This window comes from Hanstruepera neustonica (assembly GCF_002895005.1).
GTDB classification, from domain to species: domain Bacteria; phylum Bacteroidota; class Bacteroidia; order Flavobacteriales; family Flavobacteriaceae; genus Hanstruepera; species Hanstruepera neustonica.
The window spans coordinates 1-101,811 of sequence record NZ_POWF01000011.1; the positions used below are offsets into that span (position 1 = coordinate 1).

The window sequence follows — 101,811 nt, forward strand, 5'->3', positions numbered from 1 at the left end:
TAGGTAGATAAAGAGAGAGGATTATCATTGTTGACGGAATCTAAAGTTCCAACGTATAACATAACCTTAATTCTCTCTTTTGTTCTTTCTGATTATATAATAAATTTAGTGATTTGTAAACTTAAGATGTATAACCGCAATTACGGCGGATTCGACTGCGTCCGAATCCACTCGGAATTGCTAACGTCAGTTCTTAACCGAAAAACATTAACTTTAAGCCCGTAACTGACGGTTATACGAGACCGTTAAACGAAATATGAAAAAAGTCACCTCCGTAGAAGAATATATAGAAAACAACAATCACTTTGGTGAAGCCTTAACCTTGTTGCGCAACATCATCACCAAAACCGAATTGGAAGAAACCTTAAAATGGAGCGCGCCTGTTTACGCCCTTGATGGTAAAAATGTGGTAGGTTTGGGTGCCTTTAAAAACCATTTTGGTATTTGGTTTTTTAACGGTGTGTTTCTCAAGGACGAAAAGAACTTGTTAGTAAATGCTCAAGAAGGCAAAACCAAAGCCTTGCGCCAGATGCGTTTTGAAAGTATTGAGGATATAGACCAAGCAGCTGTGCTAGCTTACGTTAAAGAAGCTATTGAAAACCAAAAACTGGGTAAAGAAATCAAACCCGAACGCAAAGGCAAAAACGTGACAGTTCCCAATGAGCTAAAAACACTTCTTAAAAGTCAACCTGATGTCCACAGTAATTTTAAAGCTTTATCACCTGGAAAACAGCGTGAATATTGTGAATACATTGAAACAGCCAAACGAGACGCTACCAAGCAATCGCGTTTGGAAAAAATTACACCAATGATATTACAAGGTGTTGGATTGCATGATAAGTATAAGAACTGCTAGTTATTTATGGATTCCGCATCAAGTGCGGAATGACAAAAAATAAAAAACTCCGAAGGCGACTTCGGAGTTTTTTATATTGATTTCGATTGATTTTTATTTAGCAGGAGCGTTTAATTTCTTGCTCATTTCCATAGAAATGGCCGACTTATCAAACTTGATTTTTCCTGCCAAAGTTTCAATCACGCAGCTGCCATCTTTATCATTCAGTTCGACTACTTTACCGTGCATACCGCTTTTGGTAATGACTTTGTCGCCCTTTTTTAATTCGGCTGCGAATTTTTTTTCTTGTTTTTGGCGTTTCATCTGTGGTGCGATCATGAAAAAATACACAACCACGAACATTAAGATAAACGGTAAAAACGTACTAATACCTTCTCCCATAAATTATTTTACTTGCGGTACAGCAGGTTTAGCTGGTTCAACTGCATTAGGATCTGGTTTTACAAAAGCTGTAATTTTTACAGTTTCTTTACCTGATTCGGTGTTAGCAGTAATGGTAACTGTTTTAGAAACTTTATTCTTACCTGAACCGTTGAATTTTACAGTAAACTGACCTTTATCTCCAGGAGCTAAAGGTTCTTTACTCCAATCCTGTGGCACAGTACATCCGCAAGAACTCTTAATATCAGTAATAACTAAAGGAGCCTCACCAGTATTGGTATATGAGAAAACTGTTTCAACATTTGTTTTAGCTTCAATCTCACCGAAATCATGCTCTGTCTTATCAAACGTTAACACTGGGAATTTTGATGAAGCAGCATCTCTTTCAGCAGCTTCAGCTACATTGTTATCATCAATTTTTTTAGTGGCATCTTCTTTACAAGATGTGAATGCGATTAAGCACATGGCACTTAAGCCTAATATTACTTTTTTCATAATAAATTATTTTTGTTCGGGCAGTAAAAGTAATAATATTTTCTTATTACATCAACCCTCTGCCTGTTTTATTTAGCTTATCGGCTTCTTCATACTCTTTCACCAACTTGTCCAGTATACCATTTATAAAGATGCTACTTTTTGGTGTTGAGTATTCTTTGGCTATTTCCAGATACTCATTAATGGTGACTTTTACAGGTATTGACGGGAAGTTTGTAAGTTCACTTATGGCCATTTGAAGTAATACGGTATCTAGATTGGCAATACGGTCAGCATCCCAATTTTTAGTTTTTTCTGAAATAGCTTCGTTCAGCTTATTTTGATTTAAAATGGTTTTTTTGAACAAATCCAGTGCGAAAGCTCTATCGTCCTCATCCTTATATAATTCAGGTAATAACTGCTTTTCAGGTGATTTTAATTTAAGTTTTCTGATAATCTTGAGAATTGCTGTATTGACAACAGGCAAGTCATCGGTCCAAGTTAGGTTTTGATCTTGCAGATAATCATACAATTTATCGTTTGGAGCAATAATCTCTTTATAAATATCTATCAGAAAATTTTTGTCCTCCTTATAGTCCGATGTTCGTGTTTGCATGTAATCTTTGTACAAATCACTTGACAATAATTCCTTGAAAATGACATCCACATATTCATTATCCAATTCCCAATTGGTTATTTTATAGTCTTCTAAAGTTTGTTTCAAAAGGGTATTATCCTTTATCTGATTAAGGACTTCATTATTGACAAATTTACTATTGGGATTTTTATCTTCTGACGTAGCCAGATGCTTCTTTTGAGTTTTTTGAAGGTGGTCAGCTGATCGCTTTTGTAGCTCAATGAGTAGCGACAGCATAAGCAAATAGAGATTGTACATATTATCTAAACTTCGCAACAAAAATGTTTGATCTGCCTTAAAATTATCGCCTTCACCACCTGTATAGGCGTATATAGTTTGCATAACCTTGATACGAATATGTCTTCTATTTAGCATACTTACAAAGAACTTTTAATTTAAAGAGGCGAAAGTCATGCAACTTTCGCCTCGCAAAAATAATACTATTTTAAAAACTTACTTTGAATTTTCCTTTTTTCTGGCATCAATTCTGCTTTGTGCAATATTCAAAGCAGCATGGTTTGTCGTGATATTATGTGTTTGTGCGTTCGATAATATCTCTAATGTCGTGTTGTAGATATTTTCAGTTTTACGCATAATTTCTTTTCTATCATATCCTTCCAACTCCGCATACACATTAATAATACCACCAGCATTAATCAAGAAATCTGGCGCATAGACAATACCACGCTCCTGAAGAATTTTACCATGCTTTTCCTCTTGAGCCAATTGGTTATTGGCCGCTCCCGCAATTATTGACGCTTTCAAATTGTAAATGGTATCATCATTAATGGTAGCTCCTAATGCACATGGTGCATAAATATCCATTTCTTCTGCATAAAGATTTTTACCTCCATAAATAGTAACACCATATTTAGCACGCACTTCTTCCAAACGCTCTTGGCTGATATCAGCGATTGTGACATTAGCACCTTCGTCAACCAAATGCTCTACTAACGCTTCACCCACATGACCAATACCTTGAACAAAGACCGAACGACCTTCTAATACGTCACTACCGAATTTAAATTTAGCAGCCGCCTTCATACCCATAAAAACGCCATAAGCTGTAATAGGTGAAGGATTTCCGGCACCACCTTTTGATTCTGAAATACCGGTTACATAAGGTGTCACCTCACGAACAGTGTCCATATCGGCAGTAGTCATACCAACATCTTCTGCAGTGATATATTTTCCATTTAAAGAATGTACAAACTCACCGAATTTTTTCATTAGTTCTGGTGTTTTTTGAGTTTTGGCATCTCCAATAATAACAGCTTTACCACCACCCAGGTTCAATCCTGTGATTGCCGACTTAAATGTCATCCCTCGTGATAACCTTAAAACGTCATTCAATGCTTCCCATTCATTCTGATAAGCCCACATTCTAGTACCTCCTAGAGCAGGTCCTAAGACTGTGTTATGAATACCGATTATTGCTTTTAAACCTGTATCTTTGTCGTTGCAAAAAACAACTTGTTCGTGATTGTCAAAAGATTGCTGTCCAAAAACTGGATCGGCTTTTTGTAAATCTTTAGTATTAATGACGTCTGTAACCATTTTGTATTAATTAATATTTAGGGTCGTCTTTGTCTATTTTATAAAAACGACGCGCAAAATTACGTGAATATTCATGTTTAAACAACATAATTAATCTTAAAATACGAATTTGTTAAAAACTTTATTTTTTAACCCAAACTATTAATGAAGGAATTAAGGCATCTAAATAAGTACTTTTTAAAATATAAATACAAGTTAATAGTCGGGATCATTATTACGATCATAGCTAGAATATTTCTGCTTTTCACACCGAGATACGTCCGAAAAATATTTACGGCCATTGAACAAGCTTTGGATGGTACCTTAACCAAAGAAGCTTTTAGAAGCGAATTGTTTATCGCCATACTTTACATTGTTGGCGCTGCGGTAGTTGCAGGCATTTTTACCTTCTTAATGAGACAAACCATTATTAACGTTTCGAGATATATTGAATATGATTTAAAAAATGAAATCTACCAGCAATACCAAAGACTTTCATTAAACTTTTACAAAAAAAACAGAACCGGTGATTTAATGAACCGCATTAGTGAAGATGTTGGTCGCGTGCGTATGTATGCAGGTCCAGCCATTATGTATAGTATCAATACGATTACACTATTCGTTATTGCTTTGATATTCATGTTCAACGAAGCACCCATGCTGACACTATACACAGTTATACCGCTTCCAATTTTATCGGTTGCCATATACAAATTGAGTCGCGAAATACATAAGCGCAGTACCATTGTACAAGAGTATCTATCTAAATTATCCACATTTACACAAGAGTCTTTTAGTGGTATTGCCATCATTAAATCCTATGGTTTAGAATTGCAAACCGCAACTAACTTTACGGAATTGTCTAATGACAGCCGTGATAAACAATTAAGTTTGGTAAAAGTGAGTGCTTTGTTTTTCCCGATGATGATTCTATTAATTGGGGTCAGTAATTTAATGGTTATTTACATTGGCGGTTTGCAATATATTAATGGTGAAATTGAAAGTTTAGGTACTATTGCCGAATTCATAATCTATGTGAATATGCTCACTTGGCCGGTTGCCACAGTGGGATGGGTAACCTCTATCGTACAGCAGGCTGAAGCTTCTCAAAAACGAATTAATGAATTTTTAAAGATTGAATCTGAAATTCAAAATCCCACCCAAGAACCATTTCATATTGTGGGTGACATTGCATTTAATAATGTGTCCTTCACTTATGACGATACAAACATTCAGGCATTGAAAGACGTATCATTTAAGGTCAATCATGGTGAAACCCTTGCCATCATTGGTAAAACGGGATCTGGAAAATCCACCATCTTGGACTTGATTGGTAGATTGTATGATATTGATAGCGGGACACTTTTAATTGATGAGAACCCAGTAAACTTAATCAACCTAAACGATTTAAGAACCAATTTGGGATATGTGCCTCAGGATGCCTTCTTATTTTCGGACACCATTAAGAATAATATCAAATTTGGCAAGGAAGATGCCACAGATGAAGAAGTAATTCAAGCCGCTAAATATGCTCAAGTGCATAAAAACATTATGGGCTTTAAAAATGGTTATGACACCATATTAGGCGAACGCGGTATTACCCTTTCCGGAGGACAAAAGCAACGGATCTCTATAGCTAGAGCTATTATCAAAGACCCCAAAATATTGTTGTTTGATGATTGTCTGTCTGCTGTTGATACTGAAACGGAAGAAAAAATCCTTAAAAATTTAAATAAACTAACGTCAGGTAAGACTACCATAATTGTAAGTCACCGTATTTCGGCGGCAAAAAATGCTGATAAAATTATTGTATTGGACAATGGTAAAATCATAGAATCAGGGACACACGAAACTTTGATAAATACAGATGGCTACTATAAAGATCTCTATTTAAAACAATTAAGCGAGTCTGATGCCAAGTGATTTTTTTAGTCAATTAATCTGTTTAACACGTTGTTTTACAGTTCGTTAATTTCAAAATACGTTTCAAAACAAAAGAAAATTCATAAATTGTTGGTTGGTTACCATTTTTTTTAGATTTTTGGTGAAACAACAATGCAATTTTAATTGAATTATGAATAATAGTGACATGATGGAGAAAGAAGAGATTTTTTCAAAAGTATTACGAGCTGGTAGACGAACGTACTTTTTTGATGTACGTGCCACAAAGGCGGGAGATTATTATCTAACTATTACAGAAAGTAAAAAGTTTACCAATGATGATGGATCTTATCATTACAAGAAGCATAAGATCTATTTGTACAAGGAAGATTTTTCGGAATTCAATAACATTCTTCAAGAAATGACTGATTATATTATTGATGAGAAAGGTGATGAAGTCATCAGTGAACGTCATCAAAAGGATTTCAAGAAAGAATACGACAGCGATGAAACTGCTGATGTTAATGAATCAAATACCGATTCACAATCATCAGGAAGTTTTACAGATATCGATTTCGACGATATTTAATAACAAAAAACAAATTAAAAAAGCCATTGGTCACTGAGGTTCTCGAAGTGCCATGGCTTTTTTTTATAGTTTAACCGCTAAAAGTGCTATCACCATTGTTGCTATCATCCAAGCGAGTCCATAACCGATTCCAAAAGTTGACATCAAAGTTAAAGCAACAACCAATAGCCATAACGGCACTAACGTAATTACTAGGGCGTATCGAAAGGTTGCTACAAACTCAACTTCCTCTATTTTAGGTTTTATCCATAACCGCCAAATAGCCCAAACTGGTAATAGCATAACAATCAACAGAAATTTAAAAATCGATTTCAAAACTTTCAAATTAGTTTCTTCCTTGCGAACATCACAATCTTGAAAATTTGATTGAATACATGTATTAACTGCAATGGGGTTTAAAAAGTCCGCATGTAATTGATTCAGTTTGAATAAAGTTTCCTCATAGTTGTCAGCAGGAATATGAGTTGTTAGTTGTTTAATCGCTTGAGATACTTGATTTTTTAGTTTCACGACACTTTCGTTTGTATCGTTGGAATAATAATCTTGTTTTTCAATCGGCTCACCAAAGTGTATAGACACACTATCAGCAAATGCGTCAGCTTGCTGAAAATTCAAACCTATGGGTACAATTTTTAAAGAGGTTTTAGGGTATTTTTCAAAAGTCTCAAATACAATCCTAGTAAATCCTTTGCTCAAATTTCTAACCGACCGTTTTATATTATGGTTTCCTTCAGGAAATAAAGCCACGGTTTGTCCTTTAGAAAGCAATTGAGAACACGAGTTGAATATGGAATTATTGTTCGAAATCGTACTCCAGCCATCGCGTATCCTATAAACTGGCAGCATATTCAAACTTCTTAAAAAGGCATTTATCAATGGCTTTTTAAAGACACTTGCTCGTGTTAAAAAGTAGGAGAACCTTCCTGAATTTATGGCAATTAACAGGGCATCAATAAGGGCATTATTGTGATTGGACACCAATAGCAAGGAACCTGATTTTGGAACTTGAAATTGATTATAAACATATATTCTTCGATAATAAAAAAACAATCCCAATCTCAAATAAAACCTGACAATATGTAACCAGATAAATTTCAAACCAATGCTTCTTGTTTTTTTGTTTTAACTGACCAATAATAAGCCAAAATCAACCCAGATATAATATGCCAAATTCCCCAAAAAGCAGCCATGATGGCCATGCCTCCTAACCCGTTAAAAAAAGTAAATATCAACAATAACCCCAAACCTGAATTTTGAATACCCGTTTCAATAGCCAGCGTTTTTTGATTTTTGAATGATAGTTTGAATCCTTTAGCCACCAAAAAACCTAATAAAATTGCTATCACATTATGGCTTATTCCTAAAACCAACACATGATGAATATAATTATTGAATACATCCAAATTATTCATAAAAGCTATCACAACGATGGCTACAAAAACCATAATGGAAAGTGGTTTTAGTGCTTTTGATATATTTTTTGCCACTGCCTCAAACCGATATCGAATAATCATACCAATAGCTAATGGAATTCCTAAAATGAGTATCACTAATTTTACCAATTCATAGGGATTCAATAACACAGATGCTAATAATTGGGATGTTGGTTCATAAAGATTCCCATAAAATTGAAAATTAAATGGTGTCATAAAAAGGGCAATTAGCGTTGAAAAAGCTGTTAGACTTACCGACAATGCTGTATTCCCATTAGCCAAATGTGTCATAAAATTTGAGATATTCCCTCCTGGACAAGCAGCAACCATCATCATTCCTAATGCTATACTGGCTTGAGGTTTGACAAAGTAAATAAACAAAAAGGTTACCAATGGTAATAAAATGAATTGAGAAAGCACACCAACTAAAACTAATTTAGGCTGTCTCATGAGATTCTTAAAATCCTTCAAGGTAATACCTAGTGCAACACCAAACATAACCACAGCTAATGCTATATTTAATACCCAAAGATTATTGGAATCAAAATTGATTTGAACTTGATCCAGGTCCTGCATGAAGAATTAGTTAGTTAATTCTGAAAGATAAAAAATTATATGAAAAGAAACTTTTTTATCATGAAACTATCGAGCCGTTCCTGACTTTAGTTTCAGGATTTAATAATATAACCTTTTGACCCTTTACTACACCTAAAACCAAACATTCACTCATAAATTTGGCAATTTGTTTTTTTGGAAAGTTGACTACAGCTACAATTTGCCTATTTAACAGCTCGGTCTTGCTGTACAACGCAGTTATTTGCGCTGAAGACTTTTTAATTCCTAAATCTCCAAAGTCCATAGTTAGTTGATAAGCTGGATTACGGGCTTCAGGGAAATCCTGTACATCAATAATAGTCCCTACCCGTAAATCGACTTTAGAAAAGTCGTCAAAATTTATTGTGTCATCCATTTTTTAAAAGTACAAATTTTAACGAACTTTGAGGAAAACAACTCATTATGGCATTAACCCCATCAAATATGTTACCACTTGGGACAAAAGCTCCTGATTTTGAACTTTTGAATGTTATTACAAACACCAATCAGTCATTAGAATCAATAAAAGGTGTTCAAGCCACGGTTATCATGTTTATCTGTAATCATTGTCCGTTCGTTAAACATGTCAATACTGAAATTTCAAAATTGGCAAAAGATTATATTAGTAAGGGTGTTGGTTTTATTGCTATTTCAAGTAATGATGCAGACAATTATCCTGAAGATCACCCTCAAAAATTAAAGGAGCAGGCTATTAACAATGATTTTAAATTCCCTTATCTATATGACCAGACCCAACAGGCCGCTAAAGATTATTTGGCCGCCTGCACTCCCGATTTCTTTGTTTTTGATTCAGATTTAAAATTAATTTACAGAGGCCAATTGGATGATTCCCGTCCTGGAAATGATAAATGCCTTAATGGCGAAGATATCCGACATGCATTAGATTGCGCTATGGAAGGTACCGAAAACGCAAGAGTCCAAAAACCAAGTATAGGCTGTAACATTAAATGGAAATAACCCTTAAATGGTCCTAAACGAAAACTTCTATAATAAACAATCAGAGATAAATAGAGCTTGCTTTTTAGCGTTACGGGATCTTATTCTGAATACAGATGAAAACATAACTGAAACCAAGAAATATGGCATGCCTTGTTTTTGTTTCAAAAATAAAATGTTTACCTACTTATGGCTCGATAAAAAAATTCAAGAGCCCTACATATTGTTTGTCGAAGGCAGCTATTTGGATTTTCCAGAATTGGAAACCGGTAGTCGGGCAAGAATGAAAATTTTAAGAATTGACCCTACTAAAGACCTTCCTTTGATTACTATAAATCAGATTTTAAAGAAAGCCATTGACATTTATAAAAAAGATTTAAAATAAACGACGCAAAAAAACTTAAAACCGTTTAGTTATCTTGTTTCTCATAATTTGACACATACTTTCTAGCTCTAAGGTTTCCAGAATCCAATTCTAAAGCTTTTTTGTAATTGTTGTAGGCATTTAGACTATCACCTGTTCTCAAATACGCATCAGCCAAGCTATCATACACATTATCACTTTCAGGGTATAAGGCAACATTCATTTTAAATACTTCTAGAGCATCATCATATTGTTTCTTTCTCAACAATTCATAGCCATAACTATTGAATTCGCGTTCTTCAATAAAAATACTGGTGGAATCCTGTTTTTTAATTTCCAAAAAGCCCTCTAGAGCTTTCTCAAAATTATGTTCCTTTAAATACATACTTGGGGTTTTAAAAGAATCGGCCACCTTTAAATAATCATAGGTAAATTGGGTTTCATCCTCTTCAGACACAACTCCCAAATACCGTTTTTTGGTTTCTGGATGTTGTACAAAGCGAAGTTTTTTGTACATATCTACCATAAAAAAGGTATTCTCGTCCAAAATTACTGGTTCTATTTTTTCAGCACCGCGCCATTTTACAAAAAGTTTATTGTCTTGATAATAAACATCTATAACCTCATCGGCACTATACAAATATCTACCAGAGGTATTCTCTATATGCTCTGGTGAATAGTTAATATTTTTTGAACAACTTACCGTTAATATCGTGGATACTAGAATAAGTAATAACAGTTTTGATTTCATCATAATTTTGATTGATTGGTTTGTAAAATATAGGCAAAAAAAAAGTCCCATTAAAAATGAGACGATTTTTTTTATTCAAACGTTACTATTTTACATCCATTAGTTCCACATCAAAAACCAAAGTCGCATTTGGAGGAATGACGCCACCGGCTCCTCTACTACCATAGCCTAAATCACTTGGTATCACCAATCGTGCTTTATCACCAACTTTTAGTAAACAGATTCCCTCATCCCAACCTGGAATGACTTGACCGACTCCTACTGGAAATTCAAGTGGTTGATTTCTTTTATAGGAAGAATCGAATACGGTTCCATCAGCTAATTGACCTTTGTAATGAACAGCAACCGTTTTTCCTTTTTCAGCTTTTTTACCAGAACCTTTTTGAAGAATTTGATAACGTAAACCACTGTTTGTTTTTTCAAAACCAGCAGCTATTTTATCCAATTCGGCTTCACGAGCTTCTATTTCAGCAGCCAGACGTTTTTCACGAGCACCCTCAAATGTTCTAAACGCTTCTACAGCATTAAAACTTTCAGCTTCATCGCCTACTCTAATAATTTCTAAAGACTCTATTTTGTCACCTTGAACAATAGCATCAACAACATCTTGACCTTCAGCTACTTTTCCAAAGACAGTATGATTACCATCTAGCCAAGGTGTTTCAACATGCGTAATAAAAAATTGACTCCCATTGGTTCCAGGTCCTGCGTTTGCCATTGACAAAATACCTGGACCATCATGCTTCAAATCAGGATGAAATTCATCGTCAAATTGGTAACCCGGATTTCCTGTTCCCGTCCCTTGAGGACAACCGCCTTGAATCATGAAATCTGGAATTACACGGTGAAACTGAAGTCCATCATAATAAGGGTTACCTTGTTTTTTGGCTGAATTCTCTAAATTACCCTCTGCCAAAGCCACGAAGTTACCTACCGTACCAGGTGTTTTTTGGTATTCTAAATTGACAAGAATGTCACCTTTTGAAGTATGAAATTTTGCGTATAATCCGTCTTGCATCTTATTTATTTTTAATGAGGTGCAAAGATACGTAATGATTTTAGAATGGAGAAAAATCTATAGTTTGTAAAATTTACAACTAATTAGCCACTTCGCTAATAAATTTAATACGATATAAACGCAGTTCTTCATCGTCATAATCACCATCAAACTCTTCAATGGCATCGTCTATTTTATCGGTTTCAGATTCCATGAAATAATCATGGATTTCTTCCTGTTGATCTTCATCTAAAATATCCTGAATCCAATAATCAATATTTAGTTTGGTACCTGAATAAACAATAGCCTCCATTTCCTTGATAAAATCAGCCATTTCCATGCCCTTTGCAGAGGCAATATCATCCAAAGGTAACTTTCGGTCAATGTTTTGAATAATGTATAATTTCAAAGCCGAATTGGAACCCGTTGATTTCACAATCATATCATCAGGTCTCTCAATGTCATTATCATCTACATAACGCGCAATAAGCTCAATAAAATCCTTTCCGTATTTTTTGGCTTTACCATCTCCAACACCATGGACATTGCTTAACTCATCTAACGTAATAGGATATTTTAAAGCCATGTCTTCCAAAGAAGGGTCTTGAAAAATAACGAATGGTGGCACTCCCAGTTTTTTGGCATTGCGTTTTCGTAAATCCTTAAGCATATTCATTAAAGTCTCATCTGCCACACCGCCACCTTTTGATGTTGTAACAATGGAGTCATCTGCCTCGCTATCAAAAACGTGGTCTTCAGTCATCATAAAGCTATCAGGGGTTTTCAAAAAGTTCTCACCTTCTCCTGTGAGTTTAATAACACCGTAGGATTCAATATCCTTTTTAAGATAACCAGCAACTAAAACCTGCCTAATCAACGCCATCCAATATTTATCTGACTGGCTCTTTCCCTTTCCAAAAAAAGATTGTTCATTGGTTTTATGGGATTTTATTAAGGCATTTTCCTTTCCAATCAGCACATTTACCAAATCTTTGGATTTATATTTTTCATTTGTGTCTTGAACAGTCTGTAATAAAATTAGAACATCATCTTTGGCTTCATGCTGTTTTTTTGGATTTCGCATATTATCATCCATATCTCCGCCTTCACCAGTTTCGTTATCAAACTCTTCCCCAAAATAATGGAGAATGAATTTTCGTCTTGAAACCGATGTTTCGGCATATGCTACAACTTCTTGAAGCAACGCATGACCAATTTCTTGTTCAGCCACTGGTTTACCAGACATAAATTTCTCTAATTTTTCAATATCCTTATAGCTGTAAAATGCTAAACAATGACCTTCACCACCATCACGTCCAGCCCTGCCTGTTTCTTGATAATAACTTTCAATACTTTTAGGAATATCATGATGAATAACAAATCGCACATCCGGTTTGTCAATCCCCATTCCAAATGCAATGGTAGCCACAACAACATCTACATCTTCCATTAAAAACATATCTTGATGACTGGCTCGCGACTTGGCATCCAATCCAGCATGGTAAGGAACGGCCTTGATACCATTAACCTGAAGTGTTTGAGCCAACTCCTCAACACGCTTTCTGCTCAAACAGTAAACAATTCCGGACTTACCTTCATTTTGTTTGATAAAGCGAATAATATCGGCATCAACATTTTTTGTTTTAGGGCGCACTTCATAAAACAAATTCGGTCTATTGAAAGAGGCCTTAAATGTTACAGCATCAGTCATTCCCAAATTCTTAAGAATATCCTCCTGAACTTTAGGGGTAGCTGTTGCGGTTAATCCTATGATTGGAATGTCGTCTCCAATACGGGCGATAATATGCCTTAAATTTCTATATTCAGGTCTAAAATCATGTCCCCATTCACTAATACAATGTGCTTCATCAACTGCCATAAATGAAATCTTGACAGAACGAAGAAATTCAACATTTTCATCCTTGGTCAAGGATTCAGGAGCAACATATAGCAACTTGGTGATACCGTCAACGATATCCTTCTTTACTTTTTTTATTTCAGTTTTATTTAAAGAAGAGTTTAAAACATGAGCCACACCTTCATCATCCGAGACACCTCGAATAGCGTCAACTTGGTTCTTCATGAGTGCAATGAGAGGTGACACAATTATGGCTGTGCCATCCTGCATGAGCGCAGGTAATTGGTAACAAAGAGACTTACCACCACCTGTAGGCATTATAACAAAGGTGTTTTTACCCGACAATAGTGTTTTAACGACTTCTTCTTGTAATCCCTTAAATTTACTAAATCCGAAATATTTTTTTAGTGCAACCTGCAGGTCTTTTTCAATAACAGACATCTACTTTTTAATATTAATTTTCAAAATCAAATACACTAAAACCAAAAATGCTATTAATTAATTATGCAGTGTATTAGAGAACTCACATTTATTTTTTTGTTAGCTTTGTAGCTTTAAAAACCAACCCAAATCGGGTGGTTTGAATTACATTAAAGATAACAAATTCTTTATAAGCATCAACCCAAAAAAATAATAAATTTTGAACAGTCAAAATTCCATTATTGAAATAGCCAAGCAAACAATAGAATTGGAAAGCCAGTCTATTTCTAATCTTTCCAATTTTATCAATCAGGATTTTGAAGATTCTGTTTCTTGCATTTATAATTCAAAAGGACGTGTCATAATTACTGGTATCGGTAAAAGCGCCATTATCGCAACTAAAATAGTTGCCACCCTTAACTCAACTGGAACACCTGCCGTATTTATGCATGCTGCTGATGCCATTCATGGTGATTTAGGATTGATTCTAGATGATGATGTGGTTATCTGCATCTCTAAAAGTGGCAATACCCCTGAAATTAAAGTACTTGTACCGCTTATTAAGCGTGCCAAGAACAAGATGATAGCCATAACCGGTAATCCAGAATCTTTTTTGGGGAAAAATGCCGATTATGTTTTAAACACATTTGTAGAAAAAGAAGCCTGCCCCAATAATTTGGCACCTACAACCAGTACGACGGCCCAATTGGTTATGGGTGACGCACTGGCGGTTTGTCTTTTGGAATTAAGAGGATTCTCTAGTAAAGATTTTGCTAAATACCACCCTGGTGGTGCTTTGGGAAAAAAACTGTATCTGCGGGTAAGTGATATGTCAGACAATAACCAAAAACCCATAGTTAATCCTGAAACGACCATTAAAGATGTGATTGTTGAAATATCAGAAAAAATGCTAGGTGTTACTGCTGTTGTGGAAAACAATCAAATTGTAGGCATCATAACCGACGGTGATTTAAGAAGGATGCTGAATAAATCAACGGATATCGCAAAATTAACCGCTAAAGATATTATGGGATCAAATCCTAAACGGATTGATTACAACGCCATGGCCGTTGATGCCAAAGAGGTTATGGAATCTAACGGCATTTCACAATTATTGGTTGAAAAAGATGGTCATTACGCTGGCGTTGTTCACTTGCATGATTTAATTAAAGAAGGTATTCTATAATGGCTAAAAAGAATATCAATGAGATGTCTTTCCTGGACCACCTTGAGGACTTGCGTTGGCATTTAATTAGAGCCTCTCTTGGTATTTTAATTGCTGCCGTAGTGGCTTTTTTATTCAAAAGTTTCATTTTTGATACCATCATACTAGGCCCCAAACACATGACATTTCCTACTTATAAGTGGCTATGCAGTGTTTCCCAATTCTTCGGAATAGAAGATACGACCTTCTGTATGGATGCTTTCCCATTTATTATTCAAAACCGAACCATGGGCGGACAGTTTTCAGCTCATATCTGGACATCAATTTATGCAGGGTTGGTTATTGCTTTTCCATATGTTATTTATCAATTTTGGCGCTTCATAAGTCCCGGTTTGCATGAGAATGAACGAAAACATTCAAGAGGTTTTATTATCATTACCTCCTTTTTATTCTTTTTAGGTGTATTGTTTGGTTATTACGTGGTGACACCACTATCTATTAACTTCTTGGGAACCTATACCGTGAGTGCAGAAATATCCAATGAAATAGATATCAGTTCTTTCATATCGCTTGTACGCTCATCATCATTGGCTTCAGGTTTCATTTTTGAATTACCAATTGTTATATACTTTTTGACAAAAATTGGATTGGTAACCCCTCAAATTTTAAAAAAATATCGAAAGTTTGCATTGGTCATTGTATTGATATTGTCTGCTATTATCACACCTCCAGACATTACCAGTCAAATTATCGTAGCTATTCCGATTTTAATACTATATCAAGTGAGTATTTACATCTCTAAACTGGTTGTCAAAAAACAAAAAACAAAGGAAAAACATGTCTGATATCGTCAAAGAATTTAATGATTATCGTTCTAAAATGAACGATAAAATCCTAGGAGATAACAACAAAATCATCAAGCGGATTTTCAATTTAGATACGAATGCCTATCAAGCTGGGGTATTGGACGTCAAAACCAAAGAACTTTTAGGATTGGTAGCTTCAGCTGTATTGCGCTGTGATGATTGTATCAGGTATCACCTTGAGAATTGCTACAAGGAAGGTTTGAGCAAAGAGGAAGTGGTAGAGTCTTTAAGTATAGCCACATTGGTTGGCGGTACCATAGTTATTCCTCATTTACGCAGAGCCTTCGAATTTTGGGATGCACTGGAACAACAGCGTTAAACTTTATTTAAATTAAAACGGATTTTCGAATAGTCTATCCTATTTTACTATTTTAGCCAAGAGTACTATAAAAATGAAATTAAAAGCAGAACACTTGATGAAATCTTATAACGGCCGAAAGGTTGTTAAAGATGTTTCTTTGGAAGTAAACCAAGGAGAAATTGTTGGGCTTTTAGGACCAAATGGTGCTGGAAAAACCACCTCGTTTTATATGATTGTTGGTTTGATTAAACCTAATGGCGGCACTATTTATTTAGAGAATACAGATATCACGAAATTCCCTATGTACAAACGTGCTCAAAGTGGCATAGGATATTTAGCTCAAGAAGCATCTGTTTTTAGAAAGTTAAGTATCGAAGATAACATCTTAAGCGTGTTGCAGCTAACCAAATTAAGTAAGAAAGAGCAGCACCTTAAAATGGAATCGCTTATTGAAGAGTTTAGTTTAGGACATATTCGCAAGAATCGTGGTGATTTGTTGTCTGGTGGTGAACGAAGAAGAACAGAAATCGCACGAGCACTTGCTACGGATCCTAATTTCATCTTACTAGATGAACCATTTGCAGGTGTAGATCCTGTAGCTGTTGAAGATATTCAACGTATTGTGGCTCAATTGACCAAAAAAAATATTGGTATTCTTATAACCGATCATAACGTACAAGAAACTCTGGCAATTACCGATAGAACCTATTTAATGTTTGAGGGTAGTATTCTTAAAGCAGGAGAACCTGAAGAGTTAGCCAATGATGAAATGGTACGTAAGGTTTATCTTGGTCAAAATTTTGAGCTTCGCAAAAAGAAGATTCGGGATTAACTAATCTTTTAAGGCTTCTATTTCTTAATTGCTTTTACTAGAAGTTTAATTCCTTTAAACAGTAAAAGAGTAATGAAGCCGGCTCCCAATCCTATTACAAAATCCCTTAAAACACTAGGCCACGATTCCAAAACATGATGTAAAAATGCTATATTATGGACAAAAATACCACCAGCAACCAATAACAGCGCAATAGTCCCAATAACAGATAAACTTTTAATAACCCAAGGCAGAGCTCTAACCAATAAATTTCCTGTGGTATAAAGTAAACCCTTCTTTTCGGCATTTTTGCTTATCAACCACAACCCAAAATCATCCATACGCACCAATAAGGCCACTATACCATATACCCCAACTGTAGCAATAATAGCCACAATGGAAACTACCAGTATTTGAAAAAGCAACTCTTGATCCACAACTGTTCCTAAAGCAATAATCACAATTTCAACTGACAAGATAAAATCGGTCAGAATAGCCGATTTCACTTTTTTCTTTTCAATATCAAGAACGGCTTCTTTAGACATTTGAGCTGAAACCTGATTGTCTACTGCAGGCTTATGAGGGACTATATACCCATAGATTTTTTCAGCTCCTTCAAACGCTAAATAAATGCCTCCAACAACTAAAATAACTGTGACTGCTGGTGGCAAAAAAGCACTTAATAAAAAAGCAATAGGTAAAATAATCAGCTTATTTAAAAAGGATCCTTTGGTTATAGCCCATAAAACAGGTAACTCTCTGGAAGACATAAATCCAGAAGCTTTTTCAGCATTAACAGCCAGGTCGTCACCTAAAATACCAGCCGTTTTTTTGGTAGTTACCTTACTCATAACCACAACATCGTCCATTAAGGCACCAATATCATCCAACAATGCAAAAAAACCAGAAGCCATAAATTAAATTTAGATTAAACAATTGTCTTTTGAGAAAGTAAAGACAAAATTAGATAAGTAATAATGATTAATGGAATTGCAGCAAATTGCAATACTATTAGCAATATTATACACAAAATAATAAATAGATATCGGACAGCATTGGAATTGAAATCCCAAGTCTTAAACTTTAGAGAAAATAATTTGATTGGCGCATTTAACAAAAAGCAACTCAAAATGGTCACACCAACCAAAAACCAGCTATTGGTGATAGTGGCGTTGATTAAATCGTTATTCTGAAATTCCATAATCAATGGGAAGGACAATATCAATATAGCATTTGCTGGAGTGGGTAAGCCTTTAAAATAGGTTTGTTGGTCTTCATCAATGTTAAATTTGGCTAACCTATATGCAGAAGCTAAAGGTATTAACAAGCCTATAAATGGTAAAAGTTGGTGAATTTCAGGATTTGAAAATTCAAATCCAACTGTTTGATCGTACCCAAAATCATGCCATTGTGGCCCAGCTAATTCCAATAATTTATACATCACTAGACCAGGTACCAAGCCACTCGTAACCATATCAGCTAACGAATCCAATTGAATACCCAGAGCACTTTGCACATTCAATTTTCTAGCAACTAGGCCATCAAAAAAATCAAAGAATATTCCTAAAAAAACAAAACAAGCTGCTGACACAAAATCATTAGACAAGACCAATATAACCGCAATACATCCTGAAAATAAATTCAATAAGGTTATGACATTAGGAATATGTTTATTCATACTTTTCTTTTAGGTTTTGTAAAAATAGTAAACTATTTGCGTCTAAAACAATCAACACGCAATAAGTCATTAATTTTCAAGTTTATTATATTGAAAAATAATAGCATCTTTGCAAAAAAGAATTGTATTTGAAAGCATTACTAACTTCAACACTATTGCTGGTATCGGTAACGATATTCAGTCAAACGGTCAGGAAGTACTCCAATGAATTCATGAATATTGGTGTTGATGCAGCAGCATTGGGAATGAGTAATGCCGTTGTAGCCCATTCTGCTGATGTGAATTCAGGGTATTGGAATCCCGCTGGTTTGGTGCACATTGAAGATAAGCAAATAGCACTCATGCATTCCAGTTATTTTGCCAATATAGCCAACTACGATTACATTGGTTTTGCTATGCCCATAGACAAGCGAAGTTCACTCGGTATTTCCATTATTCGTTTTGCTATTGACGATATTTTAAATACAACCCAATTAATAGATGATCAAGGCAATATCAATTATGACCGCATCAGTTTATTTTCAGCTGCAGATTATGGCGTTACGTTTTCTTATGCCAGAACCTTACCACTAGATGGTCTGAACTATGGTATAAATGCTAAAGTTATTAGACGTATTATTGGTGATTTTGCTTCTTCTTGGGGGTTTGGGTTGGATGCGGCTATTCAGTTTGAAACGCGTAACGAGTGGAAATTTGGTATTATGGCCAGAGATATTACGACAACCTTCAATGCTTGGGCTATTGATGAAGATGAATTTGCAACAATTCAAAATGCGGTCGAAGGGCAAAATCAAGAATTGCCAGAAACTACGGAAATCACCATTCCGAAACTTCAAATAGGCGTCGCAAAAAAGTTTATTATCCGCTATGATTATTCCCTTTTAGCCGAGTTGGATCTAAATGTCCGTTTTGAGGAGAACAATGATATTATATCCACATCCTTTGCCAGTATAACACCTGCTTTGGGCTTGGAATTTGGTTATCTGGATATGGTGTTCCTGCGAACAGGTGTTGGCAATTTTCAAAATGAGTTACAAATTGACAATAGTGAATCCCTATCTTTTCAACCAACCATGGGAGTAGGTTTCAAATATAAGGGCATTCAAGTTGATTATGCTTTTACGGATATTGGAGACCAAAGTGTCGCTATCTATTCCAATGTATTTTCATTAAAACTCGATTTCAGTATTTTTAGATAAATTAATCTCATGCAAATAAGGTTACGATTATTAATAGCTTTTATATTCACCCAGTTAACTTTTGCACAAAATTTATCAGAACAGGCACAAATTAGTGTTTTAACCATTGGCCCTGGCACCTCATTAAACGATGCTTTTGGCCATAGTTTATTCAGAATTCAAGATCCTACAACCCGCTTGGACATCACTTACGATTATGGTCGATTTCCATTTGACGAACCTGGTTTCTATTTAAATTTTGCTAGAGGCAAGCTTAATTATTCTATTGGAAAAAGTAATTATCATGACATAAAGGACTTTTATATGTGGCAAAATAGGTCCATTGACGAACAAGTGCTTAATCTCACACTGAATGAAAAACAAACCTTGTACCATTATTTAATAAATAATTACAAACCCAAAAACCGAAATTATTTGTATGATTTCTTCTATGATAATTGTGCCACTAAAATAAAAGATGTATTACAAATATCTGTCACTAAAAAAATTACCTTTCATGAACCCGATAATTTTGAACCCAAATCATGGAGAACACTCATTCAAGAAAATCTCAATTATAATTCCTGGGGCAGTGTAGGCATCGATATCGCATTGGGATCTGTAATAGATCAAACTGCCAAAGCTGAAGGTTATATGTTTTTACCAAAATACATACACACATTTTTTGGGCTGGCCACAATTAACGCTTCAGAGAAATTGGTAGAGAAAGAATCCACTGTTTATGAACACCAACCCATAGCAGATAAAAGTCTTTTTATAACCAGTCCATTATTCATATTGAGTATTTTGGCAATTATAATCCTTTTCATAACATATCGTGATTACAGCCAGCAAAAGCGCAGTCATTATTTAGATGTTATTATATTTCTACTTTCTGGTTTCATCGGAATATTTCTGTTATTGCTATGGTTTGCAACTGACCATACTGCCACAGCTCAAAATTATAACTTGCTATGGGCATTCCCCTTGAATCTTATCCTTATTTGGAAATTAAAGCAACCTAAAAATTGGATTATTAAATTTTTGAAGTTTTTGGTTATTATGATGTGTTTGTTGGTATTCCATTGGGTAGTTGGCATTCAGGTGTTTGCACCTGCACTTATCCCTCTTTTATTAGCTTTAGCTATACGGTATGTGTATTTAACACGCTACTTTAAAAGCCAGATATAGGTTAAAGACACCTTATTATTAATATCAAACCCTCCGCCGCCCCTTTTCCAGGGTGAGCCACCTCACTTTATCTAAATAAACTAACCAGTTGGCAATACATCATAACTAAAGCTCCCCGCTTCAGACGAAGAGGGGTGGACAAACACAGTTTGGACGGGGAGTTTGATTTTAAACGCATGTCTACTTTTCAAACCCTCCGTCTAAATCTTTTTTTACTAAAAAGCTTAAGCCACCTCCCTTTATCTAAAGGGAAGAGCCGTATGTTAATTACATTATAACTATCCAAGTTCCTCTCTTTAGTGAAAGAGGAGAACGAATTTACCGAAGTGATAACGCAGGTAAAGAAAGAGGCGTTTAATCTCCTTCCAGTCTATACTCTAGTGTCTATATTCTAGTCTCTAATCTACCAACTAAAAACCACCAACCAACTACTGCCCCCTAAAGAATATCATCGTACTCAAAGTCTTAACAATGACGTTAGCATCCAAAAAGAAACTTCTGTGCTTTATGTAGTATAAATCATACTGTAATTTTAACAGACTATCTTCTACAGTAGAACCATATCTTACTTTAACTTGCGCCCAACCAGTAAGCCCTGGTTTAATGATATGTCGCGTTTCATAAAATGGTATAACTTGCGAGAGTTCTTTTACAAAATAAGGTCGCTCTGGTCGCGGACCAATCAAACTCATATCCCCTTTGAGAATATTTAAGAATTGTGGTATTTCATCAAATCTGGAGCGTCTTAAAAACTTACCAAAAGGCGTTACGCGATGATCATTTTTTGTAGCCCAAACCGCCCCTTCTTTTTCAGCATTCACAACCATAGTTCTAAACTTTATGATACTAAAAACTTCTCCGTTTTTACCGACACGTTCTTGTAAATAAAACAAGGGACCACGATTAGCCAATAAATTTCCCAAAAATATAAATGGAATGAGCAGCAAACCAATTATCACACCAGTTAAAGAAAATAACAAATCAAACAACCTATGAAAAAACAAGTATAATTTATTTTGATTGCTCCTACTAAACGGAAAGTACTTATAGAAATCTTTACCCACAAATTGAACAGGTACTCTATAAGTTATGTCTTCATAAACTTGAGTATATTCTTTAATAGGAAATCCACGCTCTAAAAGCACAATTAAATCGTGGTAAATCTCAGGTGTAATCGTTTCAGCATTATAACTAGCCACGATGATTTCCGAAATATTTTCCTTTTTAATAACACTATGAATTTCATCTGGACTATACTCTAAAATACCTTTATACTTAACACTATTGGGTCGTGTTTCTTCACAATTGATAAATCCAACAATCTTGTAGTTGGGATCCGAATTTTTAAAAGCTTCAACAATAATTTCGATATTAGAAGTTTCACCAACAATCAAGACTTTTTTATAAAACCTTGGTGACGTAATAAACGTCATGTAAACAAAACGCCAAATACTAATGGCTACAAGTATGGCTAGAAAGAAATAGAGAATTTGCAAACGATTATCTGGTAACAAAGGAGTTAACCATGGTGTTAATAAATAAAAGAGAACCGTAATGGATACTGTCAGAATGATATTGGGTAGCACCGACTCCAATCTGCCTGCTTTTTGCAAATCATAGAGTTCAAAAACAGTTCCAAATACTGAAATATACACTATGAGTACCAAAACCCAAGTCCAGTTTTCCTTTGTTATATAGAAATAGTCAAAATCAAAACCATACCCCACCCAATATAGGCACAAAAGCGTGCAAGCAATGTCCATAATGCGAAGCAAAATTTTTCGCTCTGAAATATTAAAATGTATGTCTTGCTTGGCCATTGGTTGTTAACAATAATGTCAAAAGTAAAATAATAAGTAAAGTAAACATAATCATATCACTATTATTTAGACATCGAAGCTATCATAAATAAATCTAGAAATACAAAAAATAAAGTATAGCTTGTTTAATCACTTAACAGTATATTTGTTTACAATCAAATAAAAAAAAATGTGCGGTATTTCGGGGTTTTATAATCTTAATAGACAACAAGTAGATCATAGTGTACTCCATAATATGCTCCGAACACAATCGCACAGAGGGCCCGACTCAAGTGGAATATTCTACAACAATCATATTGGTTTAGCTCACAATCGACTTAGTTTGTTGGATCTATCCGATAATGGAAAACAGCCTTTTGAAAATGAAGACTACGTATTAATATACAATGGTGAGGTTTATAATTTTTTAGATCTAAAGAAAGATTTACCAAATATTAATTACAAATCCACTTCTGATACCGAAGTACTTTTTCATTATTTAATATATCATGGCATTGAGAAAACTTTATCTAAAATTCAAGGAATGTTTGCCTTTGCTTGGTACAATAAAAAACAAGATAAGCTTTATTTGGTTAGAGACAAGATTGGAATCAAACCATTATTTTACGGGGTTGACAAAAACAATTGTTTATGGTTCTCATCCGAATTAAAAGCTATTCATAAAGTTGCAGAATTTGATCCAGATTCTATTCAAATGTTATTTTCATCCATTGGAGGGATAGCAGAAAAATCAAGACATAAAACACTCTGGAAGAATCTTTTCACATTATCACCTGGACATTTTGTGAAAGTAGAAAATTCTTCCATTCAAAAGGTTCAATATTTTTCAATAAATTCTTATGTAAACGAGAAGGAATACAATCGTTTAAACAATTTGAGCATTAAGGATGTCACATCCGAATTCGAAACTATCTTTGATAAAGCAGTAAAACAATTATTAATTAGCGATGCCCCAATGGGAGCATTTATAAGTGGAGGCATAGATTCTAGTTTGATAGCCTCTCATGCATCCAAGCATCAATCTGATCTAAAATTATTTACGGCTAATATTTTAGGAAAGTATTCTGAATTTTCAGATGCTCAAAAAGTAGCTAAACATCTAAATAGAGATTTATTTCACTATGATTTTGAAAAGAGTATGGGGATTAGGGACCTAGCTCATGTTACTTGGCATTATGAGTCACCCATAACGGTACATTTCAATGCCTTACCTTTTTCTAATGTTTCTCAATTAGCGAGAGAACATAAAGTTAAAGCTGTTTTAACGGGTGAAGGTGCAGACGAACTGTTTTTAGGTTATCCAAGATTGCTAACTAGACGTTACAATAAAATCATCCGGACTCCTTACTCGATGTTAGATAAAATATATAGTGTTATCCCTACCCTAAAACGATATATGAATAGTTCTGAAGGATCAACTGGGTTAACACAATTGTTCCAACTGGCTACTCAAGGCTTCTCTCGTCAGTTGTTAAGAGAAGAAGGTTTAGAAGCATATGGCTTTCTGAAAAATAAAGACCAAGTAGAGCAATATCTTTCTATTCAAATGATTAATGAAGGTATAGTATCATTGTTGTGGAGAAATGATAGAATGGGCATGATGCATAGTATTGAATCTAGATTTCCTTTTTTAGATGAATCAGTGATGGCTTTTGCTTTAAACTTACCAACAAAATTTAAGATTGGTCGAACAAAACGATTCCATAACTATAAACACCCCTTTTTAACTGATAAACATATAGTAAGAAAACTGGGAGAAAAGAGTTTGCCTGAATCGCTTTATCGTAAGAAGAAAAACGGTTTCCCTTTATACGGCACGCGAGATATGCGGGTTGAAAATAAATTTCTACACAATGGTGTTTTTTCAAATTTATTTCAACTCACTAATTATCAAATTGACTACATGATAAATAACAGTAAACCTTACCATATAGCTTTAATAGCCATGTTTGAAGTTTGGGGCAAGCTATTTTTAGAAAAAAGAGAGATTTCTGAAGTTGATGAACTCAACCAAAAGTATTTAAAGATTATTTGAGAATATCAAACCATTGATATTTTACAATTTCCCAATCCAATTGTTCAACTTTTTTTCTGGCATTTATTACAAGGTCACTAACTAAATGAGGTTCTGAATAGAGTTTTATAATTGCATTCACAAAAGCCATCTTATCATCTTTTGGAACCAAAAAACCATCAATACCATTTCCAATCAAGTAAGGCATCCCACCCGCATTAGTTGATACTACCGGCAAACCAAGGGCCATAACCTCTAAAACGCTAACAGGCATATTGTCAAAATTGGTCGTATTAATAAATATATTATAGTCTTTGGCTAATGCTATCCACTCGGTTTTACTTAATTTACCGGGAAATAAAACAGAAACACCCAACTCAAAGGCCAATTGCTTTACGTCCTGAAAACTACCATCACCTGAATCAGGACCAACCATACATAATTCAGAATCAAAGCCTTTTTCTTGCAATTGTTTTAAAATTTTTACTGCTAATAAGGGGTTATAAATAGATGAAAATGACCGTACCCAAAGCATCTTTATGGTTTTAATGGGGCGTTCTTCAAATGGATATTTTTGAATCTCCAAAGTATTGGGTATATACACTATTTGAGAATAACCATACGATTCAAAAACCGACTTAATGAATAAAGAAGGTGCTACATTAACTCTTGAGTGATTAAATAACAGCCCTGAAAGTTTTGGTGTATTACGCAAACGGTTTTCCAAATTGCCACCATGTAGAATAGGAATATATTTCAATTTTAACAACCTGCACAATTGACTCAGAATAAATGCAAAGTAGAAATTTTGGGTACTATAGGTGTCAATAATTACAAAATCAACTTTTTTTCGCATCATAAAACAGGCCCAAATCATATCAACTAATCTTAAAAACTTGTTAGCTTTAGTTGATGCATATTGTAGTTTATAACCTGAAGTCTCTAGTAAAGGTCCTAGAATACTTATAGCTGAAATATTAGACCGTTTGAGGCTTAATTTGTTTCCTATATATAGAACGTTTATCATTAGTTACTTGTAAAAGAGCTAAAGCATATATAAAAGCTGGCATGGCTATCCGCATCGACATATGATTTATGGTTAAAAACCAAAAAGCCATAAAAGCGAAAAAATAATAATTTCTTTTATTCTTAACACGTATGTCCAATGGCTTAAACAATAGAATAATCAATATGACAACTCCAAACATACCATGCTCTGCTAATGTCCTACTAAACTCACTGTGCGAAGTTACACCTTGCCCCTCTATTTCAATACGTTGATCTTTGGCTCTACTCGAACCTATGCCAAAAAAAGGGTTAGTGATAAAGCCCTCCATTTCATGAGCAAACAACTCACCTCTACCTGTAGTAAGGTCTTCTCTTTCTCTGCCCAAATGGTCTTTGTTAGCATAACGTAAATTTGTCAATCCCCCTGTTTGACTAGCACTTACAAACCAAGTTATGGTGAGACTAATACAAAATAGAGCAAATATTCCTATAATATCATTTCGCTTTTTAGAACTGACTTGGATGTAATAAAAAAACGAGAAAACTAAAATAGATGCTATTGCCGTTATAACGCCTCCCCGACTTAAAGTTGTAATGGCTCTAAAGGAAATCAGGCCCAAAAGTAAGGCATTTATTATTTTCAGCCGAAATGAAGGCGATTTGGTAAAGAGTCGGATAGCCATAATAAACATACCTAAACCTAAAATACCTGCTACTTGATTGGCACCAAAACCGCCTGCTGCTTCCCTATTGGATACAGCACTGGTAAGTACTTCTTCCAAATTAGGAGTATATAAATATACATACGCAGTATGAGTTATTATTGGCAAAACCATGTACAACAATATTTGAGACATTTCATCAAAACTAACCTTCTTGTCATAACAAAATAGGGCTGCGACTCCTAAACACACGGGCCCACTTAATACAAACGCAATATTAGTACGAAAATTAACATCAAAACTCAAGGTGGTAGAAGCCACAAAAACTGAAGGTACTAGAAACATTAAATAAAGAAAGTAAGGGTACCCTTTACCCGATAAGCCTTTATAAAACATCCCCATTATGATAAATAGAATAACCAAATACTTACCGGCTTCATAGGATATAGCTCCTCGGGTGGTTCTAAAAAATACTTCAGCTCCTACAAAATATGCACAAGCCAATAAAACTTCTTGAGTTTTTCGATGATTGGCAGACATAATTATTCTATACGAAAAATAAAACAGCGCTAAAAAAAAGTAAACCTTTGAAAGACTTTCATTCAAATAAATAAGCACACCAATACAAGCATGAAAAACAACGGCTGTTATGTAGGTAATATTCTGTTTAAACAAGGTTGAATTAAGAAAATTATTTCAGTAAATATATGATATCTTAATAAAAAAAGAGATTACAAATTTTATAATTGACATATATAATATTATCGGCTAACCAAATATTTTATGGTAATCATCCAATGGGAAGCGATAAAAATAACTCTTACCAACCATAAAAATGATAAAGTGGATTATAAAAACAGGAAGATAAGGCCCCAATGCTTTCAAATACTTATCGTAGACTTTATTAGAATAATTACAAACTAAAAAAGGAATGGTATCAACATTTAAGTAATTTCGATTAATCCGAGTCGGATCTATTTTAAATGATGGATCAAATGCCTTATAAATAACTTCATGTCCATTTCTCAATTTCTTATAAAGATCTATAACCGATAGCGGTTCATCATTCTTATGATAAAACATAATACAATAGGATATATCTATTAAAACCCACTTATTAAGATCTTTACAAAAAACCTCATTAAAAGAGTGCCCCCCATAAGCATTATCATAAGGGCCTCTAGTAGTACCCCACTCTCTAACTTCAATATCATTTAAAACACAAAAATTATTAAAAACCTGAGCGCGATCACTACAAACACCACCTAGTCCATCTAACATAACCTTTAAAGCTTGTTCTGAAGGCACGCTCAAACCAGAACCTCCTTTAATATGACTTTTTAACCAAACTCCTATTTGTTTGACTATTTCCGAGTCATTAAGGGGTTTATTATTTTCAAAAATGCGGGAATTGACCTCCTTAAAATAGTCAGGAATTTCTGATTTGGGATTCACATTATTATAAGTTACAGTTTCAATTGCATCTATACTCGAATTTTTAGAAAGCAATCTAAACCGTGTTAAATATAAAAACGGATGTCGTTTAATCGCCCAAATTAGTTTTTTAAATATCATTTAATATAAATTGTTAAATGTAACCTTTTTTTTAATATGCCTAAAATCAATATTTTGAATCATTCTAAACCAACAACTAATACAAGTTTCATGCTAGTTTCTATAATATTTTAATCGCTACATGAGAATAATAGCTTTTCTTAGACTTTGTATAAGCTATGACTTCAAAACAAACACCATAGGCAGCACAATAATCTTCAAACGCTCGAAATTCATGTAATACACTGGAAAATTCATCAAAAAGAATAACAGATCCCTTTTTTAGTATTTTATGTCCCATGGTCAAAACAAAAAGAGTCGAAGAATATAAATCAGCATCAATATTAATCACTAAAAGCTTATCTGACTGATATCCCAAAAGAAAATCTGGCAAGGTATCCTGAAATAGACCCTTATAAAATGATACCCGATCATCTTTAATATCGGGTACTAGTCCTTTGGTATCAAATGTACCCTTCTCTAAACCACCAGTAAAATTATTCCAACTTTCAGGTAAACCACTAAACGTATCAAATCCAAAAAACCTTGAATCAACATGATCATTTATTTGCGCCCAATATCTTATGCTAGCACCCTGAAAAACACCAAACTCACAGTAGGTAATGGCCTCATTGGAAATATAGCTATTAACAAACTGGTATAATTGTTTTCTACTCTTTAAAACAGTACTCTGTCTGCCATACTTTCTATGAAAAGTATGTAATTTAGGCAACCAAAATAGATAGCGTAACTTTTCTGAATCTGGTAACAGTTTAGAAATTAGTATTTTAAAGGTAGTTGTGAATTTTAGTTTCATATATTTTTAAAAATTAATCATAATAAATAACCTGTCGCTTAAAATAAAACCATAACCATCGAGTGGCTTTTATAGACGCGAACTTACAAAAACCTGCTTTTTCAATCCCTTTAATAGAACTTGCATTGGATTGGTTAACGACTACAAACACCTCTTGATAATCTTCACGCAAAAGCTTTTCGGCAATGCTATTGATAACAAAAGGGTAAATAGATTGACCTCTGTAGGCTTTGCTAGTAAAACAGTCCCCTATTACAGGCCCTATTTTTCCAATAGATTTTAATAAATAAACACGCTTGTACACATAGCTTTCATGAACCAACTGATCTAAATCCTTAATAAAAAAGCGCGTTTTATGAGCATATTGCTCGGACTGTATATCATAAGAAATTTTTGTTAAAGAAAACACTTTAAAATCTGTCATACGATAAATGAATACATCAATATCTACAATACGAAACTTCCTTAACAACTGCTTCATCATTTTAAATAGCTTAATAATTTTGATATTTTTCCTTTATGAGGTTTCATATATTTATCAAAAAATTTGAATAGCCTAAAATAAATAGGGTTTAATATCAAATGATAATGAGGCTCATCATAAAAAATGGCTTCGGCTCCAAATTTCGATTTAAAATCTTGAACTCCTAATGAACCACCCATAGATATATTGTAACCACTAAACCCTTTTTCAAAAGATTTTTTAATGAGTTCCCATTGAAGCATATATCCTAGTTTGATATCAGGTTTTTCCCGCAACACACCACCCATAATATTCGTTATGAATCCCTTAGTTTCCACAAAAAAACCAGCCGCTTTGGGAATACCATCAACTTTACACACAACGAAATAGGCTTGTTCCTTATTAATCAAATCTAAAATGGTCTCCTTAAAAGCTTCAAAAGGGCGAACTTGATAATTACCAGTTTTAGCGTTTTCAATAATAAGTTCGTATCCTTTTGCAATGGAAGCTTCATCCTTAACAAATATTGCTTCAGCACCTTTATTATAGGGCATTCTAATATTTCGTCTGACTTTGGGAGTTAAACCGTTCAAAAAGTCTTCAGCAGAGCAATGGGTTCCAAAATCTACCCAATTTAATCCGTAGGATGCGTAGACATATTGAAAAAACTTACCTGGCTTATAAAACTTTTCTATTCTAGTTCCAACATTGGATTCATAAGAAAATGTCGTAATTTTCTTGTTAGTAGATAAGGGGGCGCTTATTTGTATGTAACAACAACCTCTTGCTCTAGCCCGTTGTTCAAGGCTACCAAAAAAATACCCGTCATCAACTTCGTAATCATCACTAAATAGGGGGCCATGAGGAATTATATAGAATTTAAAGACGAAAAATTTGGGGATTACTATCCCACACCCCCCAACTATAACACCATTTTTCACAATAACACCAACTTCATAATCAAACCCATAAGAATCATAAGATGCCAACCAACTGGAAAGTATTAAATGACTTCCTTTAGGATTATCTAACACAAATAAATCCCATAGTTCCAGCCATCTTCTTTCTTTGGTAAAAATAAATTCCATTAGCTTACTTTACGTGTTTTTAATTGGTTTTGATGATGAACAATAAGTTGTCCCTCCGAGTCACAATCAAAAACAATAGTTTCCATTTGTCTCAAATAATGAATAAGTTCAGTCAAGGTTGGATTCCATATTTCTTTTGAACGAATCTTTTGGGATAGGTAATCAAAATTCTTCTCTACTTGGGCATCAATTTCATCTACTTTTCCAAATAATTTTCCTTGATGATAATTCATAGGTGCAGAAAAATAGGTATGAGCAATAAACAAACCACGTTCTGCAATCAATAAATCAAGATTGTTCTGGCATAAACCCAATTTAAAATCAATCATCTCTAAAGTTTGGAAAACAGTAAAGGATTTGCCCGTAATATCATGCTTGAAAATTACAGGTGAAAATTTAGCGAGCGGATAAATACTATGCTTTCTTTTCTGCCAAAAAAACAGTATAGGTATAAAAAGCCTAATTACCTTTAATCCATTTTTAAATAATTGCAAGTGTTTACTAAAGGATTTTTTCCTACCTATCGTTTTAAAATACCGAGCGATAAAGCGATATAAGTGCAAACTATAGTCGTTATTAAAATAATGGAATATGGTGTTTTTTATGAACATAGATTGACGGGTCTTCCAATCTAAATCAGCAATCCCGCGCCTAAAAGTATCTAAAGTAAATTGGTTCGGGTTTATTTGGTTGATAACCCCTTTAACTGCGGTACCAGTATCAACATAATTCCATAGGTTTTTGACGCCCCGTTCATTTAAAACAGTTCCATAATCATTGTTAATTTGTTCGTAGTTTTTATAAAGAGAAACATTGTAAGGCTGAAAACCATGATCGATGTACGTAGAAATTGAAGGCAATACTTGTTTGAAATTCTGAAAGTCATTCAGACTGTCAGATATGGGTTTTATAGACTGTGAAAAAGAATGATAGGCTAATTCATGACCATCATCTAGCCATTTTTTATATTCTTCAGAATGATGTTCGTAGGAGGCAGAAAAATCATGTTTAGAGTAGTGATTTAAAAAAAATCCTTTGGTCAGCTTTACTTGATATTTCTTAAAAAATGCCCGTTGTTGTTTCAAGTTTTCAACAGAGTCAAAATCACAATGATCGGTAAAACAGGTGACTGCTGAAAAAGGCACTTGTGAGCGACTGATTTCAATACCATAGTCTTTAACAAACAACAATCCCAAAGAAGTAGTTAAAGCATCAATATGGAATCCATCAACAATGCGCTTAGAATTGTCAAGATCGTATTGCGCCAAAGGTTTGGAGTATCGCGGATTAAGATGCCATAAAAGGATATGTTTTTGTGAAGCATCAACCTCCCAAACACCCAACTGTTGATTTGCTTGTATAAGTTGGTTATTTTCAAGTTTTATGATTTTTGGGGAATGCCAATTGGCTATATGGTTTTTTGTAACGGCTACCCAGGTATAATCATGATTTCGAAATTGGATAATGTCACAATTAAATACAATTTCAATAGTGCAAGACCTTGATTCCAGAAAAGAAGAATCAATAGTAATTTTAAAATCATGATGCTTGTCAAACAAACATTTTTTGGATTTCTTACCAATAATAAGATTAATAGATTCAACCATAGAGATTGTTATAAGCAAGAGTCAGCGCATATTCTTAACTCGAGAGCAAATTACAAGAATTTTTATAAAATGTCATTTGAAATTCTGGAATTATAATAAGGATAACTAAATACATTTATTTCACGAATCCCATATTGAGTCATTAAAGAATAATCCTGATTTGATAATTTCAAGAACTCTTGTATAGCCATACAGGTCCCTTCAGAATCAATAGAACGTAATAAAAATCCATTTTTTTGATGTTTAATATAATGACCTATCGAGGAAACATTTGAAACAATAGGTAAACATCCATAATTCATAGCTTCCGCTATAACTTTTGGAAACCCTTCTGAAGCCGAAGGTAAAATAATAGCATGGGACACCTTGTAAATGTCATGAACTTCCTTTCTAGATAAAACCCCATAAAACTTAAACCTAACACCCACTTCTTTGGCTAATTCTAAATAATTGAACTTTTGTTTACCATCGCCTACTATATGTACTTGTTTGATTTGTGATTTTTCCTCATCATGAAGAGACCTGATGGCTTCTATAAGGAATCCAATCCCCTTGGCTTCTTCCAATCGGCCAACAAAACACAATTGAATCTCACCTTGACGCTTTTCTTTCTTACTAACTAAAACGTTTCCAGCCCTAAGGTCATCAGTTGTCAAACAAGGATTTTCAAAAGACAAACAATGTTTTGGTTGTTTGGACCAAACTCCATTAATCGTGACAAGCCTATGCTGTTTAGTCAATAGCCATTTTTGAAAACGGTAGGCTAATGGAGGTGATGATTGTATCCAATTTCCTGCATATTTAAACCAACCTTTGGTTTTACCAAAAAACATTAAATAGGGAATAACAAATACACCTATACCCGTAGGGGCACGAAATTGGAAATAGTCGCTGGCTCTAACTTCAGTCTTAACAATCTGTAATATTTTTGGGGCTTTTAACAAAATACCCAACTTATCTATTGTTCTTGGTCCTCCTACCGCTGGAAGTGCTACAAACCTGATGTTATTTGAAATATAGGGTAAAGCACTTGGCGGCGCTTCTCCTTCATGCAACATAGCGACATGGGTAATTGTATCGAAAACATCCAAAAGATGATTGATTTCCGTAACTGTTGAACCTAAACCAACAATAACACCATCAGGTCTCATAAAATGTTCCGTATGCGAAATAATGGTTAGCCTCATAACGTTTTAACCAAGGATTTCAAATATAAAATATCGTCTTCCTCCAACAATTTCAAGTATGCTTTGTTTGTCTCATTCCTAATCTCCCAACTAGTAACTATCGATTCAAAACGTTTGGAGAAAGGAAGGTTCACTAGTTCACATACCTGCTTAAAAAATTGAATATTGTCATCAACAAGATCTTCATAGTGCAGTTCGAAAAAACAAAAACGTTTAAGCTGTTCACGTTCGGCAACATAGTGCTTATAACGGTCAAAATATTCTTTAATAAGTACTTGCTTCTCTTTAGAGTTAAAAAGTTGATGATTATCTTTATAACCCCATTTGTTCTTATAGTAAGACATAATAACAGCTTCGGGATTTCTATTAATCCACAACACAATTGGATTTTCAAAAATAGCGTCTAAATATTGCCATCGAGAGTCACCTGTTAATTTGGTTACAAATCTATCCTTTCCAGAAAAATAGAGAATTTTATTTATGGCCGCAATAGTATTATCTACCGAGTTTTGATCAACTTGGTGGATCACTTCTGAATTAAAGTCAGGAATATAATAGGTCCAAAAATTATAGGCTTCAGAGGGTCTGGGCATCCTACGGATATTTCTGCTAAATTTTTCAAATCCCAAATAATTTTGTAGTTTATTAATACAGGTAAGCTCTAAATGATTGGGATACTTATTAACATAGCCCGATATCCAACTCAAATCTTCATGTAAAGACAGTATACTACTCAATAAAGTGGTACCACTTCTACCGGGACCATGGATAATAATGGCATTTTTAATCTTCATCATTTTGGCTTAAAAATTTTATATAATCCTGTATTACGGATTCCCATCGATGATCATAAGCCCACTTTCGTGCATTGCTAGATAAATTATCACGTTCATTCAAGATAGTTCGTAAAGAATCACGCAAGGCCGTATAATGACCTGGCTCTACTAAAAAACCAGTAACACCATCATTAATGGTATCTTCAATACCACATCCTCTGCTTCCAATAGCTGGAACCCCCATGGCGTTAGCCTCAAGTATAGCGATTCCGAATCCTTCAACATCACCCGTTTGGCTTTCGGTACTCATCATTATAAATACATCAGTAGCTAACAACACAGCTTTCAAATAATGTTCACTAACAGCGCCATGAAAAGTAACATGTGATTCAACACTCAAAGACCTAGCTATAGCCTTAAAATATTCAGCTTCGGTTGGGATACCTATACAATGATAGTGTATTTCCGGAAAATCTGCTATCAGTTTTGGTAAAAGTTTGATGACTTCCAACTGTCCTTTTCGAGTGCTCACACGACCTACAGTGGTTAAAACAGGACTACCTGCTAGTGTCATAGATTCAAAACCATCAAATGTCCAAGCTTCATAGTTGATACCGTTGGGAATAACTTTGATAGGCTTACCCAAGTCTAATACCAAACTTCTAGTATAATGTGAAACAGCAACAATATTAGTAAATCGTTTAAGCGACATATTAGTGGTTGTTCGCAACAAACGAGATTTCAAGTTCACTTCACTACCATGTATAACAGCAAGTGATGGCCGTTTTAAAAAAAAATTACAAAAGGCTACATTCCAAAGGGAAAACTTTCCTGTGGCTATCACAAAGTCATAGTGTTTAATGAGTTTAAAAGTTTTTATTAATCTTTTAAAATACATTATAAAACGCCACTTCTTGAGTCTAATACGTGTCACCGAAAAGGGTAAATTCTTATCAAAACGAAGTTCCTCTTCATAAGACTCTGAACGTTGGTCTGTAATGACTTTAACAATATAATGGTTCTTTGACAACTGTAAGGCTAAATGGTAAGCGTGGTTTCCAATACCTCCAGGTAATGGCGGAAATTCCGAAGTAACAATGACTATATGTTTATTGAGAGTGCAACTCATAAGCTTTCAATTAAGGGGCCTTTTCTTAATTTTTTAGAAGCTAAATGCCATGATTTTAAGACTTGAAAACAAATAATTGGCAATAAAAGTATGGTGGCAATCAATCCTACAACCATCAACGGTTTATTCTTTTTAAACTGATAAGGAAATAATGACAAGGGTACCATACGCAATAAAGCCATTTTAGCAGCAACGTCACCGTAATAACGTCTAAAATAGTAAAGCACACTAGGTATAGGTCTGGGTGCAAAAAAAGAAGATGGTCTAAAAGCATCCCAGCTACCCATTTCACGCAATCCCCCAGTTCCAGCTTTAACATCAATACAACAAGCTTTTGGATTGGAAATCGTTTTAATCTCCTCTAAATATAGTCGTAACCCAAATTCGCCATCACCCATACGCTGCTTTTCAAATTGTCTATCAAAAAGCCCAACCCTTTTAAAAATAGACTTATAAAGCATGGCATTACCTGTGGCAAACTGAGACCCAATAGCAAAAAAGGAACGCCCTTTTGGAATCACTTGACCCTCTGGATAAAATACACCGGCCGATACTTGGGCCTTGAAAAAATCTAAACATTTTAGATGGTTGTAAATCCAATCCCTGTTAATACGTACATCATCTTCAGAAAGAGCAATAAACTCTCCTTGAGCCATTTTAACGCCAGTATTGCGCGCAAGCCAAAGAGCTTTCTCTGTTTGCCTGATAAGTTTGATGTCCAAATTAAAATCTAAATAAAAATCAGGATTAAAATCATCAGATTGATCAATGACCAACAATTCAAAATGAGGATAATCCTGCTGCTCAAAATCATGCAATACCTGCCGTAAATAATCGTAACGATTTAATGTAGGAACAATAACACTAACCATAGGTTTTCGCTCTATTAAATCAGAATGAAACTGTTCCCAATCCCAGTGCTCCAATGGCTTAAATACAGCATCAGTAACCTTAAGTTTGCGGGTACTAAACCATGCCCGAAACTCCCGAATAGGATTTTTTAACGAGACCAAACGTAATATCAAAACAAAAAGAACCCAGGCCCAATGAAAATGTTTTCTAATAAAATAATAATTATCCCTAACCGATTGGGGCTCAAACACCTCATAAACTTCCGAAGAACCGATGTAGCCTAATTGTATGGCACGCCATGACAAATCATAATCTTGAGCGAGCTTGGACTGATAATTAAGGTCCAACCCTAAAGATGCTTTCACATGGTCCGGAAGTTTTTCTGATTTTGGAAAAATGGTTAGACCTGATTTTGTGTGTAACCGGAAATAATGGGTGGGTTGTAAGTATTTAAGAAACAAAAAAGGCATCAGACACTGCTTGGAAGTTCACCATACTGCTGAACATGCTTTAAATATTCTGGATAAGTTTTAGCTTCTGGCATCAACAATAAATGACATTTCCCTCTTCCTTTAACAACATCCACATCAACAAGCTCATGTCCTGTTTTTAGATACCATGCTTTATAATGCATGTCTTGACACCAATCTAACATAACTTGGACAGCACCTGCCATACCCAACCCTTCAACATTATGCATTTCTACAAAAAAACTACATTGTGTTCCAAGAGCTAGTTTTTTAGATGCTTCCATGACCAGTGTTTCAGCACCTTCTACATCAATCTTAACCAAATCTGGAACCAAGTCAAAATAGTTAAACAAAAAATCCAGAGTTAAAGTTTTTACATTAATATAAGAATTAATGGCCGAAGCTGTTTGAGCATGGGACGCATGCATGCTTCCTGCAGCTCCAGAACCAACAGTAAAAAATTTAACGGTTTCGTCTACTTGATTCCCAACAAATGCCGAAACATAATGTACCCTATTTCCAAGTCCATTCATTATGATATTTTGAGCCGCTATTTGCAAAGCTTCAGGATTGGGATCAACTAAAACCATTCGTTTGTTGGCATCCTGAATAAGTGCCAGCAATGCAGTATAACCTACATTACAGCCAATATCAAAAATAACATCGTGATTTTTGGCCAAATAAAACCACCAGGCATCATCCTGATCAACTTGCTGTCTCACAGTTCCCCTTAAGAGTTGTAAAGGCACACCGCAAAGCCTAGTATGCTCCAATGGCTTTTTAGTAGTTTTAACACTATAAAGTAAAGTCTTAAGTGCTGTTTTTAATTGCATTCAATAGTTTTTAAAAGTATTATAATCACTAATTTAATATTTACTTTATTTATAGGCAATGGCTATTAAATGCGCAGTACCATAAGAAGAGTGTTCAACACCTTGAGACTGAAACTTGTTAATGATGTTTCCTGTTACCGATTTAAATAGCGTTAAAGGATTGCCTTTCTTAAAACTCTGCAGACCCCAAACACGATATTTTCCTGTTTTTACTGCATAGTGCACGTCTACTTTTGTAAAGTATTTTTCTAGCAAGGTTTGTAATTCTTGCTTGGTGTAATGTCGAACATGATCAGGATTTTTGTCTGGACCTTCATTTTTAATAAAATCACCATTTGGTGTTGTAAAGTAAGCCCATCCACCATTCTTTAAAACATCTGATATATTCTTAACAAACATATCATCTTCAACCACGTGTTCAATAACTTCAACACTCACTACGGCATCATAAGAGGCACTAGCCAAGGTACATTGGGTCATGTCTTCAATAATCATCCCTTGAATATTACTGCGCTTCGTTTCTATAAACGTTGGCATCTCCGATGTAAAACCTAAATGGAGTTGTTCTTGGGTTTCACTTTCTTGAGGAATATCAAGTATGGTAACTTGGGCGTTTAAATTAATGGTGTATGGCGATTTCCGGCCTCCTACATCCAAAATATGCAAACCATTACCCGAACCGGCCTTCGCTTTCACCAAACGTATTAAGTCCTTTCTAACAACATTTAAATGTGTTGGCATTAATGGAAATGTGGCCCAACGCATGAATTCATATAAGGTCATTACTTGGTTTTAAAATTTGATACTACAATAATAAGAGTTATACTCAACAATTCCTTATGTTTTTAAAAAAACCACAAGCAATTGCTCGATACAGCAATTAAAAAATAAAAATGCCTTAAGGTTGTTTCAAAATCCGTAAAGCTACACTAAAAAATCCTGAACGTCAATAACTACTAAAACCATTACCTTATAATTGGTAAAGCCTCAAGAAAGCTTGCACTTGCCTTTCTAAATTAAATTGATTTTGAACTCTCGAGACTGCCTTATGGCGAATGGTAGCTTTTTGACTATCAGATAGTGACTGAACTTCTTGAATTTTTTGAGCCAATAATTTAGGCTGTCGTTTTGGAACAACCCAACCCGTTTCTTCGTGTAATATATTTTCAGACAAACCTTCTGCATCACTGGATATGCATAACAAACCCATAGATTGTGCTTCCAATAGAGCATTACAAAAACCCTCCTGAATACTATATTGTAAATAAATATCCGAATTTTCTAAATAGGTCTTAATATCTTTTTGGCTGGTTTTTCCTATAAAAGTAATATGTTCCAAAATATCCAGTTGATAAGCTGCAAACACCAAACGCTCATACTCACTTCCAGTACCTACAACAGTAAAATGAAATGTCACACCCGTTTTTTTCAAAATTTCAAGAGCCTCCAAGGTATACTCCAGTCCCTTTTTCCAATGCAGTCTGGCAACCGTTATAATCTGAAGCGTATGATCGGAATTTTTAATAAGCGCCTCGGGTCTTTTAAAAAAAGAGACATCAATGGCAGGTGTTATCACGAAAATGCGTTCATCCCTAATCCCATAATGCGTTAAATCATCCTTCATCTCTTCAGATAAAACATGGTAATACACATCCTTTTGAAATAGGTTCACATAACAGTTGGGGTGTTTTAAAGGCGATAAGTACAAATCAAACCCCCTAAAACTCACGGCCATTTTGGCCTGCATAGCCTGGGCTACATTTTCACGATTCACTGCCAACATACCAAACCCAAAATGAAGCCAATCTACATGGTGTTTTAAGATAAACGCATTGAGAACAATATGCTTTAGTCTTTTCGTAATTGAAACACCATCAGCCTTATCTAATTGATAAAGTTTCATAGTTCGCATGGGATGAAAAATAAAAGACCGAATTAACACGCCAAAAAAGGTCATGACTTTCAAAACAATACCACCATTAAAATTAGAAGCCGCATAAATTGAGCAGTTTAAATCGTCTGGTATCTGGTCTAAATTTTCAACAAATAGCACTACCTCATAACCATGTTCTTGAAGACCTCGTATTTTATTTCTAAAAAAGGTTTCCGAATAACCCGGCGGAGATGACAATACAAGTCCTATTTTATTCTTTCGTTGCATGTTTGTAAATTTGAAGCATGTTCTGTACCATAAGTCCCGTTCTATGGTTTTTAAGTATGGTTGTGTGGGCAACATCTCGAATAACAGCCTTCTCGCTTTCACTTAATTTACTTATAGCCAATATATTGTCAGCCATTTGATCAACATGTCGCACAGGAGTAATAAATCCATTGACACCAGGCACAATAACTTCTGTCATACCGCCGCAGTCTGTACTTAAAACCAAAGTTCCAAGGGACATGGCTTCCAATACCACATTAGCAATACCTTCTTCCACACTGGGCAATAATAACAAATCCGCATCAGTCATATGAGCTTTTACAGTATCAAAAGGGACTTGCCCAAGTAAATCCACATAATCTTCAAGGTCTAAATCGCGCACCTGGTATAATAATTCTATACTATCACTGCCACCAATAATGGTGTACTTAAACTTGAAACCATTCTCCTTAAGAATGGCACAGGCATCCAATGCATAAACGTAGCCTTTCTTCCAATGTGAACGACCAACCGATAACAACCTAAATACTGTACTGTTACTCGCGTGTTTAGACAATCTCTCGCTATTTGGGATATCCAGACCACTATAAACAACCTGTATGCGGTCTTTTGCTGCACCATATTTTTGAGCTTCCCTGGCAATGGCTTCAGATACAGCATGAAAGGCATCAACTTTCGGAAAGGTTTGATGATATATCTCGGCAAGATTCGTGTTGGCAACAGGTGAATAATTAATATGGGCACCGCGTAGGCTAACTACCAATCTCATACCAAATTCCTGTACCCAAGCCCAATCAGCAATACCTTTAGCCCATTGCAAATGGAATATTTCAGGTTGATGCCACAAAACAGGATAACATTTTACTTTGTCATTAAGAGTATACCGGTCCGAAGCTTTGAGAAAGCTATCAAGCCTACGTTTAGCATCACGTTTAAATAAAAGAAGCAATAGCGTAAACTTCAATAAATGCAACGCTTTACTAAAGCGATTATGTCGATATCCAACAACTGTAACAGAATTCGAATAGTGATTAGAGCCATGTCTAATACCAAAAAGAATAAGTTGTTGACCATGCTCAACTAAACCACTAATTAACCGTTCAATAAACGTGGTACTCGGTATCTCTCCAGAATAAACAGCTATGGTCATAATCGTTTCAAAAAATCAATTTATTCCTAAATAAGACTTAAAATCACGAGCAAACACCACACTGGCTTGTGCTCTTCCAATAGTATTGACATGTATACCGTCATGAAAATACCCTGAATTCTTCAATAAATCGGAATGATTTATAATAGTATAGTCGGCAGAACCCACGTCGGCCTTTAAACCTTTCATTGGTGAAATATAACAAATCATGGTAATGCCATGCAAATCGCACAAAGCCTTAATTTTCTCAAGATAGCTGTTTTTAAAAGTGAGGTCAGTATCCTGAAATTGTGAAATAGGAGCATCTACAAAAGCCCTGTCTGGATAGCTATAGTTGCCTAAATCATCAAAACGGTTATGCTTGTTTGGCTGTAGTAAGCTTAATAAGGATGGGTAAAACACCTCAGCATTGTAATAAGACACACCCAATGTTGGCATCCAACTACTGTACTGTAATATCGCAGCACGAGTACCCTTAAATTGGCTGTAATAATCATGAACATAGGGTCTGTGGGCATACATCAAAAATCGGTAATCATTGTCGCTCAAAGTGTGTTCAAGAGTATTATAATTCTTGGGGTTGGGTGCCAAAATACAGAAATCGGTACGTTTCCCTGTGGCAATAAAATGTTGTAACATAAGGTACTGGTTGGGTAATGAGGTATCATCTACCGATAAATTCAGGCCTGTTGTATGCAAAACCGAATCGATAGTTTGGGTATTCAGGGTGGTCAAACCTGTACTGGCACCCAATACAATATAATCAAACTGGGTTTGTGGTACCCCATTGGTCAAAAAAGTAGGTTTGTAAAATTGTGATTGCCGTAACGACCAAAGACTCGCATGACTTATCAAATAGGAAAGTAACAAAAATCCTATAACTATAAATCCTACTTTTTTTAAAAATTTAAGCATGGTTAAAATTGAAAATAAATAAAATCTGATGGGTTTTTAAATACACCCATAAGCATAATCAATAATGAAATAAAGATAGCCGAATAAGTTGTTAATTGAACCTCTTTCCTATTTTTTTGTATCGCTAAAAACTCAAAAAACAACATGATGAAGATGCTCATACAAATAATAAAACTAAACAATTGCGATTTGGAAGTAGCATAAAATAATGTCAATGTGACATCTTTAAAACTAAAAATTTTTAAAATAAAGGTATGGGCTATGGCTAAGGTATCGGCGCGAAAATAGATCCAGGCAAAGCTTACCAGTATAAAGGTTAGTAATATTCGAGGAACTTGAACAAGTGAAATTACGGTTTCGCCAACATAAGCCCTATTGACCTTGGCCAGTAATAAAGGTAAAAACAACAAGGCATGGATACCACCCCAAACAATAAAAGTCCAATTGGCACCGTGCCAAAATCCGCTAACTAAAAAGACAATAAAAACGTTACGAATTTGCAGCCATCTACTACCATGCGAGCCTCCTAATGGTATATATACATAATCCCGAAACCAGGTTGAAAGCGATATATGCCAGCGTCGCCAAAACTCACTGATATCTCTCGAAAAATAAGGAAATGAGAAGTTAACCATCAATCTAAATCCAAACAAGCGAGCCACACCAATGGCTATGTCTGAGTAACCTGAAAAGTCACCATAAATTTGAAATCCAAATAATACCGCACCAAAAAACAACTCCAAGGAAGAATAACTATGGGTACCATCAAATATCTGATTGACAAAAAAAGCACAGTTATCGGCTACTACCACTTTTTTAAACAAGCCCCAAATTATCAAGTAAAAACCACTTACAGCAAAATCACTATTAAAAATTCGCGGCTTCTTAAACTGCGGCAGCAAATTACTGGCACGCTCTATAGGCCCAGCAACTAATTGTGGAAAAAAGGACACAAATGCCGAAAATTGAATGAAATCATGTGTCGGTTCAAGTTTCTGCCTATACACGTCAATAGTATAACTTAAGGTTTGAAACGTGTAAAACGAAATTCCTACTGGCAAAATAATTTGCAAGGTTTGTAAATCCATACGCACGCCTACTAAATCCCAAGCATCTATCCAGCTGCTAATAAAGAAGTTATAGTACTTAAAAAATCCTAAAAGCCCCAAATTGCAAAGCAAACTAATGGCTAAAAGCCCTTTTTGGTGCCGTTTAATAGCTGTTTTTTGCAGTTCTTGGGCAACAAAAAAATCAACCAACGTGCTGAATAAAATCAAGGCTAAAAACCGCCAGTCCCACCAACCATAAAATACGTAGCTAGCCAATACAATTAATAAGTTCTGCAACTTCAAAGAGTTCCTAAAAACAAACCAGTATAGTACAAAAACTATAGGAAGAAAAATGGCAAAAACAATGGAGTTAAACAGCACTATTATTCTTTGTTATTAGGATTTCTGGAACCCATGATAAGTTCAGCTAAATTAATAGAAAATTGTCTACCGGAAACCTGGTCCAAATGATTACCATCCGTGTAGGTATAAAAATCCCTATCAGGCATCATGTTAAAATAGACCACTCCAGTTTCTTCGGCAATAGCATACATCACATCATTAAAATCTGATAAAAGTTCATTTTCAATTTTAAACATACCATTTATTATAGGCATTCTAACAAGATAAACCTGACCATGCTGCTTTAAAAAACGGATCGTGTTTTCTAAACTTTCAAGTCTATAGCTAGAAGGGCTTGAGTATTGAGATAAAAGTTTATTATACCTAATAATTTTTTTTTCAGTTCGTTCACTTGTTGTTTTACCTTCCAAACTAATAGTTACGTTCAACCATCCATCAGCTTCAACAAAAAAAGTCTCGTTCAATCCAACCTTACTTTTATCCTTAAAGATGTTTATGTAACTTTCAGGATAAGACTCTATTAGGTATTCAATATTGGGCTTTAAAGCAACAAAATGGGTGTTGTCCAAAAAATTATCGGTTTCTCGATAACCTCCTGTCTTTAAAACAGTAACACTATCAATTCCAATAGTCCAAGGGTTAACTTCCAATATAAAAATACCAGCCTGGGTTTGGGATTCTAATTTACGTTGAATACTCTTCAGGTAAGGTCTACCATATGGAGATTCCTTAACATTAAAAGCAAAGTTGTAAATATCATTTCTTTTTAAATAGGAATTAAGGAATTTAGGTTGAATACCTTGGGCGGCTCTGGAAGAACCTATTATTAATGCGGTTTGTCTGGGCGTTGTAAATTTAAGGTAATTCGCATCTGTACTCCCATCTGCCAAATAAAAATAAGCATAACAACCCAGCAATAAAATAGAGCTAAATGTCAAGACTAAAATTAAAAATCGCTTCATACCCTATCAAAATTGAAAATAAATAAACGCCGCTTCCTGGCCACCATATAAAAATATCAGTATGGCAATACAAAAATAAAAACCCCACCGCATAACTTTAGGGTATTGCAACCAAAGTAACTCTATGGCATACTGTTGTTTTCTACCCAACCACTCAACAATGATAAAAATAAAAATCAATACAAATAAATAAGTGGGGCGCATTTGGGGTATGGATACAAAATTATCCGTAGCCATTTGCCAGAGATATCCCAAAGCATGGCTCAAACTTTCAGCGCGAAAAAACACCCACGACAGGAGAATCAGTAAAAACGTAATACCCATTTTAAAAACCTCTTTAAAACTGGGAAGCAAGCGGTAGGCTGCAACAACATCGGTGTGCACCCTATTTCGTTCAAAAAGTAACAAGGGCAAAAAATACAACGCATTAATAGCACCCCAAACAATAAAAGTCCAATTGGCACCATGCCAAAAACCACTCACAACAAAAATAATTAAAACGTTTCGTATCTGATTGAGTTTAGAACCTTGGGAGCCTCCTAAAGGAATATAAACATAATCTCGAAACCAAGTAGAAAGAGATATATGCCAACGACGCCAAAATTCAGCAACATCTCTGGAAAAATAGGGAAATGCAAAATTCTGTTTCAGCTCAAACCCAAACAATCTGGCAGTTCCAATGGCAATGTCACTATAGCCCGAAAAATCACCATAAATTTGAAATGCAAAGAGAAAAACACCCAGAAACAAGGTACTACCAGAATAACTGGTGTAATCATCAAATATCATATTAACATACCTAGCACAATTATCGGCTATAACAACTTTTTTAAACATACCCCACAAAATCTGCCGCAAACCATCAACCGCTTTGTGATAATTAAACAGGCGTTTGTTGTAAAATTGTGGTAACAAATGGGTAGCGCGTTCTATAGGCCCCGCTACCAATTGCGGAAAAAAAGATACAAAAGCGGCAAAACCAATAAAATTTCTAGTGGGCTGTAACTTGTTTCTATAAATGTCAATGGAATAACTTAATGTCTGAAACGTATAAAAACTAATACCCACAGGTAAAATAATGTTGAGCGTATTGGGCTGAATAGTCCACCCAAAAAATGAAAAGGAAGACACAAAACTGTCAACAAAAAAATTGTAGTATTTAAAAAATCCCAGCAGTCCAATATTAAAAAAAACACTGGTAAACAATAATGCCTTACGTTTGCTGGGTAACGTTGTTTGACTGATATAAATACCAATAACATAGTCCAATACACTACTAAACAATATCAAACTCAAAAACCGCCAGTCCCACCAACCATAAAAAACATAGCTGGCCAAAACAATTAATAAATTCTGCAGTTTTAAGGATGTTTTAAATACAAACCAGTACAATACAAAAACGATTGGTAAAAAAACAGCAAAATCTAGGGAGTTAAACAGCATAAATATCTCTAATTAGGAAACCATTTTGAGTAAATGTTTTGTTGGGTAAGCGCATCAATACCCTCAAGTTCTATCTTAAAATACTTATCAAGTAAAGCAACGGTAGAGTCAAGTGGAATAAACTTATAGTGACTGCCTTTAGGATTAATTTGCTGATGCATCTTGTCAATTAACCGATATCGCAAAGGTAGTGTTTTGTTAAATGAAGGTTGATTGGGTAAAAACCGAGAATAGCGATAATCCCGAGAGCCTTGCATCCATTTATTCCGCAATAACTGAAGCCAAATATATTTGGGAATCACCGTTTTATTGGAGTGAACTTCCAAATCGGTCGTTTGGTACTTATCAAAATCAACTCCTAAAAAATCACAAATACGCTTTAAACAGCTGTTTCTATCATGAATCAAGTCTTCAAATAGCACAACCTGAATTTGTTGAAAGGGCAGGACATCATAGTAATACTGTAGTTGTTCCAAATACAAACTTCTATTAATAATACTATGCGGGTTATATCGTAAAGTGTCTTCTAAATTATAAATAGCCCGACCCGATTTCAATAAATGAAGATAATTAGAGATTGTTCTGGCCGTAGGGTGCCGCAATACAAAAATCATTTTAATGGGTTTTGGTTGCTGCGAGATTCGTAAAGCAGCCCTTTTAGAAGCCAAATAAGTGGTGGAATCCTCTCCCAATAAACCCGAATGGTTTAATGCTTTAAATTGGTCGCGATACCAGTCCCAAAATAAGTCGGAGGCAGTCTCTAAATCGGGTGAATGCCATAATGTATTGGCTTTATCAAAAAAATTAAAATCAGGATGCTGCAAAATACTATCCACATCAAAAAAGCCAAGCTCATTATGTGCAATGCAAATATCAGGATGATTATTGAGTATGGCATGCAAGGTGGTTGTACCAGATTTCATAGCACCACCAATAATAAAATCGGGTAAATGTGTAACATCTTTAGAAATCCAATGTGATTGTGTATCATGTTTCATGCGGTTCTTGAATTCTAGTTACGAATATAAAATTTTAATACTGTCTGGGGTATAACTTGGTTTCAAAAACATCAAGTATCCCATTAATTTGGGCAAGCTCTTCGGTATTAAAAGTCAATAATGGCTTTTGTTTGGTTTTAATACGGCTTTGGTCATGTGTTTTTGATGATGGAAGCTTGTAAACCCGCTCAATATCCTTTATGGGTAAAATATCAAAGTAAGTACACAAGTCATAGAAAACCTGAATATCATGGAACAAGTTTTCGTATCTAACAACCCGGTGTTTATGCTCATAAGGCTTTAAAACCTCCAACGGAATAACATTTTCTATACACCAACGAAGGGTTAAGAGTTCTAAAGTTGTTAATTTGGATACCGCACCTAAATCAAATTGAAAACGATTTTTTACTAAATCCACTAACGGCTTCTGGGACGAAAAATGGCCCATATCAACTAACCAAGGAAAATTGGCACGCTGTTGAGAATAAAGTACATCATAAGGATTTCGAATCATATGAATGACCGGAATCCCGAACGCCTCGTTCATATATTTTGCTAAAAGATTGGCCCTAACAAACTTTATAATATATTTTTTGGGCAAAAATGGCCATAAATGCCGTTTAAATTGCCTATTACTATTTTGGGCAATCCAATCACAATCTACCCGATTCGCAAAAATTTGATGTAGATACCTGTAAGCTTCGGATGTTGTATCGAGTACTTCAATCCATTGGTCACAAAGCAAATAGCCTTTTGGGGTTCGGGTTTCATGTTCGGGTTCAAACAACAAACGGTACCGGTGCTGTTGTGCAATCGTTTCAGACAACCAACTAGTACCACTTCTAGCGGTTCCAACTATGATTATATGCTTGCGGTACTGGTTCAAATTAATCCTTGTTAGTTTTAAGCTTAAGGTATAAGGCTTCATGCAAGCCTATAAAGCGTTCCAAAGTAAAATGGTTAATACAATAGGAACGTAAAGAGGCTCCTAATTGTCTTTGTTCATTATGGGAAAGTGATTTAATATCTAAAATCAATTTGCAAAGAGCATGAGAATCACCGGCTTTAAAAAGCAAATTTTTAAAATCCTTTAAAACATATTTAATACCTGAAATATTTGAACCCAATACCGGAATGCCCATACTCATGGCTTCAACCAGAGCCATGGGCATCCCTTCTTTGCGACCTTGGTCCAAGGTGGGAATCACGTAAAGGTTTGATGCAACAATATAGGGCCTAACATCAGCTGTTTTACCAATAAAACGAACCTGATTCTGTAAACCTAACGACTGACTCAATGCCTGCATGGCCTGCCCATAATCATTGCCATTATAACCTAAAATAGTTAACCTAACTTGTGGGTCTTTCAATTGATGAATGGCATGTAATAAAACTTCAATGCCTTTAACCGGAGCTAAATTGGCAACGGTAATAATCTGAAAAGTTTCTGATTCTGGTAAATCCGGAAAATGTTCAGGGCTGTAATAAGCGGTATCAATACCTAAAGGTATTAAACTTTGCGCATGTTTATTGGGAAAATAAGCACGCATATCATCATTGATTGTGATGATATGCTTAGCCAAAAAACTCTTGATCCGCCAATGTTTGCTTTCAAAACCCATCGCTTTTTTGGTATAAATCCATGGAATACCAGCTAGTTTAGCAGCTAAAGCTTCCGTCCAGTCATTACTCCATTGCCAAGAATGGATAAGGTCATAATCATGGGACTTAAAAAATTTGGAAATCTTTAAAACACGAAACAACAAGCTAAAGTAAGGTCTGTATGCGGTTTTGGTCTTAAAAACATGTATAGGCAAATTCAAAGATTGTATAACCTTAAAATAGTGACCTCTATCATGTCCACAGGCTATCTCAATATCAAACTTATTGTGGTCAAGGCCATGAATTAAATCATAAATAACTTTACCACTACCTGCGGTATCAAAATTAGAGGTTGTAAAAAGGATACGTATTTTTTTACTCATGTGATAATCTGCGTATTACTTTAGCAGGATTCCCAGCCACAACACTATGAGATGGCACATCTTTTACAACAACCGATCCGGCTCCAATAACAACATGGTTACCTATATTAATGGCGCCTATAATAACCACTTGGGCACCAACGGTAACGTCATCACCAATAACGGGCAACAAACTATTGTCATTATGCTTGTTTCCAATGGTTAATCCATTTCGAAATTGAAAATTTTTCCCAATGGACTGGGCATTAATAACAGTCCCAAATGGATGGTAGCACATCAATCCCCCGCCTATAGGAGTGCTTTTAAAAATCTTACAATTAAAGTTTTTGGCAAATAGCTTATAAAACCAAGGTTTTTGTTTGATACGCCAAAAAAACAAAAAGGCAAATTCAGGATAATAAAGCATAAGATGATCAAACTGCTTATGGGGTGTAGCAGACGCCACCTCACTCCCTCGTACCTCTAAAGTCTGTTGCATATCGGCCTGAATAATAGCATTACTGGATACATAACGCTTGTACAAAGACCGTATTAAAAGTTTTTTTATAATATGTGTTATGCGTCGGGTCACTGGCTTAAGGTTTTTGTTGAGGCATCTTTTTTATAACAAACGGTACAATATAATAACTATATAGTTTTACCATAAAAGAAAATGGAAACAAAGCTAAAATAGCCAAATAAATCCGAATAAGTGTTGGGATGTTAACCTCGGGGATTTCTTTAAACAATTGGTTTTTTAGAGCAACCCGTTTTGAAAAACCTTGAGTAAAAGCAATTTGTCGTCCCATAGATTGAAACAACTGACTAAATAACAGGGTCTCAAAACGCTTTGGCACATCATACTCAAAATAAAAAGGCAAATGCTCTTTCACCAAACGAGGCCATACCATAAAGGCACGTGGCATTTTCTTTTTAACACCTTGTATCAGGGAAACCTCATGCTTAAAATACAAATAAATATAGGTGTCAATATAGGCAACATGACAGAGCATCCCCAATTTAATATCAAATGCCAAATCAGTTCCAATTATAGGCAACTGTTCGGTGTAGCAACCAATGGTTTCAAACACCCTGCGACGATGCATATAAGCCCCTTCTCCAACCACCGAGCCTAAATCAGAAAACCATTGCAAACCCCAATAAGGCTTATCTTTCAATTGCACCTCATGGGTTTCATCTAAAGACATGTCAATGGTAGCCAGTGTTTTATGGGTTTTATACATCTTGCCAAATACAGCATCAATGTCTGGATGGGAATCCAATACAGCCATCAAGCGCTTCAGCGCACCTGGAAATACTTGATCATCAACATCTAACTGGTAGAGGTACTCGCCTTGAGCCTTTTCAATACCCATATTTCTAGCTTGGGCTTCTCCTTGTTTTGGCTGATGATAGAGCTTAACATAAGGGTTTTCGCGTTGAAGATCTTTTATAATAAGTTCCGATTGATCTTTAGAATTATTATCAATGTATAATATCTCATGGGCTATGGTCTCAAGCCCCTGATTCATGATAGATTCATACGATCGCCTTATAAATTTTTCCCCATTATAAACGGGTATAATAATAGATAACTTCATGAGTTCATTAGTTCATTAATCCTTAAAATGTTTGTGCCACAAGGCCATAGTCAGCAACATGCTCACTGGGTGAGAATATTGAACCACATCCTCTTGCTGGAACAGCTTGTAAAACTTGCTAATAAGGTCCTGCGGTATAAATTCAAAAAACGTATCATCAAACAAATAACTTTTTAACTGCCTATCATTATAGTCACCCAAAAATTGTAATTCAAAATTACGTTGTATATAGGGTTTCCCCACAGCACCTTGAATCAAGCGCTGCAATTTATTTGCAATCCTAAAGGGCAAATTATAGGGGGTTCTGTTCCACTCATAATTATTAAGATTATAAGGGCGATTGGCCTGCCAGGTAATATGAGATAACGGTTTATGCTGTTGCAAATGGGCAATCTGCAAACGTCTATCAGCTAAATAGGCTTCCGGAATGGTACAGATAAATTCACACATCCTGTTATCATAATATGGGAGCGTGATCGGGTTTGCCGCTTCAAACACACTTAAATTAGTGGTTGTCCATCGGTGCGCCCATTGGCTTGTTTTAAAAGCCCGTATTTTGGCACTCACATTATCAATCTGAATAGCCGATAACGAGGCGGCAATCCTACTAATAAAATACGATTTAAAATCTCCAGCTAGACCCCATGCCTGCCAAAGGGCATTGGCAAATGCCAGTCCACCGGGTTTCAACATTTTCTTCATTAATAGGGGTATAATGGCATCTTCTGGCGTACCTTCAGGCGCACCTTTATCAAAAAGCACATCACCCCAGTGTCCCAAAGAAAACACACCTGGCATCTGCTTCAGTTCTGGCAACACAGCCATCTGTCTGGGGTGGGTAAATTCTGAAAGACATTGGTTTATTTGCGCTAAATCATCTATACAGTCCCATAAATAACCTTTGGGTATTTCAAACGATTCAAAACTAAAACCACACACTGCGGCAATTTGTTTGGCAATATGGTGTTCAGGGTAACCTTGTTTAAAATGATAACTAAAAGCATGCACGGGGTTATCCAAATCCTTTAACACCATAGCCTGACTCCTACTATCCAATCCACCCGACAAAGGCAAAATTACAGCACAAGCACCCACCTGATCTTTTACAATGGTCGTCAATAGGGCAACATAATCCTCTAGCGCGGTTTCAAATGATATATCGCGCGGACTGTAATGCCATTTAAAATGAGGGGTACTGGATGTCAAAAAACCTTGGGCATCAATCTGGTGGTCATGGGCTGGCAATAGGCACACGGTATCTTTCCAATAAGTATCGCCATCCATAAAAAAACCCGTAGCAGCAAAAATGCACAGGGCTTCTAGATGTGGTTCATGCGGTTCTTTGATAGCAGCAAACTGCTGTTTACTGGGAAGAATTTTGGTGGTTACGGTTTTCATCATTTCAGAGGACTAATATAATAAAAAGTCCACAGCATATGTCCATAATAATTAAGCCTTATCAATCAAAATAACCGCTTAAACGCTTCAAAATCTATCAAATTAAGATGTGCGCTTCTATGCTGGTCAAACACGTGGTATTCATAAAACAAGTTGGTAGCTGCTATAGGGTTGCCTATGGCTTGGGTTTTTGATAAGATGCCAACACCCCAATCCGTATCAACACAGCACGAATAAACATCCGGATTAAAACGCCATTTCATAAAGGCTTTCCAAGTAGTACCATTCCAGTATTTTTCTGCGGGCGAATGATTAAACCTAAAAGTCTCTCTAGCATGCCACTCACTGGGCGGATTGCAATCATGTAGCACAACAAAACCATCATCTTTTAAGTATTTCAAACTATGTTGTATATCCAAATCAACCTGTTCGGCAAGATGCAACCCATCAATAAATATCACGTCAAATTGGGTATCAGGCAGTATGGAACCGGCATCCAGCTGTTCAAAAAACGCATCGCTTGTCATGGCAAAATCAACAGGGTTTTCTTCAAACTCCAATCCCGGATCCACACTATATTTTTGATCAGCCTGTATATGGACAAAATTATCCTTCGGATTCCGGACACCTATCTCCAAATAATGGGTTTCTCCTGAACATTGGGATAATATAAAATTAATAATATCCGTTCGTAACGGTCGTTTTGAAATCTCTGCTCGGGTCTTCTTTTTACCCGTGCGGTAGTAGGTGTTTTCTAAAAATTGCTTCCCAGCAAAATAGTATTTAAAAAACGGTATTTTTTTTAAGTGTTTTTTGAATCCCATTACAGGTTAATTATTGAGATATGGCTTCAATCCTAATTTATACAATGGGATAAAATTACCACTTTTTAATATTAATTAATAGCTAATGTCTGCTTTAATACACGTTTAAAATAGTTTCTTAAAAAAGCCGGACGACCTCGATGCGTCACAAAGCTATAAGTTCCCATAAGCCTGCGCGTTTGTGCATAAGCCGTATCATCTATAAACCCCATGTCGTGCAAGGCTATCAAATTTTGCCTCACGGAGTCTTGCAACTTAAAATCCAAACTAAAAAAGAAATTATTGTAGTAAAACCGTAACACATCTGCTTGACTACTGGGTAATCCCTTAAAGTATGGAATATAGTAATGCAATAACCGCAATTTATCCTTGTAAATAGCCCCACTTTGCTTACCCTTTTTAGTCGTATTACTCCCATGCAGTCGCATATAGTTTAAGGGCTTGTTTACAAACAAAATGTCCCCATGGAGTGCCATATGTAAATAGGTAAATACATCACCCGTGTTCTTAAATAGTTCTAACACGTTCATATCTATTGTGGTCAGTAATGATTTTCTAAACAACGCACTACTGGCATTCACAATAATCATTTTGTTCAAAAGATACTTTGTAGCATTATGGGCATCGATAAGGTTACTAGCTGCAACCAAATCTTTATAAATTCGTTTACTTTCAGAAACCAGTCCAAGTTCATCACCCTGGGCATTCACTTTACAGGTATCTGTAAACACCATTCCCAAAGCGTCTTGCGCGTTTAGGGCTGCCACCGTATGTTCCAGAAAATAAGGATCGGCATAATCATCACTCTCGGCTATCCATATAAAAGTACCTTGGGCCAACCCAATACCTTTGGACCACTGTTTGTAAACCGAACCCGAATTAACCGTATTGATAACCACATGCGATACTTTAGGATGATTGGCATACGCCTGTAATAAAGCTTGACTACCATCTTGAGAGGCATCATCCAAAATGATAACCTCAAAATCCTGAAACGTTTGATTAAATATAGAATCTAGACGCTGTTCCAAATAAGGCGCATGATTAAAATTGGGTACAATAACCGATACGGTAATAGGTTTAGGCGTCATCATCGCGTTTTCATTAAACGTTGTATAGCTTCCTGCATTCTCGATTCACTGGAACCCAACTGTTGCCTACCGGCCGTTCCCGAAATATATAAATTGGGTAAATGGTGGATTAAATTAGCCTCAAACTCCGAAATACAAATCAATTTCTTAAGACCAGCATATTGAAAAATATCCGTATTCACCTTGCACTTTAAAGAATAATTACCATAAACAGGAACCCTTACTCCTAGCAGTTTCAAAAATTTCCGAAACGCCTTTTGTACAATATTATAGCGTTTGTCTGGAGCCAATGCCACAAAATCCAAGCGCTTCCCTATCCGTAATAATTGGGCTTGGGTTAAAATAAAAGAAGCTTGATGAATGTTATTAAAATGGGCAAATGTTTTGCCACCATACCGTTTCACACTCCGGTAATCCCATTCAAACGGGATATGGTAGCCTGGGTAAAAGCGCCCTTCGGGGCTTTCCTCATATTGTATAAGGCCCGCAATACGATTCTTTGGTAAAATACGGGTGTACTCCAAATGCTTGTCCACATGCTGTTCTAAAAACAAATGGTCATTTTCACCATATATAAAAATGTCATAGGCATCTCGGTTGTCCCATAGGGTTTGCCTACAAGTAAGCGGCAAGTATTGGTAGTTGTCCAATTCAAAAATTTGAACCCTATCAATACCAGTTATATCCAAAGCCACATTACTGTTCACAATCACGGTCACATCATAGTGTTCAAAGGCTTTCAACTGGGCAACCACCTGGGCCAGATAATCCAATTGCTCATCGCCATAATTAACCAATACCGCTAGAACCCTATTCATGTTGTTTTCTATAATTGTCTTTATTTTTTGAATGCACTAAACTAATAAAACTTTAATAAGAATAAACAGTCAAAAAAACAGAATCACAAATGCCTTTATAAACTATCATACAATGCAATCATTTTTTGGGTTTGTAGGGCTAATGAAAATTCTTCAGAAACAAAGCCTCTCCCGGCTTCTCCCATGGTCTCTATTAAGGTTGGCGTTTCTATTAATTGTTGGATGGCCTTAGCATACAAATTAACTTGCTTTTCGGGCACCAAAAAACCAGAACCACCATCAATAAGGGTATAAGGTACACCGCCACAATCAAACGCTACAACAGCAAGCTTCATAGCCTGGGCTTCGGCAGTTGCCAATCCTTGCGCTTCTGCCCTATTTCGGGCATCGGTTATGGAACTCATCAAAAAAACATCATGACTATTATAAAGGTCTTTGAGCTCTAGTTGGCTTTTTTGTCCTACTAAATGAACAATAGATTCTAAAGCTAGACTTTTTATATGTGTTTCTAAATCAGCCTGCAACGGTCCTTCTCCTACTATCGTATATTCCACCAAAAACCCCCAGTCTTTCAATAATCTAACAGCGTCTATGGCATATTGATGCCCCTTTAATTCAATAAGCCTACCCACAGATAGTAGTTTCAAAGGCCTTTTGCCATCAAACACCTGTTTATGAGTTTGGGGTATAAAAAAATCGAGATTCACACCCATGGGGATAACCTGTATTTTTTTGGAGTCACAACCCAAGGCTTTTACTTTGTCCTCTAAATATGGGGTGTTTACGGTTACATAATCAGAATAATGGATAGCACCATAACGTTTTTTGGCCAATGTCACACGTTTAGCTTCATCCCGAAAATGGGCATCATAACCATGAAAGGTGGTAATAAGCTTGCCTTTTAAAAAACCAACTGACTTTAACAGTTCTAAATCAAAAATAGAATCCGCAAACTGGGCATGAAATATACTGACATCCCGAAATTGTTCATAGTAATGGAATTTAAAGGGAAAAATCAAAAAGCGGTCATAAAAACTGGCCTGCTTTACTTGATGTATAAAACGGGCATATTTAACCAAACAATAGAAGTTTAGCAACACACGCTTAATAGGGTTATGCGGTATACCACTTTCTAAAACCCGAACAACCTGATCAATATTATACTTTTTTAAGACCTCGCTTTGCGAACTATTGGCAACACCCAAATAGGTAAGGGTGAGTACCAATATGTCATAGCCTGCTTTTTGGGATGCAATAAGTTGGTTAACCACAAATGTCTCACTGACATTGGGAAATGACGGCACCAAAAAGCATATTTTTTTCATATTAAAGTCTTAATTAAGCCTGTAAAACCTTAACATAAATTGTTGGTCTCCTAGTTCTTTATTTGAAACATGTCCCAAATCTTTTAATTGACCAATAACTTCGAGCCCTAAATTTACATTTTGAGCTAATTCTTTATAAAAATCAATGGATCTAAAAACTACTGGGAACCCTTGCCATTGACCATCTTCATTTTCAATACAATTAACATTTGCATAAAAACTACCTTTAGAATCCAAATGTTCACTTATAAAAGAAAAACAATCTTTAGCAATGTCATCTTTTAAATGAATAAGCACCGAAAACGCAAATATCATATCAAATTTTACATCAATTTTTAATGCTTTAAAATCTTCAAATAATATTAAGTTCGGATTTTTGTGTTCTAGCTGTTCTTGTCTTAACTCATTCTTACCTTCATTAATGGCCTCACTCCTAACATCAATACCATAATAATTCTCTTCATTTAAAAATTCTATTATTGGTATACCTCCCCGCAATGTTCCACACCCTACATCCAAAAACTTATGATGTTTTTGCATACCATTTTGTTTTAAAAAATCGATTTGAAATTGTTGTTTCATTTTCCAAAGCTTTGGAGGACCTACCAAGCTATGTCGCTTCTCCTTTTCAGTTAGCGCTTTCTTCTTTCTTTTCTTTTTAAAATATTTATTATATATTTTTTTTAAGGTCTGTTTCATTTTCTAAATTATAATTAGCTGTTAATTCATGGTATAATTCATTATCATCATCATCAAAATAAGGTTTCCAGGTATCTGGTTTGCCTTTATTGGGCAACAAACCAATGGGCCTCTCAATAACCTTCAAATCACGAGCTTCCTTAAGCGGTAGCTCCGAAAAAAATTTCCCCCGTATGGCATTATAAACCGCATAAGGGTCATTTACTAAAGTTTCATAATGAACAAGTAACACTTGTGGTGTCTGTGCCGCCAATGCTTGCCAACTGGCAACATGCTCTGCCCAATGCTCCAGTATTGTTAATTTGGGAGTTTTTACTTTATGCGAGGGTGACCCATGCCAGTCTAAAGGAGTATGTAAAAATTCTTTGAATGATTGTTGGCTCACATCCTGATGTAAAAAATTAGGAGTTTTCCAAACCGAATAAGCCACGGCTCTCCCATCCCTAACAATATAAATTTTAGGACTGGAATCTGTATTGTATTTAGCAAAATAATGATTACCAAAAAGCTGCCCATAAGGATTCCCTTCCTTCTTAATTTGTCTGTTGGACCAATGGCCCCAGGCAACGTCGGGTATAAAAAGATTAGTATCTGGGTAAAAGTTTTGCGCCAAAAAGGCTTCCAAAAAATGGGTGCCTGAACGCGGGTGGGAATAGACTTTAACTAATGTTTGCTTTTTCTTTAATAAGCTTGAAATTTTATTATAAAAATTATTTTTCATTAATCACCTGTAATTTTCCAGGAAAAATAGCAGTACTAGTTTTTCTGTTCAATTTCCCTGTTTTCCATAAATCACCACTTAAAACATTAATACTTGCTGCATTCTCTAAACAGTCAACAAAGTTTGCTTTAGTAGTATCATTTTCGGTAATTAGCACTCTTAAAGTATAAGTCCCCCCTCTTAAATAAAGTTTTGGTATTTCCAGTTCTATAATATTGTAAAGTTCAAGTTCTTTCAAATTCACTCCCATTTCATCACTTGTATAGGATAAAACAAAATTTAAATTTGAATCAATAAAATTTACAGCCAAAAAGAGTCTATTATAATTTAATTCAGAATATTTTTCTACTTCAATTCTAACTTTTAGTAATTCAGTAGAAATAATATCATCTACAACTTCATTTCTTTCATTTTGAAAATAAACTCTTTTTACTTTTAGTTTTTGATTTCCTTGCCTATCAGTTCTATGCAAGAGAGATTCTGTTTTTTTATTTCTACCTGAGGTCAAATATCTATCAACTCCTTCACCTACTTTACCGTCGTATGTTATCAAACCATTATCTATTACTATCACCCTACTACACAAAGTTTTTATTGTTGCCATATTGTGACTTACAAATAACACCGTACGACCATTCCCTTTACTGATATCCTGCATCTTGCCCACAGCCTTTTTTTGAAACTCGGCATCACCAACGGCCAATACCTCATCCACCACCAAAATATCGGGTTCTAAAAAAGCAGCAACAGCAAAGGCCAACCGCACACGCATACCACTGCTATAGCGCTTGACTGGGGTATCCACATACCGCTCACAACCACTAAAAGCAATAATTTCAGCTTCTTTTTCGCGTATTTCAGCCTTGGTCATGCCCAATATGGCACCATTCAAATAAATATTCTCACGGCCAGTCAATTCGGGGTGAAAACCCGTACCTACCTCAAGTAAACTAGCTATCCGCCCTTTGGTTTTAATCTCACCGGTGGTCGGGCTGGTTACACGGCTCAATATTTTCAAAAGAGTACTTTTGCCTGCACCATTTTTTCCAATAATACCCAACACCTCACCCTGTTGTACTTCAAAATTAATATCCTGTAAGGCCCAAACATAGTCACTATCAGCCTTGGTACTTCTATCATTCACCGAGCCCACCTTTAAATAGGGGTCCTCCTTCCCACGCACCCGATGCCACCAACGGTTCAGGTCGTGGCTTATCGTACCCGTACCAACCAGTCCTAATCGGTATTGCTTGCTTATATTTTCAGCCTTTAATATGACCATGTCCTTCTTAATACTTAATACTTAATACTCTATACTTAATACTTAATACTCAATACCGTCATCCGTCAGCGGCTTCTCATAAACAGCCACAAGTCCGGCACTCAAATATTTATTAGGATGCTTCTCCAAATAGGGATTAAGCACATACTTACAAAAAATTCGAGTAGGTTTAAAAATAAGCTTTTGAAACACATTCAACTTTTGATGTACACCAAACGGAAACCCGCCCCGATATTCCAAGCGTGCTATTTTGAGGTTATTTCTGGCTGCAAATGCTTTAAAAGTCTTAAAATTCATGCATTTGAGATTATGCGCTTTTAGGTTTTTATAATCGACCAAATAACCATACAGCCTGCGCACGTACCGTTTATTGGGAACCATCACCAATAATCTACCACCAGGTTTTAAATAGTGTAAGTGCTTGTCCAAAACCGCATCATAATTTTCAAAATGCTCAATAAAACCTAAAGAAAACACATAGTCGTACTGCTTTTCTGGTAAATGCTTATTAAAGTCTACTTCCAGCAAGTGATAATGAGAGACACCCATGGAAGCAAAAGTTTTTTGCAATTGAGTAGCATCCGAATTAAAATCAAGACAGGTAGGTTCTAAATCATATTTAGCAGCCAAGTAGGCCAAATAACGCCCAGGGTAACCACCTATTTCAATAATCGATTGATTGCCTGGGTTTGGGGTTATAAGCGTATCCCAAAACGAATCATAACGCGAACACACCGTTTCAATGTGTTTTTTCGTGCTGTGGTCATGATTGTAATAATCTTCCCAATAGGCTTGTGTTGTCAGTTCTTTTTCCATAAATCACACGGTATCAATAAACGATTTTTCAGTTCGGTTAAAAATAATGATACCTATTAAAAACAACAAAATACTCACAATCAGGGTATATACAAATCCAAACCAGCTAAAACTGCCCGTATCCAGCAACATATACCGAAAGCCTTCAATAATTTGGGTCAGCGGGTTGTACTCAACAAGCACAGCCACGGCTTTGGGAAACTTCAATCGGGCTTCCGAAAGCGGATAAGGTACTGCCGACATATACATGAGCAATTGTACCCCAAAACTAATAACGATGGTCATATCGCGGTACTTGGTGGTCATGGACGATAAGATCATCCCCAAGCCCAAGCCCATTAAGGCCATCATAAGAATATACACCGGAAACAAAAACAAATTGGCATTCGGCTGTACCGAGGCACCAATACCCAAGTAATAAATATAAAACCCGATAAAAATACCCAATTGGATAAAGAGTTTCAACAAATTGGAAATGGTCACAGACATGGGCATAATCACCCGTGGAAAATAAACCTTACCAAAAATATTTTGGTTCTTCTTAAAGGTATCACTAGTACCAGACAAACAGTTATTAAAATAGTTCCAAGCGGTAATCCCCGCTAGGTTAAACAAAAAATTAGGAACAGTACCCGTAGCTATATTTCCAAGATTGTTAAACACCAAGGTAAAAATCACAGAGGTAAACAAGGGTTGAATCACATACCACAAAGGCCCTAAAATGGTCTGCTTGTAAACGGTAACAATATCGCGTTTCACAAAAAGAATCAGCAAATCCCGATAACGCCAAATTTCCTTGAAATTGAGGTCTATTAGCCTACGTTTTGAGGAAATGGTATAAAGCCAAGTTTCATTGTCAGTATGACCCAATGTGAGGAGTATTTTTGGTTTCGGCTAATATAAAAAATGCCCCTTGAACCACAAAGTATTATATAAGTATTATATAAGTATTGCAAAACACAAAACACAACCCACATCTCACAACTCCCATCTCACAACCCTAAACCGTATTCCTGCGTAGCAGGAAACCGCTGTCGTAAGCATAAAGCACAAAAGCTTCGAAAACAGGAGCTGTGCGACGCGAAGTTTTGGGCTTGGTTCACCGTAGGTGAAATGCCTACCGACAGTAAAGGCACTTTTTGGTTCTTTTTTGTGCATAAAAAAGAATAAATAACATCCCTTGCCATCCTAAATTCTACAATGATATTGCTCCTGTACAGACCTTACGCCTGCAATTGAGGTAAGAGCATGGCAAATGCGAAGCATTCACAAATACAATAATTTAAATATATAGTTATGACTAATCACCTCTGTCATCCTGAATGTGATTCAGTATCTATTAAAAACCAACAACTCCCAACTACCAACCCCCATCTAAGTAAACCGGCAAATCCTCAAGCCCAAGCCAACCATCATCCATATTCGGTTTTGAAAAATAAAACTCAAAACCACTTATCTTTTGGCACACTACCAGCTCACCCAAAAAATCCATTAAAATCCACAACACATAATCAGTAACCGTTTCCAAGGGGTAAGACATCAGTGTAGAAGCCAAATTCGTAAAACCAAACAACAAACAATGCTTGTCTGTTTTGTCATCATAAGAGTCTGGCATCCAAACAATATCACTGGCCTTTAAAGTAAGTCCTTCAAACTGATAAGGCGGGTCTGTACGGTCAGCAATAGCATCAACATCAATAACAGGCTGAATAAATGCCGTAATCTTCCAATTCGGAATAACAGGAGCCACTTGCATCAAATTCCGAATCAATATAACCCCTTCCGCACGCCCATGGGTTGTCAATACCAATTCGGCATAAGTACGCTCCTTGCTGGCAAACTTCATAACACAGCTCAATGTAGGCCCAATAGCCTCCAACAAGCTCGTAAGTGTATTAAAATAGTAAGCATTTTCGCTATCGGGCAGCGATTGCAAATGGTAAAAAGTCTCACCATGTTCAGAAAAATAATCCCAAAATGCTTGAAAATCACGCATAGTCTTAAGAAATTATAATGAGTGGAATATAACCGTATAAAGACCTAAAAATGTTTATGGATCATGAATGCCATTAATACTTTTATAAACTGTATCATAAGGCAAGCCCAAATAATCACAAAACTCCGTAATGGTCACAACCTGAAAACGTTCTTTTTTATGAAGTAATCTAATGTCTCGCAAAAGGTCACGAGCATAACTCTCACTACGGCCAGTTAAAAAAATAACATCTTGGGTGTAAATACAAATTCTGTTCATAACAGTGATAGTTTAGAAAACGAATAAACATCACTATGAATTGTTCAGTTAAGGAGAAGCAATCAATTATTCAATAATCAATCACTATCAATATTAATCTTTTTTTCAGAAATCTGCAAGTCAAAAAAAACCTATTTACGGTATAGAAAAGGCATAGCTAGAGTATGGCTAAGGTATGGCTAGTGTATGCGAAGGGCATTTCAACAGAAATGAGCAAAAACAGCAGAAAACGCCATAAACAACAGAAACAGACAAAAACAGCAGAAAACAACAAAAACAACAGATTCAGGCAAAAACAACAGATTTGAAATACAGTTAAAACAATAACGCACGATATTGTCCATAGGTAACCTCGGCTATCGTAGGTAAACAGCAAGTCAAAAACTTGAAATACTACAACAAAAAGCCCCAAATCAGGTACCAGTAATTATTAACCAGAAGCTGCAATAAAAAAATGCAGTTTCACAAACTTTAAGATTATGGCTAAATTAAAAAGCTTTATCAAAATCGAAGGAACCCTGGACGATTTGACCTTTTACAAAGGTAAGGAAGGGTATTTGGTGAAAACCAAAAGCGCAATAAGCGCCAACCGGATCAAAAACGACCCAGCTTTTATTAGAACCCGCGAAAACGGTGCAGAGTTCGGTCATGCCGCTACAAGTGGTAAACAATTGCGACGGGCAATTCTCAACCTCTTGACTGACGCCAAGGACGATTTGGTAACACCGCGTTTAACACAAACTATGACCCGTGTAAAAGACGCAGATACCACATCACCACGTGGTGAAAGAAATGTGGCTACCGGCCTAACAACCGCAGCTGGCAGATTGACATTAAATGGTTTTAACTTCAACGTAAATGCCATTTTAAGCAGTGTATTATTAACCGATTTTACATTAAACACGGCTACGGGAGAAATTGACATTCCGGATTTTGTACCCAGTCAAAACCTCACCAGCCCAGAAGGAGCAACACACGTAAGCTTGGAAGCTGGCTTTTTAAATTTAGACTTTGCAACAAACGTCAAAGACCTACAGCTAAGTCCTATTTTTAACACGCCCATTAACAACACGCTTACACCCGTTGTGCTAACACCTGCCGCAGTACCAGCAGGAGCAGGTAATCAACTCTACTTCTTAAAAGTAGCATTCTTTCAAGAAGTAAACGGCATACAATACGCATTAAACAATGGCACCTACAATGCCCTGCAATTAATTGATATATTGTAAACTAGTACCAAACAAAAGAAAAAGCGGATACCAAAATATCCGCTTTTTTTATACTTTAAATCCTCTCAACTAAAAAATACTATCAACTACAAACTCAAAACTACCCACTAACAACTACAAACTCACAACTACAAACTATTGAAAAACTCCCAAGTCAATTGCAACCCCTCTCTCACGGAAACCTGCGGATCATAGCCCAATAGGTCTTGCGCTTTAGAAATATCAGCCAAGCTATCACGAACATCCCCTTGGCGAGGCGGTCCATAAATGGCTTTCAAATCGGAATGGACAGCCTGTTGTAACGATTCCCATAAATAGTTTACGGTAATACGTTCGCCACAGGCCACATTAAAAACCTGATTACGGGCTTTCTCACTGGCAAAAAAGCCTTTAATATTGGCTTGAACGGCATTATCAACATAGGTAAAATCGCGGGTTTGTTCGCCATCGCCATTAATTTTGGGCGACTGATTGTCCTTTAGTGCTTGCATAAAAAGGGGAATAACCGCTGCATAAGCACCGTTGGGACTCTGTTTAGGCCCAAATACATTAAAATAGCGCAATCCTACCACATCAGTCCCGTATGTTTTTCCAAAGACATCAGCATACAATTCGTTCACATATTTAGTAACCGCATAAGGAGACAAAGGTTTGCCAATAGTGTCTTCTATTTTGGGTAAGGTTGGACTATCACCATAAGTCGAACTGGAAGCCGCATAAACCATGCGCTTTACAGAATTGGAATCCTTTAAGGCAATCATCATATTTAAAAAACCCGTAATGTTAACCGCATTGGTTGTTGCAGGGTCATTAATAGACCGTGGCACAGATCCCAAAGCTGCTTGATGGCTCACATAGTCCATACCCTTCATAGCTTTGTGACAAGTATTCAAATCACGGATATCACCTTCAACAAGTTCAAAGGAAGGATGGTCCATAAACTCGCTTAAATTTTCTTTATAGCCATTGGAAAAATCATCAAGCACGCGCACTTTTTGCGCGCCATGTTTCAAAAGATAACCAACCAGATTAGCACCAATAAAACCAGCGCCTCCAGTAACTAAAAAGCTATAAGTTGATAAATCTTTATGATGGTATTGGGCTTTATTCATTATAATCTAGCATCTACTAAATCTCTAGGAAGTAAAGACTTAACGTCAAACACAACACCAGTTTCAGATTTTAGTTTTTTAATATCCAATTCTAAAAATTCATTATGACTAACTGCCAAAACAATGCCATCATAACTATCAGCTAAATCATTAGCATCAGTCAACAATTCAAAGCCATACTCATCCTTTACCTCTTCTTTAGAAGCCCATGGATCATATACATCAACTTGAACGTGATACGTTTCAAATTCTCTAATAATGTCAATGGCTCTTGAATTACGTATGTCCGGGCAATTCTCCTTAAAAGTAATACCCAAGACCAAAACCTTGGAACCTTTTATAGTAGCACCCTTTTTTATCATCATTTTTACCGTTTCAGTAGCCACATAGCCTCCCATGCTATCATTCATTTTACGGCCTGCCAAAATAATTTCAGGATTATAACCACTTTCAATGGCTTTTTGAGCCAAATAATAGGGATCAACACCTATACAGTGGCCGCCAACCAAACCTGGTGTAAACTTGATAAAGTTCCATTTGGTACCTGCTGCTTCTAATACTGCTTGGGTGTCAATATCCAACAATCTAAAGATTTTGGACAACTCGTTTACAAAAGCAATATTGATATCCCGTTGCGAATTTTCAATCACTTTGGCAGCTTCAGCTACCTTTATTGAAGGTGCCTTATGAGTACCAGCTGTAATAATCGATTTATATAAATTATCTACCACGTCTGCAATTTCCGGCGTAGAGCCAGAAGTCACTTTTAGTATCTTGGTAACGGTATGGGTTTTATCACCTGGATTAATACGTTCGGGCGAATAGCCAGCATAAAAATCGGAATTGAATGTCAATCCGGAAACCGATTCCAATATCGGCACACAAATATCCTCGGTAACCCCCGGATAAACGGTAGATTCGTAAATGACAATATCGCCTTTTTTAAGTACCCTGCCAATTGTCTCGCTAGCTTTTACAAGTGGAGTAAAAATGGGCTTGTTTAGTTCATCGGTTGGTGTTGGAACTGTAATAATGTATACATTAGACTGTTCCAAGTCAGCCACAGCCTCCGAAATGCACAAACCAGCATTTCCAATGTCATCTGTCAATACGGATTGTAATTCAGATTGTTCTACCTCCAATGTACGGTCTATACCATTTTTGAGTTCTCCAACACGTTTGGTATTAATATCAAAACCAACAACGGGATACTTCTTGGCAAATTCAACGGCCAATGGGAGTCCAACATATCCTAAACCAATAATGGCTATTTTTTGTGTTTGCATGTTTATTTTGGGGTAATAGTGTTCTTTAAGTTTATATACGTTTTATAAAATCGGTGAATTTCTTCCAGGTACTGCGTTTACCATTTTCATGGTAAGCATTACCGTAAACACCATAACCATAACCATAACCATATCCGTAGCCATAGCCATAGCCATAATTATGATTGGTTTTATGCTTGTAGAAATTGAGCACAAAACTAATATTTTTAATTTCTCCAGCGCGGTATTTAGCATTGATGAGTTGCAGCATGCCCTTTTTCGTGTAATCCAAACGAACCATAAAAACAGAGGTATCAGCATATTTAACCAATTCTAGAGCATCAGTCACCAACCCTAAAGGCGGTGTATCCAATACAATAATATCGTAAGTCTCTCGTAATTGGGCTAATAACGTATCCATACGTTCACTCATCAGGAGCTCGGATGGATTGGGCGGTATAGGACCTGCTGGCACAACATACAGATTATCGATGTGGGTTTTATTGTTTACGGATTCAAAATCAGCCTCACCTATAAGATAATTAACAATGCCTGTATCATTGGTTAGTTCAAAGTCATCAAATATTTTAGGCTTTCGCAAATCCAGTCCAAGCAATATGGTCTTTTTACCGGACAAGGCATAAACAGTTGCAATATTAATGGAAGTAAAAGTCTTTCCTTCTCCACTCACCGATGATGTCACCATTATGGTGCGTCCACCAGCTTTAGGGTTTTTGTTTAAATTAAATTGCAAACTGGAGCGTATAGATCGAAACGATTCAGCAACAGCCGATTTTGGCTTTTCAAATACCACTAAATTGTTATGATAGCGATATTTACCTATAAGACCTAAAATTGGTATGTTAGACAGTTGTTGAATTTCATCAGAACCATGAATGGTGGTATCCAATAAAAAAACAATAAAAATTAAAAACATCGGTATAAAAAAGCCCATCATCAAACCCATCATATAATTCAACGATGTATTAGGACCTATTTTACCCCCACCAATATCTTTTGCTTCGTCAACTATCGTAATGTCAGAAATATTGGCAGCCTTCACAATGGCTGCTTCACCGCGTTTAGCCAAATACAAATCATAAGCCTCTTGACTAATATCCAATTTCCGTTGAATCCGAAGATATTGCTGTTGGTCTTCAGGTAGGCCACTTAACTTATTCTCTAAACTGGCAATATTTTTGTTGATAGAATTCATTAAGGTGTTTATAGTACTTTTGGTAGAGCTAATGGTCTCCAACAAAACTTGCTTTTCAGCCTCTATTCGCCTGTCCAAATCCTTAAACAAATCAGAACCCTCTCGGGTAGTGTACTCCATGTTTTGCCTTTCAATAGCCAAGGTTGTGATGGTTCTGACGCTGTTGAGTATATTTGGTTCTTCAATCCCAACAGATGTTGGCGCAGCAATATTGGTATAATCAGTTTTGGTATTTAAATACGTCTCTAATAAGTTCAGATAATCCAACTTAATCCGTTCTTCCTCTTTCTGCCTCTCAAAATCTTTGAGTTTTGAGGAAACTTCCGTCATCTCGGCGTCAATATTAAAGACTTTGTTCGATTTCCTAAAGGCGTTCATTTCGTCATTAAAATCACTCAAATCTGCATTAACCGCACTTAAAGTACTATCAATAAATTTAATGGTATTAGAGGCATAGAGGTTTTTACGTTCCAATTCCGAACGGCTCAAAATAGCAGCAGTTGTATTCAAATAATCAACTATTTTGGATTTATTTAGACCAGCTAGAGAAAGCTGCAATACCGAAGAGGCATTGGCATTAAAAGTGGTTACAATCATTCTAGTTTGATAGTGGTTTACCACGGCATCAAAACTACTAAACTTTATAAAAAATTCTGATTGAGGCCTGGGAAGCCTGCCTTCAGGATTCCTCAACTGGATAGTGGCATTCAAAAAGGGCAATTCAATAGGCTCTCCAAACTTAAATCGTTGTTTAAATTCCCCTACCGGTACCGAGATAGTAGAAACTTCTTTAGAATCATAAATTTGGGCTTTTCTGGTATTAGATTCAAAAGTTGTAAATATTTCAAACTGGGAATCTTTTAAAAAACGAATTCCCAGAGGATGATTTAAAACCTGATTACCTGACATATTTAAATCAACAACAAATGGCGCCTGCTTGTAAATATCTTCTTTGTGATACTTACCTTCCACCAAATAATCCATGAAAAATTGAAGAGAATCAACAACTTTCTCATTATGGGTGCGAGTCTTTAAAGTCGTAATGGTTTTACCAACTTTTCCAGAAACACCGCCCCAGTTAAATGAAATACTCGTATTAGCCGTAAAAAAGGGATTTTGATCATTCTCTACTGAAATAAGCGAACTTAATTTATAAACATTCTGTTTTCTAACATTAATCAAATAAGCTATAATCAAAGCAAAGCCAATACATAGCAGAACAAATTTCCATAGGTTTAGAACCTTAAATAAGTATCCCTTAAAATCAAAAGTAACTTGATTTCTTTCCGAAAGCTCTAATTCAGACTGATTTTCACTCATATTTATTTTAATCTGTCAATTAACAACAAAGAAGTCGTTAAAAGGGATATAATACTCACAACGGTAATAATGGTTTCTCGGCCAGTCGTTCCAAATCCCCAAGACTTTTGTCTTAATGGTTTGACATAAATAATGTCATTGGGTTGAATGTAATAATAGGGAGACTCCATAACAGCAACATCCAACAAATTTAAGTGATGTATCTTTTGACCTTGTGGGTATTGTCTAATAATTAAAACATCCTCTCTATTTCCTGTCATTTCAATATCACCAACATTAGCCAAGGCCTCAAAAATATTAACTCTTGGTTGGTACAAGGTATTGGTTCCTGGAGAAGAAACCTCACCATTAACTGTGTAACGTAGCCCAGTTAATTTTACAGACACAAAAATATTGGCAGTTTCTTTAAAATGGTCGTTTAATAATTTTTCGCTCAACAACTTTTCAATCTCTTCAGTAGTATATCCTAACACATTGATCTCTCCCAAAATAGGAATTCTAATATTCCCATGTAAATCAACAGTAAACCCATCAAAAAAAGCACGCTGATCAGTATCCATATTCAAGTTTTCTTCTCCCACTGGATTAAAAATCTGCACGTTATCTTGGTCTAAAACCTTGACTCTAATATTCAATATGTCATTTATTTGAACCCGATAAGGCTTTTGCTTTTCGGTTATGGCCAATGTGCTATCTGCTGCTTGTTCCTTATTCTGCAAATACACTAAATCTTTGTTAGGAATACAGGACGACACAAAAAGAGAAAAAACAAGTATTAAAAGAATATGCAATTGCTTCATATCGAGGGCTCAAGTTTGTTCACAAATATAGCCTTTCAGTAGGAATATCAAAACTAATCGTTTAAATTTTGGTTTTTTTACGTTATTTGCAAAAAAGACCCGTTGAACTACGTTACTGTTGAAAATATTTCGAAATCTTATGGCGAATTAACGCTGTTTGAAAACCTATCTTTTTCCATTCACAAGGACCAAAAAATCGCCTTTGTAGCCAAGAATGGAACGGGCAAAACATCCATTCTTAATATCCTATCAGGAAAAGACACCCCAGATTCTGGGCAAATTATTTTCAGGAATGATATCACAACGGCCTTTCTAGCTCAAGAACCCGAATTGGATAGCAAGCTCACTGTAGAAGAGGCTGTTTTTGACACTAAAAACCCCATATTGGGCATTATCAAAGACTATGAAAAAGCCTTGGAAAACCCTGACAATACAGAAGCCTATCAAAAAGCTTTTGATAATATGGATAGGCACCAGGCCTGGGATTTTGAAACCCAATACAAGCAGATATTGTTTCAACTGAAATTGGACAATCTCCAACAAAAAATCAGTACCTTATCTGGTGGTCAGAAAAAACGTCTGGCATTAGCCAATGCACTACTTAAAAAACCAGACTTACTAATTTTAGATGAGCCCACCAACCATTTGGATCTGGAAATGATTGAATGGCTGGAGTCATTCTTTGCCAAAGAACAAATCACTCTATTTATGGTGACCCATGATCGGTATTTTTTGGAACGAGTCTGTAACGAAATAATCGAGTTGGACCACGGTGAATTGTATGCCTATAAGGGCAATTACTCTTATTATTTAGATAAACGACAAGCTAGAATTGAACGCGAAGCCGTTGAAACTGGAAAGGCTAAACAATTGTTTAAAAAAGAATTGGATTGGATGCGACGCCAACCGAAAGCACGAACCACCAAATCCAAATCCCGAATTGACGATTTCCATGACATTAAACATCGGGCGCACCAACGCCGAAAAGACCATGAGGTTCAATTGGAACTCAATATGGAACGTCTGGGAAGTAAAATATTAGAACTGCATCATGTTTCAAAACGATTCAAGGACAAAACCATTCTCGATAAGTTTAATTATACCTTTAAAAAAGGCGAACGGATTGGAATCATTGGCAAAAATGGCACAGGAAAATCAACCTTTTTAAATATTCTTACTCAAAGCGCCCAACCAGACTCCGGTAAAGTAATTACAGGCGAAACGGTAAAATTTGGATATTATACCCAATCTGGAATTACCATTAAACCCGATCAAAAGGTCATTGAAGTCATTAGAGAATATGGGGATTACATTCCACTTAAAAAAGGGAGACAGATTAGTGCCCAACAATTATTGGAGCGATTCTTATTCGATAGAAAAAAGCAATATGATTTTGTTGAAAAATTAAGTGGTGGTGAACGTAAACGGCTGTATCTATGTACCGTATTAATTCAAAACCCCAATTTTTTAATTTTGGATGAGCCCACTAACGATCTGGATATCGTGACGCTAAATGTCTTGGAAAATTTCTTGTTGGATTTCCCTGGTTGCCTGATAGTCGTATCGCATGACCGCTACTTTATGGATAAAATAGTGGATCATCTTTTAGTGTTTCGCGGTGATGGTGTTATTGATGATTTCCCCGGGAATTATTCAGATTTCAGGATTTATGAGGATAGTCAAGAACTTGAAATAGTGGAAACCTCCAAAAAGGATAAAAAGCAGTGGAAAAAGGATAGCAACAATGCCCTATCTTATAATGAACAGAAAGAATATAAAAACATTGAAAGCAAATTAAATAGTTTAGAATACGACAAAAAAGAACTAGAAAAAGCTTTTAACAATCCGGATTTAAATCCTGATCAAGTAACCGAGCTATCACATAAACTTCAGGAAATCATTGACGAGATTGAAGAAAAGGAATTACGCTGGTTTGAACTCACCTCTAAAATGGAAGATTAAAGATGTGGTATTCGATCTGGTCATACTTCAAGTTTTTAATGGCTTCCACGAATCAACATGGCGTACACTCCCCTTTTGTCTATGATTTGGTTACCAAATGTTTTTATGACAAAACCAAATATGCTGATTACTCAAAATTAATTGCCTACAGAAATCATCTATTGAAAAATGATAGCCTCATTTTCATAACGGATTTAGGTCCTGGATCCAAAACAAACAATTCCCAAGAGCGGCAAATTTCAGAAATAACTAGAACGTCTGGCACATCTTTAAAGCGTAGTAAACTACTTTTTAGATTAGCACAATATCTTAAACCCGATAACATTTTAGAATTAGGGACTTCATTGGGTATTGCCACCAATGCTTTGACATTGGGCCAACCAAAATCCCAAATTACCACCATTGAAGGTTGTGCCAATATTTCGGACTTTACCAAAAAACAATTTCAAGATTCTGAAAATGTCACCTTTTTAGTAGGTGATTTTATAACACACCTCAATCAATTGAAATCCAACACGTTTGACCTAATCTTTTTTGATGGCAACCATACCAAAGAAGCCACCTTACATTATTTTAATGAATTATTACCAACGGCTAATAATAATAGTGTGTTTATTTTTGATGACATTTATTGGTCTAAAGGCATGACGGAAGCATGGGAAACCATCAAACAACATCCCGAAGTAACGGTTACTATTGACACCTATTTTTGGGGATTTGTTTTTTTTAGAAAGGAACAAGCCAAAGAGCATTTTAAAATTCGTGTGTAAACGCATTGTTCAATAACAGATAACCCTTAACTTTGTTGCTATGAAATGAGCATTGCAGATTAATATCTCTTATCAAATTACTAATAGCGAATTACATCTGTCCACTAAATCAATAATAACTACCTGATGAAAATTTACACTAAAACTGGCGATGCTGGAACCACAGCTTTATTCGGTGGCACACGCGTTCCCAAACATCATATTCGTATTGACAGTTATGGTACTGTTGATGAATTAAATTCACACTTGGGACTGATTCGTGACCAAGACATCCATCAACATTATAAAGACATTATTATTCATATTCAAGATCGTTTGTTTACGGTTGGAGCTATTTTGGCAACTGACCCTGAAAAGGCCATTTTAAAAAGTGGTAAGGAACGCTTAAATATTCCCAAAATCTCTGAAGAGAATATCAACCTTTTAGAAACGGAAATGGATACGATGAATGATGCCTTACCTCCCATGACACATTTTGTACTTCCAGGCGGCCATCAAACTGTGTCATTCTGTCACATTGCCCGCTGTGTATGCCGTAGAGCCGAACGTTTGGCTGCCGCTCTCAACGATTTAGAGCCCATAGATCCTATGGCATTAAAGTATTTAAACCGACTATCAGACTATCTTTTTGTATTGGCACGGAAATTGTCCCATGACTTGCAGGCCGATGAAATTAAATGGATTCCTGAAAAAAAATAAATCATCGCCTTTTTGAATTTTAATGCCGTAAGATTGTACTATTTTAAAACAGATTATGGTAAAAAACACGTTCTTAAGATTATTGTGTAATAAATTGTTTTTTTTCTTGCCTATTTAAACTAAAAATTTATTTTTGCAAAAAATTAAAACGAATTACAAATGTATTGGACATTAGAATTGGCATCGTATTTAAGTGATGCGCCTTGGCCAGCAACAAAAGATGAATTAATTGATTATTCAATTAGAACAGGAGCACCTTTGGAAGTTGTTGAAAACCTACAATCTATTGAAGACGAGGGTGACTCTTATGAGTCCATTCAGGAAATCTGGCCAGATTATCCAACCGACGAAGATTACCTCTGGAATGAGGATGAATATTAATATTTATTAAGCCTAGAAGAAAGTCTCGTCAGAGGCTTTTTTTGTGTCTAATAATTATTTAATTGATGGATACAACCGTATCTTTGAGGACTCAAATTCTCAAAGACTAAATTATATTTTATAGCTAGCCGTAGAGCTAGTTCAACTTAAACATACAAACATGAGTTTTTTAAATTCCGTACTAAAGGTATTTGTTGGTGACAAATCCAAACAAGATGTCAGTGCCATCATGCCTATAGTCAAACAAATAAAAACATTTGAAACGGCACTTGAGCAATTATCACATGACGAACTACGTGCCAAAACAGCTTACTTTAAAGAGAAAATTACTGAAGCCCGCAAACCACTTAATGAGAAAATTGACGCCCTATTAGAGCAAGCCGAAAACACCGAAGACATTGATGAACGTGAAGATATTTATCTTGAAATAGATAAAATAAAAGAGGAGGTTTATACCATTACTGAAGATGTCTTAAATGATATTCTACCTGAAGCCTTTGCGGTTGTCAAAGAAACAGCCAAGCGTTTTGTTGATAACAAAGAAATTTCAGTAACTGCCAACACCTTTGACCGTGAAATATCTGGGACTAAAGATTATGTGACCCTTGATAATGATCAAGCTATTTGGGCTAACTCTTGGGATGCGGCCGGAAAACCAATTACTTGGGATATGGTTCACTATGACGTACAGCTCATTGGTGGTATTGCCATGCACCAAGGAAAAATTGCTGAAATGCAAACAGGTGAAGGTAAAACATTGGTTGCTACCTTACCCGTTTATTTGAATGCTTTGGCAGGTCGTGGTGTGCATTTGGTTACGGTTAACGATTATCTTGCTAAACGTGATAGCGCTTGGATGGCTCCCATTTTTGAATTCCATGGATTAAGTGTAGATTGTATTGATTATCACCAACCAAATTCGGCAGCGCGTAAAAAAGCTTATTTAGCCGATATCACTTACGGTACCAATAACGAATTTGGTTTTGACTACTTACGCGATAATATGGCGCATTCACCAGATGATCTCGTTCAACGTCCACATCATTATGCCATTGTCGATGAGGTGGATTCGGTTTTGATTGATGATGCACGAACACCATTAATCATTTCAGGCCCAATCCCTCAAGGTGATCGTCATGAATTTACCGAGTTAAAGCCAAAAGTTGATGATATTGTCTCTGTACAGAGAAAATATTTGACGGGTGTTTTGGCGGAAGCTAAAAAATTAATTGCTGAAGGTGATACCAAAGAAGGTGGTTTCCAATTATTACGAGTGTATCGTGGGATGCCAAAAAACAAAGCCCTGATCAAGTTTTTAAGTGAGGAAGGTATCAAGCAATTATTACAAAAAACCGAAAACTTCTACATGCAGGATAATAACCGCGAAATGCCAAAGATTGATGCGGAATTATACTATGTCATTGAAGAAAAAAATAATCAGATTGAATTAACCGATAAAGGAATTGAATTCCTATCGGGTAAGGATGATCCGAACTTTTTTGTGATGCCAGAGATTGGTTTGGAAATTGCCAAAATAGAATCGCAAGGCTTATCTAAAGAAGAAGAAGCCAATCTTAAAGAAGAATTATTTAGAGATTTTGGCGTAAAATCAGAGCGTATCCATACCTTAAACCAATTGCTTAAGGCCTATGCCCTTTTTGAAAAAGACATCCAGTATGTGGTGATGGACAATAAGGTTATGATTGTAGATGAGCAAACCGGTCGTATTATGGATGGTCGCCGATATAGTGATGGCCTACATCAAGCAATTGAAGCTAAAGAAAATGTTAAGATTGAAGATGCTACGCAAACTTTTGCTACGGTAACCTTACAAAATTATTTCAGAATGTATCGTAAGCTTTCAGGTATGACTGGTACTGCTGTTACTGAAGCGGGTGAATTCTGGGAAATATACAAATTGGATGTTGTTGAAATACCAACCAATAAGCCAATTGCCCGTGATGACCGTGAGGATTTAGTATATAAAACCAAGCGTGAAAAATATAATGCGGTCATTGATGAAGTTACACAACTGTCACAAGCTGGTCGTCCTGTACTGATTGGTACAACATCGGTAGAAATATCTGAATTACTAGGCAAAATGTTGAGCATTCGCAAAATACCTCACAACGTATTGAATGCCAAGCAACATAAAAAAGAAGCGGAAATTGTTGCCGAAGCAGGTAATTCAGGGCAAGTGACCATAGCCACCAATATGGCGGGTCGTGGTACGGATATCAAACTATCGGATGCCGTCAAAGAAGCTGGCGGTTTAGCTATTGTTGGTACAGAACGTCATGACTCGCGTCGTGTGGATAGACAGTTACGTGGTCGTGCTGGCCGTCAAGGTGACCCAGGTAGCTCACAATTCTACGTATCATTGGAAGACAATTTAATGCGCTTATTTGGTAGCGAACGTATTGCTAAAATGATGGATAGAATGGGCTTACAAGAGGGTGAAGTGATTCAACATTCCATGATTTCAAAATCGATTGAGCGTGCTCAGAAAAAGGTAGAAGAAAACAACTTTGGTGTACGTAAACGATTGTTAGAATATGACGATGTTATGAACGCGCAGCGTGAAGTTGTTTACAAACGTCGTCGTCATGCACTTCATGGGGAACGCTTACGTGTCGATTTAGCAAATATGATTTATGACACCTCTGAAGGTATTGCTGAAAGTAACAAGGCTGCAAATGACTTTAAGAATTTTGAGTTTGAATTGATCCGTTATTTCTCCATGAGTTCGCCTATTACTGAAGCTGAATTTGGAAAATTGGGTGTACAGGAATTAGCAGGAAAAATATATAAAGCTGCCTTTGAACACTATCGTGAAAAAATGACACGCAATGCCGAAATAGCATTCCCAGTCATCAAGAATGTCTATGAAACACAACGTGATAAATTTAAGCGTATTGTGGTACCTTTTACCGATGGTGTAAAAAACCTGCAAGTTGTTACCGATTTAGAAAAGGCCTACGAGACCAATGGAAAACAATTAATTAATGATTTTGAAAAGAATATTACGCTGGCAATCGTTGATGACTCTTGGAAAACACATTTGCGCAAAATGGATGAACTGAAACAGTCTGTTCAATTAGCCGTTCATGAGCAAAAAGATCCATTGCTAATTTATAAGTTTGAGGCCTTTGAGTTATTTAAAAGTATGATTGACCAGGTCAACAAAGATGTTATTTCCTTCTTGTTTAAAGGGGAATTACCAACAGAAACCCAAAATACTATTCAAGAAGCACGCCAAACCCGTCAAAAGGAAAAATTAGAAACTTCTAAAGAAGAAATACCTAACATGGATGAGCGTGCTGCTCAAAATCGTGCTGCTGGAAATACTCAAAAACAACCTGAAGTGGTTGAAACCATCGTACGTGACAAACCTAAAATTGGTCGTAATGACCGTGTGACGATAAAACATGTGATGAGTGGTGAAAACAAAACCTTGAAATACAAACAAGCAGAACCTTTAATTTCCAAAGGAGATTGGGTTCTAGTGGAATAAATTTCAAAATTAAAATATTGTAAGATAAGCCTTGTTTATTCAAGGCTTTTTTTGACTCTTTTTTTCAGCATAACTAATATTTTTTCCATACATCGAATAAGTGTTAAATAACTCATTTACTTACTACTGTATTACTAACTTTACATTATAATTCCCTCTCCAAAATTTTTCGGTTAATAGCATAATTGAAAATTTATTATAATGATATTTTTTAGAAGCCGACCAAATATTATTAGCAACTTTCAAGTTGCTATCTTCATCCTACTGACATTTCTGTCAATAAATAGTGCTGCCCAAACCATTAGTTTTGGTTCCACAGGATTACAAAATGAAAATGTATTGAATCCTACGTCTTTGGAGTTTGGTCCAGACGACAGGTTATATGTAGCACAACAAAATGGCATTGTTTGGGCTTATACCATAGAACGTGATAATGCTGTTGCTGGAGATGGAACTTATACAGTTATTGACAGTGAAGAAATCACTAATATCCGCTTTGGAATTCCCAATCATGATGATGAGGGTAATTTTAACCCAAGTCAACAACGGCTAATAACAGGCATTATGACAGCTGGGACAGCTGAAAATCCTATTGTATATGTCACCTCATCCGATTATCTTTTAGGTGGTGGTGCTGGTGGGAATGACACCAATCTAGACACCAACTCCAGTATGTTATCAAAATTGGAAAAAATTGATGGTGTTTGGGAAAAAACCGATTTAATTCGTGGATTACCGCGCTGTGAAGAAAACCACGCCGTAAATGGTTTGGATATGTTTGAAAGAAATGGAAACACTTATTTATTGATTGTTCAAGGTGGGCAAACGAATAAAGGAGCTCCGAGTAATAACTTTGCAGGAACACCTGAATTTTTCTTTTCGGGTTCCATGTTAATAGCCAATCTAACTCAATTGGAAAGCATGCCTGTTTACACCGACCCCAGAAGTGGTTCCAATTATGTATATGATTTACCAACATTAAACGATCCAACACGAACAGATATTGATAATACGCATCCTGAATTCCCATATCCCGTTGGTCATCCCATGTATAATGCAACAATTGATATTGGTGACCCATTTGGCGGCAACAATAGTTTAAACCAAGCATTCCCTGAAGCTAATGGTCCCCTCCAAATTTTTGCTCCTGGCTTTAGAAATGCCTATGATGTTGTAATAGCTGAAAATGGCAAAATCTATACTTCAGACAATGGTGCCAATTCGCTTTGGGGTGGTTTACCGCGAATTTATGACAATGCCACGGATACATTTCTAGGTGACGAAAGCACGATAACATATGATCCAATTAACCATTATATAAAAAATGAATTAAATGAAAACGGTAGTACCATTATAAATGACCCGTTACATTATGTTGGAACTATTAATGATGCCAATGAAACCTATTATGGTGGGCATCCCATTCCCATTCTAGCATTTCCCTCAAGAGCAGGTATTTTTACTTATGAAAAAGTAGATGGGTCATGGGTTGCTACCAATGCTTATGATTTAGAAACATTGATTGCGGGAACTTCAGGATATTTTAATTCTAGTTTTACCATAACAGATTTTCCTGATCGTCCAGAATTGGGTGAGTTTTTATGCGATGAACCTGTAGAAAGTACCAGAAATAATATTTTAGCTCGTGTAAATTCTTCAACAAATGGTATTACTGAATATACCGCAACTAATTTTGGCGGCCTGATGCAAGGTAATATCTTGACAGCTTCATTTAATGGTAATATTAATCGTTATGTGCTGAATGCTTCAGGTGATGAAGTACTTGAATATGAAGCTACTTTTAACGGCTTTGGCAGTTTGCCATTGGATGTTACCGCACAAGGCGATGATGATATCTTTCCTGGAACCGTTTGGGCAGCCACTTATGGCTCTAACAGTGTCACTATTTTTGAGCCGACTGATATTAATTGTCTGTTACCTGGTGATATAGGCTACGATCCTGATGCTGATAATGATGGAGACGGTTATACCAATCAAGATGAAATTGATAATAATACCAACTCATGCTCACAAAGTAGTAAGCCTAAAGATAATGATGGCGATTTTATTTCCGATTTAAATGATCCAGATGATGACAACGATGGTATTCTAGATGTTAACGACCCTTTTGCATTGGATCCTGACAATGGTACAACAACCAATCTGCCTATTGATTATCCGTTTTGGAATAATGATCCCGGCACCGGTTTCTTTGGGCTTGGCTTCACAGGATTAATGGTAGATCCCAGTGGCACCACTGATTATTTAACACAATTCAATGAAGAAAGCATGTCGTTTGGTGGAGCAGCGGGAAAAGCAACTGTAGATAATGTCACAGGAGGCGACGCCTTTGGAGCATTTAACAATCAAGAATATGGTTTTCAGTTTGGTGTAAATGTTGACTCGAATTCTAATCCTTTTACAGTTCATTCCAAAATTGAATCACCATATTTTGGTTCAGGAGGTTCTCAAAATTCACCTGTAGATTACCAAAGTTATGGTATCCAATTGGGTACTGGCGACCAAGACAATTATTTGAAGTTGGTTTTTATGAATGGCTCCCTAAATGTAGACGCTTTAAACGGTCTTCAAGTTATTTTAGAAGACAATGGTATTATCCTAGTTAACGAAAGTTATAATATCCCTAATATTTTAAATTCTAGTGATATCAATTTATACATTTCTGTTGATCCGGCGAGTAACACGGCTCAACCGTTCTATTCTATTGACGGCGGTCAAACATTAAACCTTTTGGGTTCACCAGTGGTTTTACCTGCAAGTTTTTTAGACGATTCTGACAATCAAGGACTTGCTGTTGGTATCATCTCTACATCACGAAGTGACACCACACCCAATCCATTTACAGCCACATGGGATTATATTGAAGTATATGAAAATCTAGATGGTGTTCTCTCAATCAATCCAGATCCATTAAATTATGGTTTAACACCCGTAAACAATTCACAACGCACAAAATTTGTGACGCTTAATAATGAAGGAGGTCCAACGGATAGCCCTATAACGATAACGGCTTTAAGTTTTAGTGGAACAGACTCCAGTTTATTTTCTAGTGATTTTGAGCTTCCTTTTAATTTAAATCCGGGGTCTTCAGTTAAAGTACCTGTTGATTTTAGTTCCGATGATATTTTGGGAGTAAAATCGGCTACGCTTGAAGTTATACATAATGGTGCCAATTCACCTACTGCTGTTGATTTAATTGGAGAACTAACAGATATCTATTCACCTATCGTGAGGATAAATGCTGGTGGTGATATGGTGCCTTCTTCCGATGGTGGCCCTGAATGGGAGGCCAATACCTCAACTACTGGTAATTCATACGTGGTGTCATCTGGTTCACCATTTACCATTGATGAAATTATTTATGCTGATCGAGACATTTCTATTCCGGATTATATCAGTCAAGCAGAATATGAAGAAATTATGCGTTCTGAACGAAGTACTAATGATCTCGATTTCCCAGTAACGTATTCTATTAGTCTACCTAATGGGAATTATATAGTAAACTTATATTTTGCTAATTTATATAATGGCACTTCAGAACCTGATGAACGCATTTTCAATGTGAATATTGAGGATAATCAAGTTATTGAACGATTAGACCCTTCTAAAGAATTTGGACATAGAATTGCTGGATTGGTTCAAAATAATGTTGTTATTACTGATGGTGTTATGGATATTCAATTTCTTTATGTATTACAAAATCCGATTATAAATGCTATTGAAATTTTAGGTATAACCTATCCAGCACTTAATTTAGAACCTATTGCAGATAGATCAGATTGTGAGTTTGAAATATCCGATTTTCAAGCTGAAGGCTCTGGAGGAAATCCAGCCGATAATTTAGTGTACTCCATAAGTGGTCAACCTTTAGGTATTGATATCGAGCCAACCAACGGATTGATTTTTGGCGTTATTGATGAAACGGCTGTTACAGGTGGACCCAATAGTGATGGTATTTATAACGTAACCGTTACTTTAAGCAAACCAGGAAGTTTAGACGTTTCTACTAACTTTCTATGGACCGTAATTGATGACATTGAAGCTCCTGAAATAACCTGCCCTGACACTCTTATTGAGGCCGTATCTCTGGGTACTGCTGAAGCTTTTGTAAGCGTCACCAATCCTTTAGTAACTGATAATTGTGAGAGCGAAATAGATTTAGTTGGAACACGGTCAGATGGATTGGAACTGACTGATGCTTTTCCTTTAGGCGATACAACAATCACCTGGATTGCGACAGATGCTTCTGGTAATATTTCCGATTCTTGTGAACAAATAGTTACAGTTGAAATTCCCGAATTTACATTACAACTAAATGTCAGTCTTCAAGGGAGATCTGATTACAGTGGTAATTATGATATTAATCTCTATAGTTTGGGTGATTTAGAAACTCCAATATACGCTTTCAATGTGTCTGCTAGCGCTTTGGGTGAAATTGAATTACCATCCTCCATAAGCCAAGGAGAATACAAGGTATTGGTCAAACACCCTTTGTATTTACAACGAGTCAAAACCATTAATGTAACTGAAAACACGATTGAAATCTACAATGATGCCTTATTGGCTGGTGATGTAAATAACGACAATGTTGTCAATATTTTTGATTTAGGAATATTTTCTGGAACATATAATTTAATTTCAGGCGATACAGGATTTGATGCACGTGCCGATTTTGACAACAATTTAATAATTAACATATTTGATTTAGGCTTATTTTCAGGTAATTATCAATTATTTGGAGAAACCCAAAACGATTAAAAAACCAATCATGAATTCATTAAAAAAACATATTACAGTAATCGTATCAATGCTATTTTCAACAGCATTTTTATCGGCTCAATCGGTTGATTTAGTCGCAAATGTGGATCAAATGCCTCCGTTTACCAATGGGCAAACGTTAAACTATTCAATAACCTCAACAGGCAGTCCCTATAATGCATTACGAATTAAATTGGAATACAATCCTAGCGTGTTACAATTAAATAGTCTAACACCGGTTTATGCATTTGGTTTTACACCTGTCAATGACATCAGCACCCCAGGACTAGTTAAGTATGAAGCTGCCAGTCTTTCTGGAAACATTACAACGGATGAAGTGATTTTCACAATTGAATTTGAAGTCCTTGATAGCAACCAAGCTATTTCCATTTCCCATAATTATGATACCGTTGATGGAACTGTTGTAGTTAACAGTGGTGGCAACGATATTTTAGGAACTGCCAATGACATTTTGTTGGAAACTTTAAGTGTGGACCAAAACAATCTCATGGCGTTTTCGATTTATCCGAATCCGGCAAATAACTACATTACAATCAAAAATAATAGCGAGGCTGTTATTGAATCCATTGTAATTTATACCATAGAAGGCAAAATGGTTTTAAACACTGATATGACGGATTTACAAAAAACTGATCAAAGCATTTCCGTTGATGTTACCTCCTTAAAAAACGCCTTGTACTTTATGGATATTTTTGATGATAATGGGCATAAAAAAACCTACAAAGTTTTAGTTTCTCATTAAGCCAATCTTAATAATAAATTCGGGTCTGGGCAATTGGTCTGGTAGTGCGTAACGTTTGATTGGCTGCAAACCCCAGGGTAATCACCATGATAATTTTCGATATCAATTATTATCTGAAAATGAAGATGTGGTGCATAATCACCATTAACAGCCGATGATCCCAAAGTCGCCAGATGATCTCCTGTTTTGTATACCTGACCAATCTTTTTATTTTCGATGGATTCCATACTCAAATGCCCATAAAGCGTGTGAAATGTAAACCCATTGATTTCATGCTTTAAAATTATGGTCGGGCCATAATCACCAAAATTGGTATTGTTGGCATAGCTATGAATCACGCCATCCAATGGTACAAAAATAGGAGTCTCAACCGACGTCCATAAATCAATCCCTAAATGGATATTGCGTTCTGAATCCAAGTGGGCCGCATTAAAATGATTACTGCGTTTATAAATATTGCGCTTTTCTAAATAACCACCAAAAGCTACTTGAGCGTTTCTTACTTTACAATAATTGGTAATATAAGCTTCCCAGGCAACAGAAGATTCTAAATTGAATGAGTCCAGATGATGATTATTGACTGATAAATCAATGGGAACATATTTTTGAAGTGGAATGGCTTTGTCTAATACAAAGCATGGATTTGAGCTAAAAGAAGATAGAGTGGATAAGAAATCATGTGATGACATAACATTGGGTTATAAGTACCCAAATATAACAATCTATTCCATGACAACTTTACTGTAACGTGCATTTATAGCAATAGTCTTGTTGCTATTCATGCTTCCCAAATTAAATGAAGATACCTGATTGCTTTCCTTATTTTTTGGATGGAATAATCTTGAATTTTTGCCATGATACTGTAAGTTAAAATCAACGCTTGGCAACTTGATGGCGGCATTACTATTGTCTAAAGTAATATTAAGATTATTAAAATCATCGGATACACTATGAACTGTCAAATCACCAAAACTTCCAGTTAGAATAGCATTTCCTGACAGTTTATCAATACCAATACTGGATGAATTAGAATTTAGGACCAAGCCATTAACATCTTGCAAAATAGCATTCTCAACAAAACTCAATTTCAGGGTGCCCAACTGCCATTTTTTAATAAATACAGATCCATAGGAAGCATTGACGGAGGTTTTTTCTCCGTCAATACTATTTGCCAAAAATGTGGCATGGTTTAAATCAGCTTTCAGATTATTGATTACAGATGATACTTTTAATTCACCATGTCTTACATTTAAATTTAATTTAGCCTTTTTAGGTATTTTAATTTTAAGGGTCTTTTTAACATTCAAATTTTTTGATGTTTTGGACTCAAATAGCATGCGCTGGGCCTCCTCATTCTCCATGGCACGCTCCTCAAGTACTTTAGCTTGTTCTTCCCAAACTTTGGCTTGTTCTTCCATTTGCTTACCAAACTCATCTCCCCATTTTTCCATGCTTTTTCCAAATTCTTCTCCGAACTCTTCGCCCCATTTTTCCATACTCTTTCCAAATTTTTCACCAAATTCCTCACCCCATTTCTCCATGTCCTTACCAAAGCTTTCCCCAAACTCTTCGCCAAATTTTTCACCCCATGCTTCCATTTCTTTTTCATATTTTGCCAAGGCTTCAGAATCTACAGATTTTGCCCAATCTTCCATTTTTTTTGCATAGGCCTCTCCATATTTTTTAGCATATTCATCACTCCATTTGTCCATGTAGGCTTCACCCTCTTTTTCATACCTGTCAAAATCGAAGCTCACAGCATCCATACCTTCTGGTAAGTCTGGTAATTTGGGCATCTTTGGCATTTTGGGCATTTTAGGCATATTGGCTAGGTCCATAGACTCCAATAGTTTATCCACCATTGGCATGACAGGGATATCGGCAAGTTCCAGTTCAAGATCTTGCAGTGCATCCAATGATTGCAATTCAAATAAAGTTGACTGTTCAGACCATGATAGGCCATCAGAATTTGATGAAATGATGATGCGATCTTTTGAACCATCGACACTTACTCGCCAGTTGTCCAAATGCTTTTTTAGTTCATCCTTGCTTAAAACATTACTTTCAACATAGGCTTCAATTTCAATAATGTCCTTATTCCAGGTGTCAATTTCAATGTTAGTATAACTCGTATTCAAGTCAATGTTCACGTTATCATTGACGTTTACGGACTGTGAAATTTTATCTAACTTTTGTTGAGCTGTCAGACTCAAACAAAAGCATAGTAGGATCATATTTAAGATTTTATTTTTCATGTTATTTTATTTTACGCTGTTGTTCGTTTTTGATCTGATTGTGAGTTGTTTAATGTGTTTAATTGTTCTTTAAGACGATACATAAGATTTAAACGAAGCTTTAAATTGGTAATCAACGCATTAACTGTTAACTCATTAGGCCCAGAATTGGTCAGTTCCAAAGAGAGATTTTTATACTCCTTATTCAATTCAGCTAACTGGCTTAAATAACCGTCAATGAGCTCTTTGTTTTCAGGAGTAAGTTTGACCTTAGACAACTCATAATTGATACTGGCCAAATAATAGTCTTCAACCTTTTTTAAATCTGGTGAAATATCACCTAAAGACTTGGTATATGGCTGTCCTGCATTAGTATCTACAACTTGTGTGGGTGTGTCTAGATTATCAACCTTAAAATAATTATAGGCTCCAAAACTTAATCCTAAAACAATAACCACACTCGCCGCTAATTGTAACCAAGACCACGACTTTTCTTCATGAAGGGGTAACTCCGCATCTAATTTCTTCAGAAATCGCGCTTCATGTCCTTCTGGCATTTTCCCTTGGGTTTTGCTACTATCGTTCTTAATCAAATCTCTAATATCTTGTGCCATTTTTTTTGTTTTTTAACAGTTCTTGCAATTTTACTTTTCCTCTGTATAGCTGTGTTCTTGAAGCCACTTCAGAAATGTCCAGTATTTCAGAGATTTCCTGATGATCATAGCCTTCAATTAAATAAAGCATGACAACATATCGATACTTTTCTGATAGTGTATTGATTGCCTGTTTTACTTCATCAACTGTTACAGCATCGTCTACCAACCATTTGTCTTCATAACTAGTATCAACAACTTTCAGGTGCACTTCTTCCAATTCAACTAAACGTTGTTTGTTGGCTTTCAAGGTGTCAATACTCGTGTTAATGACAATTCGTTTTAACCAAGCGCCAAAAGTCACTTCAGCATTGTATTGATGTAATTTCGTAAAGGCTTTTATAAAAGCATCCTGAACAACATCTTCGGCTTCAGCATCGTTTTTCATAAACCGTTTAGCCACAATATACATCCCATTGCAGTACTGGTTGTATAACTGCATTTGTGCTTTACGGTCATTGGTTTTGCATTTTTCAATAATGTCTGTTTGAAACATGCTGTACTTTTGGTTTTTGATTAGTTCAACTTAAAGACGATAAAAAAAATCTAATGTTGCAAAAAGATATTTATTTTTTTAAATTAATACTATCGGTCAAAAAAAAATGTTTAGTATTTTATTAGATAAAGCAATTGCGGTATCTTTAATCCATAAAAATTTCAGAATTAGATGAATAAATTATTTAAGTGGTTTTTCGGTTTTCTTCTAGTGATTGCAATTGGTCTCTTCTGCTATTCCTATTTTGATGATAATAGCCTGTTAAAGCCCAGAAAAAGTCCTATTGATACTGTGTCATTAGCTCAAAATGATTTACAAATGGATGTCGTATACAACAGACCCTATAAACGCGGTAGGGAAATTTTTGGCGGATTGGTACCCTATAAAGAGGTATGGCGAACAGGTGCCAATGAAGCAACCACATTTAAAACGAATAAACCCCTAAAAATCAATAATGACTCACTTCCTGCAGGAAAATATACACTTTGGACAATACCCAATGATTCCACTTGGCAAGTGATGTTTAATACCAAACAATATTCTTGGGGTGTTGATACCGAAATGAAAGCCATGCGTGAACCTGAATTTGATATCATTAATTTGACCGTACCTGTTCAGCATATAGACAAGACCATTGAGCAGTTCACGATTGGTTTTGATAGCACTTTAGATCATTTAGCACTAACCATGGTTTGGGATCAAACCAAAATAGCAGTTCCATTAAATACATTTGACTAAAAAAAAGCCACATACTTCAGCTTTACATGAACGTGAAGGTGTTTCAGATTCTGAAATCACAAACTCGCAGGCCATTGACAAAATCAAACAAAAGCGTCAATCACAACCATCATCTGAAGCCTTAATTTCAAATATCTTAAAGGGTGATATTACAGCATTAAGTCGTGCCATTACTCTTATTGAGAGTAAAAATCCACAACATTCAAGCACAGCTCATGAGATAATAACGGGCTGTTTACCCTTTGCAAATAAATCGACACGAATTGGTATTACCGGAGTTCCTGGTGTTGGAAAGAGCACCTTTATAGAATCGTTTGGTAAGTATCTTTCAAAACTCGGAAAAAAAATTGCTGTGTTAGCCATTGATCCTAGTAGTTCTGTTACTAAAGGCAGTATTTTAGGTGACAAGACCCGTATGGAAGATTTAGTAAAAGACACGAATGTCTTTATTAGACCTTCGCCCTCGGGAGAAACCTTGGGTGGTGTCGCTCGGAAAACACGTGAAACCATTATATTATGTGAGGCGGCAGGTTTTGATACCATTATCATAGAAACCGTAGGCGTTGGGCAAAGTGAAACTACCGTAAATGATATGGTAGATTTCTTTTTACTTTTAAAATTGGCAGGTGCCGGTGATGAGCTACAGGGTATTAAACGGGGGATTATTGAAATGGCCGACACCATAGCAATTAACAAAGCCGATGGTGATAATTTAAAAGCGGCCAAATTAGCAAAGGTTGAATTTAGTAGAGCCCTACACTTGTATCCAAAGAAAGCATCAGGATGGCAACCCAATGTCATGCTATGTAGTGCCTTAAAAAATGATGGTATTGACGCAATTTGGAGCAATATTGAAGCTTATTTAGAGTTGACAAAAGAAAACGGTTATTTTTCAAAAAGACGTCAGGAACAAAACAAGTACTGGTTGATTCAAACTATTAAGGAGCAATTACATCTAGCTTTCTTTGAAAATCCCACTATAAAAAAAGCCTTAACAAAGCAATTACATCTGATAGAACAAAACAAAACGACACCATTTGCCGCTGCCGATTATCTCCTTAATTTAAAAACCGATTTATAGAAAGTTTTCTTTGTACCAAGCCACCTGCTTCTTAACGCCATCAACCAAAGAAGTTCCAGGGTTGTAATCCAATAATTTTCTGGCTTTATCAATGTTCGCTTTGGTGCGCCATTGATCTCCCGCTCTGGCTGCAACATGGTCCATTTTAATAGTCATACCCATAACTTCCTCGACAGCATCAATACCTTCTTGTGTGGTATGTTCAATCTCTGTCCCCAGATTAATGACTTCGCCGTTTACCAATGTTTCCTTACCAATGACACTCACTATTCCATCTACAATGTCATCAACATATGTAAAACTTCGTAAATGTTTGGCACTTCCTTCATACAATGGAAAAGCTTCATCATTAAAACCACAGGCAATGAGTTTCGTATACATTTTTTCAGGACGTTCCCTGGGTCCAAAAACGGAATACAAGCGTAATGAGCAAGCTGGCATTTGTTTTTCACGACTTTTTTGAAGTACTAATTGTTCGGCTGCCAATTTGGTAACACCATAATGTGAAGCTGGTTTAGGTGCCACATCTTCTGGAAAAGTGGCCTCCAATCCATATATTGACGAGGTTCCAATATTGACAAACAATTTTAAACCCTTAAGCTGTAACGCGTAATCAATTAAATTTTTGGTTGCTATTATATTATTGGAAAAGTAGTCCTCAAAACTTGAGGACGCTGAAATACCAGGTTGAGCTGCAAAATGAAAGATATATTGAATATCTTGCGGTAACTCGTTTATTAAATCTGCAGTTCGCAAATCAATTTTAAGGACTTCAATTCCTTGATTCTTAAGGGCAGATTCATTCAACTTTTTTAATTCTTCACTGTAATAGGGTGAAAAATTATCAAGACCCACAACCTCATGACCCAATTGTTTTAAACGTTCTGCCGTATGCGAACCAATAAATCCTACAGCTCCGGTAACCAGTATTTTCATAAATCTATATTCTGATACAAAGAAACATTTTTTTTCTGTAAGATTGGAATTCCACTAAAAAGAATACATTTGTATAACCAACACATTCAATATGGCTTACGAATTTACAATCATTGTACCTGTGTATAATGAGGAAGACAACTTACTTCGTGTTGAAAAAGAGCTTTTAGAATACTCCAAAATAGCTTCCAAAAAAACAAAGATTCTTTTCGTTAACGATGGCTCAAAAGATAATAGTCAGACGATTATAGAGACGATAGTTGAGCGACAGGAAAATTTCAGTTATATCAGTTTTGCGGAAAATCGCGGGTTAAGTGCTGCCATCAAAGCAGGCTTTGATTACGCCAATAGCGAATTGGTAGGGTATATCGATTCCGATTTACAGACGGCTCCCGAAGACTTTAATTTACTCCTGGAGTACATTGGTGAATATGATTTAGTAACTGGCGTTAGAGCCAATAGAAAAGACTCGTTTGTCAAAAATATGTCTTCTACTATTGCTAATGGCATTAGGAGAGCATTTACGCATGACGGTATGGATGATACGGGTTGTCCACTGAAAGTCATAAAAACAGAATATGCCAAACGCATTCCCATGTTTAAAGGGCTTCACCGATTTTTACCTGCTATGATTTTACTGCAACAAGGTAAAATTATACAAATTCCCGTTCAGCATTTTCCGCGAATTGCCGGTCAGGCTAAATTTGGGCTATGGAATAGATTGATAGGTCCATTAATGGATTGTTTTGCCTATTTATGGATGAAGAAAAAGTACATTAATTATTCCGTTGCAAAACAAAGCGAATGAGTAACTGGATAATATATAGTATCGGGTTTTTTGCCCAAATCCTTTTCTCTTCTCGTTTAATAATTCAATGGCTATATTCAGAAAAACATAAACGTGTCATAACCCCAACTATATTTTGGACCTTAAGTTTAATTGCTTCACTCCTATTGTTCATTTATGGTTATTTACGTGATGATTTTGCCATTATGCTGGGTCAGGGACTGACTTATTTTATCTACATCCGTAATTTACAGTTGCAAAATGAATGGGAAAAATTTCCTAAATGGTTGCAATGGTTTATTCTATTGATGCCAACATTTGTCATTATTTATTATTTCAATAACAATACTATTGATGTTGAAAAATTATTCAAAAATGAGGCTATTCCTTTTTGGCTATTAACGTTGGGTATTGTTTCGCAAGTAGTATTCACGTTAAGGTTCGTTTACCAATGGTTATATTCAGAAAAACAAAAACAATCATCATTACCATTAGGGTTTTGGTTATTGAGTCTAGCAGGCTCCATACTCATTTTAACCTATGCCATTTTTAGAAAAGATCCCGTATTGTTCACTGGTCATATTTTGGGAGCCATTATTTACATTCGAAATTTAATTTTAATCCATAAAGATGCTAGCCAGCCTCATTAAAAAATATCCCATACAAACACTCTGTCTAATCTTTGCGATTGTGTTGTTGCCAAATCTTCATGTTTTGGATGTCACCATTATGGAGGCTCGAAATTTCATTACAGCACGCGAAATGATAACCGATAATAATTGGTTATTAACAACCATGAACGGTGAAGCACGCTATGAAAAACCGCCATTACCCACATGGCTTACCGCTATATCGGGATTGATTTTTGGAATTGACAGTGTATTTGCAATGCGATTGCCTGCTGCCCTTATGGTGATACTATTGGTGACGTTTATTTATAAAATTTCCTATAAATTAACTCATAACCAAACCTTTGCTTTTAATAATGGCTTAATATTAGGATCCTCATTTTATGTCATCGGTATTATTATAGAAGCACCCTGGGATATTTTTACCCATGCTTTAATGAGTGTTGCTATCTATTACCTCATCCTTTTATTTCAAGAATCCAAACTCTTCATAAGACACCTATTTTTAGTCAGTTTTTTTATAGGACTATCCTTTTTAAGTAAAGGACCCATTTCAATTTATGCACTATTCCTACCTTTTTTAATAGCCTACGGATTCACCTATAAATACAAACCTTTGCCAAAAAAAATATTGATAATCTTGGGGTTGTTATTACTGGGAATTGCACTTGGTGGTTGGTGGTATGTATTCGTAAGAATAAATGATCCTGAAACTTTTACGGCAATAGCTGAAAGAGAAACCGGAAACTGGAGCTCTTATAATGTGAGACCATTTTACTACTATTGGAGTTTCTTTACACAAAGTGGATTATGGACCATTCCTGCTTTTATAAGTTTGCTCTACCCTTACTTAAAAAGTCGTGTGAATAATCTAAAAGCTTATCAATTCAGTTTGCTATGGACATTAATGGCTGTTGTGCTTCTATCTATAATTCCAGAAAAGAAATCGCGATACCTGATGCCTGTTTTAATTCCTTTATCAATCAATATTACGTTTTATATTGACTATTTGATTAGAGAATTTAAAAACATAAAGGACAAAAGAGAGACCATACCGGTTTACTTTAACTTTGGTTTGATTGGACTTATTGGACTTATTTTCGGTATTCTTGGTTATTGGTATTTACAAGACGCCCTGACGGGCTATTGGGCAATATTTACTGTAACCGCTTTACTTCTTTTTATAATCGGTTTCTCAATTTTTAAATCATTACAACATAAAGACCTTTCAAAAACGTTCTATCTATCGTTTAGTTTTTTTGCCATATTATTGGTAATAGGCTTACCGCTTAAAAATACGTTTTCAAGTACTGAATACCATCCTATTGATGAGTTAAAAAAAACTGATGACAGGGCGTTATATCAATTAAATTATATAGCACCAGAATTGATTTGGCAATATGGTGCCAAAATACCTCCCATTAAATCAGAAACAAACACTATTGAACTGCCAAAAGAAGACATCTTCGGATTACTGACTATTGGTGCCAGCCCAGAGGATTTTGAAATACTACAAAATAGTTATGAGTTTGAAAAAATCACCGTTTTTGATTTAAACCGCGTATCTAAAGATTCTCGCCAATACAAGGATCGGTTAAAAGCTAACTATTACGTACTTACCAAAAAATAATTACCGCATTCTAAACCGGTTTTGCAAGTACTTGTCCAATTTGTAAAATAAAAAACCAGAAAGCGCTCCAAATACCATACCGCTTACTACATCCAACGGGTAGTGCACGCCAATATATATCCGGCTATAACCCATCAAGGCTGCCCAAAATAACATAATGAAAATAAGGTATTTGTAACGATACCGCAGCATCAATCCACTGAAAACCGCCACAGCCATAGAATTGGATGCATGTCCTGAAAAATACCCATATTCTCCACCACAGAAAGGTTTTACCAATCTTACCAATCCCTCTAAAGCTGGATCATGACAAGGTCGTAACCGCATAACTAAAACCTTTTTAAACAAATTGGTTACCTGATCGGTAAACAACACCATCAAAAAAATAACTACAACCGTTAGAATAAAAATTTTGGGATTGGGCATTTTAAAAATCAAAAACAACAAAACAGCATACAAGGGTATCCAGTAAAATTTAGTAGTATAAAACATCCAAAAGGCGTCCCATGTTGTAGAGCCTAGGTTATTCAGGTGTAAAAATAGTTCAGTATCTAGTTGTAGTAATTGTTCTAACATGGTTATTCTTCGTAACGGCTTATTTCTCTATCATAAAAATCTGTTGCTTGTTGAATTAAATTTTCAGCCTCCTGCTCCAATTCTTTCTGATCATGCTGATCAAAATCCTCTAGCCATTCTACATCATCGTTTTCCAGATTAATAATGAATCTTGGGAACTCCGTATGAATTACAAATATAGAATCGGGATAATCTGTGTTATCACCCAATAAAAATTTAGGAAAGTCCATGTTTAATATCAATTAGTTTTTTGGTCAAATAATTAAATCTAATATACAATAATATTGCTGCAGTTGTAAGTCCAGCTAACAAGCCTAGCCAGATTCCAAAACTACCCATCGTGTTTTCCTGTCCAAAATATAGACTTATCGGAAATCCTATTATCCAATAGGATATAAATGTAATCAAGGTTGGTATTTTGACGTCCTGTAAGCCACGTAAGGCACCTAGTACCACCACTTGAATACTATCACTTATTTGAAAAATTGCCGCAGCTATCAATAACTTGGAAGCTATTTGAAGTACTTCGGTATTATCAACTAGGTTCACCAGATCTTTTTCGTCTAAATATAATTTCGGTAATTCCTTATGAAATGCAAAAAACACCAATCCGAAGAAAATAGCAAACAAAGTTCCCATTAAAAAAATGGAAAATGCAATACGTCTTAAATCCAAATACTGTTGCAATCCTTTTTGATTACCCACCCGAATCATGGATGCCACACTTAATCCCATGGCTACCATAAATGTCATGGATGACAAATTTAATGCAATTTGATTGGCAGCCTGGGCATTTTTACCCAACAAACCACTTAACCATATGGCGGCCGTAAAAATAGCCACTTCAAAGAACATTTGCATGGCACTTGGTGAGCCTAATGCTACTATTTTTTTAAGCATCCTATTGTCCAAAACCATTATCTTAATGTGACTCACATAAGCTTTTGATTTTTCATGACCTTTGAGCATCCACCATAAAAAAGCAACCATCACGAACCTTGAGATCAGGGTCCCATAGGCAGCCCCCACGATACCCATTTTTGGAAAACCGAACTTACCAAAAATAAGTAAGTAGTTTAAAACAACATTCACAATATTCGCCACGAGTGTCGCATACATGGGATATCTTGTCATGGACAATCCATCACCAAATTGTTTCAAAGCCTGAAAAGATACTAATGGAATTAATGAAAATGCCACCAAATCTAGGTAAGGAATTGCCAATTTTACTACCTCATCAGGTTGTTTCATTAAATACATTAAGGGTTTTGAAAAAAATACCATTAGAAACAGTACGATCCCTAAAGCTGTACACAAAAACAAACCATGTTTAAAAGCGGATTTTCCTTCCTCAAAATTCCTTTCAGCATCTGCTTCAGCCACCAAAGGCGTAATGGCCGTTGAAAAACCAATTCCTAGAGACATGGCAATAAACATAAAACTATTTCCCAAGGACACTGCAGCTAATTCCGCTGTTCCTAATTGACCAACCATAATGTTGTCCACAAAACTGACAAAGGTATGACCCAACATACCCAACATAACTGGTGCAGCCAATTGCCAATTGTATTTAAACTCTTTGGTGTAGTCTCTCAAAACCATAGCGCAAAAGTAGTGTATTCCTTTTGTTTTATACAGTTAACATTTTATAGATTAACAAAGTCTTAAGAATGATGCCTGAATGTATTTAGTATCTTGTTTTAAAAGTTCATATTATGAAAAACTACTACATTATACCGCTCCTTATTTATCATGTTTTTGGATTTGCACAAGAAGCTCCAAAACCATTTGAATCCGAATTAACAACCCTTTTCCCTAATGTGCGAGATATTGCCATTTCACCAAATGGTAACGAAATGCTGTTTACAGCTCAAAGTGTTATGGGTAAACTTTCGGTAATTATTTCAGTAGGCAAGGAAGATGGTTCCTGGAACTCACCAGAAGTCGCATCGTTTTCGGGTACTCATTTTGATTTAGAGCCCTTTTATGCACCAGATGGCCTCAAACTTTATTTTGTTTCTAGACGCCCTTTAGATCAAACTCAAACCGAACAAAAAGATTTTGACATTTGGTACGTTGAACGTGAGAATCTTCATTCTGAATGGTCGATACCGAAAAATATGGGTAGTCCCATTAATACCGAATATGGTGAATTTTACCCATCAATAAGTCATAGCGGAAATTTCTATTTTACTCGTGATGATACTTCCAAAAATAGAAAAGATGATATTTATGTCAGCATTTTTAATGATGGATCTTATGAATCACCAGTACCTTTACCAAACGCCATAAATTCCGATAGTTATGAGTACAATGCGTTTATTGCACCAGACGAATCTTATCTGCTTTTTGGGGGATACAACAGAGAAGATGGATTAGGAAGTGGTGACATTTATATCAGTAGACGATCCAATACAGGATGGTCAAAGGCTGAAAATTTAGGGCCAAATATTAATTCCGATAAAATGGATTATTGCCCATTTGTCAAAAACGATACGTTGTATTTTACGAGCAAACGTGATCATACTCTAGTTGAACAAGAGACACCATTAAACATTAAAAAACTATTAATAGAATTCAACAGAACGGATAACGGATCCAGTAAGTTATATTCGGTACCGTTTTACGGCAGTAAAACATTTAAAGACTAGCAACCTTTAATTTAGCTTCTTCAAACTCCCGCATTAAATCCTGAACAATTTGAGCAGCTGGTTTAATATCGTGAATCAATCCTGCTATCTGGCCAATTTCCAATTCGCCATCTTCCAAATCGCCTTCAAACATTCCGCGTTTGGCTCTGGCACGACCTAACAATTCCTTTAATTGCTCTACGGATGGTCCCGTTTTATACAATTCTTGAACCTCATTATAGAATTTATTTTTTACCAAACGAACAGGCGCTAATTCTTTTAATGTCAATTGGGTGTCTCCTTCTTTGGCGTCAACCACCACTTGTTTGAAGGCCTGATGAGCTGAACTTTCCTCACTAGCCACAAACCGACTACCCACTTGAACGGCATCGGCTCCCAAAACCATCGCAGCCAACATGGCTTGACCCGTAGCGATACCTCCAGCAGCAATCAATGGGATTTCCAATTGTTCCTTTACCATCGGGATTAATGTCAAGGTTGTTGTTTCATCGCGGCCATTATGACCACCTGCTTCAAAACCTTCTGCAACCACCGCATCTACACCCGCTTCCTGGGCTTTTAAAGCAAACTTCACACTACTCACCACATGTACAACCGTGATGCCTTTTTCCTGTAACCATGCAGTCCATGTTTTCGGGTTTCCTGCGGAAGTGAATACAATTTGAACACCTTCTTCTACAATAATATCCATGATTTCCTGAATGTTGGGATACAGCATGGGGACATTCACACCAAAAGGTTTATCAGTTGCCTGCTTGCATTTTTGGATATGTTCCCGTAATACATCTGGATACATACTGCCGGCACCTATTAAGCCCAAAGCGCCGGCATTACTGGCTGCTGATGCCAATCGCCAGCCGCTGTTCCAAATCATACCTGCTTGAATGATGGGATATTGTATATTGAAAAGTTTGGTTACTCTATTTTGCATATTTTTACTTTTATGGAGAGGTTTCTCGACTGCATTCGAAATGACATTTTCAAAAGTAAGAAAATGAAATCACTTTAATCAGTAGAAGTAAGTTTTAAGAAATGACTCCGGATCCAATCAGTTCATCGTCTTGATACCAGGCAGCAAACTGTCCTTCGGTTATAGCCGATTGCGGTTCTTCAAATTCCACATACATGCCACTGTCAACTTTGTGTAATGTAGCTTGTTGCAGGGGTTGTCTATATCGAATTCGTGCTTTAACACTCATAGATTCTCCATCCTGTAAGGCCAAATCTTCACGAATCCAATGGAGTTCGCTATTTGAAATAAATAGCGCCGTTTTATACAATCCTGGATGTGATTTACCTTCACCTGTATATATCACATTCTCAGCAACATCCGTATCAATGACAAATAAGGGCTCAACAGTACCACCTACAGCCAGTCCTTTACGCTGTCCCTTGGTGTAAAAATGAGCACCTTGATGCTTCCCCACAATTTTACCGTCCGTGATGGCATATTTTAGTTTTCTGGATTTGTACTCCAATTCAGCAACTTTTGAATCAAACTGACTTTTTTGATTTCCGTATTGAGTATTAGAGTCCGGAACTTGTACAATAACACCTTCTTTTGGTTTGAGTTGCTGTTGCAAGAAATCTGGTAAGCGCACCTTACCAATAAAACACAAACCTTGTGAATCCTTTTTATCAGCGGTTACCAGATTAAGTCTAGTCGCAATTTCCCGAACTTGAGGCTTGGTCAATTCGCCAATTGGGAATAATGCCTTTGACAATTGTTCCTGTGACAACTGACATAAGAAATAGGATTGATCCTTATTGGTGTCAACACCCGACAACAATTGATAGATAGTTTCACCATCTTTTTCAATGGTTCCTTTACGGCAGTAATGACCTGTTGCTACATAATCAGCTCCGAGATCCAAAGCGATTTTCATGAATACATCAAACTTGATTTCACGATTACAAAGCACATCAGGATTGGGTGTTCTTCCGCTTTCATATTCCTTGAACATATAATCCACAATACGTTCTTTGTATTGCTCACTCAAATCAATTGTTTGAAAAGGAATACCCAATTTATCAGCCACCAACATGGCATCATTGTTATCGTCCAACCAAGGGCATTCATCAGAAATCGTTACGGAATCGTCGTGCCAGTTCTTCATGAACAAGCCAATGACTTCATACCCTTGCTCTTTTAAAAGGTATGCAGCGACACTGGAATCCACACCTCCAGAAAGCCCAACTATAACGCGTTTTTGTTTATTCATAATTTGCTTGCAAATATACGGCAATTACCGCAATATTTATATTAATTGATAGTGTCAATCCTATCATTTTGAAAATAACAGAACCAAATAAATAAATTTTATTATCATGATAATCAATATAATACGTGTCATATTGTGATTTTTTACTTTAAACTGTTTTGAAATATTGATATTAATATCTATATTGACCTCACTTATGTTTAGGTAACTCTCCATTTTGATTGATTAATAGCTCACAACATTAAAATGATAATACCTAAATAAGAAAAGCTCCTTAACTGATTAAGGAGCTTTCGTTTTTTATACTCTTTACAATCCGTTATTTCTTTTTGTATGGGTTTTTACTTCTTACGGTAAAATCCTTTTCTTCTTTTAGTTCCCCATTTTCATAATATTTCCAGATACCATGCTTCTTATCTTTTCTATACACACCTTCGGCAACCAAAACACCAGCCTTGTCATAGAACTTGGCCTCACCATGTAACTCACCCAAGACATAATGGTATTTTTTAATCAGAACACCGTCTTCACTATACCAAACAGCTTCACCATCCAGTTTGTTGGCTTTATAAAAGGATTGTTCCGCTATTTGACCATTAGGATAGTAAATAAACTTTTTGCCATCCAACTCCCCTTTATTGTTGTAGTGTTCCAATGTCATGAGTTGTTTGCTGTTGTTATTGTGGTAATACTTCCAAGGACCTATATATACTTTTCCGCGCATTAGACCTTCACTAATGACACGACCATCGGATGCATAGAACGTCACGTCCGCCAAATCATCATTGGCATGGAATTGTCTCGTGGCAGTTAGAACTGGGACACCTTTAATATTCTTATAGAATTTAAAAAGCCCCACTTCCTGACCATGTGAAAATTCGCCTTCGTATCTGACAACCTGGGTACCTTCAAAGTTCTTTTTCCATTTACCATGACGTTTACCATTACTATCAAATCCATTTAAAGTCTGACCTAACATGGTAGCTGACATCAAAACCATCATCACTAAAACGCACTGCTTCATAAAACCTGTTTTCTTATTTGTTTTTTTGTTAACGAAACTTTTTGTGAAATGTTATAACAAAAAAGCTGCCAAAAGAGGCAGCTTCTTATTTATTTACGTTGTTGATTCTTTTTTTGCTGCTCTGCCTGCTCCATCATTTCGGCCATTTTCTTCTGGAACCTATTTTGTTTTTTAGGTTTCTTTTTATTTTCCTGAATCTTGGCATGAATCTTATCTTCATCGATAATGTAGTTCTTAATCACCAACATGATACCAATGGTAATCAAATTGGAAATAAAGTAGTACAAACTCAAACCAGATGCATAATTGTTAAAGAAAAACAACATCATGATTGGCGAGAAGTAAATCATGTACTTCATCATTTTACCCATGTCTGGCATCCCTTCCTGTGTTGGTTGCGACGCCATTTGCTGACCAGTAGTCATACGCATGTAGAAGAAGATTGCCAATGATGCCAATATTGGGAACAAACTCACGTGATCTCCATAAAATGGAATATGAAATGGGAGTTTAGCAATGGTATCATAAGACGATAAATCTTCAGCCCATAAGAAACTTTTTTGTCTTAAATCGAATGCTGAAGGAAAAAACTGGAACAAGGCATAGAAAACCGGCAACTGCATCAATGCTGGTAAACATCCAGCCATCGGGCTTGCGCCAGCCTTGCTATACAAGGCCATTGTTTCCTGCTGCTTTTTCATTGGGTTATCCTTGTACTTCTCATTAATCTCGGCTATTTCAGGTTTTAACACCTTCATTTTGGCTTGAGACACATAGGACTTATAGGTTACAGGTGACATCACAATACGCACCAGGATAGTCATGACAATAATGGCAATACCATAGGGTAAGAAACCGCTTAAAAAACCAAACATAGGAATAAATACATAGCGGTTTATCCAACCAAAGATTCCCCAACCCAATGGCACCACTTCATCCAGGTTTCTATCGTAGCTATTCAGGATTTTATAATCACTTGGACCATAGTACCAGTTCATGTTTTTATTGATTTCACCTCCTTGTAATTCCAAAGGTAATTTGGTAGCAAAGGCTTTGGTGAACAGGGTATCTATCTCTTCATCTTTCACCAGATTACGTGACTCTAAACGAGCTGTTTTAAATGGTGTATCGGCTAGAAGAATAGATGTGAAGAAGTGTTGTTTATACGCCACATAGGTTACATCGGAAGCCGTGTCATCAGTTAATTCCTGCTGACCCAAATAATCATCCTTACCACCTTCATATTCAAAAACCACTTCGGTATATCTGTTTTCATAGGAAATACTCTTGGCATGACGAATAGCCTTTAAATCCCAGTCCAGGTTGACTTCTTGAGAACTATTGATGACGTTGCTCAACCCTTGTGACCGAATGGTAAAATCCATCATGTAGTCATCAGGCTTTAGCTCATAGCGGTATTCCAGGTATTGTTGCGGTGATACTTTCAGTTTCATAGAAACCACCGTATTATCACCACTCTTGGTAATCGTTGGCTCAAAATACAAATCCTTGGTATTCAGAATACGGCTATCGGTTGTACCGAAATTGATATTGAAATTCGCATTGCCATCCTTAATGATGTAGATTGGCACCTCGTTAAAATCAACAAACTCCTTGAGTTTGATTTCAGAGATATAACCACCCTTGTTGCTAAACTTGATGGCCAGCAAATCGGTTTCAACCAAAGTTTCGGTTGGCTTGGCCGATGGTAATGTTGACGAATACGCAAAAGCACCCAACTTGTTGTTTAGTGCCACCATTTGCATGGAGTCCCGAACGTTGGTTACCGAATAGTCTTCAGCAGTGGTAACCGCTGTAGCTTCCTGTTCGGCTGCCTTTTTCTCGGCTTCAACTTGTTCTTGTTTTGCTTTTTCCTGCTCGGCTAGTTCTTCAGGAGTTGGTTGGTTGGTGTACATCATGTACACTAATATTCCGAAAATAAGAATGAATCCTATAATCGAATTTAAATCAAATTTCTTTTCTTCCATATTTCACTATTTCTCCAATTAGTTTTGGAGTTACGTTGGGATTACAAAAAGCTCTCCAATATTGTTATTGTGCCATAGTGACACCTTTCTGCTTATTTTTATGTTTTAAGGCAGCCTTTACAAATGCCACAAATAAGGGGTGTGGATTGGCTACCGTACTCTTATATTCAGGGTGATACTGCACACCCACAAACCATGGATGCTCAGGAATTTCAACAATTTCCACCAATTGGGTGTCCGGATTGATTCCTGTGGCTATCATGCCAGCCGCTTCAACATCAGCTTTGTACTTGTTGTTAAACTCATATCGGTGTCTGTGGCGCTCCATAATAGCATTGGCTTTATAGACCTTATGCACAATACTGTTTGGTTTTAAATCACAGGCCCAAGCACCTAAACGCATGGTTCCGCCCTTGTCGGTCACATCCTTTTGCGATTCCATTAAATCGATAACCGGATTGCCGGCTTTTGGTTCCATTTCGGTGGAGTTGGCATCCTTAAGCCCCAATACATTTCGGGCGAATTCAATAACTGCCATTTGCATACCCAAGCAAATTCCAAAGAATGGAATATTGTTTTCACGCACATACTTTACAGCATCTATCTTACCCTCTATACCACGCTCACCAAAACCTGGCGCTACCAAAATACCATTTAAGTGCGCTAATTTAACCGCAATGTTATCTTCGTTTAAATACTCTGAATGGATAGGCTCTACATGGACCTTTACTTCATTTTCGGCACCAGCATGAATGAAGGCCTCCAAAATGGATTTATAGGAATCCTGCAATTCTACATACTTACCAATTAATCCAATAGTGACTTCGGTAACTGGGTTTTTATGACGCTTTAAAAATTGGTTCCACTGCGTTAAATCGGGCGTGGCACTTTCCAAGCCTAACTTCTTAAGAACCACTTGATCCAAACCTTGCTTGAGCATGAGGTTGGGCACATCGTAAATGGTTGATGCATCAATGGATTGAATAACCGCTTCCTCACGCACATTACAGAACAAAGCCAATTTGCTTCGTAAATCTTCTGGTAATTCATGCTCGGTACGGCACACCAATACATCGGCTTGCACACCGCTTTCCATAAGGGTCTTGACACTGTGCTGGGTTGGCTTGGTTTTAAGCTCTCCCGCTGCGGACAGATATGGTATGAGTGTCAGGTGGATGACAATGGCATTGTTTTCGCCCAGGTCCCACTTTAACTGACGTACAGCTTCTATATAGGGCAGGGACTCAATATCCCCAACAGTTCCTCCTATTTCTGTAATGACAATATCATAATCGCCAGACTTGCCTAAAATTTGAACACGCTCTTTAATCTCGTCGGTGATGTGTGGAATAACCTGCACGGTTTTTCCTAAAAACTCACCACGACGTTCCTTTTCAATAACACTTTGATAAATACGTCCTGTAGTCACGTTGTTTGCCTGACTGGTTGGCACATTTAGAAAGCGCTCGTAGTGGCCCAGATCCAAATCGGTTTCGGCACCATCATCGGTTACGTAGCATTCACCATGCTCGTACGGGTTTAGGGTTCCTGGGTCTACATTGATGTAGGGGTCCAGTTTTTGAATGGTGGTGCGGTATCCTTGTGCTTGCAGTAGTTTGGCGAGTGAGGCGGCAATAATGCCTTTTCCCAGTGAAGAGGTTACGCCTCCAGTTACAAAGATGTATTTAGTTGTCGTTGTCATGTTGCGTTGTTAAACGCAGGCAAATTTACAAAATTAAATTAGGTATTTGGGCATGGATGGGTTGATAAAAAAGCTATTTTTTTTGGGCTTGATTTTGAGGTGGTTTTATGGGGTTTTGGGTTTTAAATGGCATAAACGCCCTCCTTTTGTAAGAATTTTCGATAGCTGACCCGAAGCACATCCGAAGGAGACCCGAAGGAAACCCGAAGGAGACTGCAAGGAGCTCCTAGTAAAACCAGCTTTTGTGTGGTTGAATTTGTAGGAATTTTCAAGGGTTAACCTTAAGCAGACCTTAAGGAGACCTTAATAAAACCTGACACAGACCTAAAGGAACACTGACCCAAATTTGGCTCTAAAAACTAGGTACAGGTATGTATGGTTTAAGTGGTTTAAAATGATTAGATTTGGGAATATGAATAACATAACAAGTGATGTTATCTGCCCGATTTGGGTGTAACTATCATAAATATAACATGACTAGTAATGTTATCCATACATTGTGAGCAATAAAACCCAACCATATGAAAATTAAAATCTTTACATTATTTGTTTTCTGTTTTGCTATTCATAGTTGCAAAAATGACACGCAGAATGCTGCAAGTGGAACAGAAACAGTAATTGAACTTTATAATGGTCCTATTATAGATATGCACATTCACGCATATAATAAGGACATAGGTGGAATGATGTTCGGAATGGACCACCCTAATCCACTAAAAAATGAGACTTATAAGGGAGTCCATACACCTGAAGAACAAAAAGCCGAAACCTTTAAGAAATTTGAAAAGCACAATATAGTTCTCGCTTTAACTTCGGATGGACAAATATGGTTTGAGGACGCACCAGACAAAATTCTCATTAGTGGTAGAAATATGCCTTTGGACAGTTTAAGGAAAATGGCTGAAAATGGAAATCTTTATGCTATAGGAGAACTGAATCCATTCTATGGCGGAATAACAGCAGATGATGATAGTCAAAAACCGTTTTTTGATTTAGCAGAGGAACTAAATCTTCCTGTTGGATTTCACATTATGCCTGGTGGACCACCTGGAGGAATTTATCATATGGGAATGGACAGAGTTAGGGTAAGAAATGCAAACCCAAAACAACTTGAAGAAGTACTTGTGAGTCATCCCAAACTAAAAGTATACGTAATGCACGGTGGCTGGCCTTATTTGGATGATATGAAAGCTATGTTATATGCCCATCCGCAATTGTATTTGGACATTGCCGCAATAGATTGGATATTACCAAAAGAAGAACTTCATAACTTCCTGAAAGGATTAGTAGATTCTGGGTTTGGTAATAGAATAATGTTTGGAACCGACCAAATGGTTTGGCCAGAGACAATTGACATTGCAGTGGATGCAGTAAATTCAGCTGATTTTCTGACTATAGAACAAAAGGAAGATATTTTTTTTGATAATGCTGCGGAGTTTTTGAATTTATCTGAAGAAAAAATAAAGGAATTAAAATCAGAATAACTACTGCTCACAACAAAGAACTGAGTTAAAAAACAAGCAATTTTAAGCTAATTTTGAAACAAAGTTTTCATTATAAGGCAATCCGCTTTTTGCGATAGCAAATGCCTGTTTTAATAACTTATTTGCTACTGCAATTAG

General features: G+C 36.1%; 93 protein-coding genes. 27 read left to right on the plus strand and 66 right to left on the minus strand.

Annotated features, from left to right (window positions below; translation table 11 throughout):
• Window positions 1-256: 256 nt before the first annotated feature.
• Entirely contained in the window at window positions 257-856 is a 600-nt protein-coding gene (locus C1T31_RS13210) for a YdeI/OmpD-associated family protein (RefSeq protein ID WP_103052993.1), read from the plus strand.
• A 93-nt stretch (window positions 857-949) separates the two neighbouring features.
• Here the strand turns inward: C1T31_RS13210 and yajC are convergent, their stop codons facing one another.
• The 4 genes from yajC to C1T31_RS13230 form a co-directional block, all read right to left on the minus strand.
• On the minus strand, window positions 950-1,237 hold the full coding sequence (gene yajC / locus C1T31_RS13215; RefSeq protein WP_103052994.1) for a preprotein translocase subunit YajC: 288 nt from the start codon (window positions 1,235-1,237) through the stop codon (window positions 950-952).
• 3 nt (window positions 1,238-1,240) lie between these two features.
• A complete protein-coding gene (locus tag C1T31_RS13220; protein WP_103052995.1) occupies window positions 1,241-1,732 on the minus strand; it encodes a DUF1573 domain-containing protein in 492 nt (163 codons plus the stop codon).
• A 46-nt stretch (window positions 1,733-1,778) separates the two neighbouring features.
• Window positions 1,779-2,723 carry a transcription antitermination factor NusB gene (gene nusB, locus C1T31_RS13225; RefSeq protein WP_243398953.1) on the minus strand — a complete coding sequence of 315 codons (945 nt, stop codon included), beginning with the start codon at window positions 2,721-2,723 and terminating at the stop codon, window positions 1,779-1,781.
• Between the two features lie 78 nt (window positions 2,724-2,801).
• A complete protein-coding gene (locus tag C1T31_RS13230) occupies window positions 2,802-3,905 on the minus strand; it encodes a Glu/Leu/Phe/Val family dehydrogenase (RefSeq protein WP_103052996.1) in 1,104 nt (367 codons plus the stop codon).
• Between the two features lie 144 nt (window positions 3,906-4,049).
• On the opposite strand from C1T31_RS13230, the gene C1T31_RS13235 reads away from it, so the two are divergent.
• Together C1T31_RS13235 and C1T31_RS13240 are read left to right on the plus strand one after the other, a co-directional pair.
• Window positions 4,050-5,807: an ABC transporter ATP-binding protein gene (locus C1T31_RS13235; RefSeq protein ID WP_103052997.1), complete on the plus strand. Its 1,758-nt coding sequence runs from the start codon at window positions 4,050-4,052 to the stop codon at window positions 5,805-5,807.
• A gap of 151 nt (window positions 5,808-5,958) precedes the next feature.
• Entirely contained in the window at window positions 5,959-6,354 is a 396-nt protein-coding gene (locus tag C1T31_RS13240) for a PUR family DNA/RNA-binding protein (protein ID WP_103052998.1), read from the plus strand.
• 63 nt (window positions 6,355-6,417) lie between these two features.
• On the opposite strand, the gene C1T31_RS13245 is transcribed toward C1T31_RS13240, so the two are convergent.
• The 3 genes from C1T31_RS13245 to C1T31_RS13255 are packed head-to-tail and all read right to left on the minus strand — an operon-like array spanning window position 6,418 to window position 8,757.
• The gene (locus C1T31_RS13245) at window positions 6,418-7,452 is read right to left on the minus strand and encodes a lysophospholipid acyltransferase family protein (protein ID WP_243398954.1); all 1,035 of its coding nucleotides are present in this window, start codon (window positions 7,450-7,452) and stop codon (window positions 6,418-6,420) included.
• Window positions 7,449-8,363: a bile acid:sodium symporter family protein gene (locus C1T31_RS13250; RefSeq protein ID WP_103053000.1), complete on the minus strand. Its 915-nt coding sequence runs from the start codon at window positions 8,361-8,363 to the stop codon at window positions 7,449-7,451. The genes C1T31_RS13245 and C1T31_RS13250 overlap by 4 nt, the downstream gene beginning before the upstream one ends.
• A gap of 58 nt (window positions 8,364-8,421) precedes the next feature.
• Complete coding sequence (locus C1T31_RS13255; protein WP_103053001.1) at window positions 8,422-8,757, minus strand: tRNA-binding protein; 336 nt, start codon at window positions 8,755-8,757, stop codon at window positions 8,422-8,424.
• 47 nt (window positions 8,758-8,804) lie between these two features.
• Between C1T31_RS13255 and C1T31_RS13260 the strand changes: the two genes are divergently transcribed.
• Together C1T31_RS13260 and C1T31_RS13265 are read left to right on the plus strand one after the other, a co-directional pair.
• Window positions 8,805-9,359, plus strand: a complete 555-nt coding sequence (locus C1T31_RS13260) for a thioredoxin family protein (RefSeq protein WP_103053002.1) — start codon at window positions 8,805-8,807, stop codon at window positions 9,357-9,359.
• 7 nt (window positions 9,360-9,366) lie between these two features.
• Entirely contained in the window at window positions 9,367-9,723 is a 357-nt protein-coding gene (locus C1T31_RS13265; RefSeq protein ID WP_103053003.1) for a DUF1801 domain-containing protein, read from the plus strand.
• Between the two features lie 25 nt (window positions 9,724-9,748).
• Here C1T31_RS13265 and C1T31_RS13270 read toward each other — a convergent pair whose 3' ends face one another.
• The 3 genes from C1T31_RS13270 to C1T31_RS13280 all read right to left on the minus strand — a co-directional run bounded on the left by C1T31_RS13270 (window position 9,749) and on the right by C1T31_RS13280 (window position 13,749).
• Window positions 9,749-10,456, minus strand: a complete 708-nt coding sequence (locus C1T31_RS13270) for a tetratricopeptide repeat protein (protein ID WP_243398955.1) — start codon at window positions 10,454-10,456, stop codon at window positions 9,749-9,751.
• Between the two features lie 82 nt (window positions 10,457-10,538).
• Window positions 10,539-11,471: a peptidylprolyl isomerase gene (locus C1T31_RS13275; RefSeq protein ID WP_103053005.1), complete on the minus strand. Its 933-nt coding sequence runs from the start codon at window positions 11,469-11,471 to the stop codon at window positions 10,539-10,541.
• A 79-nt stretch (window positions 11,472-11,550) separates the two neighbouring features.
• Entirely contained in the window at window positions 11,551-13,749 is a 2,199-nt protein-coding gene (locus C1T31_RS13280; protein ID WP_103053006.1) for an ATP-dependent DNA helicase RecQ, read from the minus strand.
• 199 nt (window positions 13,750-13,948) lie between these two features.
• Between C1T31_RS13280 and C1T31_RS13285 the strand changes: the two genes are divergently transcribed.
• From C1T31_RS13285 to lptB, 4 genes are all read left to right on the plus strand, one after another.
• Window positions 13,949-14,914: a KpsF/GutQ family sugar-phosphate isomerase gene (locus C1T31_RS13285; protein WP_103053007.1), complete on the plus strand. Its 966-nt coding sequence runs from the start codon at window positions 13,949-13,951 to the stop codon at window positions 14,912-14,914.
• Complete coding sequence (gene tatC, locus C1T31_RS13290; protein WP_103053008.1) at window positions 14,914-15,738, plus strand: twin-arginine translocase subunit TatC; 825 nt, start codon at window positions 14,914-14,916, stop codon at window positions 15,736-15,738. The genes C1T31_RS13285 and tatC overlap by 1 nt, the downstream gene beginning before the upstream one ends.
• Window positions 15,731-16,078, plus strand: coding sequence for a carboxymuconolactone decarboxylase family protein (locus C1T31_RS13295; RefSeq protein WP_103053009.1), 348 nt, complete (start codon window positions 15,731-15,733; stop codon window positions 16,076-16,078). Before tatC ends, C1T31_RS13295 begins: the two co-directional genes overlap by 8 nt.
• 73 nt (window positions 16,079-16,151) lie before the next feature.
• The gene (lptB, locus tag C1T31_RS13300) at window positions 16,152-16,892 is read left to right on the plus strand and encodes an LPS export ABC transporter ATP-binding protein (protein ID WP_103053010.1); all 741 of its coding nucleotides are present in this window, start codon (window positions 16,152-16,154) and stop codon (window positions 16,890-16,892) included.
• A 17-nt stretch (window positions 16,893-16,909) separates the two neighbouring features.
• On the opposite strand, the gene C1T31_RS13305 is transcribed toward lptB, so the two are convergent.
• Window positions 16,910-17,785, minus strand: a complete 876-nt coding sequence (locus C1T31_RS13305; RefSeq protein WP_103053011.1) for a DUF808 domain-containing protein — start codon at window positions 17,783-17,785, stop codon at window positions 16,910-16,912.
• A 14-nt stretch (window positions 17,786-17,799) separates the two neighbouring features.
• The gene (locus tag C1T31_RS13310) at window positions 17,800-18,549 is read right to left on the minus strand and encodes a CDP-alcohol phosphatidyltransferase family protein (RefSeq protein ID WP_103053012.1); all 750 of its coding nucleotides are present in this window, start codon (window positions 18,547-18,549) and stop codon (window positions 17,800-17,802) included.
• A gap of 128 nt (window positions 18,550-18,677) precedes the next feature.
• Here C1T31_RS13310 and C1T31_RS13315 point away from each other — a divergent pair, with 128 nt between their 5' ends.
• Entirely contained in the window at window positions 18,678-19,748 is a 1,071-nt protein-coding gene (locus C1T31_RS13315) for a putative type IX sorting system protein PorV2 (RefSeq protein ID WP_103053013.1), read from the plus strand.
• Window positions 19,749-19,757: 9 nt separating this feature from the next.
• Entirely contained in the window at window positions 19,758-20,918 is a 1,161-nt protein-coding gene (locus C1T31_RS13320; protein ID WP_103053014.1) for a lipoprotein N-acyltransferase Lnb domain-containing protein, read from the plus strand.
• Window positions 20,919-21,346: 428 nt separating this feature from the next.
• On the opposite strand, the gene C1T31_RS13325 is transcribed toward C1T31_RS13320, so the two are convergent.
• Complete coding sequence (locus C1T31_RS13325; RefSeq protein WP_103053015.1) at window positions 21,347-22,738, minus strand: sugar transferase; 1,392 nt, start codon at window positions 22,736-22,738, stop codon at window positions 21,347-21,349.
• A 169-nt stretch (window positions 22,739-22,907) separates the two neighbouring features.
• On the opposite strand from C1T31_RS13325, the gene asnB reads away from it, so the two are divergent.
• A complete protein-coding gene (gene asnB, locus C1T31_RS13330; RefSeq protein WP_103053016.1) occupies window positions 22,908-24,773 on the plus strand; it encodes an asparagine synthase (glutamine-hydrolyzing) in 1,866 nt (621 codons plus the stop codon).
• Here the strand turns inward: asnB and C1T31_RS13335 are convergent.
• The 36 genes from C1T31_RS13335 to C1T31_RS13510 all read right to left on the minus strand — a co-directional run bounded on the left by C1T31_RS13335 (window position 24,766) and on the right by C1T31_RS13510 (window position 61,032).
• Window positions 24,766-25,779, minus strand: coding sequence for a glycosyltransferase family 4 protein (locus C1T31_RS13335; protein WP_103053017.1), 1,014 nt, complete (start codon window positions 25,777-25,779; stop codon window positions 24,766-24,768). The two genes, asnB and C1T31_RS13335, sit on opposite strands and share 8 nt — an antisense overlap.
• Window positions 25,730-26,962 carry an O-antigen ligase family protein gene (locus tag C1T31_RS13340; protein WP_243398956.1) on the minus strand — a complete coding sequence of 411 codons (1,233 nt, stop codon included), beginning with the start codon at window positions 26,960-26,962 and terminating at the stop codon, window positions 25,730-25,732. The genes C1T31_RS13335 and C1T31_RS13340 overlap by 50 nt, the downstream gene beginning before the upstream one ends.
• Before the next feature lie 228 nt (window positions 26,963-27,190).
• Window positions 27,191-27,997 (minus strand): hypothetical protein, encoded by an 807-nt coding sequence (locus C1T31_RS13345; RefSeq protein WP_103053018.1) that lies wholly within the window; start codon window positions 27,995-27,997, stop codon window positions 27,191-27,193.
• Between the two features lie 100 nt (window positions 27,998-28,097).
• Window positions 28,098-28,793 carry a TylF/MycF/NovP-related O-methyltransferase gene (locus C1T31_RS13350; RefSeq protein ID WP_103053019.1) on the minus strand — a complete coding sequence of 232 codons (696 nt, stop codon included), beginning with the start codon at window positions 28,791-28,793 and terminating at the stop codon, window positions 28,098-28,100.
• A gap of 13 nt (window positions 28,794-28,806) precedes the next feature.
• Entirely contained in the window at window positions 28,807-29,277 is a 471-nt protein-coding gene (locus tag C1T31_RS13355; protein ID WP_123912681.1) for a hypothetical protein, read from the minus strand.
• A complete protein-coding gene (locus C1T31_RS13360; RefSeq protein ID WP_103053021.1) occupies window positions 29,274-30,344 on the minus strand; it encodes a lipid II:glycine glycyltransferase FemX in 1,071 nt (356 codons plus the stop codon). The genes C1T31_RS13355 and C1T31_RS13360 overlap by 4 nt, the downstream gene beginning before the upstream one ends.
• Window positions 30,344-31,951 carry a hypothetical protein gene (locus tag C1T31_RS13365; protein WP_123912682.1) on the minus strand — a complete coding sequence of 536 codons (1,608 nt, stop codon included), beginning with the start codon at window positions 31,949-31,951 and terminating at the stop codon, window positions 30,344-30,346. Before C1T31_RS13365 ends, C1T31_RS13360 begins: the two co-directional genes overlap by 1 nt.
• 62 nt (window positions 31,952-32,013) lie before the next feature.
• Window positions 32,014-33,138: a glycosyltransferase gene (locus C1T31_RS13370; protein ID WP_103053023.1), complete on the minus strand. Its 1,125-nt coding sequence runs from the start codon at window positions 33,136-33,138 to the stop codon at window positions 32,014-32,016.
• Window positions 33,135-33,935, minus strand: a complete 801-nt coding sequence (locus C1T31_RS13375) for a sulfotransferase family protein (RefSeq protein WP_103053024.1) — start codon at window positions 33,933-33,935, stop codon at window positions 33,135-33,137. Before C1T31_RS13375 ends, C1T31_RS13370 begins: the two co-directional genes overlap by 4 nt.
• Window positions 33,922-35,043: a glycosyltransferase family 4 protein gene (locus tag C1T31_RS13380; RefSeq protein ID WP_103053025.1), complete on the minus strand. Its 1,122-nt coding sequence runs from the start codon at window positions 35,041-35,043 to the stop codon at window positions 33,922-33,924. Before C1T31_RS13380 ends, C1T31_RS13375 begins: the two co-directional genes overlap by 14 nt.
• The gene (locus C1T31_RS13385) at window positions 35,040-36,365 is read right to left on the minus strand and encodes a glycosyltransferase family 2 protein (protein WP_103053026.1); all 1,326 of its coding nucleotides are present in this window, start codon (window positions 36,363-36,365) and stop codon (window positions 35,040-35,042) included. The genes C1T31_RS13380 and C1T31_RS13385 overlap by 4 nt, the downstream gene beginning before the upstream one ends.
• Window positions 36,365-37,198 (minus strand): FkbM family methyltransferase, encoded by an 834-nt coding sequence (locus tag C1T31_RS13390; protein ID WP_103053027.1) that lies wholly within the window; start codon window positions 37,196-37,198, stop codon window positions 36,365-36,367. The genes C1T31_RS13385 and C1T31_RS13390 overlap by 1 nt, the downstream gene beginning before the upstream one ends.
• A 45-nt stretch (window positions 37,199-37,243) precedes the next feature.
• Window positions 37,244-37,981 carry a class I SAM-dependent methyltransferase gene (locus C1T31_RS13395; protein ID WP_103053028.1) on the minus strand — a complete coding sequence of 246 codons (738 nt, stop codon included), beginning with the start codon at window positions 37,979-37,981 and terminating at the stop codon, window positions 37,244-37,246.
• 187 nt (window positions 37,982-38,168) lie between these two features.
• On the minus strand, window positions 38,169-39,359 hold the full coding sequence (locus C1T31_RS13400; protein WP_165780114.1) for a glycosyltransferase family 4 protein: 1,191 nt from the start codon (window positions 39,357-39,359) through the stop codon (window positions 38,169-38,171).
• Window positions 39,343-40,509 (minus strand): glycosyltransferase, encoded by a 1,167-nt coding sequence (locus C1T31_RS13405; protein WP_103053030.1) that lies wholly within the window; start codon window positions 40,507-40,509, stop codon window positions 39,343-39,345. The genes C1T31_RS13400 and C1T31_RS13405 overlap by 17 nt, the downstream gene beginning before the upstream one ends.
• Before the next feature lie 15 nt (window positions 40,510-40,524).
• On the minus strand, window positions 40,525-41,424 hold the full coding sequence (locus tag C1T31_RS13410) for a hypothetical protein (RefSeq protein WP_103053031.1): 900 nt from the start codon (window positions 41,422-41,424) through the stop codon (window positions 40,525-40,527).
• A gap of 2 nt (window positions 41,425-41,426) precedes the next feature.
• Window positions 41,427-42,770, minus strand: coding sequence for an MBOAT family O-acyltransferase (locus C1T31_RS13415; RefSeq protein WP_317047300.1), 1,344 nt, complete (start codon window positions 42,768-42,770; stop codon window positions 41,427-41,429).
• An 86-nt stretch (window positions 42,771-42,856) separates the two neighbouring features.
• Window positions 42,857-43,798, minus strand: a complete 942-nt coding sequence (locus C1T31_RS13420) for a hypothetical protein (RefSeq protein WP_103053033.1) — start codon at window positions 43,796-43,798, stop codon at window positions 42,857-42,859.
• Between the two features lie 6 nt (window positions 43,799-43,804).
• Window positions 43,805-45,241 (minus strand): MBOAT family O-acyltransferase, encoded by a 1,437-nt coding sequence (locus tag C1T31_RS13425; RefSeq protein ID WP_103053034.1) that lies wholly within the window; start codon window positions 45,239-45,241, stop codon window positions 43,805-43,807.
• A gap of 8 nt (window positions 45,242-45,249) precedes the next feature.
• Window positions 45,250-46,239: a sulfotransferase family protein gene (locus C1T31_RS13430; protein WP_103053035.1), complete on the minus strand. Its 990-nt coding sequence runs from the start codon at window positions 46,237-46,239 to the stop codon at window positions 45,250-45,252.
• A gap of 34 nt (window positions 46,240-46,273) precedes the next feature.
• Window positions 46,274-47,125, minus strand: coding sequence for a sulfotransferase domain-containing protein (locus C1T31_RS13435; RefSeq protein WP_165780115.1), 852 nt, complete (start codon window positions 47,123-47,125; stop codon window positions 46,274-46,276).
• A gap of 1 nt (window position 47,126) precedes the next feature.
• Complete coding sequence (locus tag C1T31_RS13440; RefSeq protein ID WP_103053037.1) at window positions 47,127-48,224, minus strand: glycosyltransferase family 4 protein; 1,098 nt, start codon at window positions 48,222-48,224, stop codon at window positions 47,127-47,129.
• Entirely contained in the window at window positions 48,217-48,795 is a 579-nt protein-coding gene (locus tag C1T31_RS13445) for a serine acetyltransferase (RefSeq protein WP_207764286.1), read from the minus strand. Before C1T31_RS13445 ends, C1T31_RS13440 begins: the two co-directional genes overlap by 8 nt.
• 4 nt (window positions 48,796-48,799) lie before the next feature.
• A complete protein-coding gene (locus C1T31_RS13450; RefSeq protein ID WP_103053038.1) occupies window positions 48,800-49,804 on the minus strand; it encodes a glycosyltransferase family 2 protein in 1,005 nt (334 codons plus the stop codon).
• 15 nt (window positions 49,805-49,819) lie between these two features.
• The gene (locus tag C1T31_RS13455) at window positions 49,820-51,205 is read right to left on the minus strand and encodes an asparagine synthase-related protein (RefSeq protein WP_243398957.1); all 1,386 of its coding nucleotides are present in this window, start codon (window positions 51,203-51,205) and stop codon (window positions 49,820-49,822) included.
• 62 nt (window positions 51,206-51,267) lie between these two features.
• The gene (locus C1T31_RS13460) at window positions 51,268-52,026 is read right to left on the minus strand and encodes a class I SAM-dependent methyltransferase (protein WP_103053039.1); all 759 of its coding nucleotides are present in this window, start codon (window positions 52,024-52,026) and stop codon (window positions 51,268-51,270) included.
• Between the two features lie 71 nt (window positions 52,027-52,097).
• Complete coding sequence (locus tag C1T31_RS13465) at window positions 52,098-53,120, minus strand: glycosyltransferase family 2 protein (protein WP_103053040.1); 1,023 nt, start codon at window positions 53,118-53,120, stop codon at window positions 52,098-52,100.
• Window positions 53,117-53,935 carry a hypothetical protein gene (locus tag C1T31_RS13470; protein ID WP_103053041.1) on the minus strand — a complete coding sequence of 273 codons (819 nt, stop codon included), beginning with the start codon at window positions 53,933-53,935 and terminating at the stop codon, window positions 53,117-53,119. Before C1T31_RS13470 ends, C1T31_RS13465 begins: the two co-directional genes overlap by 4 nt.
• Window positions 53,936-54,030: 95 nt before the next feature.
• On the minus strand, window positions 54,031-55,260 hold the full coding sequence (locus C1T31_RS13475) for a glycosyltransferase (protein ID WP_103053042.1): 1,230 nt from the start codon (window positions 55,258-55,260) through the stop codon (window positions 54,031-54,033).
• 9 nt (window positions 55,261-55,269) lie between these two features.
• Window positions 55,270-55,959 carry a class I SAM-dependent methyltransferase gene (locus tag C1T31_RS13480; protein WP_103053043.1) on the minus strand — a complete coding sequence of 230 codons (690 nt, stop codon included), beginning with the start codon at window positions 55,957-55,959 and terminating at the stop codon, window positions 55,270-55,272.
• On the minus strand, window positions 55,931-56,680 hold the full coding sequence (locus tag C1T31_RS13485) for a sulfotransferase domain-containing protein (RefSeq protein ID WP_103053044.1): 750 nt from the start codon (window positions 56,678-56,680) through the stop codon (window positions 55,931-55,933). Before C1T31_RS13485 ends, C1T31_RS13480 begins: the two co-directional genes overlap by 29 nt.
• Entirely contained in the window at window positions 56,670-57,962 is a 1,293-nt protein-coding gene (locus C1T31_RS13490) for an ABC transporter ATP-binding protein (RefSeq protein ID WP_103053045.1), read from the minus strand. Before C1T31_RS13490 ends, C1T31_RS13485 begins: the two co-directional genes overlap by 11 nt.
• A gap of 42 nt (window positions 57,963-58,004) precedes the next feature.
• On the minus strand, window positions 58,005-58,778 hold the full coding sequence (locus tag C1T31_RS13495; protein WP_103053046.1) for a class I SAM-dependent methyltransferase: 774 nt from the start codon (window positions 58,776-58,778) through the stop codon (window positions 58,005-58,007).
• A gap of 3 nt (window positions 58,779-58,781) precedes the next feature.
• On the minus strand, window positions 58,782-59,648 hold the full coding sequence (locus tag C1T31_RS13500; protein WP_103053047.1) for an ABC transporter permease: 867 nt from the start codon (window positions 59,646-59,648) through the stop codon (window positions 58,782-58,784).
• A 490-nt stretch (window positions 59,649-60,138) separates the two neighbouring features.
• Window positions 60,139-60,774, minus strand: a complete 636-nt coding sequence (locus C1T31_RS13505; protein ID WP_103053048.1) for a hypothetical protein — start codon at window positions 60,772-60,774, stop codon at window positions 60,139-60,141.
• 54 nt (window positions 60,775-60,828) lie between these two features.
• Window positions 60,829-61,032 (minus strand): hypothetical protein, encoded by a 204-nt coding sequence (locus C1T31_RS13510; RefSeq protein ID WP_103053049.1) that lies wholly within the window; start codon window positions 61,030-61,032, stop codon window positions 60,829-60,831.
• A gap of 479 nt (window positions 61,033-61,511) precedes the next feature.
• On the opposite strand from C1T31_RS13510, the gene C1T31_RS13515 reads away from it, so the two are divergent.
• On the plus strand, window positions 61,512-62,261 hold the full coding sequence (locus tag C1T31_RS13515) for a hypothetical protein (RefSeq protein ID WP_103053050.1): 750 nt from the start codon (window positions 61,512-61,514) through the stop codon (window positions 62,259-62,261).
• 128 nt (window positions 62,262-62,389) lie between these two features.
• Here C1T31_RS13515 and C1T31_RS13520 read toward each other — a convergent pair whose 3' ends face one another.
• From C1T31_RS13520 to C1T31_RS13535, 4 genes are read right to left on the minus strand one after another with little or no spacing between them, the layout of a single operon-like run.
• Window positions 62,390-63,373: an SDR family oxidoreductase gene (locus C1T31_RS13520; RefSeq protein WP_103053051.1), complete on the minus strand. Its 984-nt coding sequence runs from the start codon at window positions 63,371-63,373 to the stop codon at window positions 62,390-62,392.
• Entirely contained in the window at window positions 63,373-64,659 is a 1,287-nt protein-coding gene (locus C1T31_RS13525; RefSeq protein ID WP_103053052.1) for a nucleotide sugar dehydrogenase, read from the minus strand. The genes C1T31_RS13520 and C1T31_RS13525 overlap by 1 nt, the downstream gene beginning before the upstream one ends.
• Before the next feature lie 31 nt (window positions 64,660-64,690).
• Window positions 64,691-67,174 (minus strand): exopolysaccharide transport family protein, encoded by a 2,484-nt coding sequence (locus tag C1T31_RS13530; protein WP_103053053.1) that lies wholly within the window; start codon window positions 67,172-67,174, stop codon window positions 64,691-64,693.
• A 2-nt stretch (window positions 67,175-67,176) separates the two neighbouring features.
• On the minus strand, window positions 67,177-67,974 hold the full coding sequence (locus tag C1T31_RS13535; protein ID WP_103053054.1) for a polysaccharide biosynthesis/export family protein: 798 nt from the start codon (window positions 67,972-67,974) through the stop codon (window positions 67,177-67,179).
• Between the two features lie 102 nt (window positions 67,975-68,076).
• Here C1T31_RS13535 and C1T31_RS13540 point away from each other — a divergent pair, with 102 nt between their 5' ends.
• From C1T31_RS13540 to C1T31_RS13570, 7 genes are all read left to right on the plus strand, one after another.
• Window positions 68,077-69,936, plus strand: a complete 1,860-nt coding sequence (locus C1T31_RS13540; protein ID WP_103053055.1) for an ABC-F family ATP-binding cassette domain-containing protein — start codon at window positions 68,077-68,079, stop codon at window positions 69,934-69,936.
• A gap of 38 nt (window positions 69,937-69,974) precedes the next feature.
• Window positions 69,975-70,706 (plus strand): O-methyltransferase, encoded by a 732-nt coding sequence (locus tag C1T31_RS13545; protein ID WP_243398958.1) that lies wholly within the window; start codon window positions 69,975-69,977, stop codon window positions 70,704-70,706.
• A 126-nt stretch (window positions 70,707-70,832) separates the two neighbouring features.
• Window positions 70,833-71,405 (plus strand): cob(I)yrinic acid a,c-diamide adenosyltransferase, encoded by a 573-nt coding sequence (locus C1T31_RS13550; RefSeq protein WP_103053057.1) that lies wholly within the window; start codon window positions 70,833-70,835, stop codon window positions 71,403-71,405.
• Between the two features lie 159 nt (window positions 71,406-71,564).
• Entirely contained in the window at window positions 71,565-71,786 is a 222-nt protein-coding gene (locus tag C1T31_RS13555) for a DUF2795 domain-containing protein (protein ID WP_008637498.1), read from the plus strand.
• A 160-nt stretch (window positions 71,787-71,946) separates the two neighbouring features.
• A complete protein-coding gene (gene secA / locus C1T31_RS13560) occupies window positions 71,947-75,300 on the plus strand; it encodes a preprotein translocase subunit SecA (RefSeq protein WP_103053058.1) in 3,354 nt (1,117 codons plus the stop codon).
• A gap of 201 nt (window positions 75,301-75,501) precedes the next feature.
• Window positions 75,502-80,079, plus strand: coding sequence for a malectin domain-containing carbohydrate-binding protein (locus C1T31_RS13565; protein ID WP_103053059.1), 4,578 nt, complete (start codon window positions 75,502-75,504; stop codon window positions 80,077-80,079).
• A gap of 10 nt (window positions 80,080-80,089) precedes the next feature.
• Window positions 80,090-80,842, plus strand: a complete 753-nt coding sequence (locus C1T31_RS13570; protein ID WP_123912683.1) for a T9SS type A sorting domain-containing protein — start codon at window positions 80,090-80,092, stop codon at window positions 80,840-80,842.
• On the opposite strand, the gene C1T31_RS13575 is transcribed toward C1T31_RS13570, so the two are convergent.
• The 4 genes from C1T31_RS13575 to C1T31_RS13590 are packed head-to-tail and all read right to left on the minus strand — an operon-like array spanning window position 80,839 to window position 84,225.
• Complete coding sequence (locus tag C1T31_RS13575; RefSeq protein WP_103053061.1) at window positions 80,839-81,531, minus strand: peptidoglycan DD-metalloendopeptidase family protein; 693 nt, start codon at window positions 81,529-81,531, stop codon at window positions 80,839-80,841. The genes C1T31_RS13570 and C1T31_RS13575 overlap by 4 nt on opposite strands.
• 33 nt (window positions 81,532-81,564) lie before the next feature.
• Complete coding sequence (locus tag C1T31_RS13580) at window positions 81,565-83,097, minus strand: YggN family protein (protein WP_123912684.1); 1,533 nt, start codon at window positions 83,095-83,097, stop codon at window positions 81,565-81,567.
• Between the two features lie 11 nt (window positions 83,098-83,108).
• Window positions 83,109-83,690, minus strand: coding sequence for a hypothetical protein (locus C1T31_RS13585; protein ID WP_103053063.1), 582 nt, complete (start codon window positions 83,688-83,690; stop codon window positions 83,109-83,111).
• The gene (locus C1T31_RS13590) at window positions 83,674-84,225 is read right to left on the minus strand and encodes an RNA polymerase sigma factor (RefSeq protein WP_103053064.1); all 552 of its coding nucleotides are present in this window, start codon (window positions 84,223-84,225) and stop codon (window positions 83,674-83,676) included. The genes C1T31_RS13585 and C1T31_RS13590 overlap by 17 nt, the downstream gene beginning before the upstream one ends.
• 171 nt (window positions 84,226-84,396) lie before the next feature.
• Between C1T31_RS13590 and C1T31_RS13595 the strand changes: the two genes are divergently transcribed.
• Together C1T31_RS13595 and meaB are read left to right on the plus strand one after the other, a co-directional pair.
• Window positions 84,397-84,963, plus strand: a complete 567-nt coding sequence (locus C1T31_RS13595; RefSeq protein WP_103053065.1) for a DUF2911 domain-containing protein — start codon at window positions 84,397-84,399, stop codon at window positions 84,961-84,963.
• The gene (gene meaB, locus C1T31_RS13600; protein ID WP_103053066.1) at window positions 84,956-86,044 is read left to right on the plus strand and encodes a methylmalonyl Co-A mutase-associated GTPase MeaB; all 1,089 of its coding nucleotides are present in this window, start codon (window positions 84,956-84,958) and stop codon (window positions 86,042-86,044) included. Before C1T31_RS13595 ends, meaB begins: the two co-directional genes overlap by 8 nt.
• Here meaB and C1T31_RS13605 read toward each other — a convergent pair.
• Window positions 86,039-86,980 carry an NAD-dependent epimerase/dehydratase family protein gene (locus C1T31_RS13605; protein WP_103053067.1) on the minus strand — a complete coding sequence of 314 codons (942 nt, stop codon included), beginning with the start codon at window positions 86,978-86,980 and terminating at the stop codon, window positions 86,039-86,041. The two genes, meaB and C1T31_RS13605, sit on opposite strands and share 6 nt — an antisense overlap.
• 91 nt (window positions 86,981-87,071) lie before the next feature.
• Here C1T31_RS13605 and C1T31_RS13610 point away from each other — a divergent pair, with 91 nt between their 5' ends.
• The 3 genes from C1T31_RS13610 to C1T31_RS13620 are packed head-to-tail and all read left to right on the plus strand — an operon-like array spanning window position 87,072 to window position 90,026.
• Window positions 87,072-87,788 carry a glycosyltransferase family 2 protein gene (locus C1T31_RS13610; protein WP_103053068.1) on the plus strand — a complete coding sequence of 239 codons (717 nt, stop codon included), beginning with the start codon at window positions 87,072-87,074 and terminating at the stop codon, window positions 87,786-87,788.
• Window positions 87,785-88,417 carry a lipid-A-disaccharide synthase N-terminal domain-containing protein gene (locus C1T31_RS13615; protein WP_103053069.1) on the plus strand — a complete coding sequence of 211 codons (633 nt, stop codon included), beginning with the start codon at window positions 87,785-87,787 and terminating at the stop codon, window positions 88,415-88,417. The genes C1T31_RS13610 and C1T31_RS13615 overlap by 4 nt, the downstream gene beginning before the upstream one ends.
• Entirely contained in the window at window positions 88,398-90,026 is a 1,629-nt protein-coding gene (locus C1T31_RS13620) for an ArnT family glycosyltransferase (RefSeq protein ID WP_103053070.1), read from the plus strand. The genes C1T31_RS13615 and C1T31_RS13620 overlap by 20 nt, the downstream gene beginning before the upstream one ends.
• On the opposite strand, the gene C1T31_RS13625 is transcribed toward C1T31_RS13620, so the two are convergent.
• The 3 genes from C1T31_RS13625 to C1T31_RS13635 are packed head-to-tail and all read right to left on the minus strand — an operon-like array spanning window position 90,027 to window position 92,204.
• Window positions 90,027-90,602, minus strand: a complete 576-nt coding sequence (locus tag C1T31_RS13625; RefSeq protein WP_103053071.1) for a phosphatase PAP2 family protein — start codon at window positions 90,600-90,602, stop codon at window positions 90,027-90,029.
• Window positions 90,603-90,604: 2 nt separating this feature from the next.
• Entirely contained in the window at window positions 90,605-90,832 is a 228-nt protein-coding gene (locus C1T31_RS13630; protein WP_103053072.1) for a hypothetical protein, read from the minus strand.
• On the minus strand, window positions 90,819-92,204 hold the full coding sequence (locus tag C1T31_RS13635; protein ID WP_103053073.1) for an MATE family efflux transporter: 1,386 nt from the start codon (window positions 92,202-92,204) through the stop codon (window positions 90,819-90,821). The genes C1T31_RS13630 and C1T31_RS13635 overlap by 14 nt, the downstream gene beginning before the upstream one ends.
• Before the next feature lie 113 nt (window positions 92,205-92,317).
• Between C1T31_RS13635 and C1T31_RS13640 the strand changes: the two genes are divergently transcribed.
• On the plus strand, window positions 92,318-93,253 hold the full coding sequence (locus tag C1T31_RS13640) for a TolB-like translocation protein (RefSeq protein ID WP_103053074.1): 936 nt from the start codon (window positions 92,318-92,320) through the stop codon (window positions 93,251-93,253).
• Here C1T31_RS13640 and C1T31_RS13645 read toward each other — a convergent pair.
• The 5 genes from C1T31_RS13645 to C1T31_RS13665 all read right to left on the minus strand — a co-directional run bounded on the left by C1T31_RS13645 (window position 93,243) and on the right by C1T31_RS13665 (window position 100,189).
• On the minus strand, window positions 93,243-94,184 hold the full coding sequence (locus tag C1T31_RS13645) for an NAD(P)H-dependent flavin oxidoreductase (protein WP_103053075.1): 942 nt from the start codon (window positions 94,182-94,184) through the stop codon (window positions 93,243-93,245). The two genes, C1T31_RS13640 and C1T31_RS13645, sit on opposite strands and share 11 nt — an antisense overlap.
• A 94-nt stretch (window positions 94,185-94,278) precedes the next feature.
• A complete protein-coding gene (gene mnmA, locus C1T31_RS13650) occupies window positions 94,279-95,475 on the minus strand; it encodes a tRNA 2-thiouridine(34) synthase MnmA (protein WP_103053076.1) in 1,197 nt (398 codons plus the stop codon).
• A gap of 319 nt (window positions 95,476-95,794) precedes the next feature.
• Window positions 95,795-96,499, minus strand: coding sequence for a toxin-antitoxin system YwqK family antitoxin (locus tag C1T31_RS13655; RefSeq protein ID WP_103053077.1), 705 nt, complete (start codon window positions 96,497-96,499; stop codon window positions 95,795-95,797).
• Between the two features lie 89 nt (window positions 96,500-96,588).
• Window positions 96,589-98,487, minus strand: coding sequence for a membrane protein insertase YidC (gene yidC / locus C1T31_RS13660; protein WP_103053078.1), 1,899 nt, complete (start codon window positions 98,485-98,487; stop codon window positions 96,589-96,591).
• Window positions 98,488-98,551: 64 nt separating this feature from the next.
• Window positions 98,552-100,189, minus strand: coding sequence for a CTP synthase (locus C1T31_RS13665; protein WP_103053079.1), 1,638 nt, complete (start codon window positions 100,187-100,189; stop codon window positions 98,552-98,554).
• A gap of 521 nt (window positions 100,190-100,710) precedes the next feature.
• Here C1T31_RS13665 and C1T31_RS13670 point away from each other — a divergent pair.
• Window positions 100,711-101,673 (plus strand): amidohydrolase family protein, encoded by a 963-nt coding sequence (locus C1T31_RS13670; RefSeq protein ID WP_103053080.1) that lies wholly within the window; start codon window positions 100,711-100,713, stop codon window positions 101,671-101,673.
• The last annotated feature ends 138 nt before the right edge of the window (window positions 101,674-101,811 follow it).

What these genes read in the sequence shown, in the direction of transcription:
- C1T31_RS13275 (WP_103053005.1), bottom strand. Translation starts at nt 11,471, where the DNA reads ATGCAAGACGGATTATACGCAAAATTTCATACTTCAAAAGGTGACATT.
- C1T31_RS13645 (WP_103053075.1), bottom strand. Translation starts at nt 94,184, where the DNA reads ATGCAAAATAGAGTAACCAAACTTTTCAATATACAATATCCCATCATT.
- yajC (WP_103052994.1), bottom strand. Translation starts at nt 1,237, where the DNA reads ATGGGAGAAGGTATTAGTACGTTTTTACCGTTTATCTTAATGTTCGTG.
- mnmA (WP_103053076.1), bottom strand. Translation starts at nt 95,475, where the DNA reads ATGAATAAACAAAAACGCGTTATAGTTGGGCTTTCTGGAGGTGTGGAT.
- C1T31_RS13525 (WP_103053052.1), bottom strand. Translation starts at nt 64,659, where the DNA reads ATGCAAACACAAAAAATAGCCATTATTGGTTTAGGATATGTTGGACTC.
- C1T31_RS13670 (WP_103053080.1), top strand. Translation starts at nt 100,711, where the DNA reads ATGAAAATTAAAATCTTTACATTATTTGTTTTCTGTTTTGCTATTCAT.
- C1T31_RS13380 (WP_103053025.1), bottom strand. Translation starts at nt 35,043, where the DNA reads ATGAGTTGCACTCTCAATAAACATATAGTCATTGTTACTTCGGAATTT.
- C1T31_RS13465 (WP_103053040.1), bottom strand. Translation starts at nt 53,120, where the DNA reads ATGATGACGCCTAAACCTATTACCGTATCGGTTATTGTACCCAATTTT.
- C1T31_RS13250 (WP_103053000.1), bottom strand. Translation starts at nt 8,363, where the DNA reads ATGCAGGACCTGGATCAAGTTCAAATCAATTTTGATTCCAATAATCTT.
- C1T31_RS13440 (WP_103053037.1), bottom strand. Translation starts at nt 48,224, where the DNA reads ATGAGTAAAAAAATACGTATCCTTTTTACAACCTCTAATTTTGATACC.
- C1T31_RS13405 (WP_103053030.1), bottom strand. Translation starts at nt 40,509, where the DNA reads ATGACCATAGCTGTTTATTCTGGAGAGATACCGAGTACCACGTTTATT.
- C1T31_RS13310 (WP_103053012.1), bottom strand. Translation starts at nt 18,549, where the DNA reads ATGAATAAACATATTCCTAATGTCATAACCTTATTGAATTTATTTTCA.
- C1T31_RS13470 (WP_103053041.1), bottom strand. Translation starts at nt 53,935, where the DNA reads ATGAATAGGGTTCTAGCGGTATTGGTTAATTATGGCGATGAGCAATTG.
- yidC (WP_103053078.1), bottom strand. Translation starts at nt 98,487, where the DNA reads ATGGAAGAAAAGAAATTTGATTTAAATTCGATTATAGGATTCATTCTT.
- C1T31_RS13425 (WP_103053034.1), bottom strand. Translation starts at nt 45,241, where the DNA reads ATGCTGTTTAACTCCCTAGATTTTGCTGTTTTTTTACCAATCGTTTTT.
- C1T31_RS13615 (WP_103053069.1), top strand. Translation starts at nt 87,785, where the DNA reads ATGAGTAACTGGATAATATATAGTATCGGGTTTTTTGCCCAAATCCTT.
- C1T31_RS13605 (WP_103053067.1), bottom strand. Translation starts at nt 86,980, where the DNA reads ATGAAAATACTGGTTACCGGAGCTGTAGGATTTATTGGTTCGCATACG.
- C1T31_RS13580 (WP_123912684.1), bottom strand. Translation starts at nt 83,097, where the DNA reads ATGAAAAATAAAATCTTAAATATGATCCTACTATGCTTTTGTTTGAGT.
- C1T31_RS13340 (WP_243398956.1), bottom strand. Translation starts at nt 26,962, where the DNA reads ATGTCTGCCAATCATCGAAAAACTCAAGAAGTTTTATTGGCTTGTGCA.
- C1T31_RS13450 (WP_103053038.1), bottom strand. Translation starts at nt 49,804, where the DNA reads ATGAAGTTATCTATTATTATACCCGTTTATAATGGGGAAAAATTTATA.
- C1T31_RS13565 (WP_103053059.1), top strand. Translation starts at nt 75,502, where the DNA reads ATGATATTTTTTAGAAGCCGACCAAATATTATTAGCAACTTTCAAGTT.
- C1T31_RS13235 (WP_103052997.1), top strand. Translation starts at nt 4,050, where the DNA reads ATGAAGGAATTAAGGCATCTAAATAAGTACTTTTTAAAATATAAATAC.
- C1T31_RS13515 (WP_103053050.1), top strand. Translation starts at nt 61,512, where the DNA reads ATGGCTAAATTAAAAAGCTTTATCAAAATCGAAGGAACCCTGGACGAT.
- C1T31_RS13550 (WP_103053057.1), top strand. Translation starts at nt 70,833, where the DNA reads ATGAAAATTTACACTAAAACTGGCGATGCTGGAACCACAGCTTTATTC.
- C1T31_RS13510 (WP_103053049.1), bottom strand. Translation starts at nt 61,032, where the DNA reads ATGAACAGAATTTGTATTTACACCCAAGATGTTATTTTTTTAACTGGC.
- C1T31_RS13495 (WP_103053046.1), bottom strand. Translation starts at nt 58,778, where the DNA reads ATGGAAAAAGAACTGACAACACAAGCCTATTGGGAAGATTATTACAAT.
- C1T31_RS13620 (WP_103053070.1), top strand. Translation starts at nt 88,398, where the DNA reads ATGCTAGCCAGCCTCATTAAAAAATATCCCATACAAACACTCTGTCTA.
- lptB (WP_103053010.1), top strand. Translation starts at nt 16,152, where the DNA reads ATGAAATTAAAAGCAGAACACTTGATGAAATCTTATAACGGCCGAAAG.
- C1T31_RS13365 (WP_123912682.1), bottom strand. Translation starts at nt 31,951, where the DNA reads ATGGTTGAATCTATTAATCTTATTATTGGTAAGAAATCCAAAAAATGT.
- C1T31_RS13575 (WP_103053061.1), bottom strand. Translation starts at nt 81,531, where the DNA reads ATGTCATCACATGATTTCTTATCCACTCTATCTTCTTTTAGCTCAAAT.
- C1T31_RS13590 (WP_103053064.1), bottom strand. Translation starts at nt 84,225, where the DNA reads ATGTTTCAAACAGACATTATTGAAAAATGCAAAACCAATGACCGTAAA.
- C1T31_RS13230 (WP_103052996.1), bottom strand. Translation starts at nt 3,905, where the DNA reads ATGGTTACAGACGTCATTAATACTAAAGATTTACAAAAAGCCGATCCA.
- C1T31_RS13630 (WP_103053072.1), bottom strand. Translation starts at nt 90,832, where the DNA reads ATGGACTTTCCTAAATTTTTATTGGGTGATAACACAGATTATCCCGAT.
- C1T31_RS13420 (WP_103053033.1), bottom strand. Translation starts at nt 43,798, where the DNA reads ATGAAGCGATTTTTAATTTTAGTCTTGACATTTAGCTCTATTTTATTG.
- C1T31_RS13480 (WP_103053043.1), bottom strand. Translation starts at nt 55,959, where the DNA reads ATGAAACAGACCTTAAAAAAAATATATAATAAATATTTTAAAAAGAAA.
- C1T31_RS13270 (WP_243398955.1), bottom strand. Translation starts at nt 10,456, where the DNA reads ATGATGAAATCAAAACTGTTATTACTTATTCTAGTATCCACGATATTA.
- C1T31_RS13375 (WP_103053024.1), bottom strand. Translation starts at nt 33,935, where the DNA reads ATGATGAAGATTAAAAATGCCATTATTATCCATGGTCCCGGTAGAAGT.
- tatC (WP_103053008.1), top strand. Translation starts at nt 14,914, where the DNA reads ATGGCTAAAAAGAATATCAATGAGATGTCTTTCCTGGACCACCTTGAG.
- C1T31_RS13555 (WP_008637498.1), top strand. Translation starts at nt 71,565, where the DNA reads ATGTATTGGACATTAGAATTGGCATCGTATTTAAGTGATGCGCCTTGG.
- C1T31_RS13385 (WP_103053026.1), bottom strand. Translation starts at nt 36,365, where the DNA reads ATGCCTTTTTTGTTTCTTAAATACTTACAACCCACCCATTATTTCCGG.
- C1T31_RS13570 (WP_123912683.1), top strand. Translation starts at nt 80,090, where the DNA reads ATGAATTCATTAAAAAAACATATTACAGTAATCGTATCAATGCTATTT.
- C1T31_RS13410 (WP_103053031.1), bottom strand. Translation starts at nt 41,424, where the DNA reads ATGCTTAAATTTTTAAAAAAAGTAGGATTTATAGTTATAGGATTTTTG.
- C1T31_RS13320 (WP_103053014.1), top strand. Translation starts at nt 19,758, where the DNA reads ATGCAAATAAGGTTACGATTATTAATAGCTTTTATATTCACCCAGTTA.
- C1T31_RS13655 (WP_103053077.1), bottom strand. Translation starts at nt 96,499, where the DNA reads ATGAAGCAGTGCGTTTTAGTGATGATGGTTTTGATGTCAGCTACCATG.
- C1T31_RS13505 (WP_103053048.1), bottom strand. Translation starts at nt 60,774, where the DNA reads ATGCGTGATTTTCAAGCATTTTGGGATTATTTTTCTGAACATGGTGAG.
- C1T31_RS13635 (WP_103053073.1), bottom strand. Translation starts at nt 92,204, where the DNA reads ATGGTTTTGAGAGACTACACCAAAGAGTTTAAATACAATTGGCAATTG.
- C1T31_RS13625 (WP_103053071.1), bottom strand. Translation starts at nt 90,602, where the DNA reads ATGTTAGAACAATTACTACAACTAGATACTGAACTATTTTTACACCTG.
- C1T31_RS13535 (WP_103053054.1), bottom strand. Translation starts at nt 67,974, where the DNA reads ATGAAGCAATTGCATATTCTTTTAATACTTGTTTTTTCTCTTTTTGTG.
- C1T31_RS13220 (WP_103052995.1), bottom strand. Translation starts at nt 1,732, where the DNA reads ATGAAAAAAGTAATATTAGGCTTAAGTGCCATGTGCTTAATCGCATTC.
- C1T31_RS13335 (WP_103053017.1), bottom strand. Translation starts at nt 25,779, where the DNA reads ATGATAAACGTTCTATATATAGGAAACAAATTAAGCCTCAAACGGTCT.
- C1T31_RS13585 (WP_103053063.1), bottom strand. Translation starts at nt 83,690, where the DNA reads ATGGCACAAGATATTAGAGATTTGATTAAGAACGATAGTAGCAAAACC.
- C1T31_RS13265 (WP_103053003.1), top strand. Translation starts at nt 9,367, where the DNA reads ATGGTCCTAAACGAAAACTTCTATAATAAACAATCAGAGATAAATAGA.
- C1T31_RS13640 (WP_103053074.1), top strand. Translation starts at nt 92,318, where the DNA reads ATGAAAAACTACTACATTATACCGCTCCTTATTTATCATGTTTTTGGA.
- C1T31_RS13325 (WP_103053015.1), bottom strand. Translation starts at nt 22,738, where the DNA reads ATGGCCAAGCAAGACATACATTTTAATATTTCAGAGCGAAAAATTTTG.
- C1T31_RS13345 (WP_103053018.1), bottom strand. Translation starts at nt 27,997, where the DNA reads ATGATATTTAAAAAACTAATTTGGGCGATTAAACGACATCCGTTTTTA.
- C1T31_RS13210 (WP_103052993.1), top strand. Translation starts at nt 257, where the DNA reads ATGAAAAAAGTCACCTCCGTAGAAGAATATATAGAAAACAACAATCAC.
- C1T31_RS13295 (WP_103053009.1), top strand. Translation starts at nt 15,731, where the DNA reads ATGTCTGATATCGTCAAAGAATTTAATGATTATCGTTCTAAAATGAAC.
- C1T31_RS13430 (WP_103053035.1), bottom strand. Translation starts at nt 46,239, where the DNA reads ATGAAACATGATACACAATCACATTGGATTTCTAAAGATGTTACACAT.
- C1T31_RS13240 (WP_103052998.1), top strand. Translation starts at nt 5,959, where the DNA reads ATGAATAATAGTGACATGATGGAGAAAGAAGAGATTTTTTCAAAAGTA.
- C1T31_RS13475 (WP_103053042.1), bottom strand. Translation starts at nt 55,260, where the DNA reads ATGAAAAAAATATGCTTTTTGGTGCCGTCATTTCCCAATGTCAGTGAG.
- C1T31_RS13355 (WP_123912681.1), bottom strand. Translation starts at nt 29,277, where the DNA reads ATGATGAAGCAGTTGTTAAGGAAGTTTCGTATTGTAGATATTGATGTA.
- C1T31_RS13305 (WP_103053011.1), bottom strand. Translation starts at nt 17,785, where the DNA reads ATGGCTTCTGGTTTTTTTGCATTGTTGGATGATATTGGTGCCTTAATG.
- C1T31_RS13280 (WP_103053006.1), bottom strand. Translation starts at nt 13,749, where the DNA reads ATGTCTGTTATTGAAAAAGACCTGCAGGTTGCACTAAAAAAATATTTC.
- C1T31_RS13460 (WP_103053039.1), bottom strand. Translation starts at nt 52,026, where the DNA reads ATGGGATTCAAAAAACACTTAAAAAAAATACCGTTTTTTAAATACTAT.
- nusB (WP_243398953.1), bottom strand. Translation starts at nt 2,723, where the DNA reads ATGCTAAATAGAAGACATATTCGTATCAAGGTTATGCAAACTATATAC.
- C1T31_RS13455 (WP_243398957.1), bottom strand. Translation starts at nt 51,205, where the DNA reads ATGATGAAAACCGTAACCACCAAAATTCTTCCCAGTAAACAGCAGTTT.
- secA (WP_103053058.1), top strand. Translation starts at nt 71,947, where the DNA reads ATGAGTTTTTTAAATTCCGTACTAAAGGTATTTGTTGGTGACAAATCC.
- C1T31_RS13360 (WP_103053021.1), bottom strand. Translation starts at nt 30,344, where the DNA reads ATGGAATTTATTTTTACCAAAGAAAGAAGATGGCTGGAACTATGGGAT.
- C1T31_RS13390 (WP_103053027.1), bottom strand. Translation starts at nt 37,198, where the DNA reads ATGCAATTAAAAACAGCACTTAAGACTTTACTTTATAGTGTTAAAACT.
- C1T31_RS13395 (WP_103053028.1), bottom strand. Translation starts at nt 37,981, where the DNA reads ATGACCTTATATGAATTCATGCGTTGGGCCACATTTCCATTAATGCCA.
- C1T31_RS13485 (WP_103053044.1), bottom strand. Translation starts at nt 56,680, where the DNA reads ATGAAAAATAATTTTTATAATAAAATTTCAAGCTTATTAAAGAAAAAG.
- C1T31_RS13595 (WP_103053065.1), top strand. Translation starts at nt 84,397, where the DNA reads ATGAATAAATTATTTAAGTGGTTTTTCGGTTTTCTTCTAGTGATTGCA.
- C1T31_RS13610 (WP_103053068.1), top strand. Translation starts at nt 87,072, where the DNA reads ATGGCTTACGAATTTACAATCATTGTACCTGTGTATAATGAGGAAGAC.
- C1T31_RS13665 (WP_103053079.1), bottom strand. Translation starts at nt 100,189, where the DNA reads ATGACAACGACAACTAAATACATCTTTGTAACTGGAGGCGTAACCTCT.
- C1T31_RS13260 (WP_103053002.1), top strand. Translation starts at nt 8,805, where the DNA reads ATGGCATTAACCCCATCAAATATGTTACCACTTGGGACAAAAGCTCCT.
- C1T31_RS13530 (WP_103053053.1), bottom strand. Translation starts at nt 67,174, where the DNA reads ATGAGTGAAAATCAGTCTGAATTAGAGCTTTCGGAAAGAAATCAAGTT.
- C1T31_RS13400 (WP_165780114.1), bottom strand. Translation starts at nt 39,359, where the DNA reads ATGCAACGAAAGAATAAAATAGGACTTGTATTGTCATCTCCGCCGGGT.
- C1T31_RS13490 (WP_103053045.1), bottom strand. Translation starts at nt 57,962, where the DNA reads ATGGTCATATTAAAGGCTGAAAATATAAGCAAGCAATACCGATTAGGA.
- C1T31_RS13520 (WP_103053051.1), bottom strand. Translation starts at nt 63,373, where the DNA reads ATGAATAAAGCCCAATACCATCATAAAGATTTATCAACTTATAGCTTT.
- C1T31_RS13370 (WP_103053023.1), bottom strand. Translation starts at nt 33,138, where the DNA reads ATGAGGCTAACCATTATTTCGCATACGGAACATTTTATGAGACCTGAT.
- C1T31_RS13545 (WP_243398958.1), top strand. Translation starts at nt 69,975, where the DNA reads ATGGCTTCCACGAATCAACATGGCGTACACTCCCCTTTTGTCTATGAT.
- C1T31_RS13255 (WP_103053001.1), bottom strand. Translation starts at nt 8,757, where the DNA reads ATGGATGACACAATAAATTTTGACGACTTTTCTAAAGTCGATTTACGG.
- asnB (WP_103053016.1), top strand. Translation starts at nt 22,908, where the DNA reads ATGTGCGGTATTTCGGGGTTTTATAATCTTAATAGACAACAAGTAGAT.
- C1T31_RS13350 (WP_103053019.1), bottom strand. Translation starts at nt 28,793, where the DNA reads ATGAAACTAAAATTCACAACTACCTTTAAAATACTAATTTCTAAACTG.